This window comes from Gilliamella sp. G0441 (genome assembly GCF_050589305.1).
Taxonomy (GTDB): Bacteria; Pseudomonadota; Gammaproteobacteria; order Enterobacterales; family Orbaceae; genus Gilliamella.
On the sequence record NZ_JBNRJF010000007.1, the window covers coordinates 1 to 115343 of the forward strand.

The window sequence follows — 115343 nt, forward strand, 5'->3', positions numbered from 1 at the left end:
ATCACGTAAATTCAGCGATTGTCCGGCATGTGCGGGCATAGCGGTGTATAACTGTGCATATTTATCACTCTCAGGGGCATAATGCACGTCACGAATTTTCCCTTCGACTAATAATAATTTCAGTTCACCCTCGTTCAGGTCTTGTTCGGGGGCAACCACCCGGGTTGTGATATAACCATAACTGATTAAGCGATCTTGAATCGCACTCATTAACAGGTTAATCCCTTCCGCCCCTAAACAGCGCTGCTCGGCTTGCTGTGCTAATTTTTTTAAAGGAACAAACCAGGCTAACTTATCACGTTCAACCAAATTAACTTTTTGAATATTGAAGCATAAAGGCTCCTGCGGGAATTGCATTTCCCCTAAGCTATCAATCGGTGGTAATAAGCGAATATCTGGCGAGGCAGGCGTTAATGTTTCCTGCAAGGCTTTATCATGCTCTTGCTGACGAATAAGCTGATTATCACTGAGGATTTTTAACCCTTCAGGCGGTTCAGTAGCAAACAGAAACGGTGAGACAGAACAGAGTAAAACTGAGACGGGTAAATAAACCTTTAATAACGAATCCATAACAATACTTATATTATTTTAACAATAATCACATTCCATTGACATTGAACTATGTTACTGTAAAGAAGATTGATTTGTCTACAATTATTTTATGCTTAATAATCAAAAAAAGAGGTTTGGAATAATTATTAGATTTTCTATGTTAATTCTTTGTAAATTAGAGTGAGATAATTTTAAGTGTGATTGATTTAAATGAAGCTATCAATAACTACTAAGTGTAGACTAAATTTATTATTAACTCTATAAACTATGCAACATTGTTTCGTTATAAGCAGAAATTAATCTAAATTTAAATGTTTTAGCCTTCAATACCAACTTAGACTGGCAAAGAATAGGTAAAAGCTTTATACTATCCGTTATATTGAGTATGGTAATTCCATACCGATTTACTCCGTTCTTTAACATCATCAATTGGAAGAAAATTATGCATCCGATGCTTAATATTGCTATTCGTGCTGCTCGCAAAGCAGGTAATGTTGCCATTAAGGCTTATGAAAATCCTAGTTCAATCGAAATTGATACTAAAGGTGCTAACGATTTTGCAACCAACGCAGATCGTGCTGCTGAAGCTTTAATTATTGAAACAATTAAAAAAGCGTATCCAGATCACACTATTATCGCTGAAGAAAGTGGTCTTGCTAAAGGTAGCGATGCCGATACGCAGTGGATAATCGACCCAATTGATGGTACCACAAATTTTATTAAGAATATCCCACATTTTGCTGTGTCTATCGCTGCTCGAGTTAAAGGTAAAACCGAAGTGGCAGTGGTTTATAATCCAATGAGCAATGAATTGTATACTGCTGCACGTGGTAAGGGTGCTCAGCTAAATGGCTATCGTATTCGTGTCAGTAATGCTAAAGATTTAAATGGAAGTATACTGGCAACCGCATTTCCATTTAAAGCGAAACAATATAGCGATAGCTATTTTGCAGTTTTACAAAAATTATTTACTAAATGCGGTGATTTTCGTCGCACTGGTTCAGCGGCATTAGATTTGGCTTATGTGGCAGCAGGTCGTTTAGATGGATTTTTCGAAATCGGTTTAAAACCTTGGGATATTGCGGCAGGTGAACTCATCTTACGTGAAGCTGGTGGTGTCATTACCGATTTTGCCGGTGGTAATAATTATATGGTATCTGGTAATGTTGTGGCTGGTAATCCACGAGTTGTGAAAGATTTATTAGTGTCTACTCAAAACGATTGGCCAGAAAAATTACGTAATTAATTTCTATTATGAACAGCGTTGTAATAACGCTGTTTCCTCTTATTTATTGCTTGTCTTTTTGATCACTAAGAAAAAGTAATTGATGCAAAGCATCTTGTATTAAAGTGATTATTGTTTAGGTTGGTCAGCTATTGCTGCCATTGTACAATTGATATTTAGTCCTTGGCGATTTAAACAATGGCTTCCCCATTGATACATTGCTTCTAATACAGGTTTAATACTTTTGCCAAAATCTGTTAAGGAATATTCTACTTTTGGTGGGACGACAGGAAACACTTTTCGGTTGATTAATTGATTGGATTCGAGTTCACGTAACTGCTGAGTTAACATTTTTGGTGTGGCGCAAGGAATTTCTTTTCGTAACTGAGAAAATCTTAATGTTTTGTTTGTCATCAGTTTCCATAAAATTAATGATTTATATTTACCTCCAATCATATTGATTGTTGTTTCAACCGGACAGTGAATAACAGATTCCAAGCTTTGCTCGTTGTTATGAGTTTTAACTAAATGATTTTTCACTTAATGCCTCAATAGTATCTTTTTGGATAGTATATATCAAAAAAGTGCATTCTTGTTATTCGAATAATTAGTATTAAAATATTTGTTAAGTAATCAAAAAAATTTGTTGAGAACGTTTTTTAATCTTAACAACCCTATCACCAAAGGATGCGTCAAATGAAAACAGTTGAATATAATTTTTATGTTGAAGATATGAGCTGCGCATCATGCGTTAGTCGTGTTGAAAAGGCGATTAAAAAGGTTGATGGAGTAATTGATGTTAGCGTGAATCTAGCGACTGAAAAAGCAACCGTTAAAGCAAATTCAAATGTTAATTTAGCAACACTGATGTCAGCGGTAGACAAAGCAGGTTATCATGCGGTGAAAATGACGGATCAGCAAACACATGCAAAAGATACTGAAAAACAAGCATCACTTTGGCCGATTGTGGTGTCCATTTTATTCGCTATTCCTTTTGTTTTACCAATGTTATTAGAGCCATTTGGTTTCCATTTAATGATGCCTGCATGGTTACAATTTATTCTGGCTTCGATTGTTCAATTCGGTCTTGGTGCTAAATTTTACCGAAGTGGTTTTAGTGCTTTAAAAGCTTTCACTGGTAATATGGATTTATTAGTGGCTATAGGTACCAGTGCAGCTTATGGTTTATCGTTATATCAATTAATTACAGGGCATTATGATCATCTCTATTTCGAATCATCTGTTGTAATTATAACTTTAATCTTAGTGGGTAAATGGTTAGAGTCAAGAGCGAAACATCAAACCACACAAGCGATCGAAGCACTTTCAGCATTAAGACCTGAAGTCGCTTTAGTCAGACAAGGGGATCACGAAATTAGTTTACCGATTAGCCAAGTTAAAGTGAATGATATTGTCGTGATTAAACCCGGTGAACGTATTCCGGTTGATGGTATTATTATGGAAGGTGCATCCAGTAGTGATGAATCGATGTTAACAGGGGAAAGCTTTCCAGTTAATAAAACTGTTAATGATGTGGTCACGGGTGGTACCATTAATGGTGAAGGACTGATAATCGTCAAAACTACCGCTATCCAATCTGATTCAAAACTGTCTAAAATTATTGAAATGGTCGAATCTGCACAGGCTAAAAAAGCACCTATTCAGCGAATTGTCGATCGTATCAGCGCAATTTTTGTCCCAGTCATTTTGATCATTGCTTTGATTACCTTATTGGCTTGGGGAATTATTTATCATGATTGGCAACAAGCATTACTTCATGCCGTTGCTGTATTGGTGATTGCTTGCCCATGTGCTTTAGGATTGGCAACACCCACAGCGATTATGGTTGGCACGGGTGTGGCTGCACGTCAAGGTATTTTGATTAAAGATGCTGAAGCTTTAGAAATATTGCATAATGTTAACACTGTCGCATTTGATAAAACAGGCACCTTAACAGAAGGTAAACCTGACTTGGTGGAAATCGATGTCGTTGGAACTGAAACACCCGATCAGATTTTGTCACTTGCTGCATCGATGCAAGCAGGTAGTGAACATCCATTAGCAAAAGCTATGTTATCTAAAGCTAAACAGTATGATTATGCGAAAAATATCACATCAGTAACAGGATCGGGCGTCATGGCAACGATTGATAACACCGAATACTATTTAGGAAGTTTGCGTTGGATGAAATCGTTAAACGCCTATTTTGTAAACATGGATGATAAAATAGATGAGCTAACCAGTAAAGGGTACACTATTTCATTTTTGGCTAAACAACAAGCTGAAGATAGTGTCGTGATACTTGCTTTATTTGGCTTTGCTGATGTGATTAAACCTGAAGCGAGAAATGCAATTGATGCATTACATCAATTGCATGTTAATACTGTCATGCTAACTGGTGATAATCAACAAGCGGCAAATTATGTGGGTCAACAATTAAACTTAGATAAAGTGATAGCCGAAGTGTTACCCCAAGATAAAGCCAACTATATATATCAATTGCAAAAAGAGAGCCATACCAACACCAATAATCAAGTAGCAATGGTAGGGGATGGCATTAATGATGCGCCAGCGTTGGCTGCCGCTGATATCGGCATTGCCATGGGAACAGGTACTGATGTGGCAATGCATACAGCAAGTATTACCTTAATGCGAGGTAATTTATACCTTATCGCTGATGCTATTGATATTTCTCGTCGAACATATAATAAGATCAAACAAAACTTATTTTGGGCGTTTTTCTATAATTTAATTGGTATTCCATTAGCGGCATTTGGTTTTTTAAACCCAATGATTGCTGGCGCTGCTATGGCTTTAAGTAGTGTTAGTGTGGTGACTAATGCATTATTACTAAAACGCTGGAAGCCAAGAGCAGAAACAAAATAAAATTAGCTTGTTAACCTTTAACTTAAGGGGCAATGGATAATGTCCCTTAATGGTTTGATAGCTGATTGATAATGAGCAAGTGGCTTATTTCCTAAGTGACACGAAAATCAATTTGCGAACCTTTTCCTTGCTCAGTCACAAACACGCCGACAGCACAAATAAGTTGTTCATTATAATATATCAAAGGGATGCGTGTTCGCATCCAAGGTGGAATATGGTGTTCTTGCCAAAGTTTCTTGATTGCTCTTGAGCCTTGACGATTAACGATTTGAAGCTGTCCTTGAGCATGAAAGCGTACGGTAACATGTTCGTCTCTGTTCGGTAGACGACACGTTAAATCATCTTGATAAAGAGCATGTAACTCACCGATATGATCAGGTAAAACTAAAGGCGAAGTCAGATCCCAATTTATGACTTGTGGTTCAGTATCTTTATAGAGTGGCAATAGATAAAGTAAATTTTGATAACGGCGAATTTGCTTATGGTGTAAAACGAATTGCGGATTAGCATCGTTCTTTGCTTGAACAACGGTTTGCCAAATAAGTGCTAGTTGTTTTTGGCTAGGCATCATAACGTGTTGATGTCGTAGCCACATGCGTAAAATGGCATTGCGTTTATATTCTGAATAATCGCGTAATGGCAACAAGCGTAGCTGACCTTGCTGGGTTAATACTTGATGAAAATCGTTAAGTAACAGCTCGTTAATTAAAGCTTCTTGTTGTTGGCAAAGCGATGCACTTCGGGCAACCATTTGTGAAAACTGAGGCCAACGTTGATCAATAATTGGCAAAACATTTAATCTAAGAAAATTGCGATCATAATGGTCATCTTGATTACTTTCATCTTCTATCCAAGTTAATTGATGCCAATTGGCATACGCTTCTATTTGTTTACGTGAAATAGTGAGTAACGGTCGAAGATGTTGTTGGTTTTCAACGGGCATGGCTGATAATCCAGACGGGCCACTTCCTCTTTTTAAAGCTAACAAAAACGTTTCGCATTGGTCATCAAGATGTTGTGCTGTGCATAGCATTTCATCGCTTTTCAAATGATGATAAATCGCTTGATAACGAGCATGTCGAGCTTGTTCTTCAATATTGCCTGCCGAGATATCAAGCTTAACCTTTTCAATAATAAAAGGGATTTCCCATTGTTGGCATTGTTGTTGGCAATGGCTTGCCCAATTATCTGCATTTTGACTTAAACCATGATGAATATAAATGGCTCGTACTGCAAAATCAGCTTGTTGCTGTTTCAATTTGACTAGTGCATGTAACAATACAGTGGAATCAACCCCACCACTATAAGCTACCAATAGCTTACGGTGTTTTTTTAAACATGTTGAAATGGTCTGTGTGATGGTTTGATCAATCATGAGTTGACTTTGGTTATCCATGTTTTTCCTGATTATACTAAGCTTTGTAGTGCATTTGCTTTATGATTATGCTGATTGATTCTTTCTAAACCAGCAGCAAGATCCGCAATTAAATCTTCAGGGTCTTCAAGACCGATATGTAATCGGATGAGTGTGCCTGTAAAACTAATACCCGAAACAGGTCTAATTTTAGCTAGTTCTTCCGGTTGATTGGCTAAAATTAATGACTCAAATCCGCCCCATGAATAAGCCATAGAAAAATGGGTTAAATTATCCAGAAAATCGGAAAGTTGAACATCACTTAGGCGATCATGAAGTATAAAAGAAAATAGTCCACTTGCTCCCGTAAAATCACGCTTAAAAAATTCATGTCCTTTGCAACTTTCTAATGCTGGGTGATTCACTGTTGCAACTTGCGGGTGATTAGCCAACCATTTTGCTATTTTTAATCCACTTTCATGATGTTGTTTTAATCTGATAGCTAAGGTGCGTAACCCTCGTGCTGCCATATAAGCTGTATCGGCATCGCACATTTGTCCCATTAAATAAGAGCGTTCTCGTAGTCTATCCCAGCATCTTTCATTAGCAACTGCGGTACCCAACATTGCATCAGAATGACCAATTAAATATTTTGTGCCTGCCTGAATTGAGATATCAATATCATGCTCTAAGGCTTTAAATAATACACCAGCAGCCCAAGTCGTATCCATCATAATGATAATATCAGGATTTACATGGCGAATCGCTTTTACAATGGCAGGCACATCATGCACTTCCATGGTAATGGAGCTTGGCGATTCTAAAAATACGACTTTGGTATTCGGTTTAATATGGTTAGTGATATAGCGACCAACTAAAGGTGAAAAGTAATCGGTTTCGACGCCAAGATCCTTTAAAATATGATTACAAAATTCTTGAGTTGGTTCGTAGCTGGCTTCGGATACAAGGATATGATCCCCGGTTTTTACAAAAGCTAAAATGGCATTAGCAATTGCAGCTGCACCACATGGATAAAGATAACATCCGGCTCCGCCTTCAATTTCAATCATGGCATCTTGAAGTGAAAAGTGGGTTAATGTGCCTCGGCGCCCATAGAATAGTGCCCCTTTGGCTCGATTTTCTGTTGCTTCTTTTTTTGCAGCGACAGTGTCGAAGACTAATGAAGAAGCACGCTGAATTACCGAATTTACAGCGCCTTGGGTATAGCGTTTTTTGCGACCAGCATTCACTAATTTGGTTTGTAATGACATGATGTATCCTTAGCTATCTGAGAAATTTTAATAACAGTTAGCATAGCATGCTGTTAAAATAGTAAAAAATAATTTTTATGAATACTGGCTTTTCAATTATGCTAATCGTCCAACTAGCCAATTTAAATACGGCGACAATTAATTATGCGTTGTTATCAGAGCAAATTATCAACGATGCCAATCAGATGAATGGGCAACGTAAAAAACAGTTTTTAATCTGTCGCTCGATATTAGCAGATTTGCTTAATCACTATTGCCATTGCTCTACCTTGCCAACAATCGTAATCGGTGAAAATAGTCGCCCATGTTTTTTAGATCGAACTCTTCCTGATTTTAATATCAGCCATAGCCAAGATAGGGTAGCTGTCGCGATATCTTTAAACGGTAAAGTAGGTTTAGATATTGAACTGGCTCGCCAGCGTAAACACTATTTAAAAGTAGCAGAAAACTTTTTTGATGATGATGAATATCAATGGATGATAGCGCAAACCGATACATTATCGGCTTTTTGGCAATTATGGACGTTAAAAGAGTCTGCTTTAAAGCTGTATGCGAAAGGTGTTTGGCAAATGAAATCTGTGAAAATTGACCTTAATCACCAATTGATTCATGCTCCTTTTGCAAGTCATTTTTATTATCAATATCAGCATATTGATGATGTCCATTTGGCGGTCAATAGTAGTGTGCCAATAACAAGGTTTATCTTACAACGTTAAAGGCGCTAATCTGCCACATAAAAAATGTAGCAGATTAACATGTTGTATTAATTATTCGTTGGTCGTTAATAAACCTGATTCACTTAACGTTTTGTTAAAATCTTTATCCATAAAGAATAGGTCACGCTTATTTTCACCGACCAATTCGAGTTTATCGACAATGCTTTTGAAGAGTTTTTCTTCTTCATGTTGTTCAGAAACATACCATTGTAAAAAGTTAAATGTCGAAAAATCTTTCTGTGTTAACGCATAATCAACTAGCGCATTAATTGCTTTGGTAATTTTAAGTTCGTGCTGATAAGCCACTTTAAATAATTCAAGTAAAGAAGGATATTGTGATTCAGGGGCTTCAATTTTGCCAATTAAAGCTAAGGAGCCACAATCTAAAACATAATCAAATAAACGCTCCATATGTTGGCGTTCTTCACCCGCATGATCTCTTAAAAACTTTCCGAAAGATGGAAAATTTTGGTCATCACACCAAGCACTCATTTGTAGGTACAGATTTGAAGAGTAAAACTCTAAATTTAATTGCTCATTAAGCTTTTTGACCATTTGATCGGTTAACATTTTTATTTCCTCACATTGCTATTTTATGACTTCACATTTCAATCGATAACATCGTTGATGTGATTATTATTTATGTATAGATTAATTATCTATATCGTTAATATTGTCTAAATTAGATAAAGATCTTGAAGTACCTTTCTTTTGTTATTATCTAATTGATATTCCTGAGCTAACCAATTATCAATAGTCTGATAACGCTGTTTAATTGCCGTTATTGCGGCGGTTAGGTATGCTTCTTTAGCAGCAAAAATCACTTTTTGATTTTCAAGTTCGGTTGCCGTTAATTGGTTTTTATTCTGGTTCAGAATAGTGTCACGAAAATCTTTTAATAATTGTTCGGTAAGTAGATAGTCTTGCATGACAACGTCTTCACTCACGCCTAATGCAAACAGTGTTAAAGCGACACCAATGCCCGTTCTATCCTTGCCGACAGCACAATGCTGAACTAAGGGCTGCCCATTACCATTTAATAAAATGTCAGTAAGTTTTTGATAAGCAGGATTATTGAAAGGTAATAATTGATAAAGTTTGATCATAAAATCAAAGGGTGACGTTTTTTTAATGGTAAAAATATCATCTTCAATTTCTGAGGTTAAACTGGCTGTCACTTCATCACTTAATGGATTTGCCGGTACATTAATATAGTTGGCATGACGCCATAAATTGTCGGGATAACGATTGATTTCGTTCGGATCTCGATAGTCTAAAATGTAGTGTAATTTTAATTCATTCGCTAAGAAGTCTTTTTCTTGTTCGCTAATACGTGAAAATTCACCTGCACGATATAATTTTCCTTTACGTATTTGACGTCCATCTTGTGTTTTAATTCCACCTAAATCACGAAAATTAATTCCATTTTTTATTGGTACAGCAGATGTCATAACGAATCCTTATTTATTCTTAACCTGCTTGCTATATTAGCATGTTTCTGATTAGAATTAAGCCATTGTTTTATTTTTATCAATAATTGGAGTTCTGCTTATGTCGATGTTATCTATTTTACTTTCTGAAAAACCTGCACCCTCGCAATGGGGTAAAGATGCACTACTGAGTTTTTCAGATGAATCAATTACCATTCATTATAAAACTGAGCATCGTTTAGGGGCAATTCAACGTGCAGGGCGTAAACTCGATAATCAAGGTATTAAATCGGTTAAACTTAGTGGTCAAGGATGGGATTTAGAAGCTTGTTGGCATTTTTGGTTGGGTTATCGTAATGCAAAAAACAACAATAAAGTCACTTGGGCAAAGCTGGATAGGAAAGATAAAGCAGAATTAACACATCGTCTGACCATTATTGATTGGTGTCGAGATATTGTTAACCAGCAAGCGGAAACATTGAGCCCACTTGAATTAGCTACGCAAAGTGCCAAACTCATCAGTCAATATTCGACAGACGTAACATACAAAATTATTTCAGGCGAAGCATTAAAAGAGCATGATTATATGGGGATCTATACTGTTGGCAAAGGCTCAGATAGACCGGCAGCGCTACTTGAACTTGATTATAATCCGGGTAAAAATCCAACAACACCGATTACTGCTTGTTTAGTGGGTAAAGGGATCACATTTGATTCTGGTGGTTATAGTTTAAAACCAAGTAGTTTTATGGAGTCGATGCGCTCAGATATGGGCGGAGCAGCGCTAGTCGCTGGTGCATTAGCGCTTGCTATTGCACGAGGCATAAATCACCGTATTAAACTTTATCTATGTTGTGCAGATAACTTAGTGAGTGGTAGCGCTTTTAAACTCGGGGATATTATTTGTTATCGTAATGGTAAAACAGTTGAAATTGATAATACCGATGCTGAAGGTCGTTTAGTGTTAGCCGATGGGTTAATTTGTGCCGATAATGATAAACCACATTATATTATCGATTGTGCAACATTGACGGGTGCAGCTAAAATTGCGGTGGGTAATGATTATCAATCACTACTTTCATTTGATGATAAATTTGCTCAATTGTTATTGGCAAGTAGCGATATTGAGCATGAAGCATTTTGGCGTTTACCGTTAGCCGAATTTCATCGCTCTCAATTTCCTTCATCCTTTGCAGACATGTCCAATTCTGGATTACCTAACACAGCAGGGGCAAGTACTGCAGCGGCATTTTTATCACATTTTATTAAAAATTATCAGCAAAACTGGTTACATATCGATTGCTCAGCCACTTTCCGTAAAAGTGCAACTGCATTATGGGCAACGGGAGCAACAGGTGTTGGGGTAAGAACTATCGCTAACTTATTAAGTAAATTGAAATAAGATTAATATTTGTTTCAGGGGTGATTTATTTGTCGAAGTTTAAGTAAATGTGTTTAAAATTCGAATAATAATTAAGATAAATCATCTAACTGAAACAGATTAGATAATTAAAAAGAGTATCATAAAAATTAATAAAAAAAGAAGTTATATTAATTAGTTTATATGTTCGTAAACAACTCAATGATGGATTGTTATTAAATAATAATATCCATTAATTCAAATAAATAAGTTTAATAATTCTTAATAATTTTCCTAAATACTTTTATGACTAATATTCATAAAATACAAAAAAATAGATGTTTATTTTTTTGAATAAGATAGGAAAATTATGAAAAAGTTATTATTTATTGTATTAACCTCTTTATATTCATCATCTATCTATGCAATTCAATGTCATGTACCTAATGAACAAGAGGAATATGAAGAAATTATTGAAATTTGTAATGAAGAAGCTGAACAAGGTTTAGTTGATGCACAATATAATTTGGCTGTTTTGTATGATAAGAGCGATAAGGGTGATGAATATAAAAAGAAAGCCGCTTATTGGTATCAAAAGGCAGCAGAACAAGGTGATGTTGATGCACAGTTCAATTTAGCCCTTATGTATGATGAGGGAGAAGGCGTTGAACAGGATAAGAAAAAAGCGATATATTGGTATCAAAAAGCAGCTGATCAAAATGATCCCGATGCGTTGAATAATCTTGGTGCTATGTACTATTATGGTGAAGGAGTTGAAGAAGATAGGTCATTAGCAGATAAGTACTTTAAACAAGCTTGCGACCTTGGAACAAAAGAAGGATGTGAAAATTATAGCAAATAGTCATGGTAGTTTGGTTAAACTGCCTATAAGATTTAGGCAGTTTAGTGATTAGCTGTAAATTTTTATTCTGATTCAACCATTACGATAGCTTTTTTGATATAGATTGGTTCAACAGGAACATCTTGATAAGGTCCCATTCGCTTAGTGGGCACATTTACAATTTTATCTACAATATCCATTCCTTTTATCACTTTGCCAAACACAGCATAACCATAATCTCCGGATGGATCATGATTAAGAAAATTGTTATCGACTACGTTAATAAAAAATTGACTCGTCGCGCTGTCAATGACGTTTGTTCTTGCCATTGCTATCGTGCCTCGATCGTTTTTTAATCCATTATTGGCTTCATTTTTGATAGGAGCATTAGTTTCTTTAAGTTTTAATTGATTATTGAATCCACCCCCTTGAATCATAAAACCAGGTATGACTCGATGGAATATAAGATTTTCATAAAAACCTTTGTTGACATAATCAAGAAAATTTTTAGAAGTTATTGGTGCATGTTCGTTGTCTAATTCAAGCTCAATATCTCCCATACTTGTTTGTAATAAAACTTTTGTATCTGCTAAAGCAATAAAAGATAGTGAAGATAGAAACACTGCTGTAAGTAACGTAATGATTTTTTTCATTATATTCATTCCTTAATCCATTTGTGTGCTGATTATACCGAATATTAAATTAATTTAAATAGTAATTATGCAAAATTCGTAAAATTTCTGGGGTGTCGATCGCAGTTTTGTTTATTTAATATTAATCAAAACATTAAACAATATAATGTTAATGAGTTTAAATGACATTTTGGGTTGTTGGAATCATTACCGATCTATATAGCTAAATAATATTGTTTTAAAAGGTAATTATCTGAATTTATCTTTAATTATTTATCAAGTAAACATTAAATTTTATTCATTAGATTATAACTTTTGTTTAGGGATTGAGAAATTATGCGTTGTTTATTATGTAATATGCCATTATATCTGGCAACTCATGGCGTTTGCAGTCAATGTATAAAAAATTTACCACAGCAAAATAAGGTATGTCATCAGTGTAGTTTACCTCATTCACTTACAACAGAGCGCTGTTATCGATGCATTGAACATAAACCAAATTGGGATATGCTAATTTCAACTAGCGAATATATTAATCCGTTGAAAAAATTAATTCATAAGCTTAAATTTTATCGAAAGGCAGAATTAGCTTTAGCTTTGGCAAGGTTAATGTTTTTGGCATGGTACAAAAGGCGATTATCAGAAGGTATTATTATTCCTGATTTGGTTACCTGTGTTCCGTTACATCATGTTCGGTATTGGTCTCGAGGATTTAATCAAGCAGAATTATTAGCAAAACCAATTGCAAAATGGATTAATCGCGATTTTGTTCCTTATTTACTTGTTCGAAGACAACGAGCTATAGATCAAAAAACTTTGTCACTAAAAGATCGTGTTAAAAATGTTGAAACACTTTATTTGTGTCGACAAAATCTTTCAAATAAATCGGTGTTGCTCATCGATGATATTGTAACGACGGGAAATACGATTAATGCAATTAGTCAGCAACTAAAAAAATGTGGGGCAACCTATATTCAAGTTATTTGTTTATGTCGAACAGTATTGTAAAATTGTAAACAGTCCCTATAATAACCAACATAGTTGGTCAACTATTATAACAAATCAATTAGGTAGTTTATTACCTAATTGCATCAAAAGTGAGGGGTTATGTCTATTATTACTATTTCTGAATCAGCTCAGCAACATTTCAAAAAACTACTAGCTAATCAACCACAAGATACACAAATTCGTGTCTTTGTCATGAATCCTGGTACGCCAAGTGCAGAGTGTGGTGTTTCCTATTGTCCTGCTGATACTGTAGAAGATAGTGATATAGAAGAAAAGTTTGCAGATTTTTCGGTATACATTGATGAAATGAGTGCACCATTTTTAGAAGAAACCGTTATCGATTATGTTACTGATGAATTGGGGGCACAATTGACGTTAAAAGCGCCAAATTCCAAAATGAGAAAAGTCAGCGATGATGCACCTTTAATTGAACGCGTTAATTATACGATCCAAACTCAAATTAATCCTCAACTTGCCAGTCATGGCGGGATGGTAAGTTTAATTGAACTAACGGAAGACAATTATGTTGTACTTCAATTTGGAGGTGGATGTAATGGTTGTTCAATGGTTGATTATACGTTGAAAGAAGGAATTGAAAAACAATTATTAATGGAATTTCCTGAATTAGCAGGCGTTAAAGATGTGACTGAGCATCAAGCAGGAACACACTCTTTTTGTTAAGAAAAACTAAATAATTTGGATTTAAATCTTGCTTATTGCTAAGATTAAGTCATAATCGCATGATGTCTGCCAGTTCACTTTATGATGGGGTTTTATGAATCAAGTCAGCATTATTTCAGATCTTATCGTTTGGATTGAAAAAAATCTGGAGCAGCCTTTGTCTATTGATCATGTTGCTCAAAAATCAGGTTATTCAAAGTGGCATTTACAACGTATGTTTAAAGAGGTAACCGGTCAGGTACTTGGTACTTACATTCGTCATCGTAGGTTAACTTATGCTGCACTTTCTTTACGAATGACGAGTAAGCCGATTTTAGATATTGCCATGCAATATCGTTTTGATTCTCAGCAAACATTTACCCGTTCTTTTAAAAAACAGTTCAATGAAACCCCAGCAAGTTACCGACGTGCTGAATTTTGGGACCCAACTGGATTGACACCTGCAATCGAGCTTAATAAAACCCAGCTTACACTTCCTGAACCTACATTTGTTAATATGCCAAAACAGACATTTTGGGGTATTACTTATAAGAATAACTGTAATTTAAGTAAATTATTAGAGGAAGAAAATAAATTACGCAGTCAATTTTTTCATAATTATCTTTCCCGCTATACTCACAAAAATGAAATTTTGCCAGATAAGATTTATGCCTTTAACCGAATCTTGAAAAGCAAAGAAAATGCTAATGAACAAGAATTACTCTACACCATAGCGTTAGAACACAATAATCAACTCGAATATATAGAACAATTTGTTAGTGATGGTGGTTTGTATCTTTGTTTTAAATATATTGGAAGACCAGAAAATTTTAAAGATTTTATTTCTCAAGTTCATTTAGCTGCGATGCCTGCTTTAAAAGTTCATTTACGTTCTGGATGTTTAATCGAAATTCACCATAACCGAGATAAAAATACGGTTGAAACTGCTAAGGATATTCAACGAATGGAATGTGATTATTGCGTCCCTGTTGCTACAGAAAATGATGTTCTTATGAAGCAAAATTCGTAGCCATTTCAAATCTTAACCGAAACAAAACATGCAACTAATTTATAATAAAATAAAGCTATTGCTATTTTAATAATGTTTTTTCTAACCATGTTTTAAATTTTGGAGATGCTTCTTTTAAGCTATTTGAACCTCGTGTCACAGTTGCAATTCCAATACCTAATTGTTCTTTAAGTTGTCTTTGATTAATTGAACCGTCAAGTAATGAATGAATTATCTTAACCCGAGTTATTAAAGCATCACGTTCGTCTACTGTTAAGAGCAATTTAAATATATCAAGGGAATAGCCATCTTTAAATGCTTGATGTAATAATTCTACCGTTTGTTTCCATTCTTGAGTTTTCATCATGCTCACCATTAATATTTTCTGTTAATCTCATTAGAAGTAAGAATATTATGATTTTTTTGACCTAATATATTTTGAAAAATATAATCATAAACCAAAACATTTTTAACATAGTTACGTGTTTCAGTAAAAGGAATGCTATCAATAAAAGCTACTGCATCAAGTTTTCCATTACTATTTTTAAGCCAATTTTTAACTCGATTCGGGCCTGCATTGTAAGCGGCTGAAGCTAAAATACGGTTATTACCATTTTGTTGATAAACATTATTGAGAAAATATGTTCCGAGTTCAATATTAGTTATAGGTTCAAATAATTGATTTGAAGAATAATAACTAACTGAACTGACTTTTTTGGACGTTTCTTTGGCTGTAGCAGGCATTAATTGCATTAGACCTTTTGCTCCAGCAGGTGATTGTACACGCGTATCCATTGCACTTTCTTGACGTGAAATTGCTAAGGCATAAGAAAGTGGTATTGCTTTTCCTTTTAGCGCATTAACATATATTTCTTTATACATGATTGGTAGACGTTCTGTCCAGTTATTCCAAAGCTTTCCAGAAATAGTTGCTTGAATACTTAAGTCTCCCCAGCCTTTTTGAAAAGCATATTTGGCTAAATCTAGGTAATTATCTGATTCATTTATATTATTTAACATATATCGCCATTCACGGCTTGATTCTGATAACATTTTCCAAAAACGTAGTTCATTGATACGTTTTATAACAGGCAGATTATCATATTTTGTTTTTAATTTAGAAATTTCTGATTTTGAACTTTTAGTTGATTGGTTATTAAGAGAATAGGGTTGATTAAGCATTTGAGCGCTGACCATACCATAAAAGCCACGATTAGCAGATAATTTTTTGAAAATAGCATTAGCTTCATTTTTTTTCTTATTGTTTAAATATACGCGTGCTTGCCAATATTGCCACTCCTCTTTTAATTTATCTTCTGACGTTAATTTTGATAACCAATAGGCAATTTCTTTAAAATTATTTTCATCAATCGCAAAACGAATGCGTTTTTCAACTAATGAGGTGTCATGATATTTGGCAATATAATCATCACGCCATTTTATTTGTTCATTTGTCGCAGAATCACTAAAAAACCTATTTGCTAAATACTTTTGTAATGCAATGAGTTCGACTTCACTAAAATGTTGTTGTTTTTCAAGTTTAGGTAACAACAGTTGAGCAAAATTCATATCTGCTTTAACTAAACGGGGAAAAGAAGCTAAAACAATGTTTTTAGTAAAATTACTTCTTTTAATATTTTTTGAAAAATCTTCCAATTTTTTCGGGTCATCAATTAGCGCATTCAAATTATTTTTAGTTGTTTTATAGTCGGCATTTAGGAGGTTTGTTAGATAACGTGCTAGTTTTAAATTGTTAGCCTTAATAGCCAGTTCAATGCGTAATAAAATCAAATTAGCGGTTTGTTTTCCTGCTTTAGTCCATTCATTGAGTAATGGATCACATGCAGAAGGTAATTCATTACCTGTAAGCCATAATGATTCGACTGTATCAAAAACAGATTGGGTCTTTCCTTGTTTTAATAAAGCATATTGATAGCGACAATTTGATGATGTTGAGTTATCGATTGGAAAATGGATAATTGCGTTCCAATCTTGACGATTAGTTAACTCAGCTAAAAAAGATTGAGATAATGAAGCCGTTAAAGGAAAATCATTATAATGGTTAACAAATTCACGGACTGCTTGAGGTGAAATTGATTTAATATTTTTTTGAAAATATTGTACTGCTGCATAGGGATATAGAGGATAATCTTCCAACGAATTAAGTAATGCAGATTGTTCATCAAAATTTAACGATTGATAGGAATTTAGCCATTTTTTATATTTATCTCTCAAATCCTGTTGAGTAGTAATTGCAATTACATGGTTAGTAAAAAGTAATCCTACTATCAAAATATAACGTGCTAATGATTTCATCCCTTTGCTCCTATAACTAGTTGCTTATTAGATTATCATATTTCAGTATAATTCGTCGATGATGAACTTTTTTGAGTAATAACCTCTCTGATAGAATAGGTCAATAAAAAATAATAAAATAATTCCCACTAAAATAGTCAACTAAATACTTGACTAAAATAAACGGATATATACAATACCTCTAATATATAGAGGAGCATGATTAATGAAATTGACATCAAAAGGAAGATATGCAGTAACTGCAATGTTGGATGTGGCGTTACATTCCAATTCAGGCCCCGTATCTCTTGCTGATATTTCAGAACGTCAAGAAATCTCACTTTCTTATCTTGAACAACTGTTTGCCCGTTTACGGAAAAATGGATTAGTCTCAAGTGTTCGAGGTCCTGGTGGTGGTTATGTACTTAGTCGTAGTATGGATCAAATAGCTATCAGTTCTATTGTTAAAGCAGTTGATGAAACTGTACACGCAACAAAGTGCCATGGTCTCGACGGATGTCAAGGTGGTGTTAGATGTTTAACTCATACGTTATGGAATGACTTAAGTGAACGAATTGATGACTTTTTAACAAGTATTACATTAAGTGAATTAGTTAATAATAAAGAAGTCAAAGCTGTTGCTAGTAGACAAAGCAATATCAAACACACCAGCATTAATTAATAAATTGAATACAGAATTTGTCATTAGGAGTCATTAATGAAACTACCTATTTATATGGATTATGCTGCAACTACGCCAGTAGATCCTAGAGTTGCTGAAAAAATGATGCAGTATTTAACTCTAGACGGCGTTTTTGGTAATCCCGCATCTCGTTCACATAAATTTGGTTGGCAAGCAGAAGAAGCGGTTGATATTGCACGAAATCAAATAGCCGATCTTATCGGTGCCGATTCACGAGAAATTGTTTTTACTTCTGGCGCGACTGAAGCGGACAATCTAGCCATTAAAGGTGCAGCACACTTTAATCAGGCTAAAGGTAAACATATTATTACGTGTAAAACTGAACATAAAGCCGTGCTTGATACTTGTCGCCAACTAGAACGAGAAGGTTATGAAGTAACGTATTTAGCACCTGAATCTGATGGAATATTAGATTTAAACAAACTCGCAGCAGCAATGCGTAGTGATACGACAGTGGTGTCTATCATGCATGTCAATAATGAGACAGGCGTCATACAAGATATCGAAAAAATTGGTGAAATGTGTCGTGAAAGAGGCATTGTTTTCCACGTGGATGCAACCCAAGCTGTTGGTAAATTACCGATTGATGTAACCAAATTGAAAGTAGACTTGATGTCTTTTTCAGGTCATAAAATCTATGGTCCAAAAGGTATCGGTGGGCTGTATGTAAGACGTAAACCACGTGTTCGTATCGAAGCCCAAATGCATGGTGGTGGTCATGAACGAGGCATGCGCTCTGGAACGCTACCTGTGCACCAAATTGTTGGTATGGGTGAAGCATATCGGATAGCAAAAGAAGAAATGGCTACTGAAATGCCACGTCTATTGGCACTCAAAAATCGGTTATGGAATGGTTTAAAAGATATAGAAGAAGTTTATCTAAATGGATCTTTAGAACACAGTGCACCAAATATTTTAAATGTCAGTTTTGCTTATATTGAAGGTGAATCGTTAATGATGGCATTAAAAGATTTGGCTGTATCTTCTGGCTCTGCCTGTACGTCAGCGAGTTTAGAACCTTCTTATGTATTGCGGGCACTAGGCCTCAATGATGAATTAGCACATAGCTCTATCCGTTTTTCACTAGGTCGATTTAGTACTGAAGAAGAAGTGGATTATGTCATTGAGTTAATCAAAAACTCTATTGATAAATTAAGAAACTTATCTCCACTTTGGGAAATGTTTAAAGATGGTGTTGATTTATCAAAAATAAAATGGTCAGCCCATTAAAATTAGGAGTAAATTATGGCATACAGTGAAAAAGTAGTCGATCATTACGAAAACCCTCGCAATGTCGGGTCGTTCGATCAAAACGATCCGAATGTTGGTAGTGGTATGGTTGGTGCACCAGCCTGTGGCGATGTCATGCGACTTCAAATTAAAGTGAATGATGATGGCATTATTGAAGATGCGAAATTTAAAACTTATGGCTGTGGTAGCGCAATTGCTTCAAGTTCGTTAGTTACCGAATGGATTAAAGGTAAATCTTTAGATGAAGCACAAGCAATAAAAAATACGGATATTGCTAAAGAACTCGCTTTACCGCCAGTTAAAATTCACTGTTCAATTTTAGCTGAAGATGCAATCAAAGCGGCAATTGATGACTATAAGACTAAAAAAGGGCAAAGTTAATGGCTATTACATTAACCACAAGTGCCGCTGATCGTGTTCAAGCTTTTTTAACTAATCGTGGAAAAGGCATCGGTCTAAGATTAGGCGTTAAAACATCTGGTTGTTCGGGTATGGCTTATGTTTTAGAGTTTGCTGATACGATTAATGATGATGATAGTGTATTTGAAGACAAAAATGTCAAAGTTATCGTGGATAAAAAAAGCTTAGTCTATATTGATGGCACTGAACTTGATTTTGTTAAAGAAGGATTAAATGAAGGTTTTAAATTCAATAATCCTAATGCGCATAATGAGTGTGGTTGTGGCGAAAGCTTTAATGTTTAACTGAGGTATCAAGCGTGAATAATTATTTTGAGTTATTTCATCTACCTATTCAATTACCTGTCGATACGCAGCAGTTAACATTACAATATCAGCAATTACAAAGACAGTATCACCCTGATAATTTTGCAACGGCATCGGATAGTGAAAAAATGGCGATTATTCAAAAATCAGCCATGATTAATGATGCTTATCAAGTATTAAAAAATCCTATAAAAGCAGCTGAATATTTCCTATCTTTGCAAGGCTTTGATGTGGCAACGGAACAACATATTATTCATGATGCAGATTTTTTAATGGAGCAATTTGTTTTGCGTGAAAAGCTAGATGATATTGAAAGTCAGTCAAACTTTGAACTATTAGATAGCTTTGGGTCTGAAATATCAGGCCGCAAAAAAGATATTTATAATCAATTGTTGAACAATATATCGCAACAAGATTGGCAATCCGCCCTAAATCAAATCTACAAGATTCGTTATCTTACTCGATTAATAGAACAGATCGAAAAGTTACAAGAAAAGCAATATGCTTTATAATTTAAGATAAATAACACATCAAGTAGAGATAAGTTAAATGGCATTATTACAAATTAGTGAACCAGGTCAAACACCAGAACCACATCAACGTCGGATTGCGGTTGGCATTGATTTGGGTACGACCAACTCACTAGTTGCAACCGTTCGAAGCGGTAAATCTGAAGTCCTGCCAGATTTAGAAGGCGATTTTTTATTGCCTTCAGTTGTACATTATGGTGTTGATCATGATGATAATACTATTATCACAATTGGTAAAAATGCTAAAAACAGTGCTACTTCTGATCCAAAAAATACAGTAAGTTCTGTTAAGCGATTAATGGGAAGACGTCTTTCGGATATAGACACATCTCATTTCCCTTATCCATTATCCATGACAGAAAATGGTGTGCCGTTACTAAATTTACCGAATCAGCAAGTTAATCCTATACAAGTCTCTGCTGAAATCTTGATTGCTCTAGCAGATCGGGCTAAAGCGAGTTTAAATGCTGAAATCGATGGTGTCGTCATCACCGTTCCCGCCTATTTTGATGATGCTCAACGACAGGCAACAAAAGATGCTGCTAAATTAGCTGGTTTACACGTTTTACGTTTGTTGAATGAACCTACTGCTGCAGCTATAGCTTATGGCCTTGATTCTGGAAAAGAAGGCATAATTGCTGTATATGATTTAGGTGGTGGGACTTTTGATATCTCTATCCTGCGTTTACATAAAGGCGTTTTTGAAGTCCTATCAACAGGGGGAGATTCTGCTCTTGGTGGTGATGACTTCGATCGTTTACTTGCGGAGTATATTAAAAACGAATTAGGGTTGATTAATGATCATGATGCACAGTTGAATCAGAGAATGATTCATCAAGCGGTTGACATTAAAATTGCTCTCAGCCATCAAAATGCTGTCACGATAACATTTGATAATCAGGTCTTAACTATAACCCGACATCAATTTGAACAACTTATTGAACCGCTAGTTAAACGAACCTTAGCTGTTTGTCGGCGTGCATTAAAAGATGCTGATATTGATATCGATGAAATTGTTGAAGTGGTCATGGTGGGGGGATCTACCCGAATTCCGTTTGTGCGTGAATCGGTCGGTAATTATTTCAAAACAAAACCTTTAACTTCTATCGATCCAGATAAAGTAGTCGCTATTGGGGCTGCCATTCAAGCGGATATTTTAGTGGGTAATAAACCCGATTCCGATATGTTGTTGCTTGATGTAATTCCCTTATCTTTAGGCATCGAAACAATGGGTGAATTGGTTGAAAAAATTATTCCTCGTAATAGCACGATCCCTTGTGCAAGGGCGCAAGAATTTACAACCTTTAAAGATGGTCAGACCGCTATGATGATTCATGTTTTACAAGGTGAACGTGAAAATGTAGCAGATTGTCGATCGTTGGCGCAATTTATCTTACGTGGCATTCCGCCAATGCCTGCTGGTGGCGCACATATTCGTGTCACTTTCCAAGTGGATGCTGATGGATTGCTAAACGTAACGGCAATGGAAAAATCAACAGGTGTTGAAGCTGCAATACAAGTTAAGCCATCTTATGGGCTAACTGATAAAGAAATTGCAACTATGATTCAAGATTCCATCAATTACGCTCAACAAGATAAGCAAACTAGAATGCTTGCTGAACAAAAAGTTGAAGCAGCAAGAGTTCTTGAGAGTTTACAAAATGCATTAGATAAAGATGCTGACTTATTGAATGAGCATCAGCTTAATCAAATTTTAAATGCTAAACATCGTTTACAAGCGGTAAGCGAATCTGATGATATATACGAAATTGAAAAGCAAATTAAAATTGTTGATAACGTGACGCAGGATTTTGCGGCTAAGCGTATGGATAGATCCATTCGTCAAGCTTTAACCGGTCATAAAGTTGATGATATTTAACTAACGAGATTATTATGCCAAAAATTACATTTTTACCAAATGCTGAACTTTGCCCTGAAGGGAAAACGGTTGAAGCGCAAGAAGGTGAATCTATTTTAGAAGTCGCTTTACGTAACGATATTGAAATTGAGCATGCTTGTGAAATGTCATGTGCTTGTTCAACTTGCCATTGTATTGTCCGTAAAGGTTTTGACTCACTTGAAGAGAGTGATGAACAAGAAGATGATATGCTAGATAAAGCGTGGGGCGTTGAACCACATAGTCGACTAAGTTGTCAGGCTCGTGTTGCCGATGAAGATCTTGAAGTTGAAATTCCAAGATATAGTCTTAATCATGCCAAAGAAGATCATTAGCCTTGTCGCCATCACTTCATGGCGACAGATTCCTCATTATCATCATTTTGTTAAGTAATCACTACAACTTGTTTGATTAGCTTGAAATTTAATCAATAAAAATGGTTTATCATTATTTTTAAGCTGATCAATAAAGCATCTATTATTAATTATTTCTTGCATTAGTTAATAATTTACGTATAATCATCGCCACTTTGTTTGTTGAATTTTTGATAAGCAAATGCGTATGAAGATATAATCCTTATTTAATAATATTGAATTATATCAACAATACTCCCGATCTGGGGGTTACGAAAAGAACGGATTACACTCTCCTGTCAATCGAAACAGGGTAAGAGGAGTAGTCTTTTGTTATAACTTTTAAATAGTGGAGCTCTGGTCTCATGTCGAACCAAAGAATCCGTATCCGGTTAAAAGCGTTTGATCATCGTTTGATTGATCAATCAACTGCTGAAATTGTAGAAACTGCGAAGCGCACTGGTGCGCAAGTTCGTGGTCCTATTCCATTACCGACACGCAAAGAGCGTTTCACCGTATTGATTTCTCCGCACGTTAATAAAGACGCGCGTGATCAATATGAGATTCGTACTCATAAACGTCTAGTTGATATTGTTGAGCCAACTGAAAAAACAGTTGATGCTTTAATGCGCCTAGATCTTGCTGCCGGTGTTGATGTGCAGATCAGTTTAGGTTAATCCTAAGCTGAATGATTGAGAGGTCTAAACAATGATTGGTTTAATCGGTCGTAAAGTAGGAATGACACGAATCTTTACCGAAGAAGGTGTTTCTATTCCTGTCACCGTAGTTGAAGTTCAAAGCAACCGCGTTACTCAAGTTAAAACTTTAGAGAACGATGGTTATCAAGCTATTCAGGTTACTACTGGCAGCAAAAAAGCAAGCCGTGTAAATAAACCTGAAGCAGGTCATTTTGCTAAGGCTGGCGTTGAAGCTGGTCGTGGTCTATGGGAATTCCGTTTTGAAGAAGGCGAATTTACTGTAGGGCAAAGTATTAACGTTGATATTTTCACAGACGTTAAAAAAGTTGATGTTACTGGAACATCTAAAGGTAAAGGTTTTGCTGGCGTAACTAAACGTTGGAACTTCCGTACTCAAGATGCAACTCATGGTAACTCTTTGGCACACCGTGGTCATGGCTCTATCGGTCAAAACCAAACTCCAGGTAAAGTGTTCAAAGGTCGTAAAATGGCAGGTCACCTAGGTAATGAACGTGTAACTGTTCAAAACTTAGATATTGTACGTGTTGATGCTGAACGCAACCTTTTATTAATTAAAGGTGCAGTTCCAGGCGCAATCAATAGTGACGTAATTGTTAAACCGGCAATCAAGGCTTAACGTCGAGGAGATAGAGATGGAATTAGTAGTAAAAGACGCGAAAGCGCTTTCTGTTTCCGAAACTACCTTCGGACGTGAGTTTAATGAAGCGTTAGTTCACCAAGTAGTTGTTGCTTATGCATCTGCTGCTCGTCAAGGCTCACGCGCACAAAAAACTCGTGCAGAAATCGCTGGTTCAGGCAAAAAACCATGGCGTCAAAAAGGCACAGGTCGTGCTCGTTCAGGTTCTATTAAGAGCCCAATCTGGCGTAGTGGTGGTGTAACATTTGCAGCAAAACCACAAGATCATAGCCAAAAAGTTAACCGTAAAATGTATCGTGGTGCATTAAAGAGTATTTTCTCTGAATTAGTGCGTCAAGAGCGTTTAGTTGTGGTTGAAACATTTACTGTTGAAGCACCTAAGACTAAATTATTAACTCAGAAATTAAATGATATGAATCTTAACGATGTCCTTATCATTACAACTGAAGTTGATGAGAATCTTTTCTTAGCAGCACGTAACTTGCATAAAGTTGATGTGCGTGATGTGGCAGGTATTGATCCAGTTAGTTTGATTGCATTTGACAAAGTGGTTATCACTGTTGATGCCGTTAAACAAGTAGAGGAGATGTTAGCATGATTCGTGAAGAGCGTCTGCTTAAAGTCCTGCGAGCACCACATGTTTCTGAAAAAGCATCTATTTCAATGGAAAAAACAAATACATTAGTATTGAAAGTTGCTAAAGATGCTACTAAGAGAGAGATTAAAGCCGCAGTTGAACAACTATTTGAAGTTAAAGTAGATGACGTTAATACACTTGTTGTTAAAGGCAAAGTAAAACGTCGTGGTCAACAAATTGGTCGCCGTAGCGACTGGAAAAAAGCTTACGTAACTTTAGCAGAAGGTCAAAACTTAGACCTTGCTGGCGTCGCTGAGTAATTCGGAGGAGTAAGAACAATGGCAGTTGTTAAGTGTAAACCTACATCTCCGGGTCGTCGCCACGTTGTTAAAGTGGTTAACCCAGAGTTGCATAAAGGTAAGCCTTATGCACCGTTGCTTGATTCAAAAAGCAAAACTGGTGGTCGCAATAATAATGGTCGTATCACTACCCGTCATATCGGTGGTGGTCATAAACAACATTATCGTATTGTTGACTTTAAGCGTAATAAAGATGGTATTCCAGCAGTTGTTGAACGTTTGGAATATGATCCAAACCGTAGTGCAAATATTGCATTGGTTTTATATAAAGACGGTGAACGTCGTTATATTTTAGCGCCTAAAGGCTTAAAAGCAGGTGATCAGATCCAATCTGGTGTTGATGCATCGATTAAAACAGGTAACTGTTTACCAATGCGCAATATTCCAGTCGGTTCTACCGTGCATAACATTGAAATGAAACCAGGTAAAGGCGGACAACTTGCTCGCTCAGCTGGTAGCTATGTTCAAATCGTTGCGCGTGATGGTGCATATGTAACATTACGTCTACGTTCAGGTGAAATGCGTAAAGTATTATCTGATTGTCGTGCCACTATTGGTGAAGTCGGTAATTCAGAACATATGCTTCGCGTACTAGGTAAAGCGGGTGCAACGCGTTGGCGTGGTGTTCGTCCTACTGTTCGTGGTACAGCAATGAACCCGGTAGACCATCCACATGGTGGTGGTGAAGGTCGTAACTTTGGTAAACATCCTGTGTCTCCATGGGGTCAAAAAGCCAAAGGATTGAAAACGCGTAGCAACAAACGTACTGATAAGTATATTGTTCGCCGTCGCAATAAGAAATAATTAATATAGAGGATTAGCTATGCCACGTTCTCTCAAGAAGGGTCCTTTTATTGACCTACACTTGCTGAAGAAGGTAGAGAAAGCGGTGGAAAGCGGGGACAAGAAACCAATTCGTACTTGGTCCCGTCGTTCAACGATCTTTCCTAACATGATCGGTTTGACCATCGCTGTCCATAATGGTCGTCAGCACGTTCCAGTTTATGTTTCCGACGAAATGGTTGGTCATAAATTGGGTGAATTCGCGCCGACTCGTACTTATCGCGGTCACGCTGCGGATAAGAAAGCTAAGAAGAAATAAGTAGGAGAAAGAGATGGAAACAATTGCAAAGTACCGCCACGCTCGTTCTTCTGCACAAAAAGTTCGCTTAGTTGCAGATCTTGTTCGCGGTAAAAAAGTGTCTCAGGCACTTGATATTTTAACGTACACCAATAAAAAAGCGGCTGTACTTGTTAAAAAAGTATTAGAGTCTGCTATTGCTAATGCAGAGCATAACGATGGTGCTGATATTGATGATCTAAAAGTTGCGAAAATTTTCGTAGACGAAGGCCCAACCATGAAGCGTATTATGCCTCGTGCGAAAGGTCGTGCAGATCGAATTTTGAAGCGTACGAGTCACATCACCGTGATCGTCTCAGATCGCTAGGCTGGAGAATAGCAATGGGTCAAAAAGTAAATCCAAATGGTATCCGATTAGGCATTGTCAAGCCTTGGACATCTACATGGTATTCGGGTACAAAGACATTCGCTGATAATTTAGAAAGTGATTTTAGAGTGCGTGAATTCTTAAACAAAGAATTAGCACAAGCGTCAATCTCTAAAATTGTAATCGACCGTTCAGCAGAAACTAACGTTCGCATTACTATTCACACTGCTCGTCCAGGTATCGTGATTGGTAAAAAAGGTGAGGACGTTGAAAAATTACGTAATGCCGTAGCTTCTATTGTCAATAAGTATAAAGACAAAAGAGAAAAACGTGATGTTGCAGTCCAAATTAATATTGCTGAAGTTCGTAAACCTGAACTTGATGCAAAATTAGTTGCTGACAGCATTACTTCTCAGTTAGAACGCCGTGTTATGTTCCGTCGTGCAATGAAACGTGCGGTACAAAACGCAATGAAAGCGGGTGCTAAAGGTATCAAAGTTGAAGTAAGTGGTCGTTTAGGCGGCGCTGAAATTGCTCGCTCAGAGTGGTATCGTGAAGGTCGTGTACCTCTACATACACTACGAGCTGACATCGACTACGGAGTGTCTGAAGCATTAACTACCTATGGTATTATTGGTGTTAAAGTGTGGATCTTCAAAGGTGAGATCCTTGGTGGTATGGCTGCCGTTGAACAAGCAGAAAAACAACCTGCTGCTCAACCGAAAAAGCAGCGCAAAGGCCGAAAACAATAAGGAGCGTCGCTGATGTTACAACCAAAGCGTACAAAATTCCGTAAAGTGCACAAGGGCCGCAATCGTGGTCTAGCTGTGAGTACTGACGTAAGTTTCGGTACATTCGGTCTTAAGGCTGTGGGTCGTGGTCGTTTGACTGCGCGCCAGATCGAAGCAGCACGTCGTGCAATGACTCGTGCAGTTAAGCGTCAAGGTAAAATCTGGATTCGAGTTTTCCCTGATAAACCAATTACTGAAAAACCACTTGAAGTGCGTATGGGTAAAGGTAAGGGTAACGTTGAATACTGGGTTGCTCAGATTCAACCAGGTAAAGTCCTTTATGAAATGGACGGAGTACCGGAAGAAGTTGCTCGTGAAGCATTTGCGTTGGCAGCTGCAAAACTGCCAATTAAAACCACCTTTGTGATTAAGACGGTGATGTAAATGAAAGCAAAAGAGCTACGCGAAAAAAGCGTTGAAGAGTTAAATACTGAACTTCTTAATTTATTACGTGAGCAATTTAACTTACGTATGCAATTAGCTGGAGGTCAGTTGACACAGACTCATATGTTAAAACAAGTGCGTCGTAATATTGCACGAGTTAAAACGTTATTAACTGAAAAGGCGGGTGCGTAATATGACTACTGAAGTAAAAATTCGTACTCAGCAAGGTCGTGTTATTAGCGACAAAATGGATAAATCTATTACTGTAGCTATAGAACGTAAAGTGAAGCATCCGTTATATGGTAAGTTCATTAAACGTACGACTAAATTGCATGTACATGATGAAAACAACGAGTGTGGTATTGGTGATACTGTAGAAATTAAAGAGTGTCGTCCATTATCAAAAACCAAATCTTGGACTCTTGTTCGAATCGTAGAAAAAGCAGTTAGTTAATCTAATCGATTAAAAACTGTACATAATATAATAAACGGCTAAATGCAGCCGTTTATTTTATGCTATCCATTTTATTTGAGTGGTGTTATACTATGCGCCCTCACATATGTGGGTTTTTGGTTGTCTATTCTTATCCATGGTAGTTGAGGTGGATGAAGGTAGATTAGACAATAATTTATTTATACGGAGCATTAAAATGATCCAAGAACAGACTAGGCTAGATGTTGCCGATAACTCTGGCGCACGTAGTGTAATGTGTATCAAGGTTCTCGGTGGATCGCACCGTCGTTATGCAGCGGTAGGTGATATCATCAAGGTTACCATTAAAGAAGCAATTCCACGTGGTAAAGTTAAAAAAGGTGATGTACTTAAAGCTGTTGTCGTGCGCACTAGAAAAGGTGTTCGTCGTCCTGATGGATCTGTCATTCGTTTCGATCGCAATGCTTGTGTTATTTTAAACAATAACAGTGAGCAACCGATTGGTACGCGTATTTTTGGACCGGTCACTCGTGAACTTCGTTCTGAGAAGTTTATGAAGATCATTTCATTAGCACCAGAAGTACTGTAAGGAGCGGGTAATGGCAGCGAAAATCCGTCGAGAAGATGAAGTTATCGTGTTAACCGGTAAAGATAAAGGTAAACGCGGTAAAGTAAAAAGCGTTTTGTCTACAGGCAAAGTGATTGTTGAAGGTATTAATTTGGTGAAAAAACATCAAAAACCAGTACCTGCATTAAATCAAGAAGGTGGAATTGTTGAAAAAGAAGCACCAATCAATGTTTCTAATGTTGCAATTTATAATCCTGATACAGACAAAGCAGATCGCGTAGGCTTTCGTTTTGAAGACGGCAAAAAAGTCCGTTTTTTCAAGTCTACTAATAAATTAATCAATTAAGTAATTTGGAGTGTACGATGGCGAAACTGCATGATTACTACAAAGCACAGGTAGTAAATAAACTGCAAGAACAGTTTGGCTACAAATCTGTCATGCAAGTCCCTCGGATCGAAAAGATCACCTTGAATATGGGTGTGGGTGAAGCAATTACTGATAAGAAATTATTAGATAATGCGGTTGCAGATTTAGCAGCAATCAGTGGTCAAAAACCACTAGTCACTAAAGCACGCAAATCAGTTGCTGGTTTTAAAATCCGTCAAGGGTATCCTATTGGTTGTAAAGTCACTTTACGTGGCGAACGTATGTGGGAATTTTTTGAACGTCTAGTTTATATTGCTCTTCCTCGTACTCGAGATTTCCGCGGTTTAAGCGCAAAATCTTTCGATGGTCGTGGTAACTATAGCATGGGTGTTCGTGAACAAATCGTTTTCCCTGAAATCGATTATGATAAAGTTGATCGTGTTCGTGGTTTAGATATTACTATCACAACAAGTGCACAATCAGATGAAGAAGGCCGAGCTTTATTATCTGCCTTTAACTTCCCATTTCGTAAGTAAGGTAGGGCATAATGGCTAAACAATCAATGATTGAACGCGATAAGAAACGCGTAAAGCTAGCAGAAAAATATTTTGCAAAGCGTCAAGAATTAAAAGCGATTATCTCTGATCTTAATGCATCAGATGAAGATCGTTGGAATGCAGTGCTTAAATTGCAAACGCTTCCTCGTGATTCTAGTCCATCACGTCAACGTCGTCGTTGTCGTCAAACCGGTCGTCCTCATGGCGTCCTTCGTAAGTTTGGTTTAAGCCGTATTAAGGTTCGTGAATCAGCCATGCGTGGTGAGATTCCTGGTCTTAAAAAGGCAAGTTGGTAATCAGGGGAGTGTTATAGATGAGCATGCAAGATCCTATAGCAGATATGTTGACCCGTATTCGTAACGGTCAAGCTGCGAATAAAGTTGCAGTCACCATGCCTTCCTCTAAGCTAAAAGTGGCTATTGCCAATGTGCTAAAGGAAGAAGGTTATATCGGGGACTTTAAAGTAGTTGGTGACACTAAGCCAGAGTTGGAAATTACACTGAAATATTTCCAAGGTAAGGCAGTAGTAGAAAGTATTAAACGTGTTAGCCGTCCAGGTTTACGTATTTATAAACGTAAAGATGAATTGCCAAAAGTTATGGCTGGACTAGGTATCGCAGTTGTTTCTACTTCTAAAGGTGTTATGACTGATCGTGCAGCACGCCAAGCAGGTCTTGGTGGTGAAATTATCTGCTACGTAGCGTAAGGGAGAAAAAAATGTCTCGTGTTGCAAAAGCACCTGTCGTTGTTCCTGCTGGCGTAGAGGTAAAACTCAATGGTCAGGTAATTACGATTAAAGGTAAAAATGGCGAGTTAACTCGTACAATTAATAATGCTGTTGTTATTAATCAAGAAGAAGGTCAAATTAAATTTGCACCTCGTGACGGCTTTGCTAATGCTTGGGCTCAAGCAGGTACTGCACGTGCGTTGATTAATGCAATGGTTATTGGTGTTACTGAAGGTTTTACTAAAAAACTTCAGCTAGTTGGTGTCGGTTATCGTGCACAAGTTAAAGGTAACGCAATTGGTTTATCTCTTGGATATTCACATCCAATTGAGCATCAATTACCTGCTGGTGTAACCGCTGAATGTCCATCACAAACTGAAATCATACTAAAAAGTGCTGATAAACAGTTAATTGGACAAGTGGCAGCAGATATCCGTGCTTATCGTCGTCCTGAACCTTATAAAGGTAAAGGTGTTCGTTACGCAGATGAAGTTGTGCGTACTAAAGAAGCTAAGAAAAAGTAAGGTAACACTATGGATAAGAAATCAGCTCGTATCCGTCGTGCAACTAAAGCGCGTCGCAAGATGCATGAACTACTTGCAACTCGCTTAGTAGTTCACCGTACTCCGCGTCATATTTATGCGCAGATTATCGCACCAAACGGATCAGAAGTACTGGCAGCCGCTTCTACATTAGAAAAAGCTATCAGTGAAAGTTTAAAATACACCGGAAACAAAGATGCAGCAGCAGCAGTTGGTAAAGCAATCGCAGAGCGTGCATTAGCGAAAGATATCAAAGAAGTTTCTTTTGATCGTTCGGGTTTCCAATATCATGGTCGAGTTCAGGCGCTAGCAGATGCTGCTCGCGAAGCTGGCCTACAGTTCTAAGGTAGGAGTTAAAGATGTCAAACATCGAAAAACAAGCTGGTGAACTGCAGGAAAAACTAATCGCAGTTAACCGAGTTTCTAAAACCGTAAAAGGTGGTCGTATTTTTAGTTTTTCTGCACTAACAGTTGTTGGTGACGGTAATGGCCGCGTAGGTTTTGGATATGGTAAAGCACGTGAAGTGCCAGCAGCAATCCAAAAAGCAATGGAAAAAGCACGTCGCAATATGATTAATGTTGCTTTAGATAACGATACTTTACAGCATCCTGTTAAAGGTGCTCATACAGGTTCTCGTGTTTATATGCAACCAGCATCAGAAGGTACTGGTATTATCGCCGGTGGTGCAATGCGTGCTGTATTAGAAGTTGCTGGTGTTCGTAACGTTCTAGCTAAAGCATATGGTTCTACAAACCCAATTAATGTGGTTCGTGCAACGATTGATGGCTTAGAAAATATGAAATCACCAGAAATGGTTGCTGCTAAGCGTGGTAAAACCGTCGAAGAAATTTTGGGGTAATTAACCATGGCAAAGACAATTAAAATTACACAAACTCGTAGTTCTATTGGACGCATACCGAAGCATAAAGCAACGTTAGTTGGACTAGGATTACGTCGTATTGGTCATACTGTAGAGCGCGAGGATACTCCTGCTATTCGTGGTATGGTAAACCAAGTTTATTACATGGTCAAAGTTGAGGAGTAATAGTAATGCGTTTAAATACTTTATCTCCTGCTGAAGGTTCAAAGCATGCACCAAAACGTCTAGGCCGAGGTATCGGTTCTGGATTGGGTAAAACAGGTACTCGTGGTATTAAAGGTCAAAAATCACGTTCAGGTGGCGGCGTTCGTCGTGGCTTTGAAGGTGGTCAAATGCCTTTATATCGTCGTTTACCAAAATTTGGTTTTACTTCTCGTAAAGCTCTAGTTACAGCACAAGTTCGCCTTTCTGACTTAATGAAAGTTGAAGGTGATGTTGTTGACTTAAATAGCTTAAAAGTTGCAAATGTGATTAATTCACAAATCGAATATGCTAAAATTATGTTATCTGGTGAAATAACAAAACCTGTAACTATTCGTGGTATTCGAGTAACTAAAGGTGCTAAAGCTGCAATTGAAGCTGCTGGCGGAAAAATTGAGGAATAATTAGAAGATGGCAAAGCAACCAGGATTAGATTTTCAAAGTACCCGAGGCGGTAGTAGTGAGCTTAAAAGACGTTTACTATTTGTGCTTTTAGCGCTTATTGTTTTTCGTCTTGGTTCTTATATTCCCGTTCCTGGTATAGATACTAAAGCATTAATGGAACAATTAGCTAGAACATCACATGGTATTGTGGATATGTTTAATATGTTCTCTGGTGGTGCTTTAAGCCGTGCTTCAATTTTTTCTTTAGGGATAATGCCGTATATTTCTGCTTCAATTATTATGCAGCTATTAACAGCGATTAACCCTAAATTAGCAGAATTAAAGAAAGAAGGTGAATCTGGTCGAAAGAAAATTAGTCAGTATACTCGTTATGGTACTTTAGCCTTAGCTATTATACAGGCGGTTGGTATTTCGACTGGTTTACCAAATATTCCACAATTTGGACACATAGTCGTTAATCCTGGATTTTCTTTCTATTTTGTTGCATCGGTTAGTTTAGTCACGGGTACAATGTTTCTTATGTGGCTTGGAGAACAGATCACGGAGCGTGGAGTTGGTAATGGTATATCTATCATTATTTTCTCAGGTATCGTAGCAAGTCTACCTCCGGCAATATATCAAACTATTGAACAAGCTCGTTCTGGTGATTTGAATCCAATTCTATTATTAGCAATTGCAGTCTTAGTGGTAGCTATAACGTACTTTGTTGTATTTGTTGAGCGTGGTCAACGAAGAATTGTTGTTAATTATGCGCAACGACAACAGGGTCGCCGTGTTTATGCAGCACAACGTTCTGATTTACCATTAAAGATCAATATGGCTGGTGTTATTCCTGCAATATTTGCCTCAACAATTGTTATGTTACCATCAATGATGGCTTCTTGGTTCCAAGGAGATGGTGAGGGATGGCGATATATTTTCCTTGTTATAGGACAATGTTTTGCTCCAGACCAACCATTATATATAATCTTTTTTGCTGCTGCGATTGTCTTCTTTTGTTTCTTTTATACGGCATTGGTATTCAATCCTCGAGAAACAGCAGATCAGCTTAAAAAAGGTGGTGCATTTATTCCAGGGATTCGTCCAGGAGAACAAACATCTATATATATTGATAAAGTGATGACGCGTTTAACGTTAATCGGGGCAATATATATTACATTTGTTTGCTTGGTACCAATGTTTATGACAAATGCAATGAAAGTTCCAGTTCTATTTGGTGGAACATCTTTACTGATTGTAGTTGTTGTAATCATGGATTTTATGGCACAAGTACAGACTTTGATGATGCCAAATCGTTATGAGTCAATGTTAAAGAAAGCGAATCTTAAAGGCTACGGCCGATAAGTTAGCCAGAAGTTACGGAGAAAAAAATGAAAGTTCGTGCTTCAGTCAAGAAATTATGCAGAAATTGTAAAATCATTAAACGTAACGGCATTGTTCGTGTTATTTGCGTTGAAGGTAAACATAAACAACGTCAAGGCTAATTTATTTAGTCTAAAAGTTGAACTTTTGCATATTTTACTTGCCAAAGTATAGTAAAGCTGGCTAGAATAGCCAGCCTAAATTTATTTGCAGACTTACTGTTTGAGTATCCTGAAAACGGGCTTTTCAGTATGGTGAGTTTGTTAAACATTAACAATAAAGGAGTGCATAGTGGCCCGTATAGCAGGCATTAACATTCCTGATCAGCAACATGCTGTAATTGCGTTACAAGCAATTTATGGTATCGGTAATACCCGCGCTAAGACAATTTGTGCTGAAGCAGGTATTCCTGAAAATGTTAAGATCAGAGAACTATCTGAAGATCAGATTGAGAAGTTACGTGAACAAGTCGCAAAATTTACCGTTGAAGGTGATTTACGTCGTGAAGTAACTATGAGTATCAAGCGTTTATTAGACCTTGGTTGTTATCGTGGCATGCGTCATCGTCGTGGACTTCCAGTCCGTGGTCAACGCACTAAGACTAACGCTCGTACCCGTAAGGGACCGCGTAAGCCAATCAAGAAATAATTGAGGTGATAATAAATGGCAAAGACACCTGTTCGTACACGTAAACGTGTTAAAAAGCAAGTTTCTGATGGTGTAGCTCATATTCATGCATCATTTAACAATACAATCGTAACAATTACCGATCGTCAAGGTAATGCGTTGGGTTGGGCAACCGCTGGTGGTTCTGGTTTCCGTGGCTCTCGTAAGTCCACTCCGTTTGCTGCTCAAGTAGCTGCTGAACGTTGTGCAGAAGCCGTAAAAGATTACGGAATTAAGAATCTGGAAGTTATGGTAAAAGGACCTGGTCCTGGTCGTGAGTCAACAATTCGTGCATTAAATGCAGCGGGTTATCGCATCACTAATATTACTGATGTTACTCCGATTCCTCATAACGGTTGTCGTCCACCAAAGAAACGTCGTGTTTAATTTTTTATTAAACATTGAATGTTTAGGATTATTGGAGAAATAAAATGGCAAGATATTTGGGACCAAAGCTCAAATTAAGTCGTCGTGAAGGTACTGATTTATTCCTTAAATCTGGTGTCCGAGCGGTTGATAGTAAATGTAAGTTAGAACAAGCTCCTGGACAACATGGTGCACGCAAACCGCGTTTATCAGATTATGGTGTTCAGTTACGTGAAAAACAAAAAGTTAGACGTATTTATGGAATTCTAGAACGTCAATTCCGTAATTACTATAAAAATGCTGCACGTATTAAAGGTAATACAGGTGAAAACCTATTAGGCCTTTTAGAACGTCGCTTAGATAACGTTGTTTATCGTATGGGATTTGGTGCTACTCGCGCTGAAGCTCGTCAATTAGTTAGTCATAAAGCTGTTCTTGTTAATGGTCATGTTGTGAACATTGCATCTTATCAAGTTTCACCTGAAGATGTAATTAGTGTTCGCGAAAAATCAAAAAAACAAGCACGTATTAAAGCCGCTTTAGAGTTAGCTGAACAACGTGAAAAACCAACCTGGTTAGAAGTTGATGCTAGCAAGATGGAAGGTGTTTTCAAACGCTTACCTGAACGTTCAGATTTATCTGCTGACATCAACGAACATTTGATCGTCGAACTTTACTCTAAGTAAAGTTTAGCACTTAAGAGAGGACATAATGCAGGGTTCTGTAACAGAGTTTTTAAAACCTCACCTAGTTGATGTTGTTCAATACACTCAAACTCATGCGAAAGTGACTTTAGAGCCACTTGAGCGTGGTTTTGGTCATACTTTAGGTAATGCACTACGCCGCATTTTATTATCATCAATGCCTGGATATGCAGTAACCGAAGTTGAAATTGACGGTGTTCTGCATGAGTACAGTACTAAAGAAGGCGTTCAAGAAGATGTACTTGATATTTTGCTTAATTTGAAAAAATTAGCAGTGCGTGTACATACTAAAGATGATGTTATGCTGACTTTAAATAAATCAGGAATTGGTGCGGTAACTGCATCTGATATCACTCATGATGGTGATGTTGAAATTGTTAATCCTGATTTAGTGATTTGTCATCTTACTGATGCAAATGCTTCAATTAGTATGCGTATTCGTGTACAACGAGGACGTGGTTATGTCCCTGCTTCTGCTCGCGTTAAGTCAGAAGATGAAGAGCGACCAATTGGTCGTTTATTAGTTGATGCATGTTATAGTCCCGTTGAGCGTATTGCTTATTCTGTCGATGCAGCTCGTGTGGAACAACGTACTGATTTAGATAAATTAGTTATCGATATGGAAACTAATGGTACGATTGATCCTGAAGAGGCTATTCGTCGTGCTTCAACTATTTTGGCTGAACAACTTGAAGCTTTCGTTGATTTACGTGATGTACGTCAACCTGAAGTTAAAGAAAATAAACCGGAATTTGATCCGATTCTTCTACGTCCAGTAGATGATCTCGAATTAACTGTTCGGTCTGCTAATTGCTTAAAAGCAGAAGCAGTTCATTATATTGGTGATTTAGTACAACGTACGGAAGTTGAGCTACTTAAAACCCCTAATCTTGGTAAGAAATCACTTACTGAAATTAAGGATGTGCTCGCATCTCGTGGTTTGTCTTTAGGCATGCGTCTTGAGAACTGGCCACCAGCAAGTATTGTTGAAGACTAAAATAAAATTTATATAAGAAGGATAAAGTTATGCGCCATCGTAAAAGTGGTCGTCAACTGAACCGAAATAGCAGCCATCGTCAAGCAATGTTTCGTAACATGACTAGTTCACTTGTTGAACATGAAATCATCAAAACTACATTGCCTAAAGCAAAAGAGTTGCGTCGTGTTGTTGAACCGTTAATTACGCTAGCCAAAAGCGATAGCGTAGCTAATCGCCGTTTGGCTTTTGCTCGTATCCGTGATAAAGATACAGTGAAAAAATTATTTTCAGATCTTGGTCCACGTTTTGCTACTCGTCCAGGTGGTTATGTACGTATTTTAAAATGTGGTTTCCGTGACGGAGATAATGCTCCAATGGCTTATATTGAATTAGTTGATCGCCCTGCAGTAGAAGCAGAAGCAACAGCTGAATAAGATTTTAAATCATTGTATACAAAAGCCGGCTATACGCCGGTTTTTTATTGATGATATCTATCACAGATCCTTTAACTTTGGTTTCCTTATCCTTAAGTTCATCGTATCTAAATCTACTATATTTCTATTCTTTTGATTGATTAAAAATTCAGCTTAGGTTGTTTTTAATAAACATATGGCATGAAAATCTATTGACAGGGATTAGTTTAATTGAAATTTCAATGTTAATTTATTTTTAAGTAGATTTAGATATCGATGTTTTTACAACTCTTCTGGATACTTCAAATGTTAATTTAAGAACATCTAATAAATAAGTATTAATAGTCTTTTAAAAATAGGCTACATTATTATTTCATCATTGAGATATCTGACTATAAACATAATTAATAGTGTGGTGGTGGTGTTTCCTCAGATAAGTTAGCAATATTCGAAGTTTGAGTGGCTTGTAGTTTTTGTGATAATAGCATTAATTGTTCTTTTAGTTTACTGACATCGGCTTGAAGATTAGTTACAACTTGGTTTAATTCTTCAATGGTGATTTCTTGAAACGCAACTTTGGTTTCTAATAATTCAATTTGTTGTCTCATATCATTTTCACAGTTAGACTTTTTAAATATAAGTTTCTATTTTAAGTAAAATGAGCGATTAAATCCATCCTCGTTCAGCAAACGAGACATATTCACCTTTACCAATTACAATATGATCAATAATGCGGATATCAATTAATTCACAAACTTGATCCAATCTGCGTGTTAAGTTTCGATCTGCTTGACTTGGTTCTGCTAAACCTGATGGATGATTATGTGCTAAAATTAAAGAGGCAGCATTATATTGTAATGCTTTTCTGGCTACTTCTCTGGGATGAACTTCTACACAGTTATAAGTACCAATAAACATTTCTTCAGATGTAATGACGTGATTTTGATTGTCCAGAAAAATGACCATGAAGATTTCACGATCTTTATCTGCTAAGCGACTAGCTAAATAATGGTGAGTTAATGAAGGCGAAGTGAGATAATTTTCATTAGTCATTTTTACTTTTAAATATCGATGAGATAATTCAACAACAGCTTTGAGCTGAGTATACTTAACCGTTCCTAATCCATGTTTTTTACAAAACTGCTCATGACTGGCATTCATCAAATGATAAAACGAGCCAAATTCATTTAATAAATTTTGCGATAATTCTAAAACTGGTAATTTTCGGGTACCTGTACGTAAAAATAGCGCTAGTAATTCCGCATCACTTAGTGTTTCAACACCAAATTGTAAAAGTTTTTCTCTCGGCATTAGTTTGGGATATTCGGGCTGCATCATATTGATATTCCATGCATCAAAAAAATTAATTATTCTTAGAAAATTGAATTAATTGAATTGAAAATTGAGAAAACTGTGAATTGTTTCGCAAAAAAATGGATAATATTTCACATGATGATAAAAAAGCGCTACAAAGCGCTTTTTTGTAAATTAATATGATGACTTAATGGCAACCGCAGCTACCATGACCGCCACCACAACAACCACTATCTTCTTCATCTTCATGATCGTGTCCGCCACAGCCACAACCACCATGCCCATGTTCGTGACCATGTTCACCATGGATATGTCCATGCGCAATTTCTTCTTCGGTTGCTTCACGAATAGCTAACACTTCAACATTAAATTTTAAATCTTGTCCCGCTAACATGTGATTTCCGTCAATTGTCACAGTATCCCCATCAATTGCGGTAATTTCAACGGGTAAAGCGCCATGGTCGGTATCAGCAAAAAAGCGCATGCCAACTTCAAGTTCATCAACCCCGACAAATACATCACGTGGCACATTTTGCACCAGTGCATCATTAAAATCACCGTAAGCATTGATAAGTTCAACATCAAATTTATCACCAACTTGATGACCTTCTAGTGCATTTTCAAGCTCTTGTAATAAATTACCAGCGCCTTGTAAATATTCTAGAGGTGCAACAGCTGTTGCTTCGTCAACCAAAACCCCGTCTTTAGTGCGAACTTGGTATGCCAAACTGACTACTGTGTTTTTTGCTATTTTCATTTTTTCTCCAACAAACTTGTATTGAGCAAACATCTTTAGATTTTAACGGAAAATGAAGGATAAGTATTCATAATTTTTATTTTCCCTGCACTATTTATCGATATGATTATTTGTATACTCGCTTTTTAAGTTATGATGTTAGTTGGTCAATATGATGTATGCATATTGTTAGTGTGAACAAGATAAAAACAATCGATAAAAAATTCTTACAAGAAAGGCGTGGAACTTATGATATATCTGAATAGATTCAGAAATCAAAGGATGAAATCAAATGAATGTATGGACTGCCCTTTTTAATCCTAAAAAATTAGAAAATAGACGAATAAAAAAAGGCATCAATATTGATGCCCTTTTTTTTATTTTTAAATAATACCTATTATTTAAGTTCTAACTCGTTCATTGCAGCAATGCTAAATCCACCGTCAACATGTACAACTTCACCAGTAATGCCCGATGCTAAGTTTGAACATAAAAATGCCGCGGAATTACCCACGTCTTCAATTGTAACTGTTCGACGAATTGGTGTAACCGATTCACAGTGTGATAACATTTTTCTGAAATCTTTAATGCCTGATGCTGCAAGGGTACGAATTGGACCAGCAGAGATAGCATTCACACGAATTCCTTCTGGCCCCATAGCATTTGCCATATAACGTACGTTTGCTTCTAGAGACGCTTTAGCAAGCCCCATTACATTATAGTTAGGGATCGCTCGTTCAGCACCAAGATAAGAAAGGGTCACTAACGCTGAATTTGGATTCAACATCGAACGACATGCTTTAGCCATTGCAACAAAGCTATAAGAACTAATGTCGTGAGCGATAGCAAAACCTTCACGAGTGACGGCATTAACATAGTCACCATCTAATTGATCGCCAGGCGCAAAAGCAATAGCATGAACAAAACCGTCAAATTTATCCCATGTTTTTGCTAGTTCTGTAAATAGGTTAGTAATACTATCATCGTGAGCAACATCACAAGGTAACACGATTTTAGAACCAAAGTCAGCCGCAAATTCTTCAACGCGTGCTTTTAATTTATCACTTTGATAAGTGAATGCTAATTCTGCACCCTCACGATGCATTGCTTGTGCAATACCATAAGCAATAGAACGATTACTTGCAACACCGGTAACGAGTATGCGTTTACCTGTTAAAAATCCCATAAAGTTTTCCTCTATTATTTTACTATACAGTCTAGGATGGTGAAGATTATATGTTGATAAAGTCAACTTCGCTACTATAAATTTACTTTTAATGATTTTGTTTTGGTTGCTGAGTTACCAACAAAACGTTGTTTATCTCATCAATAATTGACTATAATAGTCAACTATTAATTTATTTAACTCGTGATAAAATTTTGAAAAACCTAATTTGTTATAAAACATTACCTGTTTGGAATGCTAAATCATTACCTCAATCATTTTGTGAAAAACATAATACGCAAGTTGGCACTTGGGCTAAGCTCAATATCCTAGTGGGCAGTATCGATTTTGAGATATTAACTGAACAAGGGGAAATCATATCGCAACATCATTATGATGTTTCTCACCAGCCTCCCTTTATTTTGCCTCAGCAATGGCATCGTATCGCTCAGGTATCTGAAAATTTACAATGCCAACTATCATTTTACTGTTTACCTGAAGACTATACTTTTAAGAAGTATCAAATGACCAAAACACATTCTGAAGTGGTAGCGGCAAGCAAAATTATCCCGTTAGGAAAGGTATTGGATTTAGGCTGTGGTTCGGGACGCAATTCGCTCTATTTACAGCTACTTGGTTTTGATGTGAATGCAGTTGATAAATCCGAATTAAGTATTGGTAATTTAAATCAAATCATCAAAGATGAAAACCTAAAGCACATTAATGCAAAGGTATATGATATCAATCAAGCAAATTTAGAAGGTGAGTATGATTTTGTTCTTTCAACGGTTGTCATGATGTTTTTACAACCTGAAAAAATCCCTGAAATTATTGATAATATGCAAAAATTGACTAAATCGGGTGGTTATAATCTTATTGTAAGCGCTATGTCTACTTCTGATTATCCTTGTTCTGTGGGGTTTTCATTTACGTTTAAAGAAAATGAATTGCGGGAATATTATCAGGATTGGGAAATACTGAAATATAACGAAAATGTTGGGGAATTACATAAAACCGATAGTCAGGGTAATCGAATTAAATTGAGATTTGCGACTTTGCTAGCTAAAAAAAGGTAATCATTACAGGATGATTCATCCTGTAATTTTTTACATTGATTAATTAGTTGGTACTTAGTTTTTCACCAACAACAAACCAAGCTTTGCGAGAGTTTAATAAATCTTGAGCTGACATCGGTTTTTTTCCGGCTGGTTGTAACAGTGTCATATTTAATGCACCATCGCTTGTTGCAATGCATATCCCTTTTTTGTCTGCTTGTAAAATAGTACCGACTGGTTGATTGTGGTGAGTGGATATCACTTCTGCTTGCCATACTTTCACTGGTTCACCATTAACTTCAAAATAACTAACAGGCCAAGGATTGAAGGCGCGGACACAACGTTCAAGTTGCTGTGCCGATAAATTCCAATCAAGTTTAGCTTCTTGTTTAGATAATTTTTCAGCGTAAGTGACCTGTGATGGATCCTGTTTTTCAGGTTGGATTTTCCCTTCAGTAATGAGTGTTAAAGTATCAAGTAGTCCTTGTGGACCTAATTGCGCCAGTTTGTTATATAACGTTGCACTTGTATCAGAAGGTTCAATTGGACAGGTAAGTTTATATAACATATCACCCGTATCAAGCCCAGCATCCATTTGCATAATTGTGATACCGGTTAAAGTATCTCCAGCCCAACAAGCGCGTTGAATAGGAGCTGCGCCTCGCCATCTTGGTAGTAATGAACCATGCACATTTAAACAACCTAGTTTAGGCATATCAAGCACAGCTTGCGGTAAAATAAGACCATATGCCACCACAATCATAATGTCGGCATTTAGCTCCGCAATGATTTTTTGGTTTTCTTCTGTTTTGAGCGTTGCCGGTTGATAAACAGGGAGATGATTTTCAATCGCTAATTGTTTAACCGGACTTGCGGTTAATTTATTACCACGTCCGGCAGGGCGATCGGGCTGAGTAAAAACTGCAATAACATTATGTTTAGCATCAATTAATGCTTTTAAATGGGTTGCTGCAAAGTCAGGAGTACCAGCAAAAATAATATTTAATGGCTTGGCTGTTTGTGGCATATGTCTATAATCCATCATCAAAAAACTCGGATAATTATAACTTAATTTTCATTAAGAATCTTTAATCAAAAAGAATCGATATGTTGGTTTTATCAAACTGATGATGAATTAATAATTAAAAAGGGAAAAATATTGGTACTAATGCAATATTCACCGCCATAACGAGAAACGTTAAAGGTACACCGACTTTTACAAAGTCACTAAAGCTGTAACCACCTGGCGCAACGACCATGGTTTTTACCGGCGAAGAGACCGGCGTGATAAAGGAAGCAGAGGTCGCTATAGCCACAGTCATTGCAAACGGATAAGGTGAATAACCAAATTTTATTGCCAGATCAATTGCAATAGGGGCAATGAGTATTGCTGTAGCCGTATTAGAAATAAAGAGACCAACAGTTGAACATAATAAGAAAATGAAGGTCAGCACCATATACGGACTGAAAGAACGTAAATGAATTTCTAACCATGCCGATATGAGTGAAATGCCGCCGGTTTTATTCAGTGCTAAAGCAAACGGCATCATACCGATGATCAAAATGAGTGTTGGCCAGTGTATCGATTTATAAGCACTATTCATGTCGATGCAGCGTGTTGCTCCCATTAAAAGACAAGCTATTAGGGCAGCCACGACATTAGGAACAAGCCCCGTTACCATCAATATAATCATAATGGCCAAATTAATTAATGCTGCAAATGCTTGAGAACTTGCAGGTGCAACATCATCAATATCCGACGGATAATCTAAAACAACAAAATCATTGGTACGAGTTTGTAATTTTTGAATCGATCCCCAATCCCCACATACCAGTAAAGTATCACTCATTTCTAAACGTTCTTGGAATAAGTTATTGGTATCAACAGGGGCATGATTACGCCAAATTCCAATAACGGTTAAAAAGTATTTTTCTCTAAAATCGATTTCATTGAGTGTTTTGCCACAAAGTGACGATTCAGGTAATAGCGCCACTTCTGCCATGCCAACTTCTTTCACTTGTTCCGAAAAATATTCACCTCGTAAAACTTTAGGTTCAAGATTATTGGTCGATAAAAATGTTCGATAATCGGCTTCGGAGTGGGACATATCTAATAATAAAATATCGTTTTCCCGAAATTCTGTTGCCCCGTTAACGGGGATTAACACTTTTTGAAATTTGCGCCAACGTTCAATACCAATAACATTGACACCGTGTTCACTTCGTAAATGTAGACCATCAATCGTACGACCAACAAAAGGCGAGCCTGGTAATATTTGTGCACGATGTGCCCGACCAATTAATTTATAGTCTCTGATTAAATCTGTGATTTTTCTTCTTTGTGGCTGGGTATTTGTCGGAGAAACTTGTTGAGCTGTTAACAACCAATTGCGCGTTAATATACAATAAATGACGCCAACAACAAGCACACCTAACCCAATAGGGGTGATAGAGAAAAAAACGAATTCGGTTAAATTTGCTCGATTTAACTCACTATTAACCACCAGATTAGGTGCGGTTGCAACCAATGTCATCATGCCACTAATTAAAGCGGCAATACACAGTGGCATCATTAATTTTTTAACATGAATACCCGTATGATTGGCAATACTGATGGCAACAGGAATAAAGATAGCGACAACGCCTGTGGAACTCATTATTGAACCCAGTAACGCCACACCGAGCATAATACAGGTAATAATTCGAACATCATTTTTTCCGGATACCTTAAGAATATATTCGCTCATTTTGAACGAAATGCCAGTACGGACTAAACTTTCACCAATGATAAACAATAATGCAATTAAAATGATATTAGGATCGCTAAACCCCGAAAACGCTTCAGCAGGCGTTAAAATACCCGTGACTGAAATAGCTGTAATGGTTAGCAGTGCAATAATATCCATTCTTAATTTGCTGAATGAAAACATTAAAATTGCAATCAATAGCAATAAACAAACAGTAATAAGCGGATAATATTCGATAAAGTAATGAGGCAAAAATGCAGTTAAAGAGGTTAATAAATTTTGCCCGGATGACAAATTTTCCACAAAAAGTCACTCTATGAGAACGATTGGATTTTAACCATAATACCTTGATTTATTGTAATAGGGAATATTTTCCAAAAAAGTTTATTCTCAAAAAAATTAACGAATATTACATTTTTAACATTTTTTGCTTTTTTTTTCATAACCTATTCGCTTTATTAAAACTTAGGTGTAATTTAGTTAACTTAGATTATTTAATCTGTTAATTGTGTCTAGGAGACAGTATGTCATTAAAAAAATCAGTTGCACAAATTATTATCGAAGTCTTAGAGGAAGCTGGTGTTAAACACTGTTATGGTATTGTGGGTGATACACTCAATTATATTACCAGTGCCATTAAAAAAAGTGACATTGAGTGGGTGCATGTTCGACACGAAGAAGTTGGAGCTTTTGCAGCAGGAGCCGAGGCTTATCTGACTAATCAGCTAACTGCATGTGCTGGTTCTTGTGGGCCGGGAAGCTTACATTTTATCAATGGTATTTATGAAGCTCAGCGCAATAAAGCACCTGTTATTCTCTTAGCCAGTCAACTGGTCACCTCACAACAGGGAACAGATTTTCCGCAAGAAGTTGATTTTGAGTCTGTTTATAAAAATTGTTCTGTCTTTTGTCGTCAAATTAACGATCCTACTCAAGCAAGACAGATTACGACGGCTGCCGTTCAAGCCGCAATAAATCAACGTGGCGTTGCTGTTCTGGTTATCCCTTATAATATTAGTTTAGAAAAAGTGGAAGATAAAAGTGGGCATAAAATTTATCATCCTAATCCGATCATTCGCCCATCAGATACAGAGCTTACCCAAATTGCAGAAATCTTAAATAAAAATCAAAAAGTGGCTATTTTTGCCGGACAAGGTGCAAATGGCGCTCATGATGAATTAATTGCACTTGCCGAAAAATTGAAATCGCCCATTGTGCATACATCAAGAGGTAAGGATTTTGTTGAATACAATAACCCTTACAATGTCGGTATGACGGGCATGTTTGGCGTTGAATCAGGATTAACCGCCATTAAAGAGTGTGATGTGCTGCTAATGTTGGGTGCTGATTTTGCATGGTCTCAATTTTACCCAAATGATGCCACCATTATTCAAGTTGATATCGATGCAACTCACCTTGGTCGACGTCATCCAGTGAGTGTGGGTGTTGTCGGCAGTAGTCAACCTACTTTGGCGGCTTTAATCCCTTTAGTTGAAGAAAAACAAGATGCTGCATTTTTAGAAAAATGCTGCCAATTATATATGAAAGCAATGGATAAATTGAACAAAAAAGCCATGCCTTCAAAATCAACGATTCATCCGCAATATTTAACGGAATTAGTAGATAAATATGCTAATGATGATGCTGTTCTATGTGCTGATGTGGGTTCAGCAATGGTTTGGGCTTGTCGACACTTTAATACTAATGGAAAAAGACGCACGGTCATCAGTTTAAAACATGGAACCATGGCTAATGCTATGCCACAAGCTTTAGGCGTACAAAAAGCATTTCCTAACCGACAAGTGATAACGCTATCGGGTGATGGTGGCATTAGTATGCTATTAGGGGATTTACTGACGACTATTCAAGAACAGTTACCGATAAAAATTATTGTATTAAATAACAGCTCTCTCAACTTTGTCGAATTAGAGCAAAAAGTAGAAGGAATTGTGGATCATTACACCGATTTACACAATCCAGACTTTGCTAAAGTGGCTAATGCAATGGGACTGTTTTCGATCAGAGTAGAAGATTCAGATTTACTTGAAGCAGCGATGCAATCATTTTTAGCACATTCTGGACCTGCCTTATTAGATGTCAAAACAAGTGCTAATGAGCTGGTTATGCCACCGGAAATTCAAGCGTCTCAAGTGATGGGAATGGCGCTATATAGCGTCAAAGCATCATTGAGTGGCAAAATGGGGGATGTTGTAAATTTATTAGTGGATAATTTTATTAAAAAATAATGTTAAATTATCTCGATTATTCTGCCGATACATCGGCAGAATAGTTGATGATACATTACCAACTGATTAACAATCATTGCAGAAAGTGATTGTTTAGCTGTTACAGATTTTCTGTATGATACATTCGGTATCATTGACTACATCGGCTAAAGGTTGTTCGATATTAACGGTATAAACATCGTTTTCATCTTGTGAGGGTTCTTCTAAAGTATCAAATTGGGATTGTAACATTCCCGTTTTTTGATAATGACCTTGACGTTCAGCTAAACGGTTTGCAATGACCTCAAACCTACCTTTTAAATAAATAAAATGAATATTTTTATTTTCGCCTCGAATAATATCTCGGTATTGTTTTTTTAACGCTGAGCAGATAATAATTGAAATAGGATTAACATTGCTCATGGCAAATACTGCATCACTAATTAAACGAAGCCACGGCATTCTATCTTCATCATCTAGAGGCATACCACTGCGCATTTTTAAAATATTGGCTTTAGGATGTAAAAAATCACCATCTAAAAAAGCGGCATCAAGATCATAAGCTACATGTTTGGCAACAGCTGATTTACCACTTCCTGATACCCCCATTAATACAAACACCTGTTGAGTTTTTTGTGACACAAAGACCTCTTACCTTTCCGTTTTTTATCAATAATATTCTGAGTATTTTAATGATATTTTCAATATCGAGAACGCGCTTTTGTGATGAAGATCATGAACTATATTATGTCCAATCATAAATTTATCACAATCAATTTCAAATTTTACTTAAAAAATAGATTTCGATCACAAAAATAATAATTGCCATTTGCTTTTAATTTCGAAAGAAAATAATCTTTCATTATTACTTTTGATTTCGAAAGTATCATTAAAAAAATGAAGAAAGGCAATAAGGGTGATCAAAGATGAACAAATGTCAGCTCTTTATCGAAGATGATCTTCGATTTAACAATGAACAAGAAGCGCTTACTTATATTAGTGAACAACTACAACAAAAAGGGATTGTCAAAAAAAGTCATTTAGAAGCATTGATAGAAAGGGAAAAAACATTTCCAACGGGTATTGCGCTTGATGGTTATGCGGTTGCCATTCCTCATTGTGAAGCAGAGCATGCTATATCGCCGGCTATCTTTATTGTTCGAACACGATCACCTGTTGCGTTTAATCGAGCAGATGAAGAGAGTACTGTAGAAGTTTCATTAATCATTTCACTGGTCGTGACTTCACCAGAAGATCAACTCACGCTTTTAAAAGCATTATTTTCAAATTTACAAGATAAAGAGTTCTATCACTTCTTATTAAACGCACAGCAAGATCAGATAGCTGAGCGATTTAATAACGTGATATTTAATTAGAAAGTTGTTTAGGAGGCATTATGAAAAAAAAGATTATTGTTGCGTGTGGTGGTGCAGTTGCAACATCAACTTTGGCTGCAGAAGAGATAAAAGAACTCTGCAAAGAAAATAATATTAAGTTAGATCTTGTTCAGTGTCGTATTAATGAAATTAATACTTTTATTGATGATGTCGATTTGATCTGTACTACAGCCAGAATGGATCAAACTTTTGGTGATATCCCGATTGTACACGGTATGCCTTTTGTTTCGGGGGTAGGGATTGATCAGCTAAAAGATAAAATATTGTCGATTCTAAAAGGATAAGTATATGTTTACCGAAATTATGCAGTACATTTTGGATCTTGGCCCTTCAGTCATGTTGCCGATTGTGATTATTCTCTTTTCATTAGTGTTAAGAATGAAAGTGGGTGATGCCTTAAAAGCTGGTATTCATATAGGCATCGGTTTTGTTGGAATCGGTTTGGTTGTTGGTTTGCTCACAAGTTCAGTTGGACCAGCAGCAAAAGCCATGGCAGAAAGATTTGATATCAGTTTGAATGTTATTGATGTTGGTTGGCCCGGCGCTGCGCCGATGACATGGGCATCACAAATTGCTTTAGTTGCAATTCCTATTGCTATAGCCGTCAATATTGTGATGTTGGTTTCTAAACTCACTCGAGTTGTTAATGTTGATATTTGGAATATTTGGCATATGACCTTTACTGGTGCACTGGTTTATATCGCATCTGGATCCTACTGGTTAGGTATCGCAGGTGTAATTGTCCATGCCATTATTGCTTATAAGCTAGGGGATTGGTTTGCCAAAGATACTAAAGAGTTTTTTGAACTTGAAGGCATTGCTGTTCCGCATGGCACATCTGCTTATTGTGGACCAATTGCGGTATTTGTTGATGCGGTGATTGAGAAAATACCTGTTATTAATAAGATTAACTTTAACGCCGTTGACATGCAAAAAAGATTTGGCGCGTTTGGCGAACCGGTCACTGTTGGATTATTTATGGGGATCTTGTTAGGAATATTAGCCGGATATGGCGTTAAAGAGACATTACAACTTGCTATTCAAACAGCCGCAGTAATGTTATTGATGCCACGCGTAATTAAACCGATTATGGATGGCTTAACACCAATATCTAAACAGGCACGTAAACATTTACAATCTAAATTTGGTGGACAAGATTTTCTTATCGGTTTAGATCCTGCTCTACTATTAGGACATTCAACCGTTGTTTCGGCAAGTTTAATTTTTATTCCTTTAAGTATTTTTATCGCCATTATATTACCGGGTAATGAGGTCTTACCCTTTGGGGATTTAGCAACGATTGGCTTCTTCATTGCGATGGGGGTAGCGATTCACCAAGGTAATTTATTTAGAATTATTCTTTCTGGTTCCATCATCATTGCTATCACACTATGGATTGCTACACAAATGATTCCACTTACGACCCAATTAGCCCTCAATGCAGGTACGATCAATTCCGATACCGGTATTTCAGTCGGTGCTATGGATCAAGGTGGATCGCCTATTACTTATATCATGGTTCAACTAGTCAATTTGAAACAACCTATTGGATTTATCGCTATTGGAATTTTCTATCTTTTCTGCCTATTTTTAACATGGAAACGAGCTCGAAAATATCAAGTTGCAACTGGGCAAAATTAAATAAATAGAGGCGATAAACACAAAGCAATAAGTTATTGAAATGAAGTTGATTTCTATGCTTTCACTGAAATGTCAGTGAAAGCATGCATTAACAAAATTGATTATTTAAAAAGGAACATAAAATGAAAGTGATTCTAGTCAATGAAGGAGGTACGTTATCTATAAAGGATATTCCAGTACCCAAAATAATCTCACCGGATCAGATTTTAGTTAAAGTCGCTTATTCGGGATTGTGTGGCTCGGATATACCTCGAATATTTCATCATGGCGCACATTTTTACCCTATTACACTGGGGCATGAATTTAGTGGTGTTGTGACAGAATTAGGTAGCGGTGTGACCGAATTTGAAATAGGTGATTTAATCTCATGTGCCCCTTTATTGCCATGTTTTGCTTGTGATGAGTGTAAAAAACATTATTACTCACTTTGTAAGCACTATACCTTTGTTGGCTCAAGAATAACGGGGGGATTTGCTGAGTATATTTTATTAAATAAAAAAAATGCCTTTAAATTGCCAAAAGGCGTTACACCACTTCAAGGGGCTTTTTTCGAACCAATGACAGTGGGAATGCATGCCATTTTATTAGCTGGTGGTTGCCAAGATAAAAACGTGGTCATTGTAGGCGGCGGTACAATTGGATTGCTTGCTATGCAATGCGCAAAAGCAATGGGTGCAAAAACGGTAACTGTTCTTGATATTAATGACGATCGCCTTCTGCTAGCTAAACGCTTAGGCGCAGATCAGGTCTATAACTCAAAAGACCTTACAGCAGATGAAATTTATCAAGCATTATCAATCAATCGGTTTGATCAGTTGGTATTAGAAACGGCTGGATCACCGATTACCGTTAAACTTGCCATTGAGATTGCTGGCCCACGAGCTCAAATTGGTTTGGTTGGCACTTTACATAATGATCTGACGCTTTCAGAAAAAATATTTAGTTTAATTCTACGAAAAGAACTACAAATTTTAGGTAGTTGGATGAATTATTCTGCGCCATGGCCAGGCAAAGAGTGGCAACTGGTAAGCCAATTTTTTGTAGAAGGAAAAATAAAACTGGATGAACTGGTTGCCGGTATAGGTGATTTTGATTCGTTTATTGAGCAAGTTACCAGTTTAAATGGGCGAGCCATGAATGGAAAAATATTGCTCAACTGCAATTAACTATTGATTAACGTCAATCATTGAAAATGAAAACTTATCTTTTGATTTTGTTTGTTATACACTGCTGAAAAGATTTCGAAAAAGGAAATATTATGAACGCAAGTGAAAGACGCCAACAAATTATAGATATTCTTAATATGAAAGGTACGGTATTGGTCAGTGATCTGTCAGAACAGTATGGTGTTTCTGAAGTGACCATTAGAACAGACCTTAGATTATTAGAAAAACAAGGCGTGCTAAACAGATTTCATGGTGGTGCAACCAAAATTATTGACAATGATGACATCAAATCATTTAAAGAATTGCAGTTAGAAGAACGTTATCAGCGATTTATTGAAGCTAAAAAACGCATTGCAATTGAAGCAGTTAAACATGTTAAAGAAGGCGATATTATTATTTTAGATAGTGGTAGCACCACGATGTTGATAGCTGAAGAACTGGTTAAATTAAAGCATATCACTGTCATTACCAATAGTCTTACTTCTGCTTTTATTCTCTCCGACAATAGTGACATTATGTTATTTATATGTGGTGGAACACTCAGACACAAGACGCGCTCTTTTCATGGAAAAATTGCTGAGCAATCGTTAGACGGCATCTCTGCTGATATTTTATTTGTCGGCGCAGATGGAATCGATGCAAAACGAGGAATAACAACGTTTAATGAAGGTTACACCATTAGTAGTATTATGGCAAATGCCGCTAAAAAAGTCGTCGCAGTTTTAGATTCATCTAAATTTGGACGCAATGGAATCAACATCGTGTTACCGCTCAATAAATTAGACACTATCATTACGGATTCGGGTATTGATGATAGGTGTCGACAAGAATTTGAGCAGCAAGGCGTCAATTTAATAGCGGTTTGAGATATTTTTCTGATCATGGTGTACTACTTTTTTAAGACAATTGAGTGGAGCGAAAAACGTTATTTTCATCAATACGGTTTAAGTCTTTTTTAACCAGTTGAAAATAGGTGTTAGTTTAAAGATTACGGTTGCTCAATGGTTATTTCTCACAAAGCATTAACATGTAGGTGAGAATATGATATTAACGATTACAATGAATCCTTCAGTGGATATCGCATACCCCTTAAATAAATTAATTATTGATGATATTAATCGGGTATCGAATGTAAAAAAGACAGCTGGCGGTAAAGGGCTTAACGTGACCCGAGGTATAAAATTTTCTGGTATACCTGTTTTAGCCTCTGGCATTATTGGTGGAACAACTGGTGAATACATTAAAAAGCAGTTAGATAAAGATAACATTGCTTATTGCTTTTATACAACTAAACAGGAGTCAAGAAACTGCATTGCTATTTTGCATGAAGGCAATCAAACCGAAATTTTAGAGTCAGGCCCAGAGTTGGATAATAATGATGTTGAACAATTTCTGAACCATTATGAAACCATGCTTGAGCAAGCCAAAATCATCACAATATCGGGGTCATTGCCTCAAGGTTTTCCCATCGATTTTTATGTTAAATTAATTGAACAAGCTGAAAAACGTCAAATTCCGGTGTTGTTAGATTCATCAGGTAATATGCTCTATGCAACACTGATTTCAAAACACAAACCTTATTTAATCAAGCCAAATAAAGAAGAATTACAACAAATCATTGAGATGAAGATTGATGCGGATGATACCCATTCATTAATCCAAGCACTCAACCATCCGTTATTAAGTGACATTCCGATTATTGTTATCTCATTAGGGAAAAATGGAGCGTTTGCGCGTTGCCATCATCAATATTATCAAGCCTCAATTCCCCAAATTAAGGTCATTAATCCGGTGGGTTCAGGAGATATTACTTTAGCTGGGCTGGCAGTCAGCTTGCATGAAAATGAATCGATTGAAGTGATGTTAGCTCGAGCTATGACGATGGGAATGCTCAATGCCATGGAATCACAGACAGGGTTTGTGAATATGCGTCATTACGACCACTATTATCAACAAGTGAAAATTACAAAAATTATCTAAAAATATAAGGTTAATTAGGAGTGACTTATGTATCTTATTTCTAGTCAAGAGATGTTAAAAAAAGCACAACGTGAAAAATATGCCGTACCTGCGTTTAATATACACAATCTGGAAACCATTCAAGTTGTGGTTGATACAGCTAAAAAAATGGAATCACCGGTTATACTCGCAGCAACACCGTCAACTTATCAATATGCAGGCACACCCTACTTAATTAATATTTGCAAAACCGCAGCACAAATGCTGCGCTTTCCATTTGCGTTACATTTGGATCACCACGAAAACATCAGTGATATTAAAGAAAAAATTGAGGCGGGTATTCGCTCGATTATGATTGATGCTTCACATCATCCCTATGAAGAAAATATTGAAATTGTGAAAAAAATGGTTGAATTTAGTCATCAATATAATGCAAGTGTTGAAGCCGAATTAGGCAGGCTTGGTGGGCAAGAAGATGATTTAATTGTTGAAGATAAAGAGAGTGCATTTACAGATCCGGATGCCGCCAAAGCGTATGTCGAGCGCACAGGTATCGATTCGCTGGCTGTTGCCATTGGTTCAGCTCATGGGCTCTATAAAGGTGAACCTAAACTTGATTTTGAACGATTAGCTAAAATACGCGATAAAGTTGATATTCCACTGGTATTACATGGCGCATCGGGTATCCCTGAAGTGATGGTAAAAAAATCGATTTCCTTAGGCATTTGTAAAGTGAATGTGGCAACGGAATTAAAAATTGCTTTTTCAGATGCGTTAAAGCTAGATTTTAATCATAACCCTGATGCTAACGATCCAAGACATTATATGCAACCAGCTAAATTAGCTATGGCGAAAATTGTGGAAGAAAAAATTCGCATTTGTGGAAGTGCAGGAAAATTATAATAGAAAAGTATGGGTAATTAACTTGAAATGAGCGTTAATTTATTACACTGGCAGTCACTTACTGTCAGTTATTAATGGGGGGTATGTATTGTCACTAAAAAGTGATTTTCATAGTTATAATGGTGAACTCATTTTATTTTTATGAAATGAGTGACTCACGGCTAACATCAAAATACATCGTTAGGTTTTAGGATTTGATAGAGTGTGCTTAAGTGACTTTTTAAGCACACGATCGATAAAATTAATGTTATTGGATGAGATGATTCAGCACTTGTTTAAACGTTGAAAATGAACAAAATCCATTAGCATTAATAGGACAATTTTCCATTTCTAATACGACTTTATGCGGTGGGTTTTGACGGTTTAATTGTACTAAGTCACGGATCTGGTCGGTGGATTGATAAAAATATTCAATTTTCATCAGTGCTTCGCCATTGTGATTATTACGCCATTTTTGAAAGACAATTTTCCCACCAATAGGGGTGGTTTCAAACTGCTCTGGTAACGTGTAATGCTTAATTTTAATTGTTGAAAGTAGGGAGGCTACATTGGAATCATGTCCCACTAACAGCGTAAATTTAGGATGTACTTCATTCTCTGAAAAAGCGTGATTAATATAATTAACTAATTTTGCTGACACTTGTTTTGCCACAACGGGCGATCCAAATAAAACGCTATTGTAGTACTCTTTGATCGCAACTAACTGTTCAAATTGTTGCTTATCTTTTATTTGCCCCCAAGCAATATCATGTAAAGGCGAGCCTTCATAATATTGTAAGATAAAAGCATCAGCAATAGAGGTTCCAGTACGAAGAGCGCCTGTTATGCCAGGTTCTTTGCCTTTTTCAATAATAAGCTCGGTGGGTAAATGCGCAAAATCACACTGTTTATGTGTAATACAATTGGTTGAATTAGGGTAATTTAGGATAGTCGACATGTCTTGATACGCTTTACCCAATTTTTCATTCAGCCCTTCAATGCCTTTGGTATCGGCAGTTTGGTTAATTGAATTAATTGCAGCTTGTTTAAAGGCTGAACTATTATCATCAATGACAGGGAAAAATAGTGGATCCATGCTGCCAAGTTTTTCTTTATGGATAATTGGCACAAGACAACCCGGAAAAGCACCAACTGCAAAAAACTGTCCGGTGGCAATTGTGCGTTGCAAACTATTGGTATAAATATAAACATCTTGGTCGTTTGGACAACGATCTTGATTTAATAATTTGTTATCGACTAACCATTCACTGAAATAGTGACCAAAATAGCTTTCTAATGCTCCACCACGAGTCGTTAAATAACTCGCAGGCGTATCCCATTGCGGCCATTGATTGGGCGTGACTTTACCCAACGTACTATTAGGGCTAGCTAATGGTGCTCGCAAACCATGGCGACTAAAAACAACAACTTGTTCTAATGTAAAATCGTTCACTGCTTCGATAGCTGGTACATTGAAAGATAAAACAGTTGTTAATGCTATGATTCCCTTTAATATTATCTTTTTCATCTGATCTCCTAATTTGCTTAAATCAAAACTCAACTGCTATTAATGATGAGTTATTATTCAAGCATTTTCCATATTTATTAAACTTGTTTGGGGTGAGTGATATATTGTTCGTTGAATTGATTAGATTGATAAACGATATTGCCTTTGACTAAAGTTGCAATCAATTGATTTTGTTCGTTAAGAACAACCAAATTAGCGATTTTATCTGGCGCAATGCTACCCAATGTGTTGTCTATGCCTAATGCTTTGGCTGGGTAATAACTACCATGTAGCCAAGCCTTATCAAAAGAAGTATTAGTAAAATTTGCCAAATTATTAACTGCACAATCAAGAGTTAATGTGCTACCTGCCAAGTTTCCATCATCGGTGCGAACAACATTATCTTTCATATGCACTCGCAACTGACCTAAATAATAGTCACCATTAGGCATACCCGTTGCGCGCATAGCATCGGTGATTAAAAGTAAATTTTTACCACAACACTTATGGGCAATTGCAACTGCGGCAGGGTGTACATGGTGACCATCAACAATGATTTCGGTTTGGCAATGATCTATGCTGAGAGCTGCACCAACAACACCTGGGTTACGTTGATGTAGTCCTGACATGCCATTATAGCAATGCACTACACCACTTGCGCCCGCTAAAAGTGCGGCTTTTGTTGTTTGATAATCTGCATTGGTATGACCAATCATGACCCGAATATTTTGATGACGTAACCATTTGATAATGGCTAAAGCATTGGGATACTCGGGCGCTAAAGCGATACACTTTAATGTTCCTTCGGCTAAGGTTAGCCATTTTTCAATTGTAGTGCGATCGGGGGCTTGCAGTAATGCTTCTGGGTGGGCGCCTTTATGAATAGCATTAAAAAAAGGGCCTTCCAGATAAGAACCTAACAAAGTTGCGCCTGTTACGCCTTGCTGAATGCTGTTTTTAACTTGTCGTAATGCGGCTTCGATTTTGTCATGGCTTTCTGTCACCGTCGTTGCCAAAAAAGCACCTACCCCATGTTGGGCTAAAAAATTGCTCATGGTATTGAGTGATTCATGGGTCGCATCCATGGTATCGGCGCCCATGACACCATGAATATGCGTATCAATCAGTGCCGGTAATAGTTTGATTTGATTAGGACACGGTTTATCACTCGGTGTGATATCCGTGATGATTCCGTTTTGAATGGTGACAATGACATTATCAAGCCAGCCAACCGGTGTTAACACTTGTTTGGCGTGGATTTGCTTAAATTCCATCAGAACACTCCTCATTTTTAGGTGATTTTTTTTGGTGCTCGTGCCATAAGCTCGTTATCGCTCTTTGCCCATTTTCAATGGTTTCTTGACGAATTGTTGCTAAGTCCAGATCCTCTCGCTGTAATAATATTTCAAGTAATAATGGCAGATTAGTCCCACTTATCACTTCAATATTATTATATTGATAACTCAACATGGCGGCTAGTCGAAAAGGCGAACCACCAACAATATCTGTCAAACATATCACACCTTGACCACGATCACACTGTTTTAATGCCGTATTTAACTGTTCTGCTAATTGTTCGCTACTCATGCCATCAGGAAAATTAACGGCATTAAATTGTGTTTGTTCACCAATGATTTGTGTTGCTGCTTCAAAAAGTCCGGTAGCAAAGCTACCATGACCTGTTAATATTACGCCTAACATAAATTTCCTCTATAAAATTCCCACTAATTTGCCGACCACACCAATAATCACCGTTAACCCAATTAATTTAACGGGTGAAAAGTTACGTTTCATCAAGTAATAAATAGTTAATGTAAATCCAAGTGGTAACAAATTCGGCATAAGTTTATCGAGCACATCCGCTTGTAACGCAATATGCGCTTGACCCGCATTAATTTCTAACGGCGTTGAAAAATGCACGTAAGAGGCAACCAGTGCACCAATGACGGTCATACCGACAATGGAGGCTGCGTGTGAAATACGCTTAGTATGGGATTTTAATAAAGGTAACGCACTGGTTCCTGCATGATAACCGTAATGAGCAAGTCCAAAACGTAGACCGAAATGGACTAAATTGAACATTAACAAGAAAATGATCGGACCAAACAGACTTCCTTCTAAAGCTAATGAGGCGCCAATCCCTGCGCAGATTGGTAATAAGGTGAGCCAAAATAGCGCATCACCGATTCCGCCTAATGGCCCCATTAAGGCAACTTTTACTGCCCGAATAGTCGATATGTTTTCTTTTCCTTTTTCCATGGCTAAGACTAATCCAGATAAAAAGGTCGCATCGAAAGGATGAACATTGATAAATTCCATATGCATGTGCATAGAATTTTTTAGATCATCCTTATTTTTATGAATTTTACGCAATGCAGGTAATACGGTAAAAAGCCAACCGCCAGCTTGCATCCGTTCGTAATTAAATGATGCTTGCAACGCCAATGAGCGAAACGCCATTCGGTTTATATCACCTTTAGTTAGTGTGACATCTTGGCTTTGGTCGGTAAACGTATCTGCCGAGACTTTACTTGTGGCGAGTGCTTGTGCCATACGTTTTTCTTCTTTATCTGCCATTTTTTGGTCATGATCATCATTAAATTCCATCTTCTACCTCCACTGAAGTTGCGCTTACAGACTTGTTACTGTCATGGTTATCACGGCTATAATTATAGAAATCAATCATTGCAATGGCTAAAGCACCTAACGCAATGGCTAAAATAGGTAAATTAAGATAGGTCACCTCCAGAAAACCTAAGATAAAGTAAGCAACATACGTTTTCTTCATCATAATCTTCATTAGCATTGCAAAACCAATTGCTGGCATCATTCCGCCCGCGACACTAAGCCCATCTAATAACCATTTAGGTGATTTTTCAACTAACGCGGTTGCTGCATCAGCACCAAAGTAGATAGGTAAAAATGCGACAATGAAATAGAAACAAAATAGAATTATCATCCCCAGATAGTTCACCCACTCAATACCTTTAAAATTGAGCTGATCAACATAGCGATCACATTTGTGCATCATTGGCGAATAGAATGTAAATAAAAGGGTAATACAACCTTGTACCGCTATGGCAAAGGGAACCGCTATCCCAATGGCAACTTTAGGCTCGGTGTGCGTTAAAATTGCAAAACTGGTACCAATCACGCCGCCTATAACAACATTTGGAGGTTGTGCGCCAGCGAGTGGAACCATGCCCATCCAGACCAGTTCTAATGAACCACCCACATATAAACCTGTTTTTACATCACCCAAAATCAATCCAACTAACGGTCCAATTACGATTGGTCTGTGTAAATGCGTAAGTCCGTCAAATAAGTCTACCCCAGCAATACCGGCTAGGAGTCCTATCAATAAAGCATCCATTAACATAATTTGCCCCTCTTGCTATGATGATAGATTGAGTAAATCTGCTATTTTTTCGCCAGATTCGTCCGGTACACGGCGAACTTCGCAAGTGACGCCTAACTTTTCCAGCTCTTTAAAAGCAGCGATATCATTGTCATCAACGGATACCGTTTTATGGATCTGTTTTTTCCCTTCAGAAAAGTGCATATTACCAACATTGACAAATTTAATGGGTACGCCACCCTTAACTAGAGTTAGAACATCTTGTGGTGTTTTACAAACAATAAAGATTTTTTGACGTTCAGCTGCTTTGCCAATAATGTCGATAGTTTTTTGCAAGGTGAAATAACGCGTTTGAATTCCTTCTGCAATAACCATATCCATCAGATTTTGTTGTACCGGATCTTGCGCAGCGCTGTCATTGGCAACTAATAAAAGATTAGCGCCAAGCGCATTCACCCAAGTCACACCGACTTGACCATGAACTAAGCGGTTATCAATACGTGTCATAAGAATATTGGGAGTACTCATATTTTTATATCCTTTTATTTAAAGGTTTAATCGGATTGATGACTTAAATTTGATGAAATGGATAAATGGTCACACCTTTTACAACTCGATTCACTTCACCGGTAGGACAAGGATTGTCAGGGGTTAATCCAACACTCAGTGATTTTTCAAACGCTAACATTTGAGCAAAAACTAAGTAAGGAAAAATCAACCAACAATCGGAAAGATGACAATCAACCGACAATATTTGTTTATGCGTGCTCTGCTGACCGCTCAAAGCAAGTACATCTGTTGCGATACGATCGTGTTCTAACTCATTAAATAAATCGATATCGTATTGGTGGATATAAGCATCGTTAGAAAAGAAACATACCACTAAACTTTTTTCATTAATCATAAATTTAGGGCCATGGCGTAAACCTAATATTGAATCAAATCGGGTTGCAATTTTACCGGCAGTGAGTTCTAAAATTTTTAATGCGGCTTCTTGAGCGGTGCCAGTGAAACAACTACTACCAACATAAATTACTCGTTCATGATTTTTTTGGGCTAATTGTTTTGTGATGGTTTGCCAATTTAAAAGTTGTTGCTCACAAATAGTGGCAATTTTCATGACTGCATCATTTGCATCATGAGTATCGATACCGCCTAAAAGCAGCAGTGTGGCTAATATCATGCTACTAATACTCGATGTCATCGCAAACCCAAGATCATGCGTTCCTTCTGGCAGGACTAATTGAAATATACGCTGAGCATTATTTTTATGGTTAGCATAATCGGTTAATGCACAATTGGGATTACAGGTTAACAATAGGTGATAGCAATCTGAAACGATTTGATCGGCTAATTTTACGGTTGCAACGCTTTCAGGGCTGTTGCCAGAACGAGCAAACGAGACAATTAATGTTTTTTTATGGGCAGATAGATATTGTAATGGATCAGCAACAATTTCAGTAGTGCCATAAGCATAAACATTGCGTTTAGTCTGTTCTCTTAGCCATGGTGCAAGGGCGACACCGCCAAAAGCGGAAGATCCCGCACCGGTAAGGATAATAACTAAATTCGGATCAGCCAGTAAAGGGGTTAGAAAGGTTTCTATTTGAGGTTGTTTTTGGGAAAGTAATTGAAGCAAATCACGCCAAATTTTAGGTTGTTGACAAATTTCTTTAGCCGTATGAATTGCGCCGTGTTGTTCTAACCACTCTTTCGAATAATTTAAGTATTGTTGCATAATTGTGATCCTGTTCGTTAAGTCATAAAAATAAAAAAAGAGAAAAGTTTATAGATTGGCAATAACCACATTAATGCCTAATGTGTGTAATTGCGTTAAATATTCTTTTGGAATGTTTGAATCTGTAATCAGCGTTTCAATAGGATTGATTTTTTCAATCATACAAAAGCTTTTACGTCCAAATTTACTTGAATCCGTTATCGCAATGATTTGACCTGAAACTTGACACATGACTCGATTAACCGATGCTTCGCCAAAATTGGGTGTTGTGATACCTGCGCTAAGGTCAAAGCCATCAACACCTAAAAAAAGTTTATTAAAATGATACATTTTAAGTTGTTGTTCTACGGTTGGTCCCGAAATAGAAAAGGCTTTTTTTCGAATATTACCGCCAGCAATGATGACTTCAATGTCAGTATTGATTGATAAATCGTAGGCAATATTAATTGCATTGGTAAAAACAATGAGATTTTGTTTTTCACGCAGATAAGGCACCATGGCTGCAGTTGTTGATCCTGAATCGAGAATAATGCGATCACCATCTTTAACCATTTCTGCCGCTTTTTGGGCTATCTTATTTTTAATGGTAGAGTTAATACGACTTTTATCTTGTAAAGGTCTATCAAAAGCGAAAGCTTTATTTAGCATAGCACCGCCATAGGAACGCAATACACAACCTTTTTGTTCTAAATGGCGAAGATCATTACGAATGGTGACAGTTGAAACTTTAAAAAGTTTACTTAATTTATTGACTGAAACGGTATTTTCTTTACCGAGTAAATAAATAATTTTTTCTCGACGTTGCAATGTATTCATTATTAAATCATTCATAACATAATTACTTGTTTTGCTTTCATTCTGTTATTCAATTTAAACATATGCAAAGGATCGAAAAATGATAGGTGAGTCACAAAACCAATTTTGGTTGTAAAAACGTGAAAACCTTTTCATTTGAAAGGAAGTGAAAGAAAGGGTAAGGGGAGTAATAATAACTTAAAAAAATATTGTATTGTTATTCAGTCAATTAGCAAACTTGAATGGATAATGAAAAATACTTAAATCATCAAAAAAATAACGTGTATTTCGTTTAATGAAGTGATGAAGATCACAAATTGGATAATTTGACCAAGATATTTAGAAATTTTATCAATAAAAAGAAATAACGTTGAGTCCAAAGTTTAATACAGTGAAAGTCGTTATTGAAACCCAATGAGAGTTTCAATAACTTTATTAACGATTTAGCTTAGGTCGGTTTTGGGTTGTGCAATGGATTTTTGCGTTCGTTCAAAAACGATCATCACCACAAACGCAATGACAGTTAAATAAATAATGAAAATGCCATAGGTAGATAGCATATCAATCAGTGAACGTCCTCGCATGGCGATATCTCGGAAGAATCGAAATAGCCAGACTAAAGGAAATGCATGACTAACATAGTAAGTCCAAAGTGGCATAATCCCGACCGCCATGGTTGATCCACCCATAATAAATCCTGGTGGCACTAAGAAAATCATTTTGCTCGCACCTTCACCTGGATTATTGGTTTTCCAGGAAAGTAAAAAACCTAACCAAACAAATGCAAGTCCGGTCATGAAAATGCTTGGTATAAAAATAAAATAGTTACCATCAAAACGTAATTGTCCAAAGATCACTAATACGGCGGTTATTAATGTTAATCCGGTCGTATAAAATAATGCATAAGGGACTGTTCTTGCTAATAGTGCAACAAAGCCTCTTTCTAAAACTGTATTCCACATGCCAGTGACTTTTAAACGACCGACAATCATTAAAGAAGTTAATCCATACGTCAGTGACGAAAAGAAGTAAACAAAATAGATAATTGTCGATATAGTGGAAGAGCTAGCTGGATTGAACATATAGCGCGTTTTAAGTTGCATTGGCGATAAGGTGGCTTCTGTCCCTTCATGTCCTAAACCTAATGCAGACACTTTACCAACGCTAAGTTCAGCCCCTAACTCAGGAATATATTCATTTAAGCTTTGTAACACCTTGGCATTTTGTGCATCATTGGTATCATCGGCAAAATACCCTAAACGAACAGTTTGGTCACCTTTTTTAAGACTTTTTTCTAGTCCTTTAGGAATATAAAGTACCCCTAAATTGCGATCGTGCGAAACTAAAGTGATAGGATTCACCGGTGATCGGATGACTTCGGATACTTCGATATAAGGCGAAGTATTGACTTTACTGATTAATTCCGTTGAATAATGTGAACCATCAAGATCAATAACTGCAATCTTACCTTCAAAAACGGCACCATGACTTAACACAATGGAAAAGATTAGCGCAACAATGGCTGCTAATCCTATTGCAACTTTATAATATGGAATGAAGTGACCTGACAACATTGCGTCAAGTTCTTCAAGCATAGATTTAATGATGTTTTGCATCATTGATCAACCTCGATTGTCATACCGGTTAAAAGTTTTGGAATAGATTCCATATATATTCTGACCTGATAAGAGGTTAAATCAGCTTGACCACGTTCACGTGTCATACGTAAATCCGCAAAAGAAGGCGCTGCGGTTGCAAAACGAACTTTACCTTTTATCTCTTTATCAAGCGCGATGACATTGGCTTTAACCGTTGTGCCCGGTTGGTAGTCATTTACCATTTTTTCGTTTACATAAATATCAATGTATTTACGATCGGTCTCTAATAACACTGCTGGTGCGCCTGTCGGAGCTAATTCACCATCTTCAAACATGATTTTTAATACTTTGCCATCTTCAGGTGCCGTTAATGTTAATCGTTGATAATTGATATGTAGCTGTTTTAAGTCAGCTTCACCTTGTGCAAGTTGAGCTTGGAGTTGAGCTAACTGATTTTGTCGATTTTGAAGTTTTTGTCGAGCAATAGTAACAGATTGTATTGTCATACCTGTTGCATTTCGAGTTTGCTCAAATTGATTAATTTGTTCGGGTGTTGCACCAATCATTAAGGTGGATAATTGGCTTTGAATCTGAACAACTTGCATTTTCGCAACCGTAAAGGCATTACGGGCGGTATCAAGTTGCGATTGCGAGTTTCCCCCTGTTTTACGTAATTGAGTTTGACGATCAAACTCCATTTGAGCTAAATTTTGAGCTGATTTAGCGGCTTCTAAATTTGCTTTCACTTCTTCAATTTTACGCCAAGTGGATAATTCGGTTAAATTTGTTTCGTTTTCGGTGATCGCAATGGCAGCTTGTTCTTGAGCAACTGCCGCTTTTTGGCTGTCAACCTGCGCTTGTAGACGATCGATAGCTAATTTAGTATCGACATCTTCTAATTGCATTAACGGATCCCCTTTTTTTACAAATTGTGATTCTTCGACAAATCGTTTGATGACTTTTCCGCTAACATTTTGAAAGGCAATATTAATCTCATCTGCGGTTAATACGCCAGATTTAATGCTTTTAGCCACGGTGACGGCATCATTTCGAGAACCTAAAAAGATTAAAAAAGAGGCAACTGTTAGGATAACCAAAAATATAACAGGGATTTTGATATTTTTTTTCATATATAGCTTATTTTCCATTTAATTAGTCAGCTAAGTATTTAGATAAATAAAATAGACTTTAAGTAAGCTTAAAGTCAGTTATTTTCGTAAAAGTTTACGTAACATCAATATTAAAGACTCTTGTTCTTGCGAGTTTAAAACTTCGGCAAAAGCACGAATCGATTTTAGGTGATTGGGTAATGCTTCTTGAATTAATTTTTCGCCAACTTCAGTCAATGAGATAAGTCGAGAGCGACCATCTTCACCACTTTTAGACATGGTGATTAATGGTGGAGTTGCAGCTAGCATTCGCTTAACCATAACTGACACGGTAGCAGGGGTAACACCTATGCGTAATGCCAAATCACTGGCACAGGTTTCACCTTCCGAAAAGAGTGACATTAATAATGCAAACTTACCTTCCGAAACATCATAATCTTTAGTCAGTTGTGCGTAAATGTTTGAACGGATTAAGTCAGCCGTGGTGATCAAGCTTAAGACCAGATCAACGCCTGAAACATCAACAATATCATCATTAAATCTTTGTGCTCGTGCTAACGTTTCACGAGACGGAAGCTTTCTTGACTTGTAATTCAATTATCATTACTCAATTTATTTAGTCGGCTAATTATACTATTTAAATTTTGATTAGCAACATTATTTAACCAAAAGTGATTGGATATTAAAGGTTAAAGCCAATCAGGGTAGGGATCCTAAATTTAATTGACGTTAAATATTTTATAATGCTTTGTTTTAAAAATAGTTATCCTTATTACTACTAAAGTGGTAATCCTTGAGGATAATTATAATCTGAGCAAAGTAACATAAAATGGAGCACAGCTATAAATTAAATAATTGAATTAAAATAAAATTGGAGCTTTATTATGAGTAAAACCAATCTCGTTATCATCGGTAATGGGATGGTTGGACATCGTTTTATTGAAGAAGTTATCGATAAAATGCAGTCTGATCTGTTCAATATTACCATCTTTTGTGAAGAACCTCGCCTTGCTTATGACCGTGTTCACCTTTCTTCCTATTTTTCTGACCACACTGCTGAAGCGCTTTCTTTAGTTCGTGAAGGGCTATATGAAGAAAATAACATTCAAGTATTACTGAATGAGCGGGCAATATTGATTAATCGTCAACGTAAAGAAGTTCACTCACACACAGGGCGAATTGTTCACTATGATAAATTGATTATTGCTACCGGATCTTATGCGTGGGTACCACCTATTAAAGGTTCAGATGGTGCAGATTGTTTTGTTTACCGAACCATTGAAGATCTTGATGCCATTCGTGAATGCGCAAAACAGTGTAAATCAGGTGCTGTTGTCGGTGGGGGGTTGTTAGGGCTTGAAGCTGCTGGTGCGCTGAAAAACTTAGGAATACAAACGCATGTCGTCGAATTTGCGCCAGTATTGATGGCTGAACAACTTGATGCCATGGGGGGTGATCAGTTACGCCGAAAAATTGAAGAGATGGGCGTTGGTGTTCATACCAGTAAAAATACCCAAGAAATTATTCATACGCCGTTAGGTAAGAAGATGCAATTTGCTGATGGTTCGTCGCTGGAAGTTGATTTTATCGTATTTTCAACAGGTATTCGCCCGAATGATCAACTTGCTAAAGCATGTCAACTTGAGATTGGTCAACGAGGTGGCATTGTGGTGAATAACCATTGTCAGACATCTGATCCTGATATTTACGCTATTGGTGAGTGTGCGTGTTGGCAAGGTAAAGTATTTGGTTTGGTTGCACCAGGCTATAAGATGGCACAAGTTGCCTTAGCGCACTTAATGGGTGAGCCAATGCAATTTGAAGGCGCTGATATGAGCGCTAAATTAAAGTTAATGGGCGTTGATGTCGGTAGTATAGGGGATGCCAAAGGAAAAACACCCGCTAGCCGTAGCTATGTCTATTTAGATGAAAATGTACCGGTTTATAAAAAATTGGTCGTTTCGTCAGATAATAAAAAATTATTAGGTGCTGTATTGGTGGGTGATACGGCTGATTACAGTAATTTATTACAATTGATGTTAAATGAGATGGATCTTCCTGAGCATCCGGACACCTTAATTTTACCAGCTCATGCTGGGGCTAAACCCACAATGGGAGTCGAAGCTTTACCGGATACTGCACAAATTTGCTCATGTTTCGATGTGACAAAAGCAAAAATCATTAATGCGATTCACGCAGGTTGTCATACTGTAGCGGCAATCAAGGCAGAAACCAAAGCCGGTACAGGTTGTGGTGGTTGTATTCCATTGGTGACTCAGCTCTTAAACTCAGAATTAGCTAAACAAGGTATCGAAGTCAGCCATGCTTTATGTGAACATTTTAAATATTCACGCCAAGAATTATATCATTTAATTCGTGTTGAAGGATTAACTTCATTTAATGAAGTGATCAAAAAACATGGTACGGGTTATGGATGTGAGGTGTGTAAACCGACGATCGCCTCTTTATTAGCTTCATGTTGGAACGATTATATTCTCAAACAAGATTTAGTTCCGTTGCAAGATAGTAACGATATCTTTCTTGGTAATATCCAAAAAAATGGAACATATTCGGTTATTCCGCGTAGTGCCGGAGGTGAAATTACACCAGAAGGCTTGATTGCGGTGGGGCAAATTGCTAAAAAATATCAACTTTATTCAAAAATTACCGGCTCTCAACGTATCGGTCTTTTCGGTGCGCAAAAAGATGATCTACCCGCTATTTGGAAAGAGTTAATTGATGCCGGCTTTGAGAGTGGTTATGCGTATGCAAAAGCCTTACGAATGGCTAAAACCTGTGTGGGAAGTACGTGGTGTCGTTTTGGTGTTGGGGATAGTGTTGGTCTGGGTGTTGAACTGGAAAATCGTTATAAAGGGATTCGGGCTCCACATAAATTCAAATTAGGTGTATCGGGTTGTACACGTGAATGTGCGGAAGCACAAGGTAAAGATATTGGCGTTATTGCAACTGAAAAAGGTTGGAATCTTTACGTATGTGGTAATGGCGGGATGAAACCTCGTCATGCTGATTTGCTTGCTGCTGATCTCGATAGACAGACATTAATTCAATATCTTGATCGCTTTATTATGTTTTATATCCGTACCGCTGATAAATTACAACGCACTTCGGTATGGCTTGAAAATCTGGAAGGCGGGATTGACTATTTGCGTAGTGTAATTATCGACAATAAGTTAGGTATTAATGATGAGCTGGAAAGTGAAATGACTCGTCTGCGTAAATTGGTGGTGTGTGAGTGGAAAGAAACGGTTGAACATCCTGAAAACCAACAACGATTTACTCACTTTATTAACAGTAATTTGCGTGATGAAAATGTCAAATTTATTCCTGAACGTGATCAGCATCGACCTGCGACAGCCGAAGAACGTCAAGCAATGTTAGGAGAGCAATAATATGAGTCAATGGATAACAGTTTGTCAACTCGATGACATTTTACCGGAAACAGGCGTGTGTGCACTTGTCGGTCATGAACATGTTGCAGTATTTCGTCCTTATGATTCCGATGAAATTTATGCAATCAGTAATATCGATCCTTTTGCACAAGCCAGTGTCTTATCTCGAGGTATTATTGGACAGCATGAAAATGACTTGTATGTTGCAAGCCCATTAAAAAAACAGCGTTTTCGTTTAAAAGATGGTTATTGCATTGATGATGCCGACTATTCAATTGCGCATTATGAAGTAAGAGTCAATACAGATGGTTTTGTTGAAGTTAAATCATCGAGTTAAAACAATTTTAAAGGTTTAGATAGTTATGTATACCGATACAATTAATAAATGTGCTGCCAATGCAGCACGTATTGTACGTTTAGCCAAAACTAACCCGATAGGGTTTTGGTTAAGTTCTGCTATGGCCGGCGCTTATGTTGGTCTTGGTATTATTTTGATCTTCACTTTAGGTAATTTACTTGATCCGTCGTTAAGACCTTTAGTCATGGGGGCGACATTTGGTATTGCCTTAACGTTAGTGGTGATTGCAGGATCTGAGCTTTTTACCGGTCACACAATGTTTTTAACGTTTGGCGTAAAATGTAAGAAAATTACGCATACACAGATGTGGCTAGTATTACCTCAAACTTGGTTAGCCAATTTATTGGGATCTATTTTTGTCGCTGCTTTATATTTTTATGCTGCTACACCATTATTATCAACCGATACCAGTTTAGTGCATAGTGCCGCATTAGCCAAAACGACCGCATCGGCTAGTGCGCTGTTTTTTCGTGGTATTTTATGTAACTGGCTAGTTTGTTTAGCTATTTGGATGGCAAATCGTGTTGAAGGTTCAGCTAAATTTATTGCGATTTGGTGGTGTTTGCTAGCATTTATTGCCTGTGGTTATGAGCATTCGGTGGCGAATATGACGTTATTTTCACTTTCATGGTTTGGTCATCATAGTGATGCTTATACCCTATGTGGAATTGGTCATAATTTACTTTGGGTATCGTTAGGTAACCTTGTTTCTGGCGTTGTTTTTATGGGCTTGGGATACTGGTATTCGACACCAAAAACTGAACGACCATAATCTTGGCTGAATTAAAAAGGATATATATTGAGGTTTTATGGATTATTTTCCACTATTTTGTAAGTTAGAAAATCGGGATTGTCTGTTAGTCGGGGGTGGTGAAATCGCTGAGCGAAAAGCTCGGCTATTACTCGAAGCAGGTGCAAAGTTAACGGTTAACGCACTTGAATTTAATGAGCAATTTTTATGTTGGCAAGCGCAAAACCAGTTGATATTACAGCAAGGGGAATTTAATGCACAACTGCTTGATAATAAATGGTTAGTCATTGCAGCGACCGATTGTCCTAAAACCAATCAAACCGTCAGTCTCGAGGCTGAAAATCGCCGTATCTTTTGCAATGTTGTCGATTCGCCGAAAGATGCTAGTTTTATTATGCCTTCGATTATTGATCGTTCACCAATTATGGTTGCTGTGTCATCAGCAGGGCATGCGCCGGTTTTAGCTCGTCTATTACGAGAAAAACTAGAATCAATATTGCCTCAGCACTTAGGTAAATTAGCGCAATATGCGGGTTATTTACGAAATAAAGCTAAGCAAACCTATAAAACGCTCACAGAACGCCGTCGATTTTGGGAAAAGCTTTTTACTCATGATAGATTGGCACAAGCCATTGCCAATAATGATTCTGAACAAGTTGAAACACTAACCAATGAGTTATTTAATTTATCACTGGATCATCGTGGTGAAGTGGTTTTAGTGGGCGCCGGTCCCGGTGATGCAGGCTTACTGACTTTGAAAGGATTACAGCAAATCCAACAAGCCGATATTATTGTGTATGATCGATTGGTTTCGGATGAAATTATGAATCTTGTCAGGCGGGATGCTCAGCGTATATTTGTTGGCAAACGGGCAGGGTATCACTGCGTGCCACAGGAACAGATTAATCAAATTTTGTTAGAACAAGCGCAAAAAGGGTTACGAGTTGTCCGTCTAAAAGGGGGCGATCCGTTTATTTTTGGGCGAGGGGGCGAAGAGCTGGAAACGTTGTATAATGCTGATATTCCATTTTCAGTTGTACCGGGAATCACTGCTGCATCGGGGTGTTCTGCATACAGTGGTATCCCTTTAACACATCGAGATTATGCGCATAGTATTCGTTTAATTACCGGGCATTTAAAAGATGGTAGTCATCTTGATTGGCAAAGTTTAGCGGCTGAAAAGCAGACCTTAGTGTTCTATATGGGGCTGTCTCAAGCTGAAAATATTAGTCAACAATTAATCAAACACGGTATGGATGCTAATACGCCAGTCGCCATTGTTGAGGAAGGTACCAGTACCAAACAAAAAGTGGTAACAGGTTTGCTTGGTGAGTTAGCTAAAATCGCTTTGCAAGCATGTAGTCCAAGTTTGATTATCATCGGGCCTGTTGTTGCATTACGAGAAAAACTCAATTGGTTTTCAAATCATTAATTTAAACAGGCAAGTCTATTACTTTACAGCATAATGGTCTTGCCTGTTATCTAAACGTAAACTGCCTTACATCATCATAATTTAAGGGATGACAGCTTTTAAACTTTTCGATTGAGTTAAGTATAATCAATTATCTTTAATTAATGCATTACTCTTTGCTCTGTAAATACCATACGGTCATTTCCATGCGTGATTTAAAATTTAATTTTTTAAAGATACTTTTTACATGCACTTTTACGGTACTTTCAACAATATCCAGATCTTTGGCAATGCGTTTATTCGAAAGCCCTTGCACTAGAAGATTAAATATTTCATGTTCTCGAGGCGTTAATAAGTTTATATCGTGAATTTGTTTGGTTGTTGGTTCGCCGCTGTGTCGCATATAGTGAAGAATAATATGAGAAATTGCTTCATCCATAATGATTTTACCTTCGGCAATATCTTTTAGCGCTTTAATAAAATCTTCTGGCTCCATATCCTTTAACAGGTAACCATCCGCTCCACTTTTGAGTGCGGTAATAATATCTTCTTTGGCATCCGATACCGTGAACATAATGATGCGACTGGAGATATTTTTTTCCCGTAAATAACGTAGTATTTCTAACCCACTAACATTTTGAATATTGATATCCAGTAAGATCATATCGGGATCGAGCTTTTCAGCGAGTTTTATCCCTTCCGTTCCAGACCCCGTTTCACCAATCACTTCAAAATGGCTAACGGTATTGATTAATTGTTTTACACCATTTCTAAGCATAGGGTGATCGTCAATAAGTAGTATCGAACTTTTTATCTGTTCCATGGGTTACTCTTCTATTATCGTAAATGGAATGGTCTTATTGGCTTTAAATATTACCATAACTTGCGTGCCTTTTTGTGGCTCAGTATTAATTGTTAGATTACCATTTAGGATTTCTGCTCTGTCTCGCATAATCACCATACCATAATGATTATCCTGCTTAACATCAGTTTGAAAGCCAATACCATTATCGCTAACACTGACTGTGATAATCTGGTTATCATCAATGGTTAACGCAATGATAACGTGTGATGCTTGTGCGTGTTTGTACACATTGTTTAGCGCTTCTCGAATAAATTGTAATAAATGAAAAGCATGTTTGCTTTTGATGATATTGAGCGGTAATTGATATTCAAGTTGAATGTTAAATTTTAGTTTTTGATTAAACTCTTCAATCATCTCCATTAAGCTAGCATAAAAACCTGTTTGATTGAGCCGCAAACGAAAAGAAGTAATTAATTCACGTAACTGAGAATAGGTGATATTGACCTCTTTTCGCATTGTTGCTAATAATTCAATACTACTTTGTGATGTCAAATCAGATTGCATTTGTAGACAGCTAAGATGTATTTTTAAACAGGATAATGATTGCGCAATTGAATCATGCAACTCTCTTGCCATTGCTGATCGCTCTTTCATTAATAAATACTGCTTTTGTTGCTCTATTTGTCGATCGAGCATCATTGCCGTGGACATCTGCTCGATAAGTCCTGTTATTAAGTTTTCCTGCTCGTCGCTAAGGGTAACATCTGTCGGTTGAATGGCAAATAAAATGCCATATTTTTCGCCATTGTCTTGAAGATACCAATAACGTTGAAATCCATGTTGTTGAGAATGTTTTGATTCGGTTAAACAAGCACAGCAATGCGGATTTTGGCAGAAAGGTAATTTCTGCTCATTGTCATAACTAATTTGTTGGTAATGTTCAGGGTTTTCCGATTCATAAAATCGGATTTGAAATTGAGTGAGTGGTACAAGTTCTTCTAATTGACGTAAAATCATTAAAAAACGTTCACATAATGGCTTTGATGTATGGAGCTGTTTGGTGGCGTGATATTGAAATGAGATGATGTTATTGGTTTGTTGCAATTCAGCCGTTTTTTCAGCCACCCGTTCTTCAAGGATTAAATATTGAGATTCGATTTGATCAGACATGTTATTTAACGCTAACCCTAACAAATCGAATTCATTTTTTCTGGAACGTAGCGGAAAACGTTCACTAAAATTGTGTTTTGAAATAGCCTGAGCCATATTAATCAGTTTGCGCCAAGGGGCGAGGAGATAACGACGCAAATAGTAAATCTGAGCAATAAGAAAGACCACAATAATGATAATAAATAATTGTTGCAGACGAGAAATATAATGAATCTGGTTTTCGGTCTTCTGATCGATCTTATGTACTAAGTAATTGGTTTTGATAACAAATTGATCGATATCCGTTTTTATCTCATCGATGTTTTTTGCTTGTGCAATTTTTATCGCAATTTCGGTACGCCATTTATTATGTAACTCATTGAATTCATCTATTAAATCATAACGTTCAAAAAGGGCTAATTGTTGCTTTGACGACGTTATTTCACTAAAAATATTTAAACGGTCATTATCGTGTTTATTGAGGGGAACCATTGATAAAAGTTGATAACTTTTCATACGAATTAGCCCTAATTGATTAATCATATAAGCGCTACCTTTGGTATCATTAGCGACTTGAATAGATAGCGATAACGCAATTAACGCAATGGTGCCTAAAAAACACATTAATAGCGACAAACGATTAATAATTGAAGCATGATAGCGAGTTTTATTATTGGTTGTTTTAGTACTCAGCATAGAATTACAATAAATTAACTAAGAAATAATGATTTATCCGTATTGTAACGCTAAAACGATATCTTGCTGATCTTTTTTGTAACTTTTTGCGATCTTTTAGTAAAGACTGCTTGCAACAAGGATAAATTTTGCGTAAAATTCACGCCCTATAAGATTAATCAATGCAGACATATATGCTAAATCAGGAATAGTCTGCTTTTTATTGCGGAGTTAAGTATGTACGCAGTTTTCCAAAGTGGTGGTAAACAACACCGAGTCAGCGAAGGACAAGTCGTTCGCTTGGAAAAAATTGAAGTCGAAACAGGTGCAGAAGTTGTTTTCGATAAAGTTTTAATGGTAGCAAATGGTGAAGACATCAAAGTTGGTGCTCCGTTTGTTGAAGGTGCAACAATTAAAGCAGAAATTGTTGAGCACGGTCGTGGCGATAAAGTGAAAATTGTTAAATTCCGTCGTCGTAAACACTATCGTAAACAACAAGGTCACCGTCAGTGGTTCACTGATGTGAAGATCACTGCAATCGCTTAATAGGAGTATCGAACAATGGCACATAAGAAGGCTGGTGGTTCATCACGTAATGGTCGTGATTCCCAGAGTAAACGTTTAGGTGTTAAACGTTATGGTTCTCAAGAAGTTCTTGCTGGTAATATTTTAGTACGTCAACGTGGAACTCAATTCCACCCAGGCACTAATGTAGGCTGTGGTCGTGACCATACCTTATTTGCTTTAATTGACGGACAAGTAAAATTTGAAGTTAAAGGACCTAAAAACCGTCGTTATGTTAGTGTAATTGCTAACAGCTAATAAAAAGCGGTTTAACGTTTATGGAAGCCTCACAGCTATTGTGGGGCTTTTTTCATTTCTTGAATTCATATAATATTAGTTAATATGATAAAACAGCAAAATGTTAAATTAGGTTTTGCCTTAGCCATGTTAACAGCGGTTATGTGGGGGCTAGTGCCGATTGCAATGAAATATGCATTGGTGGTTATTGACCCATTAACGTTAGCGTGGTCTCGATTGGCAATTTCTGCCATCGGTATTACGATATGGTTAGCTTATAAAAAACAATTTCCTAATTTAGCGATGTTTAAAAAACGTCGACGTTTCATCTTATTAATGATTGCCGGATTTGGATTACTTGGTAATTTTGCGTTATTTGCAAGTTCTGTTCAGTATCTTTCTGCGACAACGGCTCAAGTTGTAGGTCAAATGGGTATTGTAATTTTTATGATTTCAAGTGCGTTTGTTTTTAAAGAGCGATTAAGACCAACGCAAATAATGGGTATTTCGGTATTGCTAATTGGATTAGGACTATTTTTTAATAAAAATATTACCGTTCTATTTGCTAATATATCGACTTATGGCATTGGTGTTTGGCTTGCTTTACTTGCTTCAATTTCATGGGCAGCTTATGCATTGGCACAAAAAGTATTATTACGTAAATTACGTGCAGAACAGTTACTTTGGCTAATTTATCTTATTTGTACGGTATTTTTATGGCCATTGGCATCGCCAACAAAAATCGCTCATGCCGATGCAACGCAGTTATTTGCCATTATCTTTTGTGGTTTAAATACCATTATTGCTTATGGCGCATTAGTTATGGCAATGGAACGTTGGCAAGCTGCACAAGTTAGTGCAATTACCACATTATCACCGTTGTTTGCATTAATTTTTTCAGATTTATTTGCCGTAATTTGGCCAGAAAAATTTGCTATGCAGTATTTAAATATTTTAGGTTATATTGGCGCAGTATCAGTCGTTGCTGGTGCGATGTTTGCCACAATTGGGCACTATTTATGGCATCCAAGAAAAGGCTGGCTAATTAACCAGAAGAAAGAGGAAGAATAATGAAATTTGTAGATGAAGCTTCAATCCGAGTCGAAGCCGGTGATGGTGGCAATGGTTGCGTAGGTTTTCGTCGAGAAAAATACATTCCCAAAGGTGGCCCTGACGGTGGTGACGGTGGTGACGGTGGTGATGTCTATTTTATTGCCGATGAAAATCTCAATACTTTGGTTGATTTCCAATTTGAAAAAAATTATCGGGCAGAGCGTGGGCAAAATGGACAAGGTTCAGATTGTACCGGTAAAAGAGGCAAAGATATTACCGTAAAAGTGCCCGTTGGAACTCGAATCACAGACAAATATACGGGTGAAATTATCGGCGATTTAACGCATCATCAACAAAAAGTGTTAGTCGCAAAAGGTGGGTTTCATGGCTTGGGTAATGCACGATTTAAATCTTCAGTGAATCGGGCTCCAAGGCAAAAAACCGATGGTACGCCCGGTGAAAAACGTGATGTATTGTTAGAATTATTGCTACTTGCTGACGTCGGTATGCTTGGTTTACCTAATGCCGGTAAATCCACATTTATTCGATCAGTTTCAGCAGCTAAACCGAAAGTCGCTGATTATCCGTTTACGACTTTAGTGCCAAGTTTAGGCGTGGTAAGAATGGATAATGAGCAAAGTTTTGTTGTTGCGGATATTCCGGGATTAATTGAAGGTGCTGCGGACGGTGCTGGTCTGGGTATTCGTTTTTTAAAACATCTTGAACGTTGTCGAGTTTTAGTGCATTTAATTGATATTGCACCAATTGATGAATCTGATCCTATTGAAAATGCGAAAGTCATTATTCAAGAACTTCATCAATATAGTGAAAAACTTGCCAATAAACCTCGTTGGTTGGTATTCAACAAAATGGATGTTTTAGGTGAAGAAGAAAGTGCTAAACGTGCTGCCGAAATCGCTAAAGCATTGGATTGGGATGACAAATATTATGTTATTTCAGCGGTCAATCATGAAGGGGTAAAAGCTTTATGTTGGGATCTGATGGATTATATGAATGCTCATCCACGTGAAGAAGAGCAAGAAGAAACATCACCAGAAAAAGTTGAATTTATGTGGGATGATTATCACCAACAAGCTATGGATGAGGCTTTTGATGACGACGACGATGATTTTGATGATTGGGATGAGAGTGACGAAGAAGGGGTTGAATTTATCTATCAAAAATAGTAATAACCTAAAAAAGTTAAACTTATCACTTCAAATTATCAACTAAAAAATCAGCATTGCTAAAATACAGGGTGACATAGCCCTGTATTCCTCTCTATTATTCTCACGCTAACACAATGATTTCATATTAAAAAAAATTGGTGGTTTACATTTTTCTTTTGTTTTTTGAAAAAAGTCAAAAAAAACGCTTGCTTTTAATAATGAGAATTATTATCATTAAGATGTACTTGATTAGAGCGTCGCAAGACTTCTGAAAAAGTATGACATTGCTCACATTGCTTCCAATGTTTGCCAGCCTAGCGCAACTATGCTGGCTTTTTTATTTTAAAGTGATTTAAAAAACGATGTTTTGATAACTAATTGATCATCAATGACCATTTTCCATTGACCGTCCTCAAAATAAGGAGGCGTACTTACTTTGAATAAAGAATTTAAACCTAAAACCCCTACTTTAAAATCATCGCCAATAAATTCTTGTATCGGCCCTTCAACGCTTTTAGTTACCCCATCTTTTTTATAATTGTAAATAACTCTGGCGTCTTTAGTTATACTTATCACCATATATTCACCTTGCCATGTGCCAATATAGTTACTTTTTTCGGGTGGAATTGTATCAAGTTCGTTACATGCAGTAATAAAGATGGCAAGTATTAGAAATAGATAAACATGTTTTATTTTCTTTAATAATTTCAAGTTGTTATTCCTTATGTGTTTAACATTTATTTTTAGTTATTAATTGTATCAAATAAAATAAGTAATGCTGCACTGCCGCCAAATTCTTTCGGTGCTTGATGAAAACAAATGATATTAGGATGCTGGGCTAACCACATTGGTGTCTGTTTTTTTAAGATGTTTTTACCATGTCCATACATGATACAAGCACAATGTGCGTTTTCGCTTAAGCAAGCAGTAATAAGCGATGCTATTTCTTTTTTCGCTTCTTGCTGTGTTAATCCATGTAGATCTAAAAAAAATTCAGGTTCATAAAATCCACGACGTAATTTTTTAATCTCATAAGGATCGGCGTTGTCACGACTATAACGAATGGGATCGTCTTGTAAGAGCGGTTGATAATCATCCGAAAAATAAAACTCAGCATGATTTTTTTCATGTTGTCGTTTTTCAATCGCAATGGCTTTTTGAGACCGTTTTAAGGGTTTATGAACAACGGTATCTTGTGCAAGTTTTTGGGTGTTGCCAATGCTACTTTTGAATAAGTTTATCTCTTCTTGAGTTAATTTAAATTTTTCAGTCATTGATAATTACTCTGGGTAAACTTTTTGTTTGAATTCACATAAATCTTCAATCACACAAGCCCCGCATCGAGGTTTTCTGGCGATACAAGTATAACGTCCATGCAAAATTAACCAGTGGTGACAATTTATTTTGTACTCTTTGGGTACCACTTTCAATAATTTTTCTTCCACTGCCTCAACGGTTTTTCCGGGTGCAAAGCCAGTGCGATTGCTGACACGAAAAATATGAGTATCAACTGCAATCGTTGGCCAACCAAAAGCCGTATTTAGCACTACATTTGCTGTTTTTCTGCCTACACCGGGTAATGCGATTAATGCATCAAAATTTTCTGGCACTTGACCTTGATATTTCTCAACTAAAATCTGACAGGTTTTGATAATATTATCTGCTTTACTATTGTATAAGCCAATGGTACGGATATAACTTTTGAGCTTATCAACCCCAAGCGCTAAGATTTGTTCCGCTGTATTGGCAATTGCAAATAAAGGTTTGGTCGCTTTGTTTACACTCACATCGGTTGCTTGTGCAGAAAGAACAACAGCAATGAGCAATTCGAAAGGTGTTTGATAAACAAGTTCTGTTGTTGGATCTTTAATGTGATCTTTTAATCTTTCTAAAATTTGAATACGAGTTGATTGTTTCACAGAGTATGATAAATATAAATAACATGCCTGATATTATATACTTTATTTGTATAAATATTGTAGGTTAAATTTAATTTTTAGCTAAAAGTCACTTTATACGACGATAATTAAAATTACGGCAAAATAACAATCTCAATGACCTATCTGAAAAATTTTAGCGTGACGGATTGTCAGCTTAGTTATATTCATTCATCGCCTGCTTTTTAGCATGTGGTTTTTATGATAAGCTACTCCACTATTTTTTAATTTCATCAACAAGGTTTTTTAGAAATATGTCCTTACCAATGATTGTCACCTTTGCTATATACATTTTAGGAATGATTGCGATCGGTTTTTTTGCCTTTCGATCAACGCAAAACTTTGGTGATTATATTTTGGGGGGGCGCCGTATTGGTAGTGTTGTCACTGCGCTTTCGGCTGGCGCTTCGGACATGAGTGGTTGGCTATTAATGGGGCTGCCAGGGGCTGTTTTTTTATTCGGTATTTCGCAAAGTTGGATTGCAATTGGTTTGATAATTGGGGCTTACTTAAACTGGTTACTGATTGCCGGTCGGTTACGTGTTTTTACTGAAATTAATCATAATTCCCTGACCTTACCCGACTATTTTGCTCGCCGATTTGATGATAAAAGTGCTTTGCTGCGTATTATTTCAGCGGTAATCATTCTTATCTTTTTTACGATTTATTGTGCATCAGGCGTTGTTGCGGGCGCAAAACTTTTTGAAAGTACCTTTGGAATGAGTTATGGTTGGGCAATGTTAGCTGGTGCCGGCGCAACAATCGCTTATACTTTTATAGGTGGTTTTTTAGCGGTCAGTTGGACGGATACTATTCAAGCGAGTTTGATGATGTTTGCACTTATCTTAACTCCCGTTATGGTTATGGTGAACGCAGGTGGTTTTACCGATGCCTTAGCAAATATTGAATCGCTCAATCCTGATTATACCAACATCTTTGCTCACATGGATTTTATCGCTATTATTTCATTGCTTGGCTGGGGTCTTGGCTATTTTGGGCAACCGCATATTTTAGCTCGCTTTATGGCGGCTGACTCACATGAGGTGATGAAAAATGCGCGTCGAATTAGTATGACTTGGATGATTTTATGTTTAGGTGGAGCAATTACGGTAGGATTTTTTGGTATTGCTTTCTTTGCCAATCATCCAGAGTTTTCAGATCTCATTAATAACGGTAAACATGAACGTATTTTTATCGAGTTATCCAAATTATTGTTTAATCCATGGGTTGCTGGTGTTTTATTAGCGGCGATTTTGGCTGCGGTGATGAGCACGTTAAGTTGTCAGTTACTTGTCTGTTCAAGCGCATTAACGGAAGATTTTTATCGTGCCTTTTTTAGACCGAAAGCAAAACAACGTGAACTTGTTTGGATTGGACGAATTATGGTTTTACTGGTATCAGTCATCGCCATTTTGTTAGCAATTAACCCTAATAATAGTGTCTTAGATTTAGTTAGTCATGCATGGGCAGGGTTTGGTGCTGCCTTTGGTCCCATTATTGTGTTTTCAGTATTTTGGTCTCGCATGACACGCAATGGCGCTCTAGCAGGTATGATTACAGGAGCGGCAACAGTATTGCTTTGGATTAATTTTAATTGGTTTAATCTTTATTCACTTATTCCGGGTTTCTTATTTGCGTCTTTAGCGATAGTAATCTTTAGTTTATGTGATAAAAAACCGAATGAAATAGTGGAAGATCATTTTAAACAAGCTTATAAACGTTATCATAATAAAGTAGAATAGATTTCAATAAAAATAGAGTTATCCAAAGTCAAATTTCAACGTAATAAAATTTTTATAGGTAAAATAACATGACAAAAAATGTGATCAAACAACTGCAAGAGCGAGGATTGATTGCTCAACTGACAGATGAAAAAGCACTCATGGAACTAATTGAACAAAATCCCATAGCGCTTTATTGTGGTTTTGATCCCACGGCTGATAGTTTGCATCTAGGTCATTTGGTACCATTACTTTGTTTAAAACGCTTTCAGTTAGCCGGTCATAAACCGATTGCGCTTGTTGGCGGCGCAACAGGTTTAATTGGTGACCCGAGTTTTAAAGCCGTTGAACGTAAATTAAATACTCAAGAGACTGTTGTTGAGTGGAGCGAAAAAATTAAACAACAAGTTTCTCCATTCTTAGATTTTAATTGTGGTGCAAATGCAGCGATTGTCGCTAATAACTATGATTGGTTTGGTGGCATGAATGTATTAACTTTTTTACGTGACATTGGTAAATATTTTTCAGTTAACGCCATGATTAACAAAGAATCAGTCAAACAACGTATTGATCGTGATGAAGCTGGGATTTCATTTACTGAGTTTTCTTACAGTTTATTACAATCTTATGATTTTGCATGTTTAAATAAAGATCATAATGTGGTGTTACAAATTGGGGGATCAGATCAATGGGGTAATATTACTGCCGGTATTGATTTAACTCGTCGATTACATCAAAAACAAGTTTATGGTTTAACGGTTCCTTTAATTACCAAATCTGACGGTACAAAATTTGGTAAAACGGAAAGCGGTGCGGTTTGGCTTGACCCTAAAAAGACCAGTCCGTATAAATTCTATCAATTCTGGATTAATACCGCTGATGCTGATGTTTATCGTTTCTTAAAATTCTTTACTTTCATGTCATTAAATGAAATTGATGCACTTGAAGAAGAAGATAAAAATAGCGGTGTGGCACCAAGAGCACAATATGTTCTTGCTGAAGAGGTCACACGTTTAGTCCATGGTGAAGAAGGCTTAATGGCAGCCAAACGGATCACTGAAAGTTTATTCTCAGGAAAATTAGCCGATCTATCTCAAGCCGATTTTGAACAATTGGCGCAAGACGGTATGCCAACGATTACGGTTGAGGGCGATATTGATTTGCAACAAGCGATCGTTAATGCACAGTTTGCACCGTCAAGAGGCCAAGCCAGAACAATGATTGAATCTAATGCGATTTCAGTTAATGGTGAACGTAACGCGACAACAGATTATCATTTTTCACAAGAAGATAAGCTTTTTGGACGTTATACATTACTTCGTCGAGGTAAGAAATATTACTGCTTACTAATTTGGAGTTAATTTATGAAAAATATACTATCTATTCAGTCACATGTTGTATTTGGTCATGCAGGTAATAGTGCTGCTGTATTCCCTATGCGTCGTGTGGGAGTAAATGTATGGCCTTTAAATACTGTGCAATTTTCAAATCATACGCAATATCGTCAATGGACAGGCACGGTAATGCCAGCATCGCATTTAACTGATATCGCCGATGGCATTAATGCCATCGGTGAACTTAAACGATGTGACGCAGTATTAAGTGGTTATATGGGATCCCCTGAACAAGGTAGTGCAATAACCGAAATAGTAAAAAAAGTAAAAGCTGTAAATCCCAATGCAATTTATCTTTGTGATCCTGTTATGGGGCATCCTGAAAAAGGTTGTTTTGTTGCACCAGGCGTATCTGAATTTTTGTGTAATACTGCATTACCGATAGCGGATATGATGGCGCCTAATATTTTGGAGCTAGAAGAGTTAAATGGAAAACAGCCAATTAATAACGTTGAAGAAGCGGTATTTGCATGTAAAGCACTTTGTAAAAAAGGGCCTAAAGCGATTTTAGTTAAACATTTAAGTCGTGCGGGGTATCGTAAAGATCGTTTTGAAATGTTACTCGTTACAGAACATGAAGCATGGCACATTGAGCGCCCTTTAGTTGACTTTGGCGTGAGACAGCCTGTTGGTGTAGGCGATATGACGAGTGGATTGTTTTTAGCGAATATTTTGCTTGGTAAATCGCTGGTTGAGGCGTTAGAACATACCACTTCTGCGGTTTATGCTGTTATGCTTGAAACCTTGAAACTCAATGAATATGAGCTTCAATTAGTTGCCGCTCAAGATGAAATAGCAAAGCCTTCACAATGGTTTCATGCGAAAAAAATTGATTAATTTTATAAATGTGTAAAAATGGGAATAATTTAATTTAAAACTTTTACAAAATAAAAATGAGGGGACAATGGAAGACAATATTTCATTGGGTGGAATGCTTTCCAGCTTACGCAGTAATATGGGACTTACTCAAGATGATATTGCTAGTAGAATTCATGTGCGTACAGCGGTAGTCGATGAAATTGAAAACGACTTACCAGTTCATGCTCCTCTTGTTTTTATTAAAGGTTATATTAGAGCCTATGCAGAAATTGTTGGCTTGCCTGTTGAAGAATATAAAGCCCATCTTGACAAACTTTCTAAGCATTATGAGTCAGCACAAAAAGCAAACCGTATACCGAGATATAAACGAAAAAAAAGTGGCAAAAAGCTTTTATTAATTTTTTTATTAATTCTTAGTTGTGTGATAGGGGCAACCGTATACTATATCAACAAGCAAAATAAAAATAATTATGTTGAAGTAAGTCATTATATTTCTCCATCATTAGCAGATTCTGACCGTGTTAAGAGTTAGCAAATTTTATCACTCTAATACAGACATTTGATGCAAATCTTGTTAAGATCACTAGCTAGTTATTTTGTTATATCATTAGGCGTGTTATGAGTCATCAGGATTCACCGATTATCAGACGAGAATCTACCCGAATTTATGTCGGCAGTGTGCCTATTGGTGGTGGTGCGCCTATTGCTGTTCAATCCATGACGAATACTCGTACGACGGATGTTGACAAAACTGTTGCTCAGATTCAAGCGCTTGAGCGTGTTGGTGTCGATATTGTACGTGTGTCGATTCCAACAATGGATGCGGCAGAAGCGTTTAAATTGATTAAACAACAAGCGAAAGTTCCACTTATTGCTGATATTCACTTTGATTATCGTATTGCTTTAAAAGTGGCGGAATATGGTGTGGATTGTTTAAGAATTAATCCCGGTAATATCGGTAATGAATCAAGAATTCGAGCGGTTGTTGATTGTGCTAAAGATAAAAATATTCCAATAAGAATTGGGGTTAATTCAGGTTCTCTTGAAAAAGATATTCAAGAAAAATATGGCGAACCGACGCCACGGGCAATTGTTGAATCGGCGTTGCGTCATGTTGACATTTTGGATAGGTTTAATTTCGACCAATTCAAAGTGAGTGTGAAAGCGTCAGATGTATTTACAGCGGTGGATGCCTATCGACTCTTAGCTAAACAGATAAAACAACCCCTACATTTGGGGATCACTGAAGCTGGTGGCGTTCGCAGTGGTGCAATTAAGTCGGCAATAGGTTTAGGTTTGTTATTATCGGAAGGTATTGGCGATACATTGCGTGTCTCTTTAGCCGCTGATCCTACAGAAGAAGTTAAAGTTGGTTTTGATATATTAAAATCGCTGAGAATTCGATCTCGTGGTATTAACTTTATTGCTTGTCCGACCTGTTCAAGACAAGAGTTTGATGTCATTAATACAGTCAATACGTTAGAACAACGTTTAGAAGATATCATTACACCAATGGATGTATCGATTATTGGTTGTGTTGTTAATGGGCCAGGTGAAGCTTTAGCTTCAACAATGGGTGTTGCTGGCGGTCATAATAAAAGTGGCTTTTATGAAGATGGTGTGCGTATTGGTCGTATAGATAACGAACAGATGATCGATGAGCTGGAAGCGAAAATTCGAGCTAAAGCATCAATACTAAAAAACAGAATTGCAGCAACTGAACTATAATTTTATTAGATAGCGAATACATAAATGACAGAGAAAAAAATCCAATCTATTCGGGGAATGAATGACTTACTCCCAACAGATAGTGCGAGTTGGCAACAAATTGAAAAAATCGTTAAAGGTGTATTAAATAGCTATGGCTATAATGAGATAAGAACACCCATTGTTGAAGACACTGCGCTATTTAAAAGAGCCGTCGGTGAAGTGACGGATATTGTCGAAAAAGAGATGTATACTTTTAATGATCGTAATGATGAAAGTATCACTTTACGTCCCGAAATTACTGCGGGTTGTGTGCGTGCGGGCATTGAACATGGGCTTTTTTATAACCAAGAACAACGTCTTTGGTATTTAGGGCCTGCATTTCGTTACGAAAAACCGCAAAAAGGTCGCTATCGTCAATTTCATCAATTTGGTGTTGAAGTCTTTGGGCTTGAAGGACCTAATATTGATGCTGAATTGATTTTATTAACCGCAAGATTCTGGAAAGCACTGGGTATACAGGATCACACTTCGTTAGAATTAAATTCAATTGGCTCACTTGAAGCCAGAGCGAACTATCGTCAAGCACTCGTTGATTTTCTTGAACAACATAAAGATAAATTAGATGAAGACTGCTTACGTAGAATGTATACTAATCCATTACGTGTGCTTGATTCGAAAAATCCAGTGGTACAAGAATTACTTAATCAAGCACCAAAACTATTTGATTATTTAGATACAGAATCAAAAGAACATTTTGAAGGCCTGTGTCGTTTACTGGATAAAGCAGGAATAAAATACAATATTAATCAAAGATTAGTAAGAGGATTAGACTATTACAATCGTACAGTATTTGAATGGGTAACAAGTAGCTTAGGTGCTCAAGGTACTGTTTGCGGTGGGGGGCGCTATGATGGATTAGTGAGCCAGTTAGGTGGTCAATCAACGCCAGCTGTTGGTTTTGCTATGGGACTTGAACGATTAGTATTACTTGTTCAAGCTGTTAATCCTTCATTAAATCGAGATAGTTCGATTGATATTTATATGATTTCTTCAGGAGATGAAAACACGATTTCAGCTGCCCAATGTGTTGCTGAATTATTACGTGATGGTTTACCTGATAAACGAATTGTGACTAATTATGGAACGACTAATTTTAAGAAACAATTTGCCAAAGCAGATAAATTAGGTGCTAAAATAGCAGTTATTATTGGTGAAAATGAGTTAGCAAACCAAACGGTAACTATCAAAAACTTACAAACAGGTGAACAAACTGAAGTTGCGCAAAGCGATATTGTTCAAACTTGTTTGGCAATGATATAAATCTAAAGGAAATAGGAGATAAGCGTGAGTTATCAATCGTCAAGTGAAGAACAAATGTGGGCTTTAAAAGAGTTTCTTGCGAAAACGTGGAAAATTATTGTTGCCATAATTGTCATTGGATTATTAGCTTATTATGGTTGGAGTTACTATCAATCAAATCAAGTTAAAAAATCGGATGAAACATCAACTCGTTATAGTCAACTATTAACTCAATTGGATGAGAGTAAATCAGATTCAGTCAAAGAATTAGTCGATTTTGCTAAACAAAATAATAATATTTATGGTGTTTTTGCTGATTTACAATCCGCTAAGTTTTATGTAGACGTGTTAAAGGATTATGCAGGCGCACAATCTCTATTAACTGATGCATTGACTAAAACAAAATCTGAGCCTTTACAATCTATTATTCATATTCGGATTGCACGTTTACAGTATCAGCAAGGTCAATATAAAGAAAGTTTTGAATCCTTAGATAAAGTCACAGGAAATGCTTGGATTCCGTATGTTAATGATGTTCGAGGAGATGTATATGTCAAACTTGAACGTTATGCTGAAGCTGTTGATGCTTATAATGTTGCTTTAAGTTCACCTTCAATGGTAGGATCGAAAGAAAATATTAAAATGAAGTTAAATCAAGCTGAATATTTAAAAGCTAAGCAAAGTACTGAAACAGAAAAAAAATCTGCTGATCATGAGGCAGAACAAGGAACCCAGCTAAAAAAAGCTGAGGCGGAAGAAAATAAAAATTAATTAATCCTGCAGAAGGGTCTACACAATGAAGTTATCTAAATGTCTTTTTACTAGTGTTTTCATGTTTTCTCTTGCTGGGTGTTCTTTATTTGGTGGTGAAGAAGATGTCATACAGGTTTCACCATCACCTACTGTAAAGAATAAATTTCCGGTTAAACAAATATGGCGCAATAGTACTTCAGGCAATACTCGTATTTATTCGTTATTAGGTCCTATCAATTATGATAATGCTATTTATGCAGCGGGTCGTAGTGGAGAAGTAAAAGCCATTGATTTATCAACTGGTACCACGCTATGGGATGTGGATTTATCTGAAAGTTCGCTCTTTAATAACAAAAGTGCTATTTTTTCAGGCAGTATAAACGCAGATGATAGATATGTTTATGTTGGAAGTGAGCGGGCTATTGTTTACGCTTTAGAACGTGATAATGGAGAGTTAAAATGGGAAAAAGTAGTAAAAGGAGAAGTACTCGCTCGTCCTGTATCAACTGAAGACAAGTTAGTTGTTCATACTGGCAATGGCATTTTGCAAGGGTTTAATCGAGATACTGGTGATGAAATTTGGGAAGTGGCACTTGAAGTTCCCGCTTTATCGTTAAGGGGGAATTCAACACCTGTTATTGCGCATGGTGCTGCTATCTTTGGTGATGATACTGGATTAGTAAATGCTTATTTTGTCAACGATGGTCAATTAATTTGGCAACAACGTATCTCACAACCTACAGGATCTACAGAAATAGACAAATTAAATGATGTTGATTCAACGCCTATTGTTGAAGGAAACGTAGTTTATTCTGTAGGTTACAATGGTTATGTTGTCGCACTGGATTTGAGTGATGGTCAAATAATTTGGCGCAGAAAATTAGGTTCAAGTCATAGCTTAGCGGTTGATGAAAGCCGAATATTTGTTGTTGATCAAGACGATAATGTCCAAGCTTTATCTAAAAATGAGGGTGGAGTGCTTTGGACGCAATCGAGCTTATCTCATCGTCAATTGACCGATCCTGTTATTTATGAAAATTATGTTGTATTTGGTGATTTTGAAGGTTACTTGTATTGGCTAAATGCTGAAACGGGTGAGCTTGTAAGTAAAATAAATGTTAGTAGTAGTGGAATGATATCAAGACCATTAGTTGTGGACGAAAAATTAATCGTTCAGGCTAAAAATGGGGATATTTACGCTTTCACAATAAACGAGAGTAATTAGAGAATAAACATGGTACCTGTTGTAGCACTAGTTGGTCGACCAAATGTTGGAAAATCAACTTTATTTAATCGGTTAACAAGAACACGAGATGCGTTAGTCGCAGATTTTCCTGGATTAACCCGTGATCGTAAGTATGGACGAGCTGAAATCAAGGGCCATGAATATATTGTAATTGATACGGGTGGGATTGATGGCACTGAAGAAGGGGTTGAAAGCTTTATGGCTGACCAATCCTTACAAGCTATCGAAGAAGCCGATATTGTTTTGTTTTTAGTCGATGCAAGAGCGGGTGCCATGCCGGCAGATCATGCGATAGCTAAACACTTGCGTTCTCGTCAAAAGGCCACTTTTTTAGTTGCCAATAAGATTGATGGTATTGATGCTGATACTGCTATCTCAGATTTTTACTCATTAGGTTTAGGCGATATCCACCCCATAGCGGCAAGTCATGGGCGTGGTGTCAGTTCTTTGATTGAAACGGCGTTGGAACCTATTTTTCAATTTAAAGATCACGATGAAGATGACTTTAATGAAGACCAATTGCCACCAGATTTATCAGAATCTTATGACGATGTTGACGAAGATGATGTTGAATCACTGATTAATCAACCGATTAAAGTGGCTATTGTCGGGCGTCCGAATGTAGGTAAGTCAACACTAACCAACCGAATTTTAGGTGAAGAACGGGTTGTAGTCTATGATATGCCAGGTACAACTCGAGATAGTATCTATATCCCAATGACTCGTGACGAACGAGAATATGTTTTAATTGATACAGCAGGGGTGCGTAAACGTGGTAAGGTAACGCAAACCGTCGAAAAGTTTTCAGTGATTAAAACATTACAAGCGATTGAAGATGCAAATGTTGTCATATTGGTGATTGATGCCAGAGAAGGTATCTCAGATCAGGATTTATCATTACTCGGCTTTATTATCAATAGTGGGCGTTCACTTGTTATTGCCGTCAATAAGTGGGATGGGTTATCACAAGACATCAAAGAGCAAGTTAAAACAACACTAGATGACCGACTTGATTTTATTGATTTTGCTCGTTTGCATTTTATTTCGGCTTTACATGGTAGTGGTGTGGGTAATTTATTTGATTCAATCCAAGAAGCTTATGAATGTGCAACCCGTCGGGTAAATACTGCATTATTAACCAAAATTATGCAAATGGCACAAGACGATCACCAACCACCTCTCGTTCGTGGACGTCGAGTAAAACTCAAATATGCCCATGCCGGAGGCTACAATCCACCTATTGTGGTTGTTCACGGAAATCAAGTTGAAGATCTTCCCGATTCTTATAAACGATATTTAATGAACTATTTTAGACGCTCATTAAAAATTATGGGAACGCCGATTCGAATCCAATTTAAAGAAGGGGCGAATCCTTTTGAAGGTCGAAAAAATAGTTTAACGGCATCACAACAACGTAAACGACGTCGATTGATGAAACACGTTAGAGGTCGTAAATAGTTTATGTCAAAAAAAAATATAGCAGGGCAAAGTCAAGAAGGCTTGTGCCCTAAATGTCATCATAAAATGGATGTTATGTCTGTCCAGCATTACGTTTGTGCTCACTGTAAACAACATTTTATCGAACACTATATTTGCCCTACTTGTCATCAACCTGCTCAAATGATCAAAGGCTGTGGTGCCATAAATTATATTTGTCAAACTGATGGATTAATCTCCAGCAGTAAAGTGATATTTCAATATTTACCAGAATAGAAAATCTATCTATATAAAAACCATAAGAGGTTATTTCATGCGTATTATTTTATTAGGTGCACCAGGTGCGGGAAAAGGAACTCAAGCACAATTCATTATGAAAAAATATGGTATTCCTCAAATTTCAACCGGCGATATGTTACGTGCAGCAGTGAAAGCAGGTACGCCACTTGGTCAACAGGCTAAAGAATTAATGGATGCCGGTAAACTTGTTACTGATGAACTCGTGATTGCATTAGTGAAAGAACGTATTGCACAAGATGATTGTGCAAATGGGTTTTTATTAGATGGATTCCCTCGAACTGTACCCCAAGCTGATGCTATGAAATCAGCAGATATTAATGTTGACTATATACTTGAATTTGATGTGCCTGATTCTGTTATTATTGATCGAATGAGTGGACGCCGAATTCATGCGCCATCAGGTCGAGTTTATCATGTCCGTCATAATCCACCTAAAGTAGAAAATGTTGACGATATTACGGGTGAACCTTTAACAACTCGCAAAGATGATCATGAAGAGATTGTCCGTAAACGCCTTGTTGAATATCATCAATTAACTAAACCTTTAATTGATTACTATCAACATGAAGCGAAAGAAGGTCGTGCAAAATACTACCGCATTGATGGTACCCAATCTGTATCTGATGTGACAAACGAACTTGTTAAAATCTTAGATTAATTAATCGATCGCTAAAAAAGCCAGTTATACATTTGTTATCTGGCTTTTTAATTTTGATTATAGTGTCGCTTTTAATGCCTGTGCTAAATCAGAAATAATATCATCAATATGTTCTATCCCAATAGACAAACGAATCATTTCTTGACTTACTCCTGCCTTTTTCAGTTCTTCATTATTAAGTTGTCTATGCGTAGTTGATGCAGGGTGACAAGCTAATGAGCGTGTATCGCCTATATTGACCAGACGAATAATTAATTTTAGTGCATCAATAAATTTAGCGCCCGCAGGTTTTCCACCTTTAATACCAAACGATAAAATGCCAGCAGGTAAATGATTATCCATCTGTTTTACCGCTAAATCATGTTCAGGATGATTGCTAAGACCAGCATAGTTAACCCATTCAACTTGTGGGTGTGAGACTAGATATTTTGCAACGTTGAGTGTATTTTGACAGTGGCGTTCCATGCGCAAAGAAAGAGTTTCAAGCCCTTGTAGTATCAAAAAAGTATTAAATGGCGATAGTGCAGCGCCCATATTGCGTAAAGGGATTACTCGACAACGTGCAATGTAAGCCGCATTACCAAAGGTATCCGTATAAGAGACACCATGATAAGATGGATCTGGTTGATTAAGCATTGGATATCTATCCGCATATTTTTTCCATGGAAACCGTCCTGAATCAACGATGATTCCTCCAAGACTATTACCATGTCCACCAATATATTTAGTTAATGAATGCACGACAATATCGGCACCAAATTCAAATGGTCGGCAAAGTGCAGGACTGGCAACGGTATTGTCGACAATTAACGGAATACCATGTCGATGTGCGATGTCGGCAAGTTGGCTTAAATCAACAATATTACCTGCAGGATTGCCAATACTTTCGCAATATATGGCCTTGGTTTTTTCATCAATTTGCTGTTCTATAGCCACTAAATCGTTATGAGGAGCAAACTTGGTTGTAATACCAAAATTAGGTAAGGTATGGGCAAATAAATTATAAGTTCCGCCATATAATTGCGAAACAGAAACAATATTTTCGCCAGAAAAGGTAATTGCTTGAATAGCATAAGTGATAGCCGCCATGCCCGATGCAACAGCTAAAGCACCAATACCACCTTCAAGCGCAGCGACTCGAGCTTCGAGTACGGCGTTAGTTGGGTTAGTTATACGGGTATAAATATTGCCAGCGACTTTTAAATCAAATAAATCTGCGCCATGTTGTGTATCATCAAAAGCATAAGAGGTTGTTTGATAAATGGGAACAGCAACAGCATGAGTAGTGGGTTCAGGGGTATAACCTGTGTGAAGTGCAATGGTTTCTGGTTTCATGATTGAGCCTCGTCGGAATAACAAGGCTCTATTTTGTACAAAAATTGATGAAAAAGTAAAGTGTTATAAAACCATTCTTACAATATCTATTTCACCTAATTCTTTATATAAATTTTCAATCTGATCAATGTGTGTTGCATTGATAGTAATCGACACAGAATGATAATTCCCTTTACTGCTAGGTTTGATTGACGGACTGTAATCACCCGGTGCGTGACGTTGGATAACGGAAACGACTTTATCAACCAGTTCTGGTTTAGCTTCTCCCATGACTTTATAAGTAAAAGAACAAGGAAAATCTAATAATTCTTTTAAATTTGTTTTCTGTTGCATAATTTTATGTTTCTCACGTAATCGGTATGTTTGGGGTATTACTACCAGGAATAACAGTCATATATAGGCGCTTTGATGTTCTTCAAGTGATCAAGCATAAACTTCGCTTCTTAAAGTATTCAAATTGATCTATGATAGATTAATTTTATCACAGCTTAGTTAGCATTATCCTATAAATTATAAAAAAGGTTGAAAAATATGTTAGCACACTCCGATGATAGAGAACCTTTTGGTACATTGTTAGGTTATGCCCCAGGTGGCGTTGCCATTTACTCTTCTGATTATGAAACATTAGACCCAACTCAATACCCTGATGATGCCTCTTTTCGAAGTTATTCCGGGCATGAATATATGGGATATAAATGGCAATGCGTTGAATTTGCAAGGCGTTTTTTATTTCTTAATTATGGTATTGTGTTTACTGATGTCGGCATGGCTCATGAAATTTTTTCACTTCGTGTCTTAAGACAAGTCATCAATGAAGCGATATTGCCTTTACAAGCTTTTGCTAATGGTGGTAAGAAAAAACCCGAAGCTGGCGCATTACTTATTTGGGATGATGGTGGTGTTTTCGATAGAACCGGTCATGTTGCTATTATTACCGAAGTCTTTGAAGATAAAGTTCGGATAGCTGAACAAAATGTTATTCATACCCGATTACCAATTGGTCAACATTGGACTCGTGAATTAAGGATGACGGTCACCGACGATGGTTATTTGTTACATGATACGTTTGACGATACCACCATATTAGGTTGGATGATTCAAACCGAAAATACACAATATAGTCTACCACAACCAACCGTACCGGCGCCTTTACTGGCTATTCATAGTCAACATATTGAAAATCAAGGTCAATTTGATATTAACTGGCTTAATGAGCAAGATAGTTTAGAAAATGCTTATATCCAAGCGGCAGGGCATGCAATTAGTCATGATGATCACTACCGATATTTCACTATTTCTGAAAGTGCCGAGCAAGAACTTATTCGAGCGACCAATGAGTTACATCTTATGTATTTACATGCAACCGATAGAGTACTAAAAGATGATAACTTGCTGATGAATTTTAATATCCCCGAAATTTTATGGCCTCGTTTGCGACTGTCATGGCAACAACGACGTTATCAAATGATAACCGGTCGGCTAGATTTTTGCATGGATGAACGAGGCTTTAAAGTTTATGAATATAATGCTGATTCGGCATCGTGTCATACTGAAGCTGGACAGATACTACAAAATTGGGCAATACAAGCTGGGCTAAATGTTGGCGTAAACCCTAGTGCTGGGTTGCTTAACGCATTAGCGAGTTGTTGGAAGCATAGCGATGCACAAGCTTTTATCCATATTATGCAAGATAATGATAATGAAGAAAATTATCATGCTTTATTTATGCAAAAAGCCCTAACACAAGCAGGATTTAAGAGCAAAATTTTACGAGGTTTGAGCGGCTTAAAATGGGATAAACGCGGTCGGTTAGTTGATGATGAAGATCGTCAAGTAACCTGTGTCTGGAAAACATGGGCATGGGAAACTGTATTAGAACAACTTCGTCAAGAAAGTGAAGCCCAAATAGCCGGATTACCAATACGGACTTGGCATCCAGAAAATGCGGTAAGGTTGATAGACGTTCTTTTACGTCCCGAAGTCACTGTATTTGAACCTTTATGGACAGTTATTCCAAGCAATAAAGCGATTTTACCGGTGCTGTGGTCTCTATTTCCTAATCATCGTTATTTATTAGAGTCTACATTCGAACTTAATACAAGTTTAGAGAAAAAGGGGTATGCCGTTAAGCCGATTGCAGGGCGTCGTGGGAGTGATATTCAATTAGTCAGCAGCAAAGAAACCATTTTGGGGAAAACTGTCGGTAAATTTGCTAAACAAGAAAACATCTATCAAGAATTGTGGTGTTTACCGAAAGTCGATGATCGTTATTTGCAAATCTGTACTTTCACTGTCGGCGGACATTATGGGGGAACCTGTTTACGTTCTGATCCATCCTTAGTCATTCGGGGAGATAGTGATATGCAACCATTACGAGTATTGACTGATGATATGTTTTTAAAATGACGATTAGGTTAGGATTATCTTGCAGTATGTTAAAAATCGATTAAAAAAAATCTTAACTTATCCTATAGATACCAATTACAACAGATGTATTTTCTGTTAGAATTAGTTACATTACTAATTTGTAATGTTTAGATACTGAAGGACAGGCGTTGGGATAAGCTATGAAAAGGATCTGATTTGATCCGTATGTTAAACAAGAGTTATTGTAATTATTTAAAACTTGTGAGTATCTATAAATATACAATCGTAATTGAAATACTATAATAGTTATAAATCTAGATTTTATAATTTAATGGTAATATCTAGATAATAGCAAAAGGTATTTTTCAAAAAAATATATATTAAAAATTAATAAAAGTATTTTAATTGATATAAAGAATAAAAAATTTAAAATCAACAAGATAGTGTTAACTTGTAATGAAATAAGAGGAATGAAATTATGAATAAATTGATAGTGATACTAACACTAAGTATGTCCCTTGTTTTAGCCGGATGCCAATCAACTAACGGAAACACCAAAGATGTTGATCCTGCATTAACTAAAGGAAATGCGGGTAATTTCTTTAGCAAATCAGCATGGCAATCTTGTGCTGTTGGTGCAGGTATAACTGGTGTGGGTTGTTTATTATTAAAAGGTAATGCTGCTACTTGTATAGCATCTGCTGCTGTAGGTTGTGGCGTTATGATGGGGGCTAATCATTACCTTGAAGCTAAGCGTTCAGAGTACATAGATAAAGAACAACGCCTTGATGCTTATATTTATGATATTCAACAAAATACCTTAGAAATTCAGGCGGTGACTGAAGCAGCTAAAGGTGTATTAAATAAAAATCTTGCAACACTTAATGCGCTTAATCGACAAATACAAAATGAATCTATTAGTCGAAATCAAGCTAAAAACGAATTAAATAAAATTGATGCGAATATTGCTTATTTAAATGAAAAATTAGGAAGAATGAAAAAAGTTGAAAGCGACTGGGTTTCTCTTTCTTCAAAAGAAAAAATAGCAGGACTTAATGTAGCAAAACTTAATAAGCAAATAAATCAATTGCATAAACAAATTTCATCACTTGAAAAACAAATAAATATCGTAAGTAAGCAACGTTCAGTAGTACAGGTAAGTTAATAATGAAAAAACGATGTCTAGTTTTACTCAGCCCAATTCTTTTTGTATTGGGTTGTTCAACAACACCAGATAAGTGTGATCCGAAGAAAAAGGATGCCACTATATTTGAAAAAATTGGTTGCAATTATTCAGGAAGTTATAACACTCGCATCGAAGAAAAACAAAAAATTTTAGATAATGAAAAAAAAGTTAATCAGAAATTTAGAGATATTTATGCGAACATTGAAAAGCAGAAAAATAATTCATCCTATACTATTATGCAAAAGCAAGAGCAATTGGAACAACTTAAAATTGATCTAATTAGTTTAACTAATGAAATAAAAATAAAAGCAAAACAGACAGGTCGAACAGATTTACAGGAAAAAGTTCTCGATATAGAACAGCAACAAGAGAAAGTCAGTAATTCCACTTCATCTGAAACTGAGAAAACGGAAGAATTAGATAAATTAAATAAAAAACTTCAACAACTACAAAAATCTTTGAATATTTAGTTTTCTTAGAATGAAGTGTTGTTGGGATAGAATCAGGCTTTGAATATTGAGAATCTAACTTTATTGGAGCAATTTCTTTCTTAATTTTATATAAAAAACCAGACGGGAAGTCTGGTTTTTTTAATTATCGAATTCTATTTTAGATACTTCATGAATTATTTCATTTAATACCTAATCCAATAAAATTAGTTAGAAATCCAAGTTAGCAGCTTTAAGAGCATTTTCTTCGATAAATAATCGACGTGGTTCAACTTCATCCCCCATTAGTGTGGTAAATAGTTGATCCGCTTCTATAGCATCTTTAATTGTCACTTGTAACATACGACGACTGGTTGGATCCATTGTGGTTTCCCATAATTGTTCTGGATTCATTTCACCCAACCCTTTATAACGTTGGATAGTCAGACCACGGCGTGATTCTTTAATTAACCAATCAACGGCTTCTTCAAAAGAACTAACCGGTTGTTTTCGTTCTCCTCTTTGGATATAAGCACTCTCTTCTAAGAGTTCTCTTAACTGTTTACCCAAATGACAAATGTTACGATACTCATTACTGTGAATAAATACCTGATCTAATGCATAGTTATTATCTACTCCATGCGTTCTCACTTTGATGACAGGTACATAAAGTTGTGTTTTTTCATTATATTCAGCTGAATAACGGTAACTACTACCATGTTGTTCTTTATTCGATAAATTGTCGACAATGGTTTTTGCCCAATTTTCGACTAATTGCTTATCTTTAAGTATATTTTCATCTAATACATCATGGTAAACCAGCTCAGACAGTAATGCTTTAGGATAACGGCGTTCCATTTTCGCGATGAGCTTTTCAACTTTTTGATACTCAGCAATCAATCTTTCTAAGGCTTCGCCAGCCAGTGCAGGCGCATGATCGTTAACATGCAATGAAGCATCTTCAAGCGCCAATGCTATTTGGAATTGCGTCATCGCTTCATCATCTTTGATGTATTGTTCTTGTTTCCCTTTTTTCACTTTATAGAGTGGTGGTTGCGCAATATAAACATAACCACGTTCGATAATTTCGGGCATTTGACGATAGAAAAAGGTTAATAGTAATGTTCGAATATGTGAACCGTCGACGTCGGCATCGGTCATGATAATAATGCTGTGATATCGCATTTTATCTGGGTTATATTCATCACGACCAATTCCACAACCCAATGCTGTAATCAGTGTAGCAACTTCTTGTGAAGAAAGCATTTTATCAAAGCGAGCTTTCTCTACATTCAAGATTTTACCTTTGAGCGGTAAAATGGCTTGGTTTTTGCGGTTTCGTCCCTGTTTTGCAGAACCGCCCGCAGAGTCCCCTTCCACTAAGTAAAGTTCAGATAGGGCAGGGTCTTTTTCTTGGCAATCAGCCAGTTTACCCGGCAAGCCTCCTAAATCTAATGCACCTTTACGCCGTGTCATCTCACGCGCTTTACGAGCGGCTTCACGTGCTCTTGCTGCATCAATAATTTTACCTACCACGATTTTTGCATCAGATGGGTTTTCAAGCAGATATTCGGCTAATTTTTCACCCATTACCGATTCAACAGCCGATTTTACTTCTGACGAAACTAGCTTATCTTTAGTTTGAGATGAGAATTTTGGATCAGGTACTTTGACCGATACAACCGCGATGAGTCCTTCACGAGCATCATCACCGGTCGCACTAATTTTCGCTTTTTTGCTGTATCCTTCCACTTCCATATAATTGTTTAGGGTGCGGGTCATTGCTCCACGAAAACCGGCTAAATGGGTACCGCCGTCTCGTTGAGGAATATTATTGGTGAAACAATAAATATTTTCTTGGTAACCGTCATTCCACTGTAAAGCGATTTCAACACCTATACCGTCTTTTTCCGTACTGAAGTAAAAGATTTTTGGATGAATCGGGTTTTTATTTTTATTCAAGTATTCAACAAAAGCTTGTATCCCACCTTCGTAGTGGTAATGTTCGCTTTTACCGGTACGTTCATCAAGCAATCTGATTGAAACACCTGAATTTAAGAATGATAGCTCACGTAAGCGTTTAGCTAAAACTTCATAAACAAATTCAATATTAGTAAAGGTTTCTGGGCTTGGCCAAAAACGCACATAAGTACCCGACTCACTAGTCTCGCCAATGATTTTTAACGGCTCTTGAGGGACACCTAAATGGTAAACTTGTTGGTGAATTTTTCCTTCACGATAAATGACCAATTCTAATTTATCAGATAGGGCATTAACGACGGAAACCCCCACACCATGTAAACCACCAGATACTTTATATGAATTATCATCAAATTTTCCGCCAGCATGTAATACCGTCATAATGACTTCAGCTGCTGAAACTCCTTCTTCTTCATGGATACCGGTTGGAATACCACGACCATCATCTCGTACTGAGACTGAATTATCAGGATGAATGGTCACTTCAATGTGATGACAATAGCCAGCTAATGCTTCGTCAATGGCATTATCAACAACTTCAAAAACCATATGGTGAAGTCCTGTTCCATCATCAGTGTCACCAATATACATACCTGGACGTTTTCGGACAGCATCAAGTCCTTTAAGTACTTTAATGCTAGAAGAATCATAAGAATTTGACATGGATCTCTCGACTTGTTTGATTTATTTATATCATTCTGTATATTTAGGAAATTATACCAGATTTTATGTGAAAAATCTTATCATTTTCGTCAATCATATGGGTTACTTGGTCTTGGCTAACCGCGGTGATAAACACTTGTGAATTCGCCATTTTTAACCGTTTAGCTAATAACGCTCGTTTATGATGATCTAATTCTGACGCAAAATCATCAATTAAATAGACACAAGGTTGTGCGCTTTGTTTTGAATAATATTCACCTTGCGCAAGACGTAGTGCACACATCAATAATTTTAATTGTCCCCGTGATAAGAAATCTTCAACAGGTATATTGTCGATACGCAAACGGATATCGGCTTTATGTGGGCCTAATGAAGTATAGTTGAGTAATCTATCTCGTTCATACTGTTTGTGTAATATGTCGCTATAATTAATGTTTTGTTCCCACCCTTGATAATATTGACAATTAAGCAGATATTCAGGCAAAAAGTCATGGCAGGTTTGTATGATTTCGGGAAAAATATGCTGTGAATACTCCGAGCGAATTTGACTTATTTTTTCAGCAATGGGAGCCAGCTCTTTATCCCAAGGTAACAGTTGATTATAACTCGTGGATTGTTTTAATAAGGCATTACGTTGCTTAAATAATCGCTTTAAATTGTTCCATAAATGGATAAATTCAGGATAATGATGAAAACACCCCCAATCAATAAAAGCTCGTCGATATTTAGGCCCACCAATAAGTAAATCAAATCCTTCTGGTGTAATTAATTGAATGGGTAAGAGTTTAGCAAGATCGGTTAATCGAAATCCCTCATCACCATCAATTTTAATTCTATTATCATTATTACGTGCTTTGACTAATCCAATGGTTCGGGTTTGTTGATTAGATGATTCAATTTGGCTAAATAACGTTAATTCAGATTGTTCATGCTGAATAATACGATTGGACTGTATATGTCTAAATGCTCGTCCATGACCAAGCATATAAATAGCTTCAAGTAAGCTAGTTTTACCACTACCATTATCGCCAACAATAAAGTTGAAATGGGGGGATAAACACAGCTCGGTATAAGATATATTACGAAAATGATGGATTTTGATCTGTGAAAGAATCATATAAGCTAAGTTATTCCGGCCTAAGCCGGAAAGGTTAAATTTGATTATAAGCGCATTGGCATCACAACATAAATGGCTGACTGATCATTAATGTCTTCAATTTGTACACTTGATGTGGCATCAGTTAAAAGTAGTTGTACGCTATCGCACTTCAACGTATTTAATATATCTAATAAATAGGTCACATTAAAGCCAATTTCAAGTTCTGCTGAAGAATATTTTACATCAACCACTTCTTCTGCTTCTTCTTGTTCTGGGTTATTTGCTGTAATTTTTAATTGGTTATTGTGAACATGAAGCCGGATACCGCGAAATTTTTCATTGGATAAAATGGCGACACGTGATAACGAATTTCTAAACTCTTCGCACGAAACTTCTAATGGTTTATCAGGATTACGTGGTAATACTCGTTTGTAATCTGGGAATCTGCCGTCAATCAGTTTAGAGGTGAAGGTAAAATCGCCAAGATTAACTCGTAAGTTATTATTACCAATTTGGATATTGATAATGTCGTCATTATCACTCACCAATTTTGCCAGTTCAATAACGCCTTTTCTTGGTAAAATCACAGAACAGGAAGTTGCAATATTTTGACCAATAGGTTGCGAACAAAGAGCAAGTCGATGTCCATCGGTTGCAACAGATTTTAAAAGTCCATCTTCGATTTCGAATAACATACCATTAAGGTAGTATCTTACATCTTGGTTAGCCATCGAAAACTGGACGGCATCAATAAGACGTTTGATTGTTTTTTGTGGTACAGAAAGTTCGACATCGCTTTGCCAATTTTCTAAGTTAGGAAAATCACTCGCAGGTAGTGTTGATAAGGAAAATTTACTTCGACCAGATTGAATCATCAATCGATTATCATCAACAGTTATCGAAATCTGAGCACTATTAGGTAAATTTCGACAAATATCAAGAAACTTTCGGGCAGGTACTGTGGTTGCACCCGATTCATTTGCTTCCGTTAGCGGGATATGAGCAATCATCTCTATTTCAAGGTCGGTGCCAGTCATGGATAATGTATTATCACTTACTTGTAATAACAAATTACCTAAAATCGGTAGCGTTGGGCGACTACTTAAAGGTGCACTAACAAGTTGCAATGGTTTAATTAGTTTTTCTCGATCAATAATAAATTTCATAATGTTGATTCTTTTATTAAGTTGATAATGTTCGAATTAAATTGGAATAATCCTCTTTAATATCATTGCTTTCTTCTTTTAATTCGGCGATCTTTCTGCATGCATGCAATACGGTCGTATGATCTCTTCCACCAAAGCCATCACCAATTTCGGGAAGGCTTTTATTTGTTAATTCTTTTGCTAATGCCATAGCGACTTGCCGTGGTCTTGCAACAGAACGGGAGCGACGTTTAGAAAGTAGATCCGATACTTTAATTTTATAATACTCTGCAACCGTTTTTTGGATATTATCAATAGTAATTAATTTTTCTTGTAAGGCAAGCAAATCTTTTAGCGCATCTTTGACAAAATCAATGGTGATTGCTTTACCTGTGAAATTTGCATTGGCAATTACCCGATTTAATGCGCCTTCTAGTTCTCGCACATTAGAACGTAATCGTTTAGCAATAAAAAAAGCGACCTCTTCAGGTAATTTTATATTATTTTCTTCGGCTTTTTTCATCAAAATTGCGACTCGTGTTTCAAGTTCTGGTGGTTCAATCGCAATCGTTAAGCCCCAGCCAAAACGTGATTTTAGGCGATCTTCAACGCCATCAATTTCTTTTGGATAGCGGTCTGAAGTTAAAATAATTTGTTGGTTACCTTCTAATAATGAATTAAAGGTATGAAAGAATTCTTCTTGTGAACGCTCTTTATTGGCAAAGAATTGGATATCATCGATAAGTAATGCATCAACAGAACGATAGTAAATTTTGAACTCTTCTATCGCATTATTTTGCAGTGCCTTTACCATATCTTGAACAAATCGTTCAGAATGCATGTAGACCACTTTGGCGTTACTTTTGACTTCCATAATTTGATTGCCAACAGCATGTAATAAATGGGTCTTACCTAAACCCGTTGAGCCATATAAAAATAGTGGGTTATAAGCCTTTCCAGGATTTTGAGCAACTTGCTTGGCAGCAGCAACGGCGAGTTGGTTAGATTTACCTTCAACAAAACTGTTGAAAGTATGTTTATGGTTAATTCCCGAGTGATAGGTATGATTATTATTACTTTCTTTGGTTGTTTTCCATGCTGGCATTACATTTGTTTTAGGTTGATTACTCTTAGCTTTTTTTTCCATTGACAATGTTGACCCCACTTCAAGGTATAGCTTTAGGGAATCATCATTAAACAGGGTATTGAGTAACTGAGATATAGTGCTGAGGTATTTATTTTTAACCCAATCTAATACAAATCTGTTTGGTGCATAAATATAGAGTTTATTATCAACCAGTTCCGCTTGCAACGGACGAATCCATAAGTTGAATTCCGTTGTAGGAAGTTCTTCTTGTAATTGAGAAAGACATTCTTGCCAAATAGCGGTAGGCACAAGTAACTCCTTTAACTTTTATTACTAACAGCGAGTCAATAATTATAATCTTTTTTGTGGATAATTTGTAGATCAAGGTTAATATATAATTTATTTACTAACAAGTTAATGTAGACAAAAAAACCCGGTCATGCCGGGTTTTTTTATTACTACACAAAACGATTAAATTAGTGTGTAGTATCTCTCGTTACTTGAACTTCTTGAAGGTTACGAGCTTTAACTTCGATTTGTACACGACGATCCGGAGCTAAACATGCTTTTAAGTCAGCACCACGTCTACTGTTACATTCACTGCCAGTAACTGGTTGAGATTTACCTACACCACGTGCGCTGATGATATCAGACGGAACACCTTTAGAAACTAAGTATCTCATTACAGAATGAGCACGTTGTTCTGAAAGTTTTTGGTTATAGTTTTCTGAACCGATACGGTCAGTATGACCGATTACTACGATTGCAGTTTGTGTTGGGCTAAGTTTAACTAGATCTTGTAGTAATCTGTCTAACTCTTGACGACCTTTTTCTTTTAAGTCAGCTTTTGCGTAAGCAAATAATACGTCAGCGTTTAAATCGTAAACTCTTTCTTGAGTTTTGATTTCAACTGGTGCTGGTACAGCTGGAGAACCTAAACGATAAGTGATACCTAAAGTTAACAAACCAGCATCTGGAGATGCATTAGTTTTAGTATGAATGTGGTTAACATATTGGTATTCTAAACGAGTAGATAAATCGTCCGCAAAACGGTAATCAAGACCTAGAGCGTAAACTGGTGAAAGATCGGTTTTTGTGCCGCCTTTACCGAAAGACTCTTTAACATGGCCACCGTTTTTCCATTTAGCGATAGTAACCATACCACCTGCACGAGCATAGACATCTAAGTCATCGGTGATAAATGATAATGGATAGCTTAATTTACCAGTTAAAGAAACACCTTGTGCAGAAACTTTACTGTGACCTACATCATAAGTTTTACCTGCAGTGTTGTAAGATCTTTTATATTTAGCTGAACCTAACCAGTCATAACCTAATTCAAAAGCTAAATAAGGGTTTGCTTGGAAACCTAAGAAAGCACCACCACCGACGTTGCTTCTATCAGTAGTGCTAATGCCGAAATCTTCGCTAATACGTACTTTTTTGGCATCTAATTTATACATCTCAGTCCAACCCACTCTACCACCAATGTAGAAAGAGTTGTCTTCATATCCTGCATTTGCTGCTGTAGCTGTTAAGCTTGCTACTGCGATTGCTAAAGCTAATGTTGTTTTTTTCATTTTATTGCCTCAACTTGAATGTTGTTATAGACGTTGTTTACATTCCTTTTATTCAAATTTTACTTTGAGTAAAGGATTGATTACTTATTGTTTTTAATTATGGTACACATAACTTATTGTCGATTATAGCACATATTATATGCAAAGCTATAAATAATGACACTTTATGTAAAAAAAATTTACACAATATTTTAAGCTATTTTCTTAAGGACTGTGTAAAAATCATTGATAGTTGTTGATAATAAGTTAGCCATAATAATAAAATCGGCTTCCAATCGTTTATCAAATTCATCAGAACCAATATCTTCGTTTTCGTCCAAGATAGTTGAATCAAATTTTATTCGTTTAAGTGTTAAGTCACTATTTACAATAAAATTTACTCCACGTTCATCGATAATTTTAATTTTTGTTATCCATTTGCCTGAATCAAAATGTATTAGCATTTCATCGCTGGTGATATCTTGGTTTTTGCAGCTAATAATCCCGTTTCCTTCAAGTGGATCTTTTAATTCGGCTTGATCACCTAATATAAAAGGTGCGAAGTTAAGTTTTTCTTTAACCCAGGTTGTCATGATTTGCTCAAGCGGTTTTTCAATGGATAGTGGCGTTAATGCAAGAGCTCCCATTTCTTTGCGTAAGATAGCTAAAATATCTTCTGCTTGTTTAAAGCTACTAGTATCAATAATGATACGTTTATTGACAGTATCTATCCATAACCAAAAATGATTGTATTTACTAAAAGCTCTGGGCATAAGATCAATCATGACCTCATCTTTTAATGTTGCCTTTTCATTTTTAGTCAACCTTCTACTTAAGGCTTGTTCCTGTTTGTCAATTTTTTCTAACAAAGCTTGTTTAATAACAGGGGACGGTAATATTTTTGTTTCTTTTTTTAAACGTAATAAAAAATGCCCTTGCATATCAATGATAAAATCGTTTTGATTATTGTCATTATAGGGTGATACCCATCCCATTTTTATGGTATCTAAATTACCGCAAGGCGTAAAAGGGATTGATTTAATCGCTTTTTCAATTGTATCTTTATTAAGTAAGGTGTCATTATTAAGTTGATAAATAATGGCATTTTTGAACCAAAGCATATATTAGATTTCCTGAATTACTTTATGATATTTAAACGTAATAGGTTTTTATTACATACAAACTATCAAAAAAGTTATTATATTGAGTAGATATAAATTATGTTAATTCTCATTAAAATTTATATGAAACACCCATATAAATTGAGGTTATTGTACTATTACTAACCATTGGGCTATCAGCTGCATCACCTGTTAATTTATCAATGTGAACTCCACCAAATGTAGCAATATGATCGGTTAATGCATATTGTGCACCTATTTCTAAATATGGAGTAAATGAATCATCAGCATTGAAATATCTTAATCCAGAGCGAGAAGATTCTTTATGTGAGATACCATAATAGTAATCGTTATGTTTATTGTTAGCCCAATTAATACCAATGGTTGGAACAATAATTAAATTACCCTGCACAATAGGTAAACTGTAATCAGCGTTCACTAATAAACTATTACTTTCATTTAGCACATCTGTACCAATACTACTCGAAAAACTTCCCCAATTAGTATCAATAGAGTATTCAATTTCAGCTAATAATGTTGAATGACGGCTATCGAGTCGTTTTAATTGGTGATTATTTGAGTCGTGTGGTTTAAATTCGTTAGATAGGTAACGAGCACCAATAGACAAACTTTGATTATCATGGTTATATGCATAAAAACCTGCCGATAAATCATCGATAAAAAATGAACCATTATCAAAATCAATATGAGGTATTGGGTAATAATTAGCGCTATAACTTTTATAAGGAGAGTTTGACCAACCAGCTCCGATACCCAGTGACGTAGGATCAGATAAGGCACTATTGCTATATCCTAAAGCAGAAATTATAAGTATCGAAATTAAACCATACATCTTTTTCATTTCTTGATGTCCATTTAGTAATTATGTCATCAGTTGACTAAATATTATTATTTCATTAAACAGAGCTATTGTCACACAATCTATACATTAATTGTACATTGTAACAAACAATTTTCTAGAATAATAATGCCACATTTTATCGTGTTTGAATATGGATTAGTGAGATAATTATGAGTAAACCAACTTTAGAAATGATTAATAGTCGTCCTGACGATGCAACATTATTAGCTGATGAAGCTAAATATTGCTCATTTGGTGATACTGTTCATTATGTTGAACCACCAAAGATTTTTGATGGTTGCGAAGGTAGCTACATGTATGATAAAGAAGGTAAAGCTTTCCTTGATTTACAAATGTGGTATTCAGCATGTAATTTTGGCTATGCCAATGAGCGATTAAACAACGTACTCAAAAAGCAAATTGATACTTTACCACAATGTGCTAGCCAATATTTGCATCCAACCAAAATTGAATTAGCTAAAACCATTGCACAAGGCATGGAACAGCGTTTTGGTTACCAAGGACGAGTTCATTTTAACGTTGGTGGATCACAATGTATTGAAGATTCTTTAAAAGTAGTACGTAATGCTACTGGTGGTAAGTCATTAATGTTTGCATTCCAAGGTGGTTACCATGGTCGTACACTTGGCGCATCTTCAATTACTTCTAGTTATCGTTATCGTCGTCGTTATGGTCATTTCGGTGATCGTGCTATGTTTGTTCCTTTCCCATATCCGTTCCGTCGTCCAAAAGGCATGACCGCAGAGGAGTATGGTGAACACTTAGTTGCTGAGTTTGCACGTCTATTTGAAACTGAATACCACGGTGTATGGGATCCAAAAGTAGGACAAGCAGAATATGCTGCATTTTATGCAGAACCATTACAAGCAACGGGTGGTTATATTGTTCCACCTCGTAACTACTTTAAAGGTTTGAAAAAAGTATTAGATCAATATGGAATTTTATTGGTTGTTGATGAAATCCAAATGGGCTTTTATCGTACGGGTAAACTTTGGTCAATTGAGCATTTTGATGTTAAACCTGATGTGGTTGTCTTTGCCAAAGCGTTAACCAATGGTCTTAATCCACTAGGTGGTTTATGGGCACGTGAAGAGTTGATTAATCCTGAGGTGTTCCCTGTCGGCTCAACGCATTCAACGTTTGCTTCTAATCCATTAGGTACAGCAGTTGGTCTTGAAGTGTTAAAAATGACGTCAGAAACTGATTACGAAACCATGGTTATGGAAAGTGGTGCTTACTTCCTTGAAGGTTTAAAAACACTTGAGAAGAAACATAAAGAGATTGGTGAAGTTGATGGTTTAGGTCTTGCGCTTCGTGCCGAAATCTGTACCGAAGATGGTTTTACCGCTAACAAAGCGTTAGTAGATAAAATGGTGGATATCGGTATGTCAGGTGATCTTGATTGGAAAGGTAATAAAATGGGCTTGGTGCTTGATATCGGTGGTTATTATAAAAACGTGATCACTTTTGCTCCATCGCTACATATTACTCGTCAAGAGATTGATCAAGGTATCGAACTACTTGATCAGTTAATTACCCGAGCGAAAAAAGAACTTTAATTGTTAATTTCTAACCTTCCCGTCAACTCTTGTTGGCGGGACTGCACATGATAGCCAATCGTTTAAATATATTTATGAAATACATCAATCAGCTAGAACCAAATGAATTAGTCGACAATTTTTTGACTTATCCACCGCAAGATTTTACGGCGTGGCTGAGTGAAAATGGTGTGCCTGCTTTTGCTGCAAAGTTTGATTTATTAACTACTGCTGATGATGATTTTAAGCATAAGATCCAAAAACTCCCTTTTTTTAAAAAATGGCGACATTGGTTACAGCCGAAAACTTGTTTTATAGGAACAACCGTTTCTGAATATGCTCTATTGACCGATCAGGTAGAAGCAGAACAGTTAGCGGATAACATTAAAACCGCATATACAAAAAAATATCCTTTTGTTATTGTCAAAGATTTGCCTTTATCCTCGCCTTTACTTAGCGAACAAGACAATCATTATTCAAACCAGCTTATTTCGGCATTAAAAACAAGAGGGTTTATTGAAGTTGAAGGACAAGCATTAGCTTGGTTACCGATTGATTTTAGTGATTTAAATGATGTGTTTTCACGATTTTCGTCCAGCCGTCGTAAGAATTTTAGACGTAAATTAAAAGCTCGCGAAAAATTAGAGATTAAGGTTTTGCATAGTGGTGATGAGTGCTTTTTTGATGATGAGGTGTTAGATCATTATTATCAACTTTACCTCAATGTTTATCAACAGAGTGAGGTTCATTTTGATTTACTGACCAAACCGTTTTTTATTCAATTGCTACAAAGTAAATCTATCCAAGCACGCATTTTTACCTATTATCACGATAATGAACTTATTGGCTACAATATCTGCTTTGTCGTAAATAATATGTTGGTCGATAAATATATTGGCTTGGTTTATCCTCAAGCTCGTGACTTTAATCTTTATTTTGTTAGTTGGTTTTTTAATCTGGAATATGCTATTGAGCAAGGATTTAGTCACTATATTGCGGGTTGGACAGATCCTGAGGTTAAACGATCGTTAGGTGCGCAATTTACTTTAACCAAACATTTGGTTTACATCCGTAATCCATTATTAAGATTTATTTTAAGCAAATTGATTGGTCATTTTGAAAGTGACAAGGAGAAAGTAGCATGACATATCCTATTATACTCAATTTCGATCAGAGTGTAGGCGAGATTAATAATGCTAAAATAATTGATGTAACTCGGTGGCAAGATACGATTCGCTTTGGTTGCTCTGAAAAAAAATTCTGCCAATTTAAAGCTGAATTACAGCAATCCTTACCTGAACATTATGGTACAGTCTTTATGGGAAGTGGTGATTATCACCATATTTCATTGCTGCTTATTGAACGGTTGGCTAAACACTATTCCGCCGATAATCCAATCCAAGTAATTGTGTTTGATAATCATCCTGATAATATGCGCTATTTATTTGGTATTCATTGTGGTTCATGGGTTAGCTATGTGGCAAGTTTACCTTTTGTCAGTCATGTTCATGTATTAGGTATCACATCTCATGATATTGGACTTTCCCATTTTTGGGAAAATAGATGGAAACCCCTTTTTCAGAAAAAACTGACGTATTGGAGTTTGGATGTCAATGTGTCGTGGGCAAAAAAAATAGGTTTGGGGCAAGCTTTTCGCCATTTTTCTACGCCAGATGATCTGATTGCTAGTTTCTTATCCGAACAATACCATAGCGCCGAACCTGTGTATTTATCGATAGATAAAGATGTATTAAGTGAAAAGGTCATTCACACTAATTGGGATCAAGGTCAATTACAAACTTATCATCTGCTTGATACCATTACTTCGTTAAAGCAACGTATTGTGGCAAGTGATATCACTGGTGAATTGTCAATATGGCAACCCTCTAATTGGTTCAAACGGTTGCTGAGTTCATTAGATAAACAACCCACTATTGAGGCAGATAACTTACACAATTGGCAACAAGCACAACATCAGCTTAATTTAACATTATTAAAAGCTTTATCAGTATAACGACAAGTTTAGAAGCTGTAGCTGATTATTTAAGAAATCAACTACAGTTTGAATTAACTTTTATTGATGATTATCAGCGTTTTGCTTAGCCAATTGGCTTTCCGCTAAAGCCAAAAACAAGATACCTGATACAATAAGAATGGTGCCAATTAACTTATATAATGTAATTGGTTCATGAAACAGCCATATCGAAGCTATCATGACCGTGACAACTTCAAAGTGAGAGGCAGCAAAAGCTGGCCCAACAGGGGCTTTTTTTAATAAAGTCATCCAAGTAAAAAAAGTTAAAACATAACCAGCGATAGAGATGTATATCCATGGATTAGTAAATACCCTGACTAACCAATCAACACTCATTGCTAGTGGTTCGGCATGGATGGCAGTTAATTTAAAGCTACATTGTGCAATAGTATCGAAAAAAAGTAATACCGTAAAACCGATTAAATAGAATCTAGCCATATTAAGACATCCCTACAAAGATTACGCCAGCAGTAATGAGTAACATACCAATGAGTCGGTAAACAGTTAATAGTTCTTTGAAAAGCACTCGACCAACTAACATAATGGTGATGATATTAAATGATGCCAGCAACACCCCTTGAGAAAGCGGAACCAATGTTAAAAATGCTAACCATAATAAAAATTCTGCAACGTAAGAAATTATACCAATCCAGATCCAATGATTTTTAGCCAAATCAACCCAGTAATACCAGCCATCTCGATTATTAGGGGCGGTTGCTGCGTATTTAAAAGCAACTTGCCCTAATGTATCAAAGCAGATATTACTAACCCAAAGTATAATCACTAATAGCGACATTATGAATTGGTTCCTTCTGCTATTTCATTGAAGAATGATGCGCACTCTTTAATGACTTCACGACGTTGGCTATCAATTGTAATTAAATGATAACTATCATTAAGTACCACTAATTTTTTTGATCCTGAAACGTGTTTCTCAACTAATTTAGCGTTGGTTTCAATATCAGCTATGTCATCATGACCGGAATGCATAATCAAACACGGTGAAGTCACCTTAGGTAGTGCTTGGCGAACGTTTTTAGCTAACAATTGCATTTCGGCCAGTGCAGGAAAAGGATTTCCAGCAAGTCCGGCAGATGCCGCATCACCACTCAGCATACTTTCCGATACAACGGCTCGGATCCGCTCATCTTTAAGCCCATATGGTGGCTTTTCGATGAAAGAAACCTTTTGGAAAAGCCCCAGTTTTTTCAAATACACCAGCAAGAAAAAGAATTTTTTAGCCCAAAATGGCATGCTCCAACCATCATAATAAAAAGTAGGTGCTAAAACACCCACACCTTTAATTTGCCCTGGTCTATCTGATGCAAGTTTAAGCGCAAGGAGTGCGCCCATGGATAAACCGGCAACAAAAACATTATCAACATGTTTTGCTAAAAAATCAGCACCATCTTTTACACTTTGATACCAATCTTGCCAAGTGGTTTTACAAAGATCCTCTTCAGTACCACAGTGTCCCGCTAATTGTATAGCATACACGGTAAATCCGGCTTTATGTAAACCATTAGCTAAAATACGCATTTCGTTGGGTGTACCTGTTAAGCCATGTATCAAAAGTACACCATTTTTGTTACCCGGTAAAAAATAAGATAAATCTTCAATTGTACTCATTATTATTCCTAATTATTTTACCATCATGACAGGGATAAGAGCATCTTGAGTCTTTTTCAGTGCTGTCGTGACATCGGCAAAACTTTGAATAGCACAGTGTTCAATCTTGTTGGTTTCACAATATTGAATCAATTTGTCTTTTGCAAATACAAAATCCACATTATGAGATACACAATAATCGGATGTGCCATCACCTACATACAGTATTTGTGGAAAGAATTGTTGTTTTTTAACATGATTACATTTGCAATTTCCACTTTGCTTAATACAGTCTTTATTCGCATAAGGAAATTCAAGACGCCAACTACGCCCATTATCATGCATTAATTTGTTGGCATATATCGGGATATGTGTTATACCGTGTCGTTTTAAAACAAATTGAATTGCGTAATCTAACCCATCACTCACAATATGAACTGGGATATTATTCTGTTCAGTATAATCAATGAATGATTTAAACGTTGAATCAATTTCGATTTGTGATAAAACGTGATTGAGTTCATCTAAACTGGCATCCATTAAGGCAATTTGTTTACTCATGCACTCTTGGGAGCCAATTTTACCGTTAACCCATAACTCTTCAAGCTCATCACAACCATCTTGACCAAAATGACTCAGCAATGTATCTGTCACATCTTTGACACTTATGGTGCCATCGAAGTCACACAAAACAATAGGAGTTTGATGTTGCGTATAAGATGGTGTATATAGATGACTAGTAATTGATGAAAAAGTATTCATATTTGAAATAAAAATAGTCTATTTATATATATTGGCGCAAATTTTCTCACAGAGTCGCTTTGAACATTGTAGGCTCTTTGTATATATTTTGTAACGAAGTTAAAATTGTCTGTATAATAAGGATTCTTTTAGCACAATTTACGGTAATGAGAACCTAAGATGAGTGAACGTATTTTAATCATTGAAGATGATCAAAGGTTAGCTAATTTAATAAAAGTTTATCTGGTTCGCCAGGGATATCTTGTTGATTGGCATAATAGTGGTGAAGGTGCAGAAGAAAAAATTCAAGAAATAAATCCCGATTTGGTTATTTTAGATGTGATGCTTCCCGAAAAATCTGGTTTTGATATCTGTCGAGATATACGGACATGGTTTACAAACTATATTCTTATCATGACGGCGAGTGAAGATAATATTGACGAAATTGTCGGTTTGGAATTGGGAGCAGATGACTATCTGGCAAAACCAGTCGAGCCAAGGTTATTATTGGCACGCATTCGAGCTTTACTAAGACGAAAGCAAATTGAATCCGATAAAGAAGTAAATAAAGATCCCGTCACGGCAACGAATAATAAAACGTTGATTTTTGATAATCTGATTATCGATGATGAAAATCGAAAAGTATTACTCGAAGGTCAAGAAATCGATCTCACCACAGCAGAGTTCGATCTACTTTGGTTGTTGGCAAATAATGCAGGTAAAATTTTATCTCGAGATGATATTTTTTCTCAAGTTCGTGGTATAGATTTTGATGGAACGGATCGTTCTATCGATGCTCGTATTTCTCGATTACGACGCAAGTTACTTGATGATCCTGATAACCCTTCCCGTATTAAAACGGTTCGAGGGAAAGGTTATTTATTTATGAGAGAAGGGGATAATCATTGAGACAATTATTAGCAAAACCGCTGTTTTTTAATCGTCGGATTATTTTTTATCTGGTTATCTTACTTTCGCTACAATGTATTATTGCCTATGGTGCATTACTCGTTTTTGATTCTTTGCCTTCTTCATTAACGGATATTCCTGATGACCACATTGTCTTTCGTGAATCACAACGAGGTACGGTTAATCTGATTCGAATGCAAATTAATGAGAATAAAGATCGTCCTCTGCAAGAAGTGGTTGATGAACTGCAACCCTATTTTGGGTATCCGATTGAAGTTTTACCGAGTCATACTTCGTTACCCCATTCCATCAATAAAGAGTTAGCAGAACTTGGATTTGCCTATGATGGTGACAAAGAAGTGGTCTATATTGATTTAAAAGAGGGGCATCTTCTTCAGTTAGGCCCTATTATGATGCGGGATATTCTAGAATCAAACACGATGTCTTTAAGTGTTTTTCTCGTTATTTGGGCGCTTTTTAGTGCAATTATCTTTTTTATTTTAATCTATTTTGCGTTTAGTGCTGTTTGGAAGGATTTGGTTAGCATTAGACAGACAGCCGAACAGCTTGGTCAAGGAAACCTTAAAGCGCGCACTGAAAATGTTAAAGGCTGGTTATTTAAACCGTTAGCAAATGTGTTAAATAATATGGGAACACACATTGAGCATTTAGTTAGCACTAATCAAACCATTTCGCATGCAATGGCGCATGAACTTCGTACGCCACTGGCTCGTATGCGTTTTGAGCTCAGTATGCTTGAAGAATGTGATGATGTACAAGAAAAGTTATTGCTGCAAAAAGGAATGAGCGATGATATTAATGAACTTGAAACACTCATTAATGCAAGTTTAAGTTACTTTAAAATGCAGCAAAGTAATATTGAGTTAAATTTAACGTCGGTATCACTCAAGCAGTGGGCGGAAAAAGTTTGTCAATCACTCGAATTATTCAAACCTAAAGGATTTGAGTTAGTTTGTCACAGTCAAGACGTAAAAGCGCTTATTGATACTAATCTGGTTGAAACCATTGTTAAGAATTTATTACTTAATGCGTTCAAATATGCAACGCATAAAGCGGTATTAAATATTACAAAACAGAACAATCGAGTTATTATAGAGATTGATGACGACGGTCCCGGTATCCCGTTTGATGCACGTGAAAAAATTTTTATGCCCTTTGCAAGGCTTGATACCAGTCGAACTCGTTCAACAGGTGGATATGGTCTTGGATTAGCTTATGTAAAATTAATGGCAGAGTTTCATAATGGGAAAGCATTTGTTGTCACTAGCCCTTTAGGCGGTGCAAGATTTGTTGTTTCAATAAAGTCTGGTGAAGAATAATTTTATTGGAAATTCGTTTTTAGAAAACAGAAAAGCATATCAATTCAAATCATGCTGTTTTTTCATTTCAGAAAAACAAAAAATTTGTTATATTCTCAAGTCAAATGAGATAAGTAACCAAACTAATAGTTAAAATTTTGTATTAGTTAACAACAATCAGAGGTTTTTATGAGCGGTTCACTACCGACCGAGACAGAGACACGTCCAACTAACTTTATACGTCAAATTATCGATGCAGATCTTGCAGCAGGAAAATATAAAACGACGCATACACGTTTTCCTCCAGAACCAAATGGTTATTTGCATATTGGTCATGCCAAATCAATTTGCTTAAATTTTGGGATTGCTCAGGATTATCAAGGTAAATGTAATTTACGTTTTGATGATACTAATCCTGTTAAAGAAGATGTCGAATATGTTGAATCGATAAAAGAAGATGTTCGTTGGTTAGGGTTTGAGTGGGATGGTGAAATTTGTTACTCATCTGATTATTTTGACCGATTATATGAATATGCGATTGAGTTAATCAATAAAGGATTAGCCTATGTTGATGAGCTTTCGCCTGATGAAATTCGTGAGTATCGTGGCACGTTGAAAGAACCGGGTAAAAATAGTCCTTATCGTGATCGTAGCATTGATGAAAATTTAGCATTATTTATTCAAATGAAAGAAGGTAAATTTGCTGAAGGTAAAGCATGTCTAAGAGCAAAAATTGATATGGCTTCACCTTTCATTGTTATGCGTGATCCGGTGTTATATCGTATTAAATTTGCAGAACATCACCAAACAGGCAATAAATGGTGTATTTATCCAATGTACGATTTTACCCACTGTATATCTGATGCGATTGAAAATATTACTCACTCACTCTGTACGCTTGAATTTCAAGACAATCGTCGTTTATATGACTGGGTATTAGATAACATAACGATTGAAGCTCGCCCACATCAATATGAGTTTTCTCGATTAAATTTAGAGTATGCTATTACCTCTAAACGGAAATTAAATTTGCTCGTATCAGAAAAAATCGTTGATGGTTGGAATGATCCTCGTATGCCAACTATTTCGGGTCTCCGTCGTCGAGGTTATACGCCTGCTTCAATTCGAGAGTTTTGCCGTCGAATTGGTGTGACGAAACAAGAAAACACGGTAGAGATGAGTACGCTTGAATTTTGTATCCGTGAAGATCTTAACGAAAACGCGCCGCGAGCGATGGCTGTTCTTGATCCTGTTAAAGTGGTAATTGAAAACTATTCTGAAACAATTGATGAAGTTCTCAACGTGCCTAATCACCCAAATCGTCCTGAACTTGGTCATCGTGAAGTGCCATTCACTCGTGAGCTCTATATCGATCGTGCTGATTTTAGAGAAGAAGCTAACAAAAATTACAAACGCTTAGTATTGGGTAAAGAAGTACGCTTACGAAATGCTTATGTCATTCGTGCTGATCGGGTTGAAAAGGATTCACAAGGCAATATTCAAACGATTTATTGTAGTTATGACCCTGCCACTTTAAATAAAAATCCGGAAGATGGACGTAAAATTAAAGGCGTTATTCATTGGGTTTCAGCCAAATTTGCTAAACCAGCAGAAATTCGTCTTTATGATCGTTTATTTAGTACCCCTAATCCTGGGGCAGCAGACGATTTTTTATCAACCATTAACCCAAGCTCTTTAATCGTTAAACAGGGTTTTGTTGAGCCAAGTTTACAAAATGCTGAAGTTGGACATGCTTATCAATTTGAACGTGAAGGATACTTCTGTTTAGATAGTAAATATGCAACCGATGACAATTTAGTATTCAACCGAACGGTTGGGTTAAGAGATAGTTGGAACGAAGCTTAAATTAACCAGATTTGCCGACATCATGTCGGCAAATCACTTTTTAAATGGATTACTCCCCAGTTTTGAATAATTTTGTTTGTTGATCTAAATAACTGAGGATATCTGGCATTCGGTATTTACCTGCCATTGATTGTATATTTTTAGCAGCACTCGTTAGCGTTACCCCAACTGAGGTTACATAAAGCGGATGTTTACTATGACCTCGGACAACTTCCATTAAATATTCACTATTTCCAGCAAAAGGTTTTTTAGCCACGCCGATAATAGGTACTTTTTTATTTAAAGCATTATATAAATGCCCACCCAAACCTATTTTACCCCCATTTAAATGCACATAACCATCAATGACAATTGTTGAAATTTTATTAAGATCAACTTTATTGAGCAGGGATAAAATGCAAGGTAATTCACGTTCATAAAATTGACCAGATTGATAAGGAGCAACATTATCTTGATAGTCAGTGATTATATTTTGAATGTCAGATTTTGAATCGCACCAATGATTAAATAACACCCCCACTGTTTTTGCTCGAGTATCGATATAATAAACATCAATTGCAAGTATCATAATAAATTCCATTTAGCTAAAACTTTAATGTCACAAAATCAATCTATTAAACATTATCAAATTTCATTCTTCTTTTTAGTTTCATTGATAGGTTTAAAAAATAAAATAGAACCCATTACTAATCCTCCTTTAATTAACTATTTCGTAAAATTAAAATTTGTGCTTTTATTGATATTATATTGAGTTAGTACATTTTTACCAGAAAGTTTATTAGTTTCATTCAGACAATCTTCCAATAAATCTTTGATTTAAAACTAGCGATAAGGTATTTTCGTTTAACCATGATGATTTTGTATTGGCTGAAGCATAATCTAAAAAATCAAATATTTATTATCGCTATTAAAAATAGCATTCATGCATTTATCGATATCATTATTGCAATCTAAACTCTGCATGATCAAAAATTTATGAAAAAATGATTTATGTATAACATAATGTTGTTATCTATATGATCGTACTTAAATAATCAAACTCTAGCGAAATGCACGCTAAAATTAACCCCCCAAAACTGTCATTAAGGGTTTATGATTTCAAATAAAGCCGTCTAATTCGTTTTAATGACAAAAGGAATTGCTAACACAATAAACGATACCCTAATAATAAGTCAAAAAAAGATATTTTTTGATAATGTTGAGTATGACTCATATTGAGCTTAACTTGCCAAAATATAAAGAATATATACATAAATTGTAACTTTTTTAAACACTAAAATTTGCTGTTTTAAAGATAGCCACATTGTTCACTTTCTTTTATACTATTGCTCTATTTTTTACCTATTTTTGGCTTAAAAAGAGTAATTAGCATGAAAATTTTAGCTGGTTCTTCTGCTGTATCTGCATTTCGTATTCATAAACTTCTCTCCGCTTGTTCTGAACAATCTATCCCTATTATGAGTGTTGAAGCACAATATTTGCATTTTATTGATTTGAAAGGTGAATTATCTTCTGCTCAGCAGCTAACACTCGAGAAATTATTACAATACGGCCCTAAATCGGCTCAAATCACTGTTTCGAACAAATCAAACAAAACGCTTTTTTTAGTTATACCAAGAATAGGGACAATTTCACCATGGTCATCAAAAGCCACCGATATAGCGCATAATTGTGGTTTACGACAAATTCAACGCATTGAGCGTGGCATTGCTTATTATATTCAAACGAGTTCACCGTTGACTGATATACAAAAAAACGATTTTTTGGCATTCATTCATGATCGAATGATGGAAACAGTTTTGACTTGTCTGGAACAAGCAGAACAGTTATTCAAAGTCGATCAACCTGTTCCTGTGACTACTATTGATTTGTTAGGTCAGGGGCGTATGGCATTAGAAGCGGCAAATATTAAATTAGGCTTAGCGTTAGCGTCAGATGAAATGGATTATTTAGTTGAAAACTTCCAAAAACTCAATCGTAATCCAACGGATGTCGAGCTTTATATGTTTGCCCAAGCAAATTCAGAACATTGTCGACACAAAATTTTTAATGCCGATTGGGTTATAGATGGTGAAAAACAGCCTAAATCGCTGTTTAAAATGATTAAAAATACTTATGAAAAGACACCCGATTATGTTTCTTCTGCATATAAAGATAATGCGGCGGTAATGGATGGCTCTCAAGTTGGACGTTTTTTTGCTGATAGTAGTAATCAAACCTACAGTTATCATCAGGAATATGCCGATATTTTGATGAAGGTTGAAACACATAATCATCCCACAGCAATATCACCTTGGCCAGGCGCAGCAACGGGTAGTGGGGGGGAAATTCGTGATGAAGGCGCAACCGGACGAGGCGCAAAACCGAAAGCGGGTTTAGTCGGATTTTCGGTTTCCAATTTGCGTATCCCCCATTTTGAGCAACCGTGGGAACACGATTTTG

General features: G+C 36.6%; 127 protein-coding genes (1 of these 127 running past the window's edge). 81 read left to right on the forward strand and 46 right to left on the reverse strand.

From position 1 onward, the window contains the following. On the reverse strand, positions 1–570 hold a 570-nt coding region (locus tag ACKJXD_RS07220; RefSeq protein ID WP_430875956.1), incomplete at its 3' end, for a POTRA domain-containing protein. Between the two features lie 424 nt (positions 571–994). On the opposite strand from ACKJXD_RS07220, the gene suhB reads away from it, so the two are divergent. Continuing rightward, positions 995–1798, forward strand: coding sequence for an inositol-1-monophosphatase (suhB, locus tag ACKJXD_RS07225; RefSeq protein WP_220216323.1), 804 nt, complete (start codon positions 995–997; stop codon positions 1796–1798). A 108-nt stretch (positions 1799–1906) separates the two neighbouring features. Here the strand turns inward: suhB and ACKJXD_RS07230 are convergent, their stop codons facing one another. Beyond that, positions 1907–2233: a winged helix-turn-helix transcriptional regulator gene (locus tag ACKJXD_RS07230; RefSeq protein ID WP_081299091.1), complete on the reverse strand. Its 327-nt coding sequence runs from the start codon at positions 2231–2233 to the stop codon at positions 1907–1909. Between the two features lie 240 nt (positions 2234–2473). Between ACKJXD_RS07230 and ACKJXD_RS07235 the strand changes: the two genes are divergently transcribed. Beyond that, entirely contained in the window at positions 2474–4663 is a 2190-nt protein-coding gene (locus tag ACKJXD_RS07235; RefSeq protein WP_430875957.1) for a heavy metal translocating P-type ATPase, read from the forward strand. A 91-nt stretch (positions 4664–4754) separates the two neighbouring features. Here the strand turns inward: ACKJXD_RS07235 and tilS are convergent, their stop codons facing one another. Together tilS and metC are read right to left on the reverse strand one after the other, a co-directional pair. Next, the gene (tilS, locus tag ACKJXD_RS07240; protein ID WP_430876010.1) at positions 4755–6038 is read right to left on the reverse strand and encodes a tRNA lysidine(34) synthetase TilS; all 1284 of its coding nucleotides are present in this window, start codon (positions 6036–6038) and stop codon (positions 4755–4757) included. 32 nt (positions 6039–6070) lie between these two features. After that, complete coding sequence (metC, locus tag ACKJXD_RS07245; RefSeq protein WP_430875958.1) at positions 6071–7288, reverse strand: cystathionine beta-lyase; 1218 nt, start codon at positions 7286–7288, stop codon at positions 6071–6073. A 77-nt stretch (positions 7289–7365) separates the two neighbouring features. Here metC and ACKJXD_RS07250 point away from each other — a divergent pair, with 77 nt between their 5' ends. Continuing rightward, complete coding sequence (locus ACKJXD_RS07250) at positions 7366–8004, forward strand: 4'-phosphopantetheinyl transferase family protein (RefSeq protein ID WP_267379640.1); 639 nt, start codon at positions 7366–7368, stop codon at positions 8002–8004. A gap of 51 nt (positions 8005–8055) precedes the next feature. On the opposite strand, the gene ftnA is transcribed toward ACKJXD_RS07250, so the two are convergent. Both ftnA and ACKJXD_RS07260 read right to left on the reverse strand, forming a co-directional pair. Further along, entirely contained in the window at positions 8056–8574 is a 519-nt protein-coding gene (gene ftnA, locus ACKJXD_RS07255; protein ID WP_267358913.1) for a non-heme ferritin, read from the reverse strand. Between the two features lie 107 nt (positions 8575–8681). After that, positions 8682–9455: a tyrosine-protein phosphatase gene (locus ACKJXD_RS07260; protein WP_220216328.1), complete on the reverse strand. Its 774-nt coding sequence runs from the start codon at positions 9453–9455 to the stop codon at positions 8682–8684. Positions 9456–9549: 94 nt separating this feature from the next. On the opposite strand from ACKJXD_RS07260, the gene pepB reads away from it, so the two are divergent. Together pepB and ACKJXD_RS07270 are read left to right on the forward strand one after the other, a co-directional pair. Further along, complete coding sequence (gene pepB / locus ACKJXD_RS07265; RefSeq protein ID WP_363317391.1) at positions 9550–10836, forward strand: aminopeptidase PepB; 1287 nt, start codon at positions 9550–9552, stop codon at positions 10834–10836. Positions 10837–11164: 328 nt separating this feature from the next. After that, positions 11165–11656, forward strand: a complete 492-nt coding sequence (locus tag ACKJXD_RS07270; RefSeq protein ID WP_430875959.1) for a tetratricopeptide repeat protein — start codon at positions 11165–11167, stop codon at positions 11654–11656. A 62-nt stretch (positions 11657–11718) separates the two neighbouring features. Here the strand turns inward: ACKJXD_RS07270 and ACKJXD_RS07275 are convergent, their stop codons facing one another. Next, complete coding sequence (locus tag ACKJXD_RS07275; RefSeq protein ID WP_220217264.1) at positions 11719–12291, reverse strand: peptidylprolyl isomerase; 573 nt, start codon at positions 12289–12291, stop codon at positions 11719–11721. Between the two features lie 312 nt (positions 12292–12603). On the opposite strand from ACKJXD_RS07275, the gene ACKJXD_RS07280 reads away from it, so the two are divergent. The 3 genes from ACKJXD_RS07280 to robA all read left to right on the forward strand — a co-directional run bounded on the left by ACKJXD_RS07280 (position 12604) and on the right by robA (position 14965). Then, complete coding sequence (locus tag ACKJXD_RS07280; RefSeq protein ID WP_430875960.1) at positions 12604–13275, forward strand: phosphoribosyltransferase family protein; 672 nt, start codon at positions 12604–12606, stop codon at positions 13273–13275. Between the two features lie 105 nt (positions 13276–13380). Beyond that, entirely contained in the window at positions 13381–13956 is a 576-nt protein-coding gene (gene nfuA, locus ACKJXD_RS07285) for a Fe-S biogenesis protein NfuA (protein ID WP_363317392.1), read from the forward strand. 94 nt (positions 13957–14050) lie between these two features. Then, a complete protein-coding gene (gene robA, locus ACKJXD_RS07290) occupies positions 14051–14965 on the forward strand; it encodes an MDR efflux pump AcrAB transcriptional activator RobA (RefSeq protein ID WP_220216332.1) in 915 nt (304 codons plus the stop codon). Between the two features lie 61 nt (positions 14966–15026). Here robA and trpR read toward each other — a convergent pair whose 3' ends face one another. Continuing rightward, on the reverse strand, positions 15027–15311 hold the full coding sequence (gene trpR / locus ACKJXD_RS07295) for a trp operon repressor (protein ID WP_430875961.1): 285 nt from the start codon (positions 15309–15311) through the stop codon (positions 15027–15029). Between the two features lie 8 nt (positions 15312–15319). After that, complete coding sequence (gene sltY, locus ACKJXD_RS07300) at positions 15320–17260, reverse strand: murein transglycosylase (protein ID WP_430875962.1); 1941 nt, start codon at positions 17258–17260, stop codon at positions 15320–15322. A 205-nt stretch (positions 17261–17465) separates the two neighbouring features. Here sltY and iscR point away from each other — a divergent pair, with 205 nt between their 5' ends. From iscR to rplQ, 35 genes are all read left to right on the forward strand, one after another. Then, a complete protein-coding gene (gene iscR / locus ACKJXD_RS07305; RefSeq protein WP_220216335.1) occupies positions 17466–17921 on the forward strand; it encodes a Fe-S cluster assembly transcriptional regulator IscR in 456 nt (151 codons plus the stop codon). A gap of 36 nt (positions 17922–17957) precedes the next feature. Further along, positions 17958–19172: an IscS subfamily cysteine desulfurase gene (locus ACKJXD_RS07310; RefSeq protein WP_220216336.1), complete on the forward strand. Its 1215-nt coding sequence runs from the start codon at positions 17958–17960 to the stop codon at positions 19170–19172. A gap of 15 nt (positions 19173–19187) precedes the next feature. After that, positions 19188–19574 (forward strand): Fe-S cluster assembly scaffold IscU, encoded by a 387-nt coding sequence (gene iscU / locus ACKJXD_RS07315; protein ID WP_065558572.1) that lies wholly within the window; start codon positions 19188–19190, stop codon positions 19572–19574. Then, the gene (gene iscA / locus ACKJXD_RS07320) at positions 19574–19897 is read left to right on the forward strand and encodes an iron-sulfur cluster assembly protein IscA (RefSeq protein WP_065558573.1); all 324 of its coding nucleotides are present in this window, start codon (positions 19574–19576) and stop codon (positions 19895–19897) included. Before iscU ends, iscA begins: the two co-directional genes overlap by 1 nt. A 14-nt stretch (positions 19898–19911) precedes the next feature. After that, positions 19912–20430 carry a co-chaperone HscB gene (gene hscB / locus ACKJXD_RS07325; RefSeq protein WP_220216337.1) on the forward strand — a complete coding sequence of 173 codons (519 nt, stop codon included), beginning with the start codon at positions 19912–19914 and terminating at the stop codon, positions 20428–20430. Positions 20431–20467: 37 nt separating this feature from the next. Beyond that, complete coding sequence (gene hscA / locus ACKJXD_RS07330; RefSeq protein ID WP_430875963.1) at positions 20468–22327, forward strand: Fe-S protein assembly chaperone HscA; 1860 nt, start codon at positions 20468–20470, stop codon at positions 22325–22327. Positions 22328–22341: 14 nt separating this feature from the next. Beyond that, positions 22342–22680 (forward strand): ISC system 2Fe-2S type ferredoxin, encoded by a 339-nt coding sequence (gene fdx / locus ACKJXD_RS07335; RefSeq protein WP_065558576.1) that lies wholly within the window; start codon positions 22342–22344, stop codon positions 22678–22680. Positions 22681–23063: 383 nt separating this feature from the next. Continuing rightward, complete coding sequence (gene rpsJ, locus ACKJXD_RS07340; protein WP_006120582.1) at positions 23064–23375, forward strand: 30S ribosomal protein S10; 312 nt, start codon at positions 23064–23066, stop codon at positions 23373–23375. Positions 23376–23406: 31 nt separating this feature from the next. Next, complete coding sequence (gene rplC / locus ACKJXD_RS07345; RefSeq protein WP_065558577.1) at positions 23407–24033, forward strand: 50S ribosomal protein L3; 627 nt, start codon at positions 23407–23409, stop codon at positions 24031–24033. A 16-nt stretch (positions 24034–24049) separates the two neighbouring features. Further along, positions 24050–24652: a 50S ribosomal protein L4 gene (rplD, locus tag ACKJXD_RS07350; RefSeq protein ID WP_065558578.1), complete on the forward strand. Its 603-nt coding sequence runs from the start codon at positions 24050–24052 to the stop codon at positions 24650–24652. Beyond that, a complete protein-coding gene (gene rplW / locus ACKJXD_RS07355) occupies positions 24649–24951 on the forward strand; it encodes a 50S ribosomal protein L23 (RefSeq protein ID WP_034885052.1) in 303 nt (100 codons plus the stop codon). Before rplD ends, rplW begins: the two co-directional genes overlap by 4 nt. An 18-nt stretch (positions 24952–24969) precedes the next feature. Next, positions 24970–25794, forward strand: coding sequence for a 50S ribosomal protein L2 (gene rplB, locus ACKJXD_RS07360; RefSeq protein WP_065558580.1), 825 nt, complete (start codon positions 24970–24972; stop codon positions 25792–25794). 19 nt (positions 25795–25813) lie between these two features. Further along, the gene (gene rpsS, locus ACKJXD_RS07365) at positions 25814–26092 is read left to right on the forward strand and encodes a 30S ribosomal protein S19 (protein WP_024496505.1); all 279 of its coding nucleotides are present in this window, start codon (positions 25814–25816) and stop codon (positions 26090–26092) included. 13 nt (positions 26093–26105) lie between these two features. Further along, positions 26106–26438 carry a 50S ribosomal protein L22 gene (gene rplV / locus ACKJXD_RS07370; RefSeq protein ID WP_034884235.1) on the forward strand — a complete coding sequence of 111 codons (333 nt, stop codon included), beginning with the start codon at positions 26106–26108 and terminating at the stop codon, positions 26436–26438. Between the two features lie 14 nt (positions 26439–26452). Then, positions 26453–27190, forward strand: a complete 738-nt coding sequence (rpsC, locus tag ACKJXD_RS07375) for a 30S ribosomal protein S3 (protein ID WP_065558582.1) — start codon at positions 26453–26455, stop codon at positions 27188–27190. Between the two features lie 12 nt (positions 27191–27202). Next, positions 27203–27613, forward strand: a complete 411-nt coding sequence (gene rplP / locus ACKJXD_RS07380; RefSeq protein ID WP_025314389.1) for a 50S ribosomal protein L16 — start codon at positions 27203–27205, stop codon at positions 27611–27613. Further along, entirely contained in the window at positions 27614–27805 is a 192-nt protein-coding gene (rpmC, locus tag ACKJXD_RS07385) for a 50S ribosomal protein L29 (protein ID WP_034902373.1), read from the forward strand. It abuts the gene before it with no gap. A 1-nt stretch (position 27806) separates the two neighbouring features. Next, a complete protein-coding gene (gene rpsQ / locus ACKJXD_RS07390) occupies positions 27807–28067 on the forward strand; it encodes a 30S ribosomal protein S17 (RefSeq protein WP_025314391.1) in 261 nt (86 codons plus the stop codon). A 196-nt stretch (positions 28068–28263) separates the two neighbouring features. Then, positions 28264–28635: a 50S ribosomal protein L14 gene (gene rplN, locus ACKJXD_RS07395; RefSeq protein ID WP_025314392.1), complete on the forward strand. Its 372-nt coding sequence runs from the start codon at positions 28264–28266 to the stop codon at positions 28633–28635. Between the two features lie 10 nt (positions 28636–28645). After that, on the forward strand, positions 28646–28960 hold the full coding sequence (rplX, locus tag ACKJXD_RS07400) for a 50S ribosomal protein L24 (RefSeq protein WP_220216339.1): 315 nt from the start codon (positions 28646–28648) through the stop codon (positions 28958–28960). 17 nt (positions 28961–28977) lie between these two features. Continuing rightward, positions 28978–29517, forward strand: coding sequence for a 50S ribosomal protein L5 (rplE, locus tag ACKJXD_RS07405; RefSeq protein ID WP_065558584.1), 540 nt, complete (start codon positions 28978–28980; stop codon positions 29515–29517). 11 nt (positions 29518–29528) lie between these two features. Beyond that, positions 29529–29834, forward strand: coding sequence for a 30S ribosomal protein S14 (gene rpsN / locus ACKJXD_RS07410; RefSeq protein WP_025314395.1), 306 nt, complete (start codon positions 29529–29531; stop codon positions 29832–29834). Between the two features lie 17 nt (positions 29835–29851). Continuing rightward, a complete protein-coding gene (rpsH, locus tag ACKJXD_RS07415) occupies positions 29852–30244 on the forward strand; it encodes a 30S ribosomal protein S8 (protein WP_220216340.1) in 393 nt (130 codons plus the stop codon). 11 nt (positions 30245–30255) lie between these two features. Further along, positions 30256–30789, forward strand: coding sequence for a 50S ribosomal protein L6 (gene rplF, locus ACKJXD_RS07420; RefSeq protein ID WP_065558586.1), 534 nt, complete (start codon positions 30256–30258; stop codon positions 30787–30789). Positions 30790–30798: 9 nt separating this feature from the next. Then, entirely contained in the window at positions 30799–31152 is a 354-nt protein-coding gene (gene rplR, locus ACKJXD_RS07425) for a 50S ribosomal protein L18 (protein ID WP_025314398.1), read from the forward strand. A 14-nt stretch (positions 31153–31166) separates the two neighbouring features. Continuing rightward, on the forward strand, positions 31167–31667 hold the full coding sequence (gene rpsE, locus ACKJXD_RS07430) for a 30S ribosomal protein S5 (protein ID WP_220216341.1): 501 nt from the start codon (positions 31167–31169) through the stop codon (positions 31665–31667). Positions 31668–31673: 6 nt separating this feature from the next. Next, positions 31674–31853: a 50S ribosomal protein L30 gene (rpmD, locus tag ACKJXD_RS07435; protein WP_065558587.1), complete on the forward strand. Its 180-nt coding sequence runs from the start codon at positions 31674–31676 to the stop codon at positions 31851–31853. Positions 31854–31858: 5 nt separating this feature from the next. Beyond that, positions 31859–32293 carry a 50S ribosomal protein L15 gene (rplO, locus tag ACKJXD_RS07440; RefSeq protein ID WP_220216342.1) on the forward strand — a complete coding sequence of 145 codons (435 nt, stop codon included), beginning with the start codon at positions 31859–31861 and terminating at the stop codon, positions 32291–32293. Between the two features lie 7 nt (positions 32294–32300). Then, positions 32301–33638: a preprotein translocase subunit SecY gene (secY, locus tag ACKJXD_RS07445; RefSeq protein WP_220216343.1), complete on the forward strand. Its 1338-nt coding sequence runs from the start codon at positions 32301–32303 to the stop codon at positions 33636–33638. A 26-nt stretch (positions 33639–33664) separates the two neighbouring features. Continuing rightward, entirely contained in the window at positions 33665–33778 is a 114-nt protein-coding gene (rpmJ, locus tag ACKJXD_RS07450) for a 50S ribosomal protein L36 (protein ID WP_025314403.1), read from the forward strand. 169 nt (positions 33779–33947) lie between these two features. Further along, positions 33948–34304 carry a 30S ribosomal protein S13 gene (rpsM, locus tag ACKJXD_RS07455; RefSeq protein ID WP_034948025.1) on the forward strand — a complete coding sequence of 119 codons (357 nt, stop codon included), beginning with the start codon at positions 33948–33950 and terminating at the stop codon, positions 34302–34304. A 15-nt stretch (positions 34305–34319) separates the two neighbouring features. Further along, entirely contained in the window at positions 34320–34709 is a 390-nt protein-coding gene (gene rpsK, locus ACKJXD_RS07460; protein ID WP_034948028.1) for a 30S ribosomal protein S11, read from the forward strand. Positions 34710–34753: 44 nt separating this feature from the next. Then, the gene (gene rpsD / locus ACKJXD_RS07465; protein WP_065558591.1) at positions 34754–35374 is read left to right on the forward strand and encodes a 30S ribosomal protein S4; all 621 of its coding nucleotides are present in this window, start codon (positions 34754–34756) and stop codon (positions 35372–35374) included. Between the two features lie 25 nt (positions 35375–35399). Further along, complete coding sequence (locus tag ACKJXD_RS07470; protein WP_220216344.1) at positions 35400–36389, forward strand: DNA-directed RNA polymerase subunit alpha; 990 nt, start codon at positions 35400–35402, stop codon at positions 36387–36389. Between the two features lie 29 nt (positions 36390–36418). Beyond that, positions 36419–36805 (forward strand): 50S ribosomal protein L17, encoded by a 387-nt coding sequence (gene rplQ / locus ACKJXD_RS07475; protein ID WP_065558593.1) that lies wholly within the window; start codon positions 36419–36421, stop codon positions 36803–36805. A gap of 383 nt (positions 36806–37188) precedes the next feature. Here the strand turns inward: rplQ and ACKJXD_RS07480 are convergent, their stop codons facing one another. From ACKJXD_RS07480 to fabI, 4 genes are all read right to left on the reverse strand, one after another. Further along, positions 37189–37392 (reverse strand): SlyX family protein, encoded by a 204-nt coding sequence (locus ACKJXD_RS07480; protein ID WP_220216345.1) that lies wholly within the window; start codon positions 37390–37392, stop codon positions 37189–37191. 58 nt (positions 37393–37450) lie between these two features. After that, positions 37451–38119: a RadC family protein gene (radC, locus tag ACKJXD_RS07485; RefSeq protein ID WP_220217265.1), complete on the reverse strand. Its 669-nt coding sequence runs from the start codon at positions 38117–38119 to the stop codon at positions 37451–37453. A 166-nt stretch (positions 38120–38285) separates the two neighbouring features. Further along, a complete protein-coding gene (gene slyD, locus ACKJXD_RS07490; RefSeq protein ID WP_220216346.1) occupies positions 38286–38855 on the reverse strand; it encodes a peptidylprolyl isomerase in 570 nt (189 codons plus the stop codon). Between the two features lie 376 nt (positions 38856–39231). Further along, positions 39232–40020, reverse strand: a complete 789-nt coding sequence (gene fabI, locus ACKJXD_RS07495; protein ID WP_220216347.1) for an enoyl-ACP reductase FabI — start codon at positions 40018–40020, stop codon at positions 39232–39234. Between the two features lie 194 nt (positions 40021–40214). On the opposite strand from fabI, the gene tehB reads away from it, so the two are divergent. Beyond that, a complete protein-coding gene (gene tehB, locus ACKJXD_RS07500) occupies positions 40215–41075 on the forward strand; it encodes an SAM-dependent methyltransferase TehB (protein WP_430875964.1) in 861 nt (286 codons plus the stop codon). A 43-nt stretch (positions 41076–41118) separates the two neighbouring features. Here the strand turns inward: tehB and fmt are convergent, their stop codons facing one another. Together fmt and ACKJXD_RS07510 are read right to left on the reverse strand one after the other, a co-directional pair. Then, positions 41119–42081, reverse strand: a complete 963-nt coding sequence (gene fmt / locus ACKJXD_RS07505; RefSeq protein ID WP_430875965.1) for a methionyl-tRNA formyltransferase — start codon at positions 42079–42081, stop codon at positions 41119–41121. A 115-nt stretch (positions 42082–42196) separates the two neighbouring features. Beyond that, positions 42197–44038 (reverse strand): SLC13 family permease, encoded by a 1842-nt coding sequence (locus ACKJXD_RS07510; protein WP_430876011.1) that lies wholly within the window; start codon positions 44036–44038, stop codon positions 42197–42199. Positions 44039–44325: 287 nt separating this feature from the next. Between ACKJXD_RS07510 and ACKJXD_RS07515 the strand changes: the two genes are divergently transcribed. Beyond that, entirely contained in the window at positions 44326–46047 is a 1722-nt protein-coding gene (locus tag ACKJXD_RS07515; RefSeq protein ID WP_430875966.1) for a thiamine pyrophosphate-dependent enzyme, read from the forward strand. 93 nt (positions 46048–46140) lie between these two features. Here ACKJXD_RS07515 and ACKJXD_RS07520 read toward each other — a convergent pair whose 3' ends face one another. Continuing rightward, on the reverse strand, positions 46141–46635 hold the full coding sequence (locus ACKJXD_RS07520; RefSeq protein WP_411599383.1) for a gluconokinase, GntK/IdnK-type: 495 nt from the start codon (positions 46633–46635) through the stop codon (positions 46141–46143). Between the two features lie 317 nt (positions 46636–46952). Here ACKJXD_RS07520 and gatA point away from each other — a divergent pair, with 317 nt between their 5' ends. From gatA to ACKJXD_RS07555, 7 genes are all read left to right on the forward strand, one after another. After that, the gene (gatA, locus tag ACKJXD_RS07525) at positions 46953–47402 is read left to right on the forward strand and encodes a PTS galactitol transporter subunit IIA (protein ID WP_430875967.1); all 450 of its coding nucleotides are present in this window, start codon (positions 46953–46955) and stop codon (positions 47400–47402) included. Between the two features lie 20 nt (positions 47403–47422). After that, positions 47423–47707: a PTS galactitol transporter subunit IIB gene (gatB, locus tag ACKJXD_RS07530; RefSeq protein WP_220216354.1), complete on the forward strand. Its 285-nt coding sequence runs from the start codon at positions 47423–47425 to the stop codon at positions 47705–47707. Between the two features lie 4 nt (positions 47708–47711). Beyond that, positions 47712–49064, forward strand: a complete 1353-nt coding sequence (locus ACKJXD_RS07535; protein WP_411589617.1) for a PTS galactitol transporter subunit IIC — start codon at positions 47712–47714, stop codon at positions 49062–49064. Between the two features lie 122 nt (positions 49065–49186). After that, positions 49187–50230 carry an alcohol dehydrogenase catalytic domain-containing protein gene (locus tag ACKJXD_RS07540; protein WP_430875969.1) on the forward strand — a complete coding sequence of 348 codons (1044 nt, stop codon included), beginning with the start codon at positions 49187–49189 and terminating at the stop codon, positions 50228–50230. A 92-nt stretch (positions 50231–50322) separates the two neighbouring features. Continuing rightward, positions 50323–51096 carry a DeoR/GlpR family DNA-binding transcription regulator gene (locus tag ACKJXD_RS07545; protein ID WP_430875970.1) on the forward strand — a complete coding sequence of 258 codons (774 nt, stop codon included), beginning with the start codon at positions 50323–50325 and terminating at the stop codon, positions 51094–51096. Between the two features lie 175 nt (positions 51097–51271). Continuing rightward, on the forward strand, positions 51272–52210 hold the full coding sequence (locus ACKJXD_RS07550; RefSeq protein ID WP_430875971.1) for a hexose kinase: 939 nt from the start codon (positions 51272–51274) through the stop codon (positions 52208–52210). Between the two features lie 27 nt (positions 52211–52237). After that, a complete protein-coding gene (locus ACKJXD_RS07555) occupies positions 52238–53092 on the forward strand; it encodes a tagatose bisphosphate family class II aldolase (protein ID WP_411604245.1) in 855 nt (284 codons plus the stop codon). A 247-nt stretch (positions 53093–53339) separates the two neighbouring features. Here the strand turns inward: ACKJXD_RS07555 and agp are convergent, their stop codons facing one another. From agp to ACKJXD_RS07610, 11 genes are all read right to left on the reverse strand, one after another. Continuing rightward, on the reverse strand, positions 53340–54599 hold the full coding sequence (gene agp, locus ACKJXD_RS07560; RefSeq protein ID WP_430875972.1) for a bifunctional glucose-1-phosphatase/inositol phosphatase: 1260 nt from the start codon (positions 54597–54599) through the stop codon (positions 53340–53342). A gap of 77 nt (positions 54600–54676) precedes the next feature. Next, positions 54677–55852, reverse strand: coding sequence for an N-acetylglucosamine-6-phosphate deacetylase (nagA, locus tag ACKJXD_RS07565; RefSeq protein WP_430875973.1), 1176 nt, complete (start codon positions 55850–55852; stop codon positions 54677–54679). After that, positions 55842–56279 carry a PTS galactosamine/N-acetylgalactosamine transporter subunit IIA gene (agaF, locus tag ACKJXD_RS07570; protein ID WP_220216362.1) on the reverse strand — a complete coding sequence of 146 codons (438 nt, stop codon included), beginning with the start codon at positions 56277–56279 and terminating at the stop codon, positions 55842–55844. The genes nagA and agaF overlap by 11 nt, the downstream gene beginning before the upstream one ends. 9 nt (positions 56280–56288) lie before the next feature. Continuing rightward, on the reverse strand, positions 56289–57185 hold the full coding sequence (locus ACKJXD_RS07575; RefSeq protein WP_267350345.1) for a PTS system mannose/fructose/sorbose family transporter subunit IID: 897 nt from the start codon (positions 57183–57185) through the stop codon (positions 56289–56291). Continuing rightward, positions 57175–57957 (reverse strand): PTS N-acetylgalactosamine transporter subunit IIC, encoded by a 783-nt coding sequence (gene agaW / locus ACKJXD_RS07580; RefSeq protein ID WP_430875975.1) that lies wholly within the window; start codon positions 57955–57957, stop codon positions 57175–57177. The genes ACKJXD_RS07575 and agaW overlap by 11 nt, the downstream gene beginning before the upstream one ends. A gap of 15 nt (positions 57958–57972) precedes the next feature. Beyond that, positions 57973–58464: a PTS N-acetylgalactosamine transporter subunit IIB gene (agaV, locus tag ACKJXD_RS07585; protein WP_220216365.1), complete on the reverse strand. Its 492-nt coding sequence runs from the start codon at positions 58462–58464 to the stop codon at positions 57973–57975. 43 nt (positions 58465–58507) lie between these two features. Next, positions 58508–59674 carry an SIS domain-containing protein gene (locus ACKJXD_RS07590; RefSeq protein ID WP_430875976.1) on the reverse strand — a complete coding sequence of 389 codons (1167 nt, stop codon included), beginning with the start codon at positions 59672–59674 and terminating at the stop codon, positions 58508–58510. Positions 59675–59722: 48 nt separating this feature from the next. Further along, positions 59723–60493 carry a transcriptional repressor AgaR gene (gene agaR / locus ACKJXD_RS07595; protein WP_363317347.1) on the reverse strand — a complete coding sequence of 257 codons (771 nt, stop codon included), beginning with the start codon at positions 60491–60493 and terminating at the stop codon, positions 59723–59725. Between the two features lie 419 nt (positions 60494–60912). Then, positions 60913–62088 carry an ABC transporter permease gene (locus ACKJXD_RS07600; protein ID WP_430875977.1) on the reverse strand — a complete coding sequence of 392 codons (1176 nt, stop codon included), beginning with the start codon at positions 62086–62088 and terminating at the stop codon, positions 60913–60915. Further along, positions 62085–63197: an HlyD family secretion protein gene (locus ACKJXD_RS07605; RefSeq protein WP_267358871.1), complete on the reverse strand. Its 1113-nt coding sequence runs from the start codon at positions 63195–63197 to the stop codon at positions 62085–62087. Before ACKJXD_RS07605 ends, ACKJXD_RS07600 begins: the two co-directional genes overlap by 4 nt. A 78-nt stretch (positions 63198–63275) precedes the next feature. Then, positions 63276–63773 carry a MarR family winged helix-turn-helix transcriptional regulator gene (locus ACKJXD_RS07610; protein ID WP_220216370.1) on the reverse strand — a complete coding sequence of 166 codons (498 nt, stop codon included), beginning with the start codon at positions 63771–63773 and terminating at the stop codon, positions 63276–63278. 287 nt (positions 63774–64060) lie between these two features. Between ACKJXD_RS07610 and nirB the strand changes: the two genes are divergently transcribed. Genes nirB through cysG form a run of 4 tightly spaced genes read left to right on the forward strand, consistent with a single transcriptional unit; the run spans position 64061 to position 69127 of the window. Then, positions 64061–66586: a nitrite reductase large subunit NirB gene (nirB, locus tag ACKJXD_RS07615; RefSeq protein ID WP_294826149.1), complete on the forward strand. Its 2526-nt coding sequence runs from the start codon at positions 64061–64063 to the stop codon at positions 66584–66586. 1 nt (position 66587) lies between these two features. Further along, positions 66588–66923 (forward strand): nitrite reductase small subunit NirD, encoded by a 336-nt coding sequence (gene nirD / locus ACKJXD_RS07620; protein ID WP_267350354.1) that lies wholly within the window; start codon positions 66588–66590, stop codon positions 66921–66923. Positions 66924–66948: 25 nt separating this feature from the next. Then, positions 66949–67716 (forward strand): nitrite transporter NirC, encoded by a 768-nt coding sequence (gene nirC / locus ACKJXD_RS07625; RefSeq protein WP_267350355.1) that lies wholly within the window; start codon positions 66949–66951, stop codon positions 67714–67716. 37 nt (positions 67717–67753) lie between these two features. Next, a complete protein-coding gene (cysG, locus tag ACKJXD_RS07630; RefSeq protein WP_430875978.1) occupies positions 67754–69127 on the forward strand; it encodes a siroheme synthase CysG in 1374 nt (457 codons plus the stop codon). Positions 69128–69275: 148 nt separating this feature from the next. Here the strand turns inward: cysG and narL are convergent, their stop codons facing one another. Further along, a complete protein-coding gene (gene narL, locus ACKJXD_RS07635; RefSeq protein ID WP_430875980.1) occupies positions 69276–69929 on the reverse strand; it encodes a two-component system response regulator NarL in 654 nt (217 codons plus the stop codon). Between the two features lie 3 nt (positions 69930–69932). Continuing rightward, positions 69933–71756, reverse strand: a complete 1824-nt coding sequence (gene narX / locus ACKJXD_RS07640) for a nitrate/nitrite two-component system sensor histidine kinase NarX (protein WP_267358864.1) — start codon at positions 71754–71756, stop codon at positions 69933–69935. Between the two features lie 216 nt (positions 71757–71972). Between narX and rplU the strand changes: the two genes are divergently transcribed. The 4 genes from rplU to cgtA all read left to right on the forward strand — a co-directional run bounded on the left by rplU (position 71973) and on the right by cgtA (position 74776). Next, the gene (rplU, locus tag ACKJXD_RS07645) at positions 71973–72281 is read left to right on the forward strand and encodes a 50S ribosomal protein L21 (protein ID WP_025314436.1); all 309 of its coding nucleotides are present in this window, start codon (positions 71973–71975) and stop codon (positions 72279–72281) included. Between the two features lie 15 nt (positions 72282–72296). Continuing rightward, complete coding sequence (gene rpmA / locus ACKJXD_RS07650) at positions 72297–72557, forward strand: 50S ribosomal protein L27 (RefSeq protein WP_025314437.1); 261 nt, start codon at positions 72297–72299, stop codon at positions 72555–72557. An 84-nt stretch (positions 72558–72641) separates the two neighbouring features. Beyond that, the gene (locus ACKJXD_RS07655) at positions 72642–73607 is read left to right on the forward strand and encodes a DMT family transporter (protein WP_267350363.1); all 966 of its coding nucleotides are present in this window, start codon (positions 72642–72644) and stop codon (positions 73605–73607) included. After that, positions 73607–74776, forward strand: coding sequence for an Obg family GTPase CgtA (cgtA, locus tag ACKJXD_RS07660; RefSeq protein WP_220216378.1), 1170 nt, complete (start codon positions 73607–73609; stop codon positions 74774–74776). The genes ACKJXD_RS07655 and cgtA overlap by 1 nt, the downstream gene beginning before the upstream one ends. A gap of 324 nt (positions 74777–75100) precedes the next feature. Here cgtA and ACKJXD_RS07665 read toward each other — a convergent pair whose 3' ends face one another. From ACKJXD_RS07665 to nth, 3 genes are read right to left on the reverse strand one after another with little or no spacing between them, the layout of a single operon-like run. Then, complete coding sequence (locus tag ACKJXD_RS07665) at positions 75101–75469, reverse strand: hypothetical protein (RefSeq protein WP_294826135.1); 369 nt, start codon at positions 75467–75469, stop codon at positions 75101–75103. Between the two features lie 32 nt (positions 75470–75501). After that, positions 75502–76032: an endonuclease SmrB gene (gene smrB / locus ACKJXD_RS07670; RefSeq protein WP_220216380.1), complete on the reverse strand. Its 531-nt coding sequence runs from the start codon at positions 76030–76032 to the stop codon at positions 75502–75504. Between the two features lie 6 nt (positions 76033–76038). Further along, positions 76039–76677, reverse strand: a complete 639-nt coding sequence (nth, locus tag ACKJXD_RS07675) for an endonuclease III (protein WP_220216381.1) — start codon at positions 76675–76677, stop codon at positions 76039–76041. A 272-nt stretch (positions 76678–76949) separates the two neighbouring features. Here nth and putP point away from each other — a divergent pair, with 272 nt between their 5' ends. The 11 genes from putP to adk all read left to right on the forward strand — a co-directional run bounded on the left by putP (position 76950) and on the right by adk (position 88032). Next, positions 76950–78437, forward strand: a complete 1488-nt coding sequence (gene putP, locus ACKJXD_RS07680) for a sodium/proline symporter PutP (RefSeq protein ID WP_430875984.1) — start codon at positions 76950–76952, stop codon at positions 78435–78437. Between the two features lie 68 nt (positions 78438–78505). After that, positions 78506–79777, forward strand: coding sequence for a tyrosine--tRNA ligase (tyrS, locus tag ACKJXD_RS07685; RefSeq protein ID WP_220216382.1), 1272 nt, complete (start codon positions 78506–78508; stop codon positions 79775–79777). A gap of 3 nt (positions 79778–79780) precedes the next feature. Further along, complete coding sequence (gene pdxY, locus ACKJXD_RS07690; protein WP_294826126.1) at positions 79781–80647, forward strand: pyridoxal kinase PdxY; 867 nt, start codon at positions 79781–79783, stop codon at positions 80645–80647. A 67-nt stretch (positions 80648–80714) separates the two neighbouring features. After that, entirely contained in the window at positions 80715–81161 is a 447-nt protein-coding gene (locus ACKJXD_RS07695) for a helix-turn-helix domain-containing protein (RefSeq protein ID WP_220216384.1), read from the forward strand. 86 nt (positions 81162–81247) lie between these two features. Then, entirely contained in the window at positions 81248–82357 is a 1110-nt protein-coding gene (ispG, locus tag ACKJXD_RS07700; RefSeq protein ID WP_294826123.1) for a flavodoxin-dependent (E)-4-hydroxy-3-methylbut-2-enyl-diphosphate synthase, read from the forward strand. 24 nt (positions 82358–82381) lie between these two features. Continuing rightward, positions 82382–83659: a histidine--tRNA ligase gene (gene hisS, locus ACKJXD_RS07705; protein ID WP_430875985.1), complete on the forward strand. Its 1278-nt coding sequence runs from the start codon at positions 82382–82384 to the stop codon at positions 83657–83659. Positions 83660–83683: 24 nt separating this feature from the next. Then, positions 83684–84409: a YfgM family protein gene (locus ACKJXD_RS07710; protein ID WP_294826119.1), complete on the forward strand. Its 726-nt coding sequence runs from the start codon at positions 83684–83686 to the stop codon at positions 84407–84409. A 25-nt stretch (positions 84410–84434) separates the two neighbouring features. Beyond that, entirely contained in the window at positions 84435–85616 is a 1182-nt protein-coding gene (bamB, locus tag ACKJXD_RS07715; RefSeq protein WP_220216388.1) for an outer membrane protein assembly factor BamB, read from the forward strand. 9 nt (positions 85617–85625) lie between these two features. Next, entirely contained in the window at positions 85626–87095 is a 1470-nt protein-coding gene (gene der, locus ACKJXD_RS07720) for a ribosome biogenesis GTPase Der (RefSeq protein WP_430875986.1), read from the forward strand. 3 nt (positions 87096–87098) lie between these two features. Continuing rightward, complete coding sequence (locus tag ACKJXD_RS07725; RefSeq protein ID WP_430875987.1) at positions 87099–87350, forward strand: zinc-ribbon domain-containing protein; 252 nt, start codon at positions 87099–87101, stop codon at positions 87348–87350. Positions 87351–87387: 37 nt separating this feature from the next. Then, positions 87388–88032, forward strand: coding sequence for an adenylate kinase (gene adk, locus ACKJXD_RS07730; RefSeq protein ID WP_430875988.1), 645 nt, complete (start codon positions 87388–87390; stop codon positions 88030–88032). 57 nt (positions 88033–88089) lie between these two features. Here the strand turns inward: adk and ACKJXD_RS07735 are convergent, their stop codons facing one another. Next, positions 88090–89367 carry a bifunctional O-acetylhomoserine aminocarboxypropyltransferase/cysteine synthase gene (locus tag ACKJXD_RS07735; protein WP_430875989.1) on the reverse strand — a complete coding sequence of 426 codons (1278 nt, stop codon included), beginning with the start codon at positions 89365–89367 and terminating at the stop codon, positions 88090–88092. Between the two features lie 63 nt (positions 89368–89430). Beyond that, positions 89431–89700 carry a DUF493 family protein YbeD gene (gene ybeD, locus ACKJXD_RS07740; protein ID WP_065558632.1) on the reverse strand — a complete coding sequence of 90 codons (270 nt, stop codon included), beginning with the start codon at positions 89698–89700 and terminating at the stop codon, positions 89431–89433. Positions 89701–89898: 198 nt separating this feature from the next. On the opposite strand from ybeD, the gene gss reads away from it, so the two are divergent. The 3 genes from gss to ACKJXD_RS07755 all read left to right on the forward strand — a co-directional run bounded on the left by gss (position 89899) and on the right by ACKJXD_RS07755 (position 93390). Further along, positions 89899–91773 (forward strand): bifunctional glutathionylspermidine amidase/synthase, encoded by a 1875-nt coding sequence (gene gss, locus ACKJXD_RS07745; protein ID WP_267350385.1) that lies wholly within the window; start codon positions 89899–89901, stop codon positions 91771–91773. A 439-nt stretch (positions 91774–92212) separates the two neighbouring features. Next, a complete protein-coding gene (locus tag ACKJXD_RS07750; RefSeq protein WP_430875990.1) occupies positions 92213–92899 on the forward strand; it encodes a hypothetical protein in 687 nt (228 codons plus the stop codon). A gap of 2 nt (positions 92900–92901) precedes the next feature. Continuing rightward, complete coding sequence (locus ACKJXD_RS07755; protein WP_430875991.1) at positions 92902–93390, forward strand: hypothetical protein; 489 nt, start codon at positions 92902–92904, stop codon at positions 93388–93390. A gap of 189 nt (positions 93391–93579) precedes the next feature. Here ACKJXD_RS07755 and gyrB read toward each other — a convergent pair whose 3' ends face one another. From gyrB to ACKJXD_RS07790, 7 genes are all read right to left on the reverse strand, one after another. Further along, positions 93580–95991, reverse strand: coding sequence for a DNA topoisomerase (ATP-hydrolyzing) subunit B (gene gyrB / locus ACKJXD_RS07760; RefSeq protein WP_430875992.1), 2412 nt, complete (start codon positions 95989–95991; stop codon positions 93580–93582). A gap of 43 nt (positions 95992–96034) precedes the next feature. Beyond that, a complete protein-coding gene (gene recF, locus ACKJXD_RS07765; RefSeq protein ID WP_220216397.1) occupies positions 96035–97108 on the reverse strand; it encodes a DNA replication/repair protein RecF in 1074 nt (357 codons plus the stop codon). A 44-nt stretch (positions 97109–97152) separates the two neighbouring features. After that, positions 97153–98256, reverse strand: coding sequence for a DNA polymerase III subunit beta (dnaN, locus tag ACKJXD_RS07770; protein ID WP_220216398.1), 1104 nt, complete (start codon positions 98254–98256; stop codon positions 97153–97155). A 16-nt stretch (positions 98257–98272) separates the two neighbouring features. Further along, positions 98273–99631, reverse strand: a complete 1359-nt coding sequence (dnaA, locus tag ACKJXD_RS07775) for a chromosomal replication initiator protein DnaA (protein ID WP_294826102.1) — start codon at positions 99629–99631, stop codon at positions 98273–98275. A 167-nt stretch (positions 99632–99798) separates the two neighbouring features. Continuing rightward, positions 99799–100902 carry a porin OmpA gene (gene ompA / locus ACKJXD_RS07780; RefSeq protein ID WP_294826100.1) on the reverse strand — a complete coding sequence of 368 codons (1104 nt, stop codon included), beginning with the start codon at positions 100900–100902 and terminating at the stop codon, positions 99799–99801. Positions 100903–101093: 191 nt separating this feature from the next. Beyond that, positions 101094–102002: a recombination-associated protein RdgC gene (locus ACKJXD_RS07785; RefSeq protein ID WP_220216401.1), complete on the reverse strand. Its 909-nt coding sequence runs from the start codon at positions 102000–102002 to the stop codon at positions 101094–101096. 112 nt (positions 102003–102114) lie between these two features. Further along, the gene (locus ACKJXD_RS07790; RefSeq protein ID WP_430875993.1) at positions 102115–102864 is read right to left on the reverse strand and encodes a MipA/OmpV family protein; all 750 of its coding nucleotides are present in this window, start codon (positions 102862–102864) and stop codon (positions 102115–102117) included. Positions 102865–103034: 170 nt separating this feature from the next. On the opposite strand from ACKJXD_RS07790, the gene ACKJXD_RS07795 reads away from it, so the two are divergent. From ACKJXD_RS07795 to ACKJXD_RS07805, 3 genes are read left to right on the forward strand one after another with little or no spacing between them, the layout of a single operon-like run. Further along, the gene (locus ACKJXD_RS07795) at positions 103035–104444 is read left to right on the forward strand and encodes an aspartate aminotransferase family protein (RefSeq protein ID WP_143425959.1); all 1410 of its coding nucleotides are present in this window, start codon (positions 103035–103037) and stop codon (positions 104442–104444) included. A gap of 47 nt (positions 104445–104491) precedes the next feature. Next, positions 104492–105568: a GNAT family N-acetyltransferase gene (locus tag ACKJXD_RS07800; RefSeq protein WP_294826093.1), complete on the forward strand. Its 1077-nt coding sequence runs from the start codon at positions 104492–104494 to the stop codon at positions 105566–105568. Continuing rightward, complete coding sequence (locus ACKJXD_RS07805; RefSeq protein WP_294826091.1) at positions 105565–106437, forward strand: arginase family protein; 873 nt, start codon at positions 105565–105567, stop codon at positions 106435–106437. The genes ACKJXD_RS07800 and ACKJXD_RS07805 overlap by 4 nt, the downstream gene beginning before the upstream one ends. Before the next feature lie 60 nt (positions 106438–106497). Here the strand turns inward: ACKJXD_RS07805 and ACKJXD_RS07810 are convergent, their stop codons facing one another. Genes ACKJXD_RS07810 through ACKJXD_RS07825 form a run of 4 tightly spaced genes read right to left on the reverse strand, consistent with a single transcriptional unit; the run spans position 106498 to position 108828 of the window. After that, entirely contained in the window at positions 106498–106896 is a 399-nt protein-coding gene (locus ACKJXD_RS07810; protein WP_267350424.1) for a DMT family transporter, read from the reverse strand. 1 nt (position 106897) lies between these two features. Then, positions 106898–107254: an EamA family transporter gene (locus ACKJXD_RS07815; protein ID WP_065558652.1), complete on the reverse strand. Its 357-nt coding sequence runs from the start codon at positions 107252–107254 to the stop codon at positions 106898–106900. Continuing rightward, a complete protein-coding gene (locus ACKJXD_RS07820) occupies positions 107254–108087 on the reverse strand; it encodes an alpha/beta hydrolase (RefSeq protein ID WP_430875994.1) in 834 nt (277 codons plus the stop codon). Before ACKJXD_RS07820 ends, ACKJXD_RS07815 begins: the two co-directional genes overlap by 1 nt. 12 nt (positions 108088–108099) lie before the next feature. Then, complete coding sequence (locus ACKJXD_RS07825) at positions 108100–108828, reverse strand: MtnX-like HAD-IB family phosphatase (RefSeq protein ID WP_294826085.1); 729 nt, start codon at positions 108826–108828, stop codon at positions 108100–108102. Between the two features lie 159 nt (positions 108829–108987). On the opposite strand from ACKJXD_RS07825, the gene ACKJXD_RS07830 reads away from it, so the two are divergent. The 3 genes from ACKJXD_RS07830 to glnS all read left to right on the forward strand — a co-directional run bounded on the left by ACKJXD_RS07830 (position 108988) and on the right by glnS (position 112901). After that, complete coding sequence (locus ACKJXD_RS07830; RefSeq protein ID WP_065558654.1) at positions 108988–109716, forward strand: winged helix-turn-helix domain-containing protein; 729 nt, start codon at positions 108988–108990, stop codon at positions 109714–109716. After that, entirely contained in the window at positions 109713–111056 is a 1344-nt protein-coding gene (locus ACKJXD_RS07835) for an ATP-binding protein (protein ID WP_430875995.1), read from the forward strand. Before ACKJXD_RS07830 ends, ACKJXD_RS07835 begins: the two co-directional genes overlap by 4 nt. A 168-nt stretch (positions 111057–111224) precedes the next feature. Next, positions 111225–112901 carry a glutamine--tRNA ligase gene (gene glnS / locus ACKJXD_RS07840; RefSeq protein ID WP_430875996.1) on the forward strand — a complete coding sequence of 559 codons (1677 nt, stop codon included), beginning with the start codon at positions 111225–111227 and terminating at the stop codon, positions 112899–112901. Between the two features lie 49 nt (positions 112902–112950). Here the strand turns inward: glnS and ACKJXD_RS07845 are convergent, their stop codons facing one another. Beyond that, complete coding sequence (locus ACKJXD_RS07845; RefSeq protein WP_411599363.1) at positions 112951–113469, reverse strand: endonuclease V; 519 nt, start codon at positions 113467–113469, stop codon at positions 112951–112953. An 802-nt stretch (positions 113470–114271) separates the two neighbouring features. Here ACKJXD_RS07845 and purL point away from each other — a divergent pair. Next, positions 114272–115343, forward strand: partial view of a phosphoribosylformylglycinamidine synthase gene (purL, locus tag ACKJXD_RS07850; RefSeq protein ID WP_430875997.1) — the 5' end (the start) only. It continues 2831 nt past the right edge of the window; 1072 of the gene's 3903 nt are visible here — the first part of the coding sequence; the start codon lies at positions 114272–114274; its stop codon lies off the right edge, out of view.

What these genes read in the sequence shown, in the direction of transcription:
- suhB (WP_220216323.1), top strand. Translation starts at nt 995, where the DNA reads ATGCATCCGATGCTTAATATTGCTATTCGTGCTGCTCGCAAAGCAGGT.
- ACKJXD_RS07230 (WP_081299091.1), bottom strand. Translation starts at nt 2,233, where the DNA reads ATGATTGGAGGTAAATATAAATCATTAATTTTATGGAAACTGATGACA.
- ACKJXD_RS07235 (WP_430875957.1), top strand. Translation starts at nt 2,474, where the DNA reads ATGAAAACAGTTGAATATAATTTTTATGTTGAAGATATGAGCTGCGCA.
- tilS (WP_430876010.1), bottom strand. Translation starts at nt 6,038, where the DNA reads ATGATTGATCAAACCATCACACAGACCATTTCAACATGTTTAAAAAAA.
- metC (WP_430875958.1), bottom strand. Translation starts at nt 7,288, where the DNA reads ATGTCATTACAAACCAAATTAGTGAATGCTGGTCGCAAAAAACGCTAT.
- ACKJXD_RS07250 (WP_267379640.1), top strand. Translation starts at nt 7,366, where the DNA reads ATGAATACTGGCTTTTCAATTATGCTAATCGTCCAACTAGCCAATTTA.
- ftnA (WP_267358913.1), bottom strand. Translation starts at nt 8,574, where the DNA reads ATGTTAACCGATCAAATGGTCAAAAAGCTTAATGAGCAATTAAATTTA.
- ACKJXD_RS07260 (WP_220216328.1), bottom strand. Translation starts at nt 9,455, where the DNA reads ATGACATCTGCTGTACCAATAAAAAATGGAATTAATTTTCGTGATTTA.
- ACKJXD_RS07270 (WP_430875959.1), top strand. Translation starts at nt 11,165, where the DNA reads ATGAAAAAGTTATTATTTATTGTATTAACCTCTTTATATTCATCATCT.
- ACKJXD_RS07280 (WP_430875960.1), top strand. Translation starts at nt 12,604, where the DNA reads ATGCGTTGTTTATTATGTAATATGCCATTATATCTGGCAACTCATGGC.
- robA (WP_220216332.1), top strand. Translation starts at nt 14,051, where the DNA reads ATGAATCAAGTCAGCATTATTTCAGATCTTATCGTTTGGATTGAAAAA.
- trpR (WP_430875961.1), bottom strand. Translation starts at nt 15,311, where the DNA reads ATGATGAAAACTCAAGAATGGAAACAAACGGTAGAATTATTACATCAA.
- sltY (WP_430875962.1), bottom strand. Translation starts at nt 17,260, where the DNA reads ATGAAATCATTAGCACGTTATATTTTGATAGTAGGATTACTTTTTACT.
- iscR (WP_220216335.1), top strand. Translation starts at nt 17,466, where the DNA reads ATGAAATTGACATCAAAAGGAAGATATGCAGTAACTGCAATGTTGGAT.
- ACKJXD_RS07310 (WP_220216336.1), top strand. Translation starts at nt 17,958, where the DNA reads ATGAAACTACCTATTTATATGGATTATGCTGCAACTACGCCAGTAGAT.
- iscU (WP_065558572.1), top strand. Translation starts at nt 19,188, where the DNA reads ATGGCATACAGTGAAAAAGTAGTCGATCATTACGAAAACCCTCGCAAT.
- iscA (WP_065558573.1), top strand. Translation starts at nt 19,574, where the DNA reads ATGGCTATTACATTAACCACAAGTGCCGCTGATCGTGTTCAAGCTTTT.
- hscA (WP_430875963.1), top strand. Translation starts at nt 20,468, where the DNA reads ATGGCATTATTACAAATTAGTGAACCAGGTCAAACACCAGAACCACAT.
- fdx (WP_065558576.1), top strand. Translation starts at nt 22,342, where the DNA reads ATGCCAAAAATTACATTTTTACCAAATGCTGAACTTTGCCCTGAAGGG.
- rpsJ (WP_006120582.1), top strand. Translation starts at nt 23,064, where the DNA reads ATGTCGAACCAAAGAATCCGTATCCGGTTAAAAGCGTTTGATCATCGT.
- rplC (WP_065558577.1), top strand. Translation starts at nt 23,407, where the DNA reads ATGATTGGTTTAATCGGTCGTAAAGTAGGAATGACACGAATCTTTACC.
- rplD (WP_065558578.1), top strand. Translation starts at nt 24,050, where the DNA reads ATGGAATTAGTAGTAAAAGACGCGAAAGCGCTTTCTGTTTCCGAAACT.
- rplW (WP_034885052.1), top strand. Translation starts at nt 24,649, where the DNA reads ATGATTCGTGAAGAGCGTCTGCTTAAAGTCCTGCGAGCACCACATGTT.
- rplB (WP_065558580.1), top strand. Translation starts at nt 24,970, where the DNA reads ATGGCAGTTGTTAAGTGTAAACCTACATCTCCGGGTCGTCGCCACGTT.
- rpsS (WP_024496505.1), top strand. Translation starts at nt 25,814, where the DNA reads ATGCCACGTTCTCTCAAGAAGGGTCCTTTTATTGACCTACACTTGCTG.
- rplV (WP_034884235.1), top strand. Translation starts at nt 26,106, where the DNA reads ATGGAAACAATTGCAAAGTACCGCCACGCTCGTTCTTCTGCACAAAAA.
- rpsC (WP_065558582.1), top strand. Translation starts at nt 26,453, where the DNA reads ATGGGTCAAAAAGTAAATCCAAATGGTATCCGATTAGGCATTGTCAAG.
- rplP (WP_025314389.1), top strand. Translation starts at nt 27,203, where the DNA reads ATGTTACAACCAAAGCGTACAAAATTCCGTAAAGTGCACAAGGGCCGC.
- rpmC (WP_034902373.1), top strand. Translation starts at nt 27,614, where the DNA reads ATGAAAGCAAAAGAGCTACGCGAAAAAAGCGTTGAAGAGTTAAATACT.
- rpsQ (WP_025314391.1), top strand. Translation starts at nt 27,807, where the DNA reads ATGACTACTGAAGTAAAAATTCGTACTCAGCAAGGTCGTGTTATTAGC.
- rplN (WP_025314392.1), top strand. Translation starts at nt 28,264, where the DNA reads ATGATCCAAGAACAGACTAGGCTAGATGTTGCCGATAACTCTGGCGCA.
- rplX (WP_220216339.1), top strand. Translation starts at nt 28,646, where the DNA reads ATGGCAGCGAAAATCCGTCGAGAAGATGAAGTTATCGTGTTAACCGGT.
- rplE (WP_065558584.1), top strand. Translation starts at nt 28,978, where the DNA reads ATGGCGAAACTGCATGATTACTACAAAGCACAGGTAGTAAATAAACTG.
- rpsN (WP_025314395.1), top strand. Translation starts at nt 29,529, where the DNA reads ATGGCTAAACAATCAATGATTGAACGCGATAAGAAACGCGTAAAGCTA.
- rpsH (WP_220216340.1), top strand. Translation starts at nt 29,852, where the DNA reads ATGAGCATGCAAGATCCTATAGCAGATATGTTGACCCGTATTCGTAAC.
- rplF (WP_065558586.1), top strand. Translation starts at nt 30,256, where the DNA reads ATGTCTCGTGTTGCAAAAGCACCTGTCGTTGTTCCTGCTGGCGTAGAG.
- rplR (WP_025314398.1), top strand. Translation starts at nt 30,799, where the DNA reads ATGGATAAGAAATCAGCTCGTATCCGTCGTGCAACTAAAGCGCGTCGC.
- rpsE (WP_220216341.1), top strand. Translation starts at nt 31,167, where the DNA reads ATGTCAAACATCGAAAAACAAGCTGGTGAACTGCAGGAAAAACTAATC.
- rpmD (WP_065558587.1), top strand. Translation starts at nt 31,674, where the DNA reads ATGGCAAAGACAATTAAAATTACACAAACTCGTAGTTCTATTGGACGC.
- rplO (WP_220216342.1), top strand. Translation starts at nt 31,859, where the DNA reads ATGCGTTTAAATACTTTATCTCCTGCTGAAGGTTCAAAGCATGCACCA.
- secY (WP_220216343.1), top strand. Translation starts at nt 32,301, where the DNA reads ATGGCAAAGCAACCAGGATTAGATTTTCAAAGTACCCGAGGCGGTAGT.
- rpmJ (WP_025314403.1), top strand. Translation starts at nt 33,665, where the DNA reads ATGAAAGTTCGTGCTTCAGTCAAGAAATTATGCAGAAATTGTAAAATC.
- rpsK (WP_034948028.1), top strand. Translation starts at nt 34,320, where the DNA reads ATGGCAAAGACACCTGTTCGTACACGTAAACGTGTTAAAAAGCAAGTT.
- rpsD (WP_065558591.1), top strand. Translation starts at nt 34,754, where the DNA reads ATGGCAAGATATTTGGGACCAAAGCTCAAATTAAGTCGTCGTGAAGGT.
- ACKJXD_RS07470 (WP_220216344.1), top strand. Translation starts at nt 35,400, where the DNA reads ATGCAGGGTTCTGTAACAGAGTTTTTAAAACCTCACCTAGTTGATGTT.
- rplQ (WP_065558593.1), top strand. Translation starts at nt 36,419, where the DNA reads ATGCGCCATCGTAAAAGTGGTCGTCAACTGAACCGAAATAGCAGCCAT.
- ACKJXD_RS07480 (WP_220216345.1), bottom strand. Translation starts at nt 37,392, where the DNA reads ATGAGACAACAAATTGAATTATTAGAAACCAAAGTTGCGTTTCAAGAA.
- radC (WP_220217265.1), bottom strand. Translation starts at nt 38,119, where the DNA reads ATGCAGCCCGAATATCCCAAACTAATGCCGAGAGAAAAACTTTTACAA.
- slyD (WP_220216346.1), bottom strand. Translation starts at nt 38,855, where the DNA reads ATGAAAATAGCAAAAAACACAGTAGTCAGTTTGGCATACCAAGTTCGC.
- fabI (WP_220216347.1), bottom strand. Translation starts at nt 40,020, where the DNA reads ATGGGATTTTTAACAGGTAAACGCATACTCGTTACCGGTGTTGCAAGT.
- fmt (WP_430875965.1), bottom strand. Translation starts at nt 42,081, where the DNA reads ATGCCACAAACAGCCAAGCCATTAAATATTATTTTTGCTGGTACTCCT.
- ACKJXD_RS07515 (WP_430875966.1), top strand. Translation starts at nt 44,326, where the DNA reads ATGTCATTAAAAAAATCAGTTGCACAAATTATTATCGAAGTCTTAGAG.
- ACKJXD_RS07520 (WP_411599383.1), bottom strand. Translation starts at nt 46,635, where the DNA reads ATGGGGGTATCAGGAAGTGGTAAATCAGCTGTTGCCAAACATGTAGCT.
- gatA (WP_430875967.1), top strand. Translation starts at nt 46,953, where the DNA reads ATGAACAAATGTCAGCTCTTTATCGAAGATGATCTTCGATTTAACAAT.
- gatB (WP_220216354.1), top strand. Translation starts at nt 47,423, where the DNA reads ATGAAAAAAAAGATTATTGTTGCGTGTGGTGGTGCAGTTGCAACATCA.
- ACKJXD_RS07535 (WP_411589617.1), top strand. Translation starts at nt 47,712, where the DNA reads ATGTTTACCGAAATTATGCAGTACATTTTGGATCTTGGCCCTTCAGTC.
- ACKJXD_RS07540 (WP_430875969.1), top strand. Translation starts at nt 49,187, where the DNA reads ATGAAAGTGATTCTAGTCAATGAAGGAGGTACGTTATCTATAAAGGAT.
- ACKJXD_RS07545 (WP_430875970.1), top strand. Translation starts at nt 50,323, where the DNA reads ATGAACGCAAGTGAAAGACGCCAACAAATTATAGATATTCTTAATATG.
- ACKJXD_RS07550 (WP_430875971.1), top strand. Translation starts at nt 51,272, where the DNA reads ATGATATTAACGATTACAATGAATCCTTCAGTGGATATCGCATACCCC.
- ACKJXD_RS07555 (WP_411604245.1), top strand. Translation starts at nt 52,238, where the DNA reads ATGTATCTTATTTCTAGTCAAGAGATGTTAAAAAAAGCACAACGTGAA.
- agp (WP_430875972.1), bottom strand. Translation starts at nt 54,599, where the DNA reads ATGAAAAAGATAATATTAAAGGGAATCATAGCATTAACAACTGTTTTA.
- nagA (WP_430875973.1), bottom strand. Translation starts at nt 55,852, where the DNA reads ATGGAATTTAAGCAAATCCACGCCAAACAAGTGTTAACACCGGTTGGC.
- agaF (WP_220216362.1), bottom strand. Translation starts at nt 56,279, where the DNA reads ATGTTAGGCGTAATATTAACAGGTCATGGTAGCTTTGCTACCGGACTT.
- ACKJXD_RS07575 (WP_267350345.1), bottom strand. Translation starts at nt 57,185, where the DNA reads ATGGAATTTAATGATGATCATGACCAAAAAATGGCAGATAAAGAAGAA.
- agaW (WP_430875975.1), bottom strand. Translation starts at nt 57,957, where the DNA reads ATGTTAATGGATGCTTTATTGATAGGACTCCTAGCCGGTATTGCTGGG.
- agaV (WP_220216365.1), bottom strand. Translation starts at nt 58,464, where the DNA reads ATGAGTACTCCCAATATTCTTATGACACGTATTGATAACCGCTTAGTT.
- ACKJXD_RS07590 (WP_430875976.1), bottom strand. Translation starts at nt 59,674, where the DNA reads ATGCAACAATACTTAAATTATTCGAAAGAGTGGTTAGAACAACACGGC.
- ACKJXD_RS07600 (WP_430875977.1), bottom strand. Translation starts at nt 62,088, where the DNA reads ATGATGCAAAACATCATTAAATCTATGCTTGAAGAACTTGACGCAATG.
- ACKJXD_RS07605 (WP_267358871.1), bottom strand. Translation starts at nt 63,197, where the DNA reads ATGAAAAAAAATATCAAAATCCCTGTTATATTTTTGGTTATCCTAACA.
- nirB (WP_294826149.1), top strand. Translation starts at nt 64,061, where the DNA reads ATGAGTAAAACCAATCTCGTTATCATCGGTAATGGGATGGTTGGACAT.
- nirD (WP_267350354.1), top strand. Translation starts at nt 66,588, where the DNA reads ATGAGTCAATGGATAACAGTTTGTCAACTCGATGACATTTTACCGGAA.
- nirC (WP_267350355.1), top strand. Translation starts at nt 66,949, where the DNA reads ATGTATACCGATACAATTAATAAATGTGCTGCCAATGCAGCACGTATT.
- cysG (WP_430875978.1), top strand. Translation starts at nt 67,754, where the DNA reads ATGGATTATTTTCCACTATTTTGTAAGTTAGAAAATCGGGATTGTCTG.
- narL (WP_430875980.1), bottom strand. Translation starts at nt 69,929, where the DNA reads ATGGAACAGATAAAAAGTTCGATACTACTTATTGACGATCACCCTATG.
- narX (WP_267358864.1), bottom strand. Translation starts at nt 71,756, where the DNA reads ATGCTGAGTACTAAAACAACCAATAATAAAACTCGCTATCATGCTTCA.
- rplU (WP_025314436.1), top strand. Translation starts at nt 71,973, where the DNA reads ATGTACGCAGTTTTCCAAAGTGGTGGTAAACAACACCGAGTCAGCGAA.
- rpmA (WP_025314437.1), top strand. Translation starts at nt 72,297, where the DNA reads ATGGCACATAAGAAGGCTGGTGGTTCATCACGTAATGGTCGTGATTCC.
- ACKJXD_RS07655 (WP_267350363.1), top strand. Translation starts at nt 72,642, where the DNA reads ATGATAAAACAGCAAAATGTTAAATTAGGTTTTGCCTTAGCCATGTTA.
- cgtA (WP_220216378.1), top strand. Translation starts at nt 73,607, where the DNA reads ATGAAATTTGTAGATGAAGCTTCAATCCGAGTCGAAGCCGGTGATGGT.
- smrB (WP_220216380.1), bottom strand. Translation starts at nt 76,032, where the DNA reads ATGACTGAAAAATTTAAATTAACTCAAGAAGAGATAAACTTATTCAAA.
- putP (WP_430875984.1), top strand. Translation starts at nt 76,950, where the DNA reads ATGTCCTTACCAATGATTGTCACCTTTGCTATATACATTTTAGGAATG.
- tyrS (WP_220216382.1), top strand. Translation starts at nt 78,506, where the DNA reads ATGACAAAAAATGTGATCAAACAACTGCAAGAGCGAGGATTGATTGCT.
- pdxY (WP_294826126.1), top strand. Translation starts at nt 79,781, where the DNA reads ATGAAAAATATACTATCTATTCAGTCACATGTTGTATTTGGTCATGCA.
- ACKJXD_RS07695 (WP_220216384.1), top strand. Translation starts at nt 80,715, where the DNA reads ATGGAAGACAATATTTCATTGGGTGGAATGCTTTCCAGCTTACGCAGT.
- ispG (WP_294826123.1), top strand. Translation starts at nt 81,248, where the DNA reads ATGAGTCATCAGGATTCACCGATTATCAGACGAGAATCTACCCGAATT.
- hisS (WP_430875985.1), top strand. Translation starts at nt 82,382, where the DNA reads ATGACAGAGAAAAAAATCCAATCTATTCGGGGAATGAATGACTTACTC.
- bamB (WP_220216388.1), top strand. Translation starts at nt 84,435, where the DNA reads ATGAAGTTATCTAAATGTCTTTTTACTAGTGTTTTCATGTTTTCTCTT.
- der (WP_430875986.1), top strand. Translation starts at nt 85,626, where the DNA reads ATGGTACCTGTTGTAGCACTAGTTGGTCGACCAAATGTTGGAAAATCA.
- ACKJXD_RS07725 (WP_430875987.1), top strand. Translation starts at nt 87,099, where the DNA reads ATGTCAAAAAAAAATATAGCAGGGCAAAGTCAAGAAGGCTTGTGCCCT.
- adk (WP_430875988.1), top strand. Translation starts at nt 87,388, where the DNA reads ATGCGTATTATTTTATTAGGTGCACCAGGTGCGGGAAAAGGAACTCAA.
- ACKJXD_RS07735 (WP_430875989.1), bottom strand. Translation starts at nt 89,367, where the DNA reads ATGAAACCAGAAACCATTGCACTTCACACAGGTTATACCCCTGAACCC.
- ybeD (WP_065558632.1), bottom strand. Translation starts at nt 89,700, where the DNA reads ATGCAACAGAAAACAAATTTAAAAGAATTATTAGATTTTCCTTGTTCT.
- gss (WP_267350385.1), top strand. Translation starts at nt 89,899, where the DNA reads ATGTTAGCACACTCCGATGATAGAGAACCTTTTGGTACATTGTTAGGT.
- ACKJXD_RS07750 (WP_430875990.1), top strand. Translation starts at nt 92,213, where the DNA reads ATGAATAAATTGATAGTGATACTAACACTAAGTATGTCCCTTGTTTTA.
- ACKJXD_RS07755 (WP_430875991.1), top strand. Translation starts at nt 92,902, where the DNA reads ATGAAAAAACGATGTCTAGTTTTACTCAGCCCAATTCTTTTTGTATTG.
- gyrB (WP_430875992.1), bottom strand. Translation starts at nt 95,991, where the DNA reads ATGTCAAATTCTTATGATTCTTCTAGCATTAAAGTACTTAAAGGACTT.
- recF (WP_220216397.1), bottom strand. Translation starts at nt 97,108, where the DNA reads ATGATTCTTTCACAGATCAAAATCCATCATTTTCGTAATATATCTTAT.
- dnaN (WP_220216398.1), bottom strand. Translation starts at nt 98,256, where the DNA reads ATGAAATTTATTATTGATCGAGAAAAACTAATTAAACCATTGCAACTT.
- ompA (WP_294826100.1), bottom strand. Translation starts at nt 100,902, where the DNA reads ATGAAAAAAACAACATTAGCTTTAGCAATCGCAGTAGCAAGCTTAACA.
- ACKJXD_RS07785 (WP_220216401.1), bottom strand. Translation starts at nt 102,002, where the DNA reads ATGCTTTGGTTCAAAAATGCCATTATTTATCAACTTAATAATGACACC.
- ACKJXD_RS07790 (WP_430875993.1), bottom strand. Translation starts at nt 102,864, where the DNA reads ATGAAAAAGATGTATGGTTTAATTTCGATACTTATAATTTCTGCTTTA.
- ACKJXD_RS07795 (WP_143425959.1), top strand. Translation starts at nt 103,035, where the DNA reads ATGAGTAAACCAACTTTAGAAATGATTAATAGTCGTCCTGACGATGCA.
- ACKJXD_RS07800 (WP_294826093.1), top strand. Translation starts at nt 104,492, where the DNA reads ATGATAGCCAATCGTTTAAATATATTTATGAAATACATCAATCAGCTA.
- ACKJXD_RS07805 (WP_294826091.1), top strand. Translation starts at nt 105,565, where the DNA reads ATGACATATCCTATTATACTCAATTTCGATCAGAGTGTAGGCGAGATT.
- ACKJXD_RS07810 (WP_267350424.1), bottom strand. Translation starts at nt 106,896, where the DNA reads ATGGCTAGATTCTATTTAATCGGTTTTACGGTATTACTTTTTTTCGAT.
- ACKJXD_RS07815 (WP_065558652.1), bottom strand. Translation starts at nt 107,254, where the DNA reads ATGTCGCTATTAGTGATTATACTTTGGGTTAGTAATATCTGCTTTGAT.
- ACKJXD_RS07820 (WP_430875994.1), bottom strand. Translation starts at nt 108,087, where the DNA reads ATGAGTACAATTGAAGATTTATCTTATTTTTTACCGGGTAACAAAAAT.
- ACKJXD_RS07825 (WP_294826085.1), bottom strand. Translation starts at nt 108,828, where the DNA reads ATGAATACTTTTTCATCAATTACTAGTCATCTATATACACCATCTTAT.
- ACKJXD_RS07830 (WP_065558654.1), top strand. Translation starts at nt 108,988, where the DNA reads ATGAGTGAACGTATTTTAATCATTGAAGATGATCAAAGGTTAGCTAAT.
- glnS (WP_430875996.1), top strand. Translation starts at nt 111,225, where the DNA reads ATGAGCGGTTCACTACCGACCGAGACAGAGACACGTCCAACTAACTTT.
- ACKJXD_RS07845 (WP_411599363.1), bottom strand. Translation starts at nt 113,469, where the DNA reads ATGATACTTGCAATTGATGTTTATTATATCGATACTCGAGCAAAAACA.